Source organism: Pseudomonas sp. FG-3G (genome assembly GCF_901007645.1).
Lineage (GTDB): Bacteria > Pseudomonadota > Gammaproteobacteria > Pseudomonadales > Pseudomonadaceae > Aquipseudomonas > Aquipseudomonas rhizophila.
On sequence record NZ_CAAKGZ010000029.1, the window covers coordinates 1 to 111,050 of the forward strand.

Sequence of the window (111,050 nt, forward strand, 5' to 3'; positions counted from 1 at the left end):
AAAGGATGGCTGGCCTCAGGCGATATCCCGCAACTCCCGCCGCAATATCTTGCCCACTGGCGTCATCGGCAACGACTCTCGCAGCACGATGTGCTTGGGTATCTTGTAGCCGGTGAAGTTCTCCTTGCAGTAAGCCTTGAGCTCTTCAAGGCTGACGCCCGTCTCGCGTGGCACCACGAACAGTTTCACCGCCTCCCCCGAACGTTCGTCCGGCACACCGATCACCGCGCAGTTGGCAACTTTCGGATGGGCCATCACCACGTCTTCGATTTCGTTGGGGTATACGTTGAAACCCGAGACGATGATCATGTCTTTCTTGCGATCGACGATGCGCACGAAACCGTCCGGGTCGATCACCGCGATGTCACCGGATTTGAACCAGCCTTCGCTGTCCAGCACCTCGGCGGTGGCTTCGGGTTTGTTCCAGTAGCCTTTCATGATTTGCGGGCCCTTGATGCACAACTCACCGCGCTCACCCAATGGCTGTTCGGCGCCGTCGTCGCTGACCACTTTCATGAGCGTGCCCGGCACCGGCAGCCCCACCGTGCCCAGCCGGGACTTGGTGCCGTAGGGGTTGGTGCAGGCCACCGGCGAGGTTTCGGTCAGGCCATAGCCTTCGGTGATCCGGCAGCCGGTGAGCTGTTCCCAACGCTCGGCGGTGGCCTTGACCAGCGCAGTGCCACCGGAGTTGGTGAGCTTGAGGCTGGAGAAATCCAGGGTCTTGAAATCCGGATGGTCCATCAGCGCCACGAACAGCGTGTTGAGCCCCAGCAGCGCCGAAAAACGCCAATTCTTCAGCTCCTTGATAAAGCCACCGATGTCCCGCGGGTTGGTGATCAGCACGTTGTGGTTGCCGGTGACCATCATGCACATGCAATTCGCCGTGAAGGCATAGATGTGGTACAGCGGCAGCGGCGCGATCATCACCTCCTGGCCTTCGCGCAGCAACGGTTGGCCGTCGTCGCCGAACTGGCCCAGGCATGCCCGGGCCTGCTGCATGTTCGCTACCAGGTTGCCATGGGTCAGCATCGCTCCCTTGGCAAGGCCGGTGGTGCCGCCGGTGTATTGCAGCACCGCGATGTCCTCGAGGCTGACTTTCAGCGGTTTGATGCCATGGCCCCGCCCCAGGCGCAACGTGCTCTTGAAGGAAACGGCCTGGGGCAGCGAATAGTCAGGGACCATCTTCTTGACCTTGCTCACCAGCGTATTGACCAGCCAGCCCTTGGCAGTGGGCATCAGGTCGCCCATCTTCGCCTCGATGAGATACTGCAGATCGGTGTCAGGCAGCACCTCCTGGACTTTCTGTCCGAACAGGTTCATGTACACCAGTGCCCGGGCGCCGGAGTCCTTGAACTGGTGGCGCATTTCCCGCGGGGTATACAACGGGTTGGTGTTGACCACGATCAGCCCGGCGCGCAAGGCACCGAACACGGCGATGGGGTATTGCAGGACATTGGGCATCTGCACCGCGATACGATCGCCAGGCGCCAGGTCGGTATGGGCTTGCAGGTAGCCGGCGAAGGCAGCGCTGTAGCGCTCGAGTTCGGCATAGGTCAGGGTAACCCCCATGTTGCTGAACGCCGGACGGTCGGCGAATTTCTTGCAGGAACGCTCGAACACCTCGATCACCGATTTGTAGGCCCCCACGTCAATGTCCAGGGGCACGCCGGCCGGGCGTTTGTCATTCCAGAAATCAGGCTGCATTGTTTTTATCCTCTTTACCTGAACGTGTCCGGGCCGCTTCTGTGGCTCTTGCACAGGCGGTGCTCTTGGGACACTAGCAGCTATGGCCAATCAGGCAAATATGGCAACCTGCTTCATAGATTGTGTGAATCTACCTGCCACGACGTAACGTAACGTGACTTGATCAGGCGAGACGCAACGGATGCGCTATACAATGCAGCGACGCTGTGTTTGCCCTTGTGTATGCCCGTGAGTAAAGGAATGACCATGATCCACCAAACGTTCATGCTCACCGCCACCGACCACACCCGCCTGTTCGTCAATCAGTGGCTGCCTGAAACCGCCCCTGAAGCGGTGATCATGCTGGCCCACGGCATGGCCGAACACAGCGGCCGCTACGCGCGTCTGGCCCGGGCGCTGTGCGATGCAGGCTACGGTGTCTACGCGCCGGACCTGCGCGGCCATGGCAAAACCGGCGAAGCAGCGATGCTCGGCCATTTTGCCGACGAGGATGGCTGGGCCAAGGTGGTCGGCGACCTGGCCAGCCTCAATCAACACATCGGCCAGCAACACCCCGATGTTCCCATTGTGTTGCTGGGTCACAGCATGGGCAGCTACATCGCCCAGGGTTACCTGTTACATCACAGCGCCAGTCTGCACGGGGCGATTCTCAGCGGTTCGAATTTCCAGCCCGTGGCGCTCTATCGTGCCGCGCGCCTGATCGCCTGTTTCGAGCGCAAGCGCCAGGGTCCCAAGGGCCGCAGCGCCCTGATCGAGTGGCTGTCCTTCGGCAGTTTCAATAAGAAATTCAAACCCACGCGTACCCCCTTCGACTGGCTCAGCCGCGACCCGGCCGAGGTCGACAAGTACCTCCACGACCCGCTGTGCGGCTTTCGTTGCACCAATCAGTTGTGGGTCGACCTGCTCGGCGGGTTGCAGCAGATCAGCAAAGCGTCCAATCTCGCCCAGATCGATCCGGGCCTGCCCCTGCTGGTGATCGGCGGTGAATGTGATCCGGTGAGTGAAGGCAAACGTCTCAAGGATCTGGCCGACGCCCTGCGCGGCGCCGGCAGCCAGCACTTGCAATTGACGATTTACCCGCAAGCCCGGCACGAACTGTTCAATGAAACCAACCGCGATGAAGTGACGGCCGACGTGCTGGCCTGGATTGCCCAGGCCCTGAGTCACAAGCGACCGCCACGCAGCGAATAGGTTTGCAGCGTTTTCCTTTACTCGTCACAGGATTTGATAGATGACCCAGGTTACCAACATCCCCTACGAAGCCCTCGAAGTCGGTCAGACCGCCAGCTACAGCAAGACCGTCGAAGAGCGCGACATCCAGCTGTTCGCCGCCATGTCGGGCGATCACAACCCGGTGCACCTGGATGCCGAATTCGCTGCGGCGAGCATGTTCAAGGAGCGCATCGCCCATGGCATGTTCAGCGGTGCGCTGATCAGCGCGGCGGTGGCCTGCGAGCTGCCTGGGCCGGGCACCATCTATATCGGCCAGCAGATGAGTTTCCAGAAGCCGGTGAAGATTGGCGACACCCTGACCGTGCGCCTGGAGATCCTGGAGAAACTGCCGAAGTTTCGCGTACGCATTGCCACTCGCGTGTTCAATCAGCGCGACGAGCTGGTGGTGGACGGCGAAGCGGAAATCCTCGCGCCACGCAAGCAACAGACCGTGACCTTGCCGACGCTGCCGGCGATCACCGTCGGCTGATTACCACTATCTAAAGTGAATGACCTGTGGCGAGGGGATTTATCCCCGCTGGGCTGCGAAGCAGCCCCCTGCGCTCGGGCAGACACACCTCAGAGGTCTTGAGATATTGGGGCCGCTTCGCGCCCCAGCGGGGCGGTGCGACGTTTCGATAAATCCCCTCGCCACAAAGTTATTGCAAGTCTTCACGCACCTGCACGCTCGCCGTCATTCCCGCGCTCAGGTTTACCCCTTCTGGCACCTTGTCCAGCTTGATCCGCACCGGAATCCGCTGGGCCAGGCGCACCCAATTGAAGGTCGGCTCGACCTCCGCCAGCAACTGCGCATCGGGATTGGTATTGCGGTCGGTGATGCCGCGGCTGATGCTTTCGACGTGGCCTTGCAGGGCATGACCGGCGCTCATCAACCAGACCTTGACCGGATCGCCAACGCGGATCCTGGGCAGTTTGGTTTCTTCGAAATAGGCCTGCACATAAAACGTTGAATCGTCGATCAGCGCCATGACCGGTTGTCCGGCATTCACGTAGTTGCCCTCGGCCAGACGCAGGTTGGTGATATGGCCACCCCGTGGGGCCAGGACCTGGCTGCGGGCCAGGTTGAGTTCGGCGACCTTGGCCTCGGCCTGGGCCTCGCGCAGTTCGCCTCGGGCGATGCCGGCGTTGATCTGGGCGTTTTCCCGCAACTCGGCACTGATAGCCTGGGGCCCCAGAGCGGCGCGTCGACTGGCTTCGTGTTCACGCAAACTCAGTTGCTGCTGCCGGGTCTGGACCACCGCCCGGGCTTTCTCCAGCGCGGCCTCGAAACGTTCGCGGTCGATGCTCAGCAATACATCGCCGGCCTTGACCTGCTGGTTATCCACCGCCTTGAGCTCGCGCACCCAACCCGACACGTCGGGGGCGATCACCACCACGTCGGCGCGAATCCGCGCATCCCGAGTCCAGGGCGTGAGCATGTAGTACTGCCACAGATGAAACCCGGCAAAGATCGCCACGGCCACCACGCTCAGCGTGACGGCAACACGTACGGAAGTACGCATGTTCAACTCCTTATAGCGGTCCGAGGACCACGGTAATAACAGTCAGGACACAGACATACAGGGCGCAGTCGAACAAGGCTTCATGCCAGATCCAGCGCCCGGCCGGCACGAGGCTGAGCAACAGGCGAAGCCCACCGGTCACCAGCAAGGCCAGCACCACATAAATCAAGAACGGGCTGAGCAATACCCCGCCTATCGACCACTCACGCAAGCCCATGGCTGTGCTCCCGTTGTTCAGGTTCGTGCTGACGGCACCAGGCGCGCCAGCTGTTCTGCAATTGCACCACCGCACCCTGGGCCAGTTTCAGCGCATCGCCGGGCGGTTGCGTCGACAACACCTTCAGGAACTCGTTGCTCGCCGGGCCGAGTGCTTCGGCCTGATCAACTGCCGGACCGCGCTCAAGCACCTGCTCCAGCGCATCGAAGTAACGGCGCTGGGCCCGGTTGTCGGGCATTTGGGCGACGGCCAGACTCAAACGCAGGTGCAGCAACTCGTCACCCATGTCCAGGCCAAGCAATCCGTCATCCCAACGGCTACGCGCCGGCACCGGCAGTTCGGGATAGTGCCGCGCCAGTTGCAACAGCCGATCAGCCATGCGTCCGCCGAACCAGCTCTCGGCGCCCCGCAGGCTACGGCGCGTCAACCGCACCAGATCATCCAGCGTGGCGGCCAGCAGGCGCCGGCTATGCCAGGCCGGATCGCGCAGAATCAGCAGGTTGAATGCCAACACCGCCGCACCCACACCGATCATCATCGCTTGAGCATTGTTGAAGAACGCCGCCACGTCATATTTCATGGCATTGAGCGGCGATATCAGCACCACGAAATGCAGACAGAACGAGGTGGCCGTGGCGAAAATCTGCGGCTTGGCCATGCCCAGCGCCCCCAGGAACAGCGGCACGCCCATGGCCATGCACAACATCGCAAAACTGCTCCACTGCGGCAGCAAAATCTCACCGATGACAAACGCCGTCGGCACCGCCAACAGAATTCCCCGAAGAAAACTCATGCCGATCTGCGCGCCGTTTTCACGACTGGCGAACAGACTGCACACCACGCAGGTGAGCACCAGCGCGCCTGAGGCGGCAGGCCAGGCAGTCGCCAGCCAAAAACAGGCGACCGCCAGAAACGCCAGGGCGCTACGCGCACCAAAGACCATGGCTAGGGGCAGGTCACGATGGGGCGCCAGGGTGCGCGGCGGATCCACCGCCTCCCTGCCCTCTTGCACCGCCTTCAAGGCTGCGCAGGCAGCCAGGGCGGTATCGAGCAACAAGGCGAAGCGGGCCAGGCAATAACTTTGCGCCGGGCTGATCAGTGGATCGTGGGATGCATCCAGCACCCGTGGTCGCAAGGCTTGCAGGGTCGCGCTGTCGGCGTCGAGGGCTTGTTGCACCTCGCTCATCCACGGCTTGAGGGCCTCGGCTTCCTCAGGATCGAGTTGTTTCCATTGCCGCCGTACCGAGCGGGAGATGCGCAGCAGCATCAACAGTTTCTGGCTCAGAGCGCTGATGGCCCGAGCCCGTTGCCGACCCAGGCTGCCTTCGAACCAGGCGTGTTCACGCTGGGCGTCCACGGCGACGATCTTGCCGAGGATTTCCAGCAGTCCTTTACGGGCCTGGGCATCGCCCGTCAGGGTGGCACGGGCCGCCTGCATGCCGCTCTGCCAGGCGACACGGGCCTGATCGGCCAATTGCCGCTCGACCCGCAACGGCCAGAGCAACGCGCTGGCCGCCGTGGCGCAGACAATGCCCAGGCTGATCTCCGTACAGCGCGCCACGGCCTGATCGAACACCCCCAGCGGATGGGAAATGGCCGGCAAGGCAATGATTGCCACTGTGTAACCGGCCAGCACGAACGAATAGGACCAGGCGCTGCGCAGCAGTGTGGAGCAAGCCGTGCACAAGCCCAGCCACACGGCCAGCGCCAGTAGGAACAACCAGGGTGCCTGAGCAAACAGCCCCATGAACACCACCGACATGACGGTGCCCACCAGGGTGCCGACCAATCGCGCCAAACCTTTCTGCACCACCATCCCGGACAGCGGTTGCGCCACGATGATCGCGGTCATCAACGCCCATGAAGGCTGCTCCAGGCCCCAGCGCAAGGCCAGCCAAAGCGCCAAGCCGCCACCAAGCACGGTCTTGATGGCGAATTGCACAGCGAGGCGGTCGGGAGCGAACAGGGCCTGGAAAGTAATGGGCACGCGAAAAACTCTTATGGGGACGCAGTAACGATAGATGCAATAAAGGGTGATGGAGGGTGCAATTATTAGCTGGCTATCTATTTGAGTCCAGAGCCACCGTTACATGATCGGCATAAAAAAACGCCAGACAGGCTGGCGTTTTTTTGTACAGCGCGCTTGTTTAGCTGGCGCGCGCCTGGTTACGCAGGGCTTTTACCTGGTCATGGTTGCGCTGCACACCATGATACTGACGCTCAACCAGATCGCGAATACCAACCAGGTTGTGCTTGCTGATTTTCTCCATGGCTTCTTTGTAAGCCTTAAGGGCATGGTCTTCACCGCGCTCGGCTTCGTTGAGCACCGCTTCTTCGTCCTTGCCAGTGAACATGGATTTCACGTCCACCCAACGGCGATGCATATCACCGGCAACGCTGGTGGAAGTTTCCGGATCGCCACCCAGAGCCCGTACGGCGGCTTGCAGCTCAGCCGCGGCGGCAGCGCAGTCTGCGGCGCGCTGGACGAACAAATCCTTGAGTTGTGGATGCTTGATGTCTTCAGCGCAAGTCTTGAAACCTTCCTGACCATCTTTGCTGGTCTCGATCAGGTCGTTCAGGACGGAGATGGATTCTTTGTTGATGTCGGTCATTTTTCAATTCCTTTGCTTGGTGAATAAAAAACCTACAAGGAATATTGCATCGGTCGTGCCAGCCGCAATCACAAATAAAAACATTAAAAATCAATAAGTTAATCAATCGCTCGATAACTGTATCCGTGTTCTTTGCATGATCTGTCATTTGGCCTGCATGCAGAATGCCTGTATTTTCCAGGCTGACTGAATCAAGACCCCTGCCATGAACCCGGAAAAGCTCGAACTGCTGGTGACACGCCAGATGCCCTTCGGCAAATACAAAGGCCGAATCCTGGCCGACCTGCCCGGGCAATACCTGAACTGGTTCGCTCGCGAGGGTTTTCCTCACGGGGAACTGGGCGGTTTGCTGGCGCTGATGCAGGAGATCGACCACAACGGTCTGTCGGATCTGCTTGACCCCCTGCGTGCCAAACACGGCAAACCCAAGCCCCAACATTGATTGAGCCTCGCCATGCCCGAGAACACCCTGCGCGCCCACGATGAAGCTTTCTGGGAAACTTTTGTGGGTCGCTACGATGTCGACCCCAATGGGCCGCTCAATCTGGAAAACGGCTACTTCGGCCGCATGTCCCGGACCGTGGTCGAGGAGTACCAACGCAATATTGAGTTCGTCAACCGCGGTAACTCTGTGTACGCGCGCCAGCATTTCGACCGGGACCATGGCGAAGCGATTCGTCAGCAAGTGGCGCAACTGATTCACGCGTCCCCCGCTAGCGTAGCGTTGGCCAACAGTGCCGGAGACGCCCTGCAAACGCTGATTCGCAACTACAACGGTCTCAAGCCTGGCGATCAGGTGCTGATCTGTGATCTGGAATACGCGTCGGTCAAAAGCGCAATGCGCTGGCTGGCCCGGCAGCGTGGCGTAGAGGTGATTGAACTCGTCCACCCGCACCCCGCCAGTTTCGAAAGCCTGGTGGGCACTTATCGCCAAGCGTTCATTCGTTACCCGCGCCTCAAGCTGATGGCGCTGACCTACGTCAACCACCTCACTGGGCTGGTGATGCCGGTCCAGGCCATTGCCGAAACCGCCCGTGAGTTTGGCGTCGATATCATTCTCGACGGTGCCCACGCCCTGGGCCAGATCGATTTCGATCTGAAGAAGCTCGGTATCGAATTCGCCGGGTTCAACCTGCAGAAGTGGATCGGCGGGCCGCTGGCCCTGGGCTTTTTATACATCGCACCGCAACGGCTGGCCGACATCGACCCGGACATGGACGAAGATCATTATCCAGCCGCAGACGTGCGCTCGCGAACGCCCCACAGCACGCCCAATATCCCGGCTTTGCTCACCCTGCCCTTGGTCCTGGAGGAGCACCGCTCATTGGGTGGCGCATCGGCCAAGGGCGTGCGGCTCAGTTATCTGCGCGACCTGTGGGTGAACGCCGTGCGTGATGTACCGGGGATCGAAATCATGACGCCGGACGATCCGCGCCTGTACTGTGGCATCACGTCGATGCGCTTCACCGCCCAGCCCGATCAACAGGCGATGGCCGATCGACTGCTCAATGACTACGGGATCTTCACCGTGGTGCGCAACACCAGTGTCGGGCCGTGTATTCGCATTACCCCAGGGTTGATCACCTTGGCGAAGGATATCGAGCGGTTGACTGCGGCGCTGATTAACCTGAGCCGAATGTAGTTGTGGCGAAGGGATTTATCTCCGCAGGGCTGCGCAGCAGTCCAGCAAGGAGGACTTAACCTATCTGACGCACCGAGATGTCAGGTTTCGGGGCCGCTGCGCGCCCCAGCGGGGATAATTCCCTCGCCACAAATCCAGCGTTCATCCAGCGCGGTACGATAAAACCCAGGCAAAAAAAACGGCGCGCCGACCAAGCGCACCGTAAAACCGTAGAACACCCAACGAAGGTTCGGTAAGACAATCAGTCCAGCAGCGCCAGCGCCTCGGCGGTGCACTCCTGGATGCGGGCCCAGTCGCCGTTCTTGATCCACTCAGGATCAAGCATCCAGCTACCGCCCACGCACATCACGTTTTTCAACGCCATGTAGCTCTTGATATTGGCCGGGCTTACGCCGCCGGTCGGGCAGAATTTCACTTCGCCGAACGGGCCGCCCAGGGCCTTGATGGCCGCGACACCGCCGCTGACTTCCGCCGGGAACAGTTTGAAGCGGCGATAACCCAGGCCGTAGCCTTCCATGATGCCGGAGGCGTTGCTGATGCCCGGCAGCAACGGGATCGGGCTGTCGACGCTGGCTTCCAGCAGATCACGGGTGATGCCTGGGGTGACGATGAACTGCGAACCGGCAGCCTCGGCAGCGGCCAGCATATGACGGTCCAGCACCGTACCGGCTCCGGTCACCAGTTCCGGACGTTGCTCGCGCAACACCTGGATGGCCTTTAGGCCGTACTGGGAACGCAAGGTCACTTCCAGCGCCGTCAGGCCGCCGGCGGCCAGGGCATCGGCCAGCGGCAGGATGTCCTGCTCACGGGCGATGGTGATCACCGGCAGGATCCGCGCCTTGGCGCAGAGGCTGTCAATCAGGGTAACTTTGTCCGCCATGGAAACGGTCGGGGATGGGTTTGTCATAGCGGCTGATCCTTGGTTCATGGGCACCAGTAAATCTCTAACGTAGGTTGCAAAAACGCGCGGATCGGCATCTCGGCGACATCGTCACCGGCCACTGCGGCGTTCAGGGTGGTCAATTTCGACTGACCGGAAATCGACAGCACTTTGTGTTTCGCCGAGGCCAGCAAAGCGCGACTCATGGTCAGGCGCTGGTGCGGCACGGTGGGCGCCAGCATCGGCCAGCAGCGGCGAGCGCCATTGGCATCCAAGGCTTGAGCCAGGTTCGGACTGTCGGGGAACAACGAGGCGGTGTGCCCGTCATCGCCCATGCCCAATATCAGTACGTCGATGGGCGGCAGCTCGGCCAGCAAACGATCGGCTTGCTCGGCTGCGGCTTCCAGATCGGCGCTAGCGCTGTAGAGGCTCAGGAACTGGGCCTTGGCCGCCGCACCTTGGAGCAGGTAACGCTTGAGCAGACCGGCGTTGCTGTCAGCGTGCTCAACCGGCACCCAACGCTCGTCGGCCAGGCTCACCACCACGTTCGACCAGTCCAGCGCCTGTTTGGCCAGGCTCTGGAAAAACGCCACGGGGCTGCGACCGCCGGAGACCACCAGGGTCGCCGTGCCGCGCGCCTCGATGGCCTCGCGTAATTGCTCGGCCACCTTCAACGCCAAGCCCTCGGCCAGCAGCACCGGGGTTTTGAATTCGTGGGCGCTGACGCCCTGCGGCAGTTTCACTTCAGATATCGCCATACCATGACCTCCCGTCCCGCGTGATCAGTGCAATGGAGCTCATTGGCCCCCAGGACCCGGCCGCATACGGCTTGGGCGCATCGCCGGATTTCTTCCATCCGGCAATCAACTGGTCACACCACGTCCACGCGGCTTCAATTTCATCTTTACGGACAAACAGGTTCTGATTGCCGTTCATGACTTCCAGCAACAACCGCTCGTAGGCATCGGGAATCCGCGCGCTGCGATAGGTGTCGGAAAAGTTGAGTTGCAACGGACCGCTGCGCAATTGCATGCCCTTGTCCAGGCCTTGCTCCTTGGTCATCACTCGCAAGGAAATCCCTTCGTCCGGCTGCAGGCGGATGATCAGTTTGTTGCTGATCTGCAAGCGCTGCTCGGGGGCGAAGATGTAGTGGGACGGTTCCTTGAAGTGAATGACGATCTGCGACAGTTTCTGCGGCATACGCTTGCCGGTGCGCAGGTAAAACGGAACCCCGGCCCAGCGCCAGTTGCGAATGTCGGCGCGCAGGGCCACGAAGGTTTCGGTATCGCTCTGGGTGTTGGAGTTGGGCTCTTCCAGGTAACCCGGCACCGACTTGCCCTCGCTGTGGCCGGCGATGTACTGGCCGCGCACCACCTGGGTGGTCAGGCCTTCCGGGCTGATGGGTGCCAGGGCCTTGAGCACTTTGACCTTCTCGTCACGGATGCTGTCGGCGGACAGGTCGGCCGGCGGGTCCATGGCAATCAGGCAGAGCAACTGCAACAGGTGATTCTGGATCATGTCGCGCAGTTGGCCGGCCTTGTCGAAATAGCCCCAGCGGCCTTCGATGCCGACCTTCTCGGCGACGGTGATTTCCACATGGGAAATGTAATTCTGGTTCCACTGGGTTTCGAACAGGCTGTTGGCGAACCGCAGGGCGATCAGGTTCTGGACCGTCTCTTTACCCAGGTAGTGGTCGATGCGATAGGTGCGGTTTTCCGGGAAGAACTGCGCCACGGCGTCGTTGACCTTGCGCGACGATTCCAGGTCCGAGCCGATGGGTTTTTCCAGCACGACGCGGGTGTTTTCGCACAAACCGACCTTCGCCAGGTTCTCGCAGATCGCTCCATACACCGCCGCTGGGGTGGCAAAATAGGCAATGACCTGCTGGGCTGAACCGGCCTGCTCGGCCAGGGCGACATAGTCCTCGGCCTTGAGGAAATCCACGTGCAGATACGTCAGTCGCCCCAGGAAGCGTTCAACCACGGTCTCGTTCAGATCCTTGTCGCCCACGTAGCGGCGCAACTCCGCGGCGATGAACGCCAGGTGTTGCTGTTCGCTACCCGGCTCCCGGGCCAGGGCAATGATCCGCGTGTCCTCGTGCAACAGGTCCGCGCCATCGAGCTGATAAAGGGCAGGAAACAGCTTGCGCAAGGCCAGGTCGCCCAACGCGCCGAACAAGGCGAAGGTGCACGGTTCAACCGTAATCGAATGCATGATGTTTGTTCTTTTATCAAGTTAAGCTACAAATACCTTTTTTCAAGGCATCACTCAAGGAAAAATGTAGTAATAACCACAACATTTTTCGAAAATACCGATTCCGAGTGGTGGTACACCGGAGCCATCAGTAGGATAGGCCACCGCAAAGGGTCGTATCAAAGACCCGTCTTTCTAGGAATCTTGTATGGACCGCGTGCGAAATTTACTGGAACAGATCCAGAGTCGCCTTGAAGACCTGAACAAGGCAGAACGCAAAGTGGCCGAAGTGATCCTGCTCAACCCACAGCAGGCCACCCGCTTCAGCATCGCCGCCCTCGCCCAGGCCGCTTCGGTCAGCGAACCGACCGTCAACCGCTTCTGCCGCTCATTCGGCGTCAGCGGCTACCCGGAACTCAAGCTGCAACTGGCCCAAAGCCTGGCCAGCGGCGCCGCTTACGTCAGTCGCGCAGTGGAGGCCGATGACAACCCGGAAGCCTACACCCGGAAAATCTTTGGCAGTGCCATTGCCTCATTGGACAGCGCCTGCCAGGCCCTTGATCCCAATTTGATCAGTCGTGCCGTGGATCTGCTGATCCAGGCCCGGCAGATTCACTTCTTCGGCCTCGGTGCCTCGGCACCGGTGGCGCTGGATGCCCAGCACAAGTTCTTCCGCTTCAACCTGGCGGTGACCGCCCACGCCGATGTGCTGATGCAGCGGATGATCGCGTCAGTGGCCCACACGGGCGAGCTGTTCGTGATCATTTCCTACACCGGCCGTACCCGCGAGCTGGTGGAAGTCGCACGCATCGCCCGGGAGAACGGCGCGTCGGTACTGGGGCTGACCGCCGAAGGCTCGCCCCTGGCCAAGGCCAGCACCCTGAGCCTGAACATCCCGCTGCCCGAAGACACCGACATCTACATGCCGATGACCTCGCGGATCATCCAGCTCACTGTGCTGGACGTGCTCGCCACCGGCATGACCTTGCGCCGCGGTGTGGACTTCCAGCCGCATCTGCGCAAGATCAAGGAAAGCCTCAATGCCAGCCGGTATCCGGTGGGGGATGAGTTCAACTGATTCGACCTTGGGTATCTTGTCGCCTGATAAACCGCTATCGCGAGCAAGCTCGCTCCCACACTGGATCTTTGGCGTTCACAAGCCCCCTGTGGGAGCGAGCTTGCTCGCGACGGGGCCAGCAGCAACACTCCAGATCCCGAACTAAGCCCCCACGCGCGCCTGCAAACTCAAATGCGCCCGTTCCCCCGGCGCCAGGCACAGGCTGTCGGTGCCGCCGCTGGCCGCTTCGACACAGACGAATTCACTGACCTCATCCCAGCTCACCCCCAACAACGGCCGCGTGCCGGGATGCCAGACCACGGTGTCGGCACTGTCGCCCGTATCGATGCACAACTGGCGCTGCCAGGCGTGGTCCTTGAGCTGCAATTCGCCCTCATGCTGGAACACCCGCTGGCAGCCGCCCTCGACCCGCAACTCGCCTTCCTGCTGGCAGGCTGCACGGTTCAACTGGTCGTAGCCCAGCGCGCCTTCAAGCCCAGACAGCGCTATCTCACCAACGTCACCAATACGCCAATAGGCGTGCAGAGCCTGGCTCAATTGGCACGGCAGGCTGTCTTGATGCTCGGTGCTCAAGCGTAATTCCATGCGTTCGCCCAGATCGGCGTACAGATCGACCTGCCAGTCGCACAACTGGAGCTGCCAGTGCAGGTGCACACCGTCTTCATCGCTGCGGCTGTCGAGCAGTTTCCAGTCGATCAACCGTGCCCAGCCATGGGACGGCCAGGCGTTTTCGCTGGGATGACGGCCATACCACGGCCAGCACACCGGCACCCCGCCGCGGATCGCACCGACTTGTGGCCACTTGGCCGCACACCACAACCAGGGTTTCTGACCCCGCGGCTGAAAGTGCAACAGCTGCGCGCCCTGGCGACTGAACACCGCCTGGCACAGAGGATGATCGATCACCAACACATCACGTTGCTGATAGCGCTCCCACGCAAACACCGGGCGCTCGCGCAAGGATCTGAAAAAGCGTTGTAGCGGATGCTCATGCATGAGCTGCGGTCCTGGAAATCATTGAGTTACTCATCTGTTTGCAACGCATTTTTTGTGGCGAGGGAGCTTGCTCCCGCTCGGCTGCAAAGCAGTCGTAAACAAGGCAAATGCGGCCTGGCTGAGGCACCGCAGTGAATGGCTTTGGGGTCGCTTCGCAACCCAGCGGGAGCAAGCTCCCTCGCCACAAGCCCAGCGTCAACCAAGCACACTCCGCAAAAAAAAGCGGACAGCCTTGGCCATCCGCAAATATGCGCACATAGAGAGGAGCTTATCGCAACAGCGTTAGAACACCGACTGAATTTTCAGACCGGCGACCAGCGCGTCGTCGACTTCATTCACACCACCCGGATGAGTGATGTATTGCAGGTTAGGGCGTACGGTCAGCCAGTTGGTCACGTGGAAACCGTAGTTGATTTCGTAGTTGTATTCGGTGCCACGCAACGGCGAGAACAACGGATCGTCGTAGTCGCTGACACCATTGGCCGCGTTGACCAGCTCGGCGTTTTTCTTCACATCTTCGTTGACATGGATGCGGGAAAAACCAATCCCGACGTCATCTTTAGGACGCGCATTGAACGGCCCCTTGTACACGAACATCAGCGACTGGTAGTTGTCGACGACGTTGGTTTCCTTGTCATGGAAGGTGGCGTTGGCCGCAATGTTCAGACCGCGCGATGCATCACCGTTGTGGGTGGTGAGCTGTTGCTGCACCACGAACCAGTAGCCATCCTTGCTGCTGTGGCTGCGGTAGGCGTTACCGGTTGTCGCGGCATCCTGGCCATTGTCGTCTTCGCGCACGTCGTCAGCCTTGGCCGTACTTTTGTAGTAACCGATACGGTATTCGCCTGGCAGGCCATTGAGCTTGGGCGACCAGACCAACTCGACCGGAATGAGCGTGCCCTTGGTGCCACTGCCGCTGAGCTTGTAGCGGTTTCCGTTTTCCAGCTGCGAAGGGTTCTGGTTGTAAGCACCGATCTGCGCATAGAGTTCGGGCGTGAGGTTGTACTTGACGCGAATCGCCGCCTGCATGATCGGCCAGTTGTACCAGATGCCGGTTGCCCAGTTACCCGCTTGCGAACCGCAGAACGCCAGGTTCTGGAACTCGCACGGGAAACTGTTGAAATCTTCACCGACCCCGTAATAACCGGCTTTGACATCCAGCTTACTGTCGAAATACTGCTGCTTGATCCACAACTGCGTCAGACGGGTGGTTTGCCCACGGCCCCAGACTTCCTGGGAAGAGCTGAGGGTGCCGGCACGTGGATCACCGATACGGTCGTTGGAGATGTTGCGACCGTCACGGCGAGTGAATTGAATCTTGGCCGTGGTATCACCCCAACCTGCCAGTTTCTCCAGGTCGAGGGCTACGCCCAAGCCAAACTGCTGGGACCAACGCGCAGTCTTGTCATCGTTGTAACCGCCGTCGAGATTGGCCCCCATCTCACCGACGAAATCAGCCTTGATATCGATACCTTGCTCGATCAGCCTGGTCCGCTCGCCGCCCCAGTCGCCCGTCATCCATTGCGAATCGGCGCTGAAAGCCTCGGCCGCATGCGCATTACCGGCCAGCATCATCGCCGCAACAGCGGACAATTGGCAGACACGCCGGGCGTTGTTGTTCTTCTTCATCCCTACATCCTCGTCTTTATTGTTATTAACTGTTTTTATCTAACGCGGTTTACAACGATTGCGGCGAATGGTCCCCCACTCACCGCATACTCCCTGGTGGGAGAGAGCTTGTTTGGGAGCAAAGCCCCCTCCCCCATTTGTTCTTCATCGGCCTTTGAACTGCGCTACGTTTGCGGTCCGGGCATCTGTCTGCACCTGGCCGGCCACGCCCAGGCGTTCGCCGGACTTGGCGTCGAACAGCAGCACTTTCGAAGGATCGAATTGCAGCGTCAGGGTCTCCCCCACCTGCGGCGCCACATCCGGCGCCAGGCGGCAGCAGACCTTGGTGTCGTTCAGGTTGACGAACACCAGCGTGTCCGGTCCGGTGGGTTCGGTGACCTGGACTTCGGCGCGAATGGTCGGCAAACCATTGGGCTCGTTGCCCGCCAGCATGATCTGTTCCGGGCGCAGGCCGAGGATCACTTCACGGTCTTCCAGACCCGCATCCTGCATGCCCATCGGCAGCTCGCAACGGGCCTGGCCACTGTCGAGCAAGGCCAGCAGGCGGCCGTCCTTGCGTTGCAGGCGCAGGGGGATGAAGTTCATCGGCGGCGAACCGATGAAGCTCGCCACGAACAGGTTGGCCGGGTTGGTGTAGATGTCTTTCGGCGTGCCGAACTGCTGGATGATGCCGTCCTTCATCACCGCCACTTTGTCGCCCAGGGTCATGGCTTCGATCTGGTCGTGGGTGACGTAGACCGTGGTGGTCTTCAGGCGCTGGTGCATCAGTTTCATTTCGGTGCGCATCTCGACCCGCAGCTTGGCGTCGAGGTTGGACAGCGGTTCGTCGAACAGGTAGATCTTCGGCCGCCGCGCCAGCGCCCGGCCCATGGCCACGCGCTGTTGCTGGCCGCCGGAAAGCTGGCCGGGCTTGCGGTTGAGCAGGTGTTCGATCTGCAACAGCTTGGCCACGCGGGTGACTTCTTCGTCGATGGCCGGCTGGCTCATCTTGCGAATCTTCAGACCGAACTCGATGTTCTCCCGCACGCTCATGGTCGGGTACAGCGCGTAGGACTGGAACACCATGGCGATGTCGCGATCCTTCGGGCTCATGCCGCTGACATCCTGGTCACCGATCATGATCGCGCCGCCGGTAATGGTTTCAAGGCCGGCGATGCAGTTCATCAGCGTCGACTTGCCGCAGCCCGAAGGGCCGACGAGGATCAGGAACTCACCGTCCTTGATCGACAACTCGATGTTCTTCAGGGTGTCCGGCAGGCCGGCACCATAGGTCTTGTTTACATTGCGAAGTTCGAGCGTTGCCATGATTACCCCTTGACTGCGCCGGCCGTCAGACCGCGCACGAAATACTTGCCTGCCACCACATAGACCAGCAGGGTCGGCAGCCCGGCGATCATCGCCGCCGCCATATCAACGTTGTATTCCTTGGCCCCGGTACTGGTGTTGACCAAGTTGTTCAGCGCCACCGTGATGGGCTGCGAATCGCCGCTGGAGAACACCACGCCGAACAGGAAGTCGTTCCAGATCTGGGTGAACTGCCAGATCAGGCAGACCATGATGATCGGGGTGGACATCGGCAGGATGATCCGCCGGAAGATGGTGAAGAAACCCGCACCGTCCAGTCGCGCCGCTTTCACCAGCGCATCGGGAATGCTCACGTAGTAGTTACGGAAAAACAGCGTGGTGAACGCCAGGCCGTAGACCACATGTATGAACACCAGCCCCGTGGTGGTACTGGCCAGGCCCATCTTGCCGAGCGTGAACGAAGCCGGCAGCAGGACGGTCTGGAACGGCAGGAAGCAGCCGAACAGCAGCAGGCCGAAGAACAACTGCGAACCGCGAAAGCGCCACATCGACAACACGTAGCCGTTCAATGCACCGATCGCGGTGGAGATCAGCACCGCCGGGACGGTGATCTTGATCGAGTTCCAGAAATACCCGTCAACCGTGGCCCAGGCCTTGACCCAGCCGATGCCGGTGACCACGGTCGGCCAGCTCAGCAGGTTGCCGGTGCTGATGTCTTCCGGGGTCTTGAAGCTGGTCAACAGCATGACTACCAGCGGCACCAGGTAAAGCAATACGGCAAGGATCAGTACCGCGTAGATCGCGATGCGACTCAGGCTGATGGAAGGTTTGGCAGCGAGACTAGTCATGACGCTTGGTCCTCAGCTCGGAGTACAGGTAAGGCACGATGATTGCGAGAATCGCACCGAGCATCAGAATCGCACTGGCCGAGCCCATGCCCATCTGGCCGCGACTGAATGTGAAGGAGTACATGAACATGGCAGGCAGGTCAGAGGAGTAACCCGGGCCGCCGGCTGTCATCGCCGCCACCAGGTCAAAGCTCTTGATCGCGATGTGCGCCAGGATCATTACGGCGCTGAAGAACACCGGACGCAGGCTCGGCAGCACCACTTTCCAGTAGATGCGCGGCATGCTCGCGCCATCGATCTGCGCAGCCCGGATGATCGATTGATCCACCCCACGCAGGCCGGCCAGGAACATCGCCATGATGAAACCCGAGGCCTGCCACACTGCGGCGATCACCAGGCAATACACCACACGGTCCGGGTCGATCAGCCAGTCCAGGCGAAAACCTTCCCAGCCCCAGTCACGCAACAATTTGTCCAGGCCCATGCCTGGGTTGAGCAACCACTTCCAGGCCGTACCGGTGACGATCATCGAGAGCGCCATCGGATACAGGTAAATGGTGCGGATGAAACCTTCACGACGAATGCGCTGGTCAAGAAACACCGCCAGCAGCACGCCGATCACCAGGGTGATGCCGATGAACATGCCGCCAAAGAGCGCCAGGTTCTTGCTCGCCACCCACCAGCGGTCGTTGTCCCACAGCCGCGCGTATTGCGCCAGGCCCGCCCACTTGTAGTTCGGCAGAAAGGTCGAGGTGGTGAACGACAGAACAAACGTCCACAAGATATAACCGTAGAAGCCCACCAGAACGATGAACATGCTCGGCGCCAGCACCAGTTTTGGGAGCCAGCGCTGCAATGCATCGAACGGCGAGGCCTTGCTGAACACAGCAACAGAACTCATGGGAAGATCCAGTACAAGAGAAAGACTAGGGGCAGCTACAAGTGACAAGCTGCAGGCGGCAAGATAAGCAGTGCCCCCTTGCAGCTTGTAGCTTGTAGCTTGTAGCTTCTAACTGCTTTACTTGGCCGACTGAACCGCTGCGCCAAGTTTCTTGGCGGCGTCGGCTGGGTCGGCTTTCGGGTCGTTGATGAAGTTGGTCACCACGTCAAAGAACGCGCCCTGTACTGCCAACGTGGTCGCCATGTTGTGCGCCATGCTCGGCTGCAGGCCGCCGGACTTGGCGTCCGCCAGGAAGTCCTTGGCAGCGGTCTGGGCGCAGGAATCGAAACCGTACTTGGCCATGTCGGCCAGCATGTCGTTGCGCACCGGGATCGAACCCTTGTTGATGCTGAAGACTTTCTGGAAGTTCTCACCCAGCACGACCTTGGCGATGTCCTTCTGACCGGCCGCGGTGCCTTCGTCTTTCTGCTTGAACACCGCCAGGGAGTCGATGTTGTAGGTGAAGGCCTTGTCGGTCCCCGGGAAAGCTACACACTCGTAGTCCTTGCCGGCGACTTTCTTCGCGGCGGTCCATTCGCTCTTGGCCCAGTCACCCATGATCTGCATGCCGGCCTTGCCGTTGATGACCTTGGCCGCTTCCAGGTTCCAGTCCTGCCCCTTGCCGTCCACGTCCATGTAGGTCGCGACTTTCTTGAGCTCGGTCAACGCCTTGACCATGTCCGGACCGGTCAGGGCTTTGTTGTCCAGATCGACCAGGGCTTTCTTGTAGCCATCGACGCCCATGACCGAGAGCACCACGGCTTCGAACACCGTGCTGTCCTGCCAAGGCTGGCCGCCGTGGGCCAGCGCAATGAAGCCTGCTGCCTTGAGCTTGTCGCCGGCGGCGTAGAATTCTTCGAGGGTGGTGGGGTTTTTGGTGATGCCGGCTTTCTTGAAGACTTCCGGGTTGATCCACAGCCAGTTGACGCGGTGGATGTTCACCGGCACGGCAACGTAGTCACCTTCGTACTTCACGGTATCGGAGACTTTCTTGTCGAGCAGGCTGTCCCACTTCTCTTCTTTGGCAACGTCTTTCAGGACGTCGGTGTCGAGCAGTCCGGTAGACGCCCACTCCTGGATGTCCGGGCCTTTGATCTGGGCCACACCCGGTGGGTTACCGGCCACGGCACGACTCTTGAGCACGGTCATGGCAGTTGAGCCGCCACCACCGGCAACAGCGCCATCCTTCCAGGTAAAGCCGTCTTTCTCTACCTGGGCCTTGAGCACATCGACCGCGGCTTTTTCGCCACCGGACGTCCACCAGTGAACGACTTCCACGCTGCCTTTGGATTCGGCGGCAAGGGCGCTGACAGGGAATGCTGCGACGGGAAGCAGGGAAGCAAGAGAAATGACAGTAGCGAGGCGAGAAATCGCATTCATCTAGAAGTACCTTTCTTGTTGTTATGCATGCAAGTCTGGTGCTTGCGCTGCATGGATTCTAAACAGGGGAAATCCCTTCGCAGGTAACGAAGGGACGCGTAAATGTCACGGCATGGTTACACAGGCGCAGGACTGGAGAGTTTCGCCAACGCCGTCGCCATGCTGGGGGCGAGGGGCAAACGCGGGATCAGCACGGCCTGCCAGGCGTGATACAGGTCCGGCTTGCCCGGCCAGATGTCGGCGCTGGGGCGGTTTTGCGGATCGAGCTCGTGGTACCAGCTGCCGTTGCAACGGTCGATGAAATGTTTGTCACAGAACTCCCAGAACCGCCGGTACCAGGCTTCGTATTGCGCCTCGTCGGTGCGTTTGAGCAAGGCACTGGCGGCGGCCGCTGCTTCGGCATGCACCCAATGCAGGCGATGGCGAACTACCGCGCGATTGTCCCAGTCCAGGGTGTAGACAAGGCCTGGGGCGCCGTCGACCTCCCAACCGTGGCGGCAATTCTGGTCAAAAAGTTTCTGCGCATCCTGGGCCAGCCAGCCCGGGGTCAACATGCCAATCTGCACCCGTGCAGCCTCAAGGTGCAACAGCAGCCGCGCCCATTCGAAACCATGGCCGGGCGTGGTGCCGTAAGGGCGAAAACCGTCGGCGGGATTGTCGTGGTTGTACTCGCGCAACGGTTGCCAATCGCGGTCGAAATGCTCCACCACCAGGTAGTCATTGGCGGCGGCGTGGCCGTGGATTACCCGCTCAACGATACGCAGCGCGCGGACCAGCCAGCGGGGCTCGTCCGTGGCATCGGCCAGGGCCAGGAAGGCTTCGGTGGCGTGCATGTTGCTGTTGGCGCCGCGATAGGCTTCTTCGTCGCTCCAGTCGCGGTTGAAGGACTCGCGCAGGGCGCCCTCCTCTTCGCTCCAGAAGTGCGCATCGATCACCCGCACGGCTTCATCCAGCAACGCCTGGGCGCCAGGACGTTGGGCCACCACCGCGGAACTGGCCGCCAAGGCGACAAATGCATGCAGGTAGGCGGCCTTGCCGGTGTCGTTCTCATGGGGTTGCGCCGTGGCGAACCAGCCGCCGTGCTCGGCGTCCCGCAGAGGGCCGCTGAGGGCCTGGACACCGTGGTCCACCAGCTCGGAGAACCCCGGCAGCCCCTGGATATGGGCCATGGCGAAGCTATGGGTCATGCGCGCGGTGTTCATGGTTTCAGCCCGGGCATCGTCCGGCAGGCGACCCTGCTCGTCCAGGTTGCCAAAGCCGTCCGGCAGCTTCGAAGCCTTGGCGAACGCCAGCAGACGCAAGCCTTCGGCGGCAAGCCATTGCTGGTGGGCAGGCGCATTCAGCCAACTGCTGAAGGCCGGTTGGAAGGTGTCCATGGGAGTACCTTTTTTTGTTGTTTTGACGCAGGGAGTCTAAACAAGGGATGGCGGGCGGCAGGTAACGAAAGGGGCGAGTTATGTCACCGACTTGTGACATTACTTGAGCGATGTGCTGAAGCTGACGGCATCATCGCGAGCAGGCTCGCTCGCACATTTGCGCCAGGGAATAAACAATTTTTGTGGCCACCACCGAGCCCTGTGGGAGCGAGCCTGCTCGCGATCAACGATAACGCGGTCCGACTAATCCACACTGCGAGGCAACTGCAATGTCACCCGCAACCCACCCTCGCGCAGGTTCTGCAGGCTGACTTCGCCGCCATGGCTATGGGCGATGTTGCGGGCGATGCCCAGGCCCAGGCCATAGCCCTGCTGCTGCCCGGCCAGGCGAAAGTGCGGTTCGAAGACTTGCTCCAGACGTTGCTCCGGCACACCTGGCCCCTCGTCGTCGACGTGCAGGATGAACGCGGTGTCATCGTCATCGATGTGCAAATGGGCGTTTTGCCCGTACTTCAGCGCATTGTCGATCAGGTTACCGATGCAGCGCTTGAGGGCCAGTGGCTTGCCAGGATACGGCGCCAACGCGCGGCCATCCTGGGTCACCCGACCATTGCCATTGGGCGCCAGGTACGGCTCGACCAGGCAATCGAGCACATGGTTGAGGTCCACCGGCTCGATGTTTTCGTGAATGTCGGTGTCCTTGACGCATTGCAACGCACCTTTGACCAATAACTCCAGCTCGTCCAGGTCGCGGCCGAACTTGGCCTGCAGGTTTTCGTCCTCCAGCAGTTCGACCCGCAAGCGCAGCCGCGTGATCGGCGTGCGCAAGTCATGGGAAATCGCGCTGAACAATTGGCTGCGTTCGGTCAGGTAACGGCTGATGCGTTCACGCATGGCATTGAATGCCCTGCCCACTTCCACCACTTCGCTGCCGCCGCCTTCAGCTACCGGTTCCACTTCGGCGCCCAGGGACATGTCGCGTGCCGCGCGGGCCAGGCGTTTGAGGGGCCGGCTCTGCCAATGCACCAGCAAACCGATGAACAGCAACAACAGGCTGCTGGTCAGCACGATGAAACCGACCTGCTGCGTCGGCAGGCTCTGCTCTTCAAGGCTGGTGTAGGGCTCGGGCAGCAGCGAAGCGATGTACAGCCATTCGCCCGGCGCCATCTGGATTTGCGTGACCAGCACCGGCGGGTTCACCGGTTCCAGGGTCAAGGCGTAGTGGGCCCAGGAGCGCGGCAATTCATCAAGCTTCAGGCCGCCGTTGAAAATCCGCAGGTCTTCGGGACTGACAAACTTCACCGAGATGTCGGCGCTGTTGCCCAGGGATTTTCGCAGTACGTCGTCCACCGCCTTGAGCACCGCCAACTTGCGCGGCGTAACCGGCAGCACGTCCATGCCCAGGGGTTTGTCGTTGAGCGTGACGACAAACCGCGTGCCGCCCATGCTGCGCAATTGATCCAGCACCAATGGCCGGTAAGCCACCGGCAACGAGCGCAGATAGCTGACACTGGCGGTCATCGAATGGGCCAGGCTACGGGCGCTGGTGACCAGGCCTTCGAGCTGGGTGGCGCGCAGTTGCGAGACCCAGATCAGGCTGGACAAGGTCTGGGCGAACAGCACCACCAGCAGGGTCAGCAGCAGCATTCTTCCAAGCAACGAACGCGGCACCGGCACCCGGCGGGCGATTTTCTTGATCCAATCAATGACCATTGCTGGCAATCACACTGGCCGCCAGTTGATAACCACTGCCGCGCACCGTGCGGATCAACCGTGGTGGCTTGTCGGTGTCACGCAGGCGCTGGCGCAGACGACTGACCGCCATGTCGACGATTCGGTCCAGGGGCATCAACTCCCGACCGCGAGTGGCGTTGCCAATGGTGTCGCGGTCGAGGATTTCCTGGGGATGGTCAAGAAACAGCTTGAGCAAGGCGAAATCGGCGCCGGAGAGGATCACTTCTTCGCCGTCGGTGTGGAACAGTCGATGGCTGACCATGTCCAGCCGCCACTCGTCGAAGGCCAACACTTCGCCGCCGGAGCGTTCCTGGCCAAACTGCGCACGACGCAACAGCGCCTTGATGCGCGCCTGGAGTTCACGCGGACTGAAAGGTTTGCCCAGATAATCATCGGCCCCCAGCTCAAGGCCGATAACCCGGTCGGCCTCGTCGGAACTGGCCGTGAGCATGATGATTGGTACGTGGGCCTGGCGCGGGTGCTGGCGAACCCAGCGGCAAAGGCTGAAGCCGTCCTCGTCGGGCAACATCACGTCGAGGATCACCAGATCGCTGGCTGCTTCGTTAAGTGCCTGGCGAAACCCGGCGCCATCAGGGGTAGTACGTACCTGAAAACCCGCGCGACTGAGGTAAGTGTCCAGCAGTTCGCGAATCTCCTGGTCGTCGTCGACCAACAAAATCGATTTGTTCACTGAACTCACGGGGCCTCGTCCTTGTTGTTTGGGTTGGGGCGATTATGCCTGATGGATGAGGACTACAAACACACTACAAAACCCCTGTGGGAGCGAGCTTGCTCGCGATAGCGGTGTATCAGTCAACATCAATGGCGACTGACACTCCGTCATCGCGAGCAAGCTCGCTCCCACAGGGGATCACATTTCAAACTGGAGTCGATTGCTCCAACGCCACACCCGCGCCCATCAGCCCGGAATACGGCGCCGTCACCAGCCAGACTGGAATGCCCTTGAAATAATCGCTCATGCAGCCCTTGTCGGCGAAGCAACGGGCGAAACCACTTTCAAGGAAAAAATCGGCGAATCGCGGGACCACCCCGCCGACGATGTATACACCGCCACGCCCACCCACCGTCAGCACATTGTTACCGGCCACTCGCCCCAGCCAGCGGCAGAATTGCTCGAGCACTTCCAGGGCAATGGGGTCTCCGGCCAGGCCGGCGGCGGTGATGGATTCGGGCGTGTCGAGCACCGGCGTATGGCCATCCACCGCGCAGATGGCGCGGTACACCCGAGGTAACCCGCTGCCGCTCAGGGCGGTTTCGGCACTGACATGACCGATCTCGTTGTAGATGTGCTGCCACAGCTGGGTTTCCCGCGGGCTGCTCATGGGCAGGTCGACATGGCCACCCTCCCCCGGCAATGCCGCAAAACGACCGCCGCCCAAATCCAGCAACGTGCCCACACCCAGCCCGGTGCCAGGACCGATCACCACCGCCGGACGCAACGGTTCCGGCGTGCCCTCGCAGACAACCCGGTATTCATCGGGACGCAAGCACGTCATGCCCAGGGCCATGGCCGAAAAGTCATTGACCAGCAGCAGCTTCTCGACCTCAAGGGTCTTGCAAAAGGCCAGATTGCTCAGGCGCCAGTGATTGTTGGTGAAGCGAAACTCATCGCCGCTGACCGGCCCCGCCACGGACAGGCAAACCGAACCGATCGAACCCGGCTTCAGGCCTACGCCGCTCAGGTAAACCTTGATGGCATCTTCGGGGCAGGCGTAATCCGCGGTCGCCAGCACCTGGATGTTTTCCAGGTTGTGGTTCTTCCACAAGGCGAACCGGGCGTTGGTCCCACCGATGTCACCGACCAAAGCCAGTTTCAATTAAGCGTCTCCAGGGCAGAAGTGAAGGCGCTGGCGCCCTGCTCTGCCGAGCTGAAGGCCATGCGCATGAAACCAAACAGCTCGCGACCGGTGCCAATGTTGTTGCCCAACAAACCCTTGGCCGGTGTGCGTGCGGCGAATTCCTCGGCGTCCACCTTCAATTCCAAGGTGCCTTTGACGCCATCGACGCGGATGATATCGCCCTCCTGCACGCGGGCCAATGCGCCGCCGACGTAGGCTTCGGGACTGACGTGGATAGCCGCCGGAATTTTCCCCGACGCGCCGGACATGCGCCCATCCGTCACCAACGCCACTTTGAAACCGCGATCCTGCAATACGCCGAGGAACGGTGTCATCTTGTGCAGCTCCGGCATGCCATTGGAGCGCGGGCCCTGGAAGCGCATCACCGCGACAAAATCTTTTTCCAGCAGGCCGGCCTTGAACGCATCGGCCAGGTCCTGTTGATCCTGGAAGACCATGGCCGGGGCTTCGACGACCTGGTTTTCCAGGGCCACCGCCGAGACTTTCATCACGCCGCGCCCCAGGTTGCCTTCCATCACCCGCAACCCGCCCTCGGCCGAGAACGCGCGGGCCACCGGGCGCAGGATGTTTTCATCGAGGCTTTCGATCGGGCCTTCGCGCCATACCAGTTCGCCGTCTTCGAGAAACGGTTCCTGGGTGTAGCGGCTCAGGCCGTGACCCAGCACGGTGTTGACGTTTTCGTGGAGCAAGCCGGCTTCCAGCAATTCGCGGATCAGGAACGACATGCCGCCCGCCGCCTGGAAGTGGTTGATGTCGGCCTTGCCGTTCGGATAGACGTGACTCAGGGTCGGCACCACCTCGGAGAGGTCGGCCATGTCCTGCCAGGTCAGCTGGATGCCTGCGGCCATGGCAATGGCTGGCATGTGCAAGGTGTGATTGGTGGAACCGCCGGTGGCGTGCAGCGCGACAACGGAATTGACCAGCGACCGCTCGTCGACGATTTCGCCGATGGGCATGAAGTTGCCGCTCTGCTTGGTCAGGCGCGTGACCTGGAACGCCGCTTCGCGAGTCAGCGCATCACGCAACGGCGTGTTCGGATTGACGAACGAGGCACCCGGCAAGTGCAGGCCCATTACCTCCATCAACAACTGGTTGGTGTTGGCCGTGCCGTAGAAGGTGCAGGTGCCGGGGCTGTGGTAGGACTTCATCTCCGACTCCAGCAGCTCTTCGCGGGTGGCCTTGCCCTCGGCATAGCGCTGACGCACATCGGCTTTCTGCTTGTTGGAAATGCCTGAGACCATGGGCCCGCCTGGCACGAAAATCGTCGGCAAATGACCGAAACGCAACGCGCCCATCATCAGGCCTGGCACGATCTTGTCGCAGATGCCGAGCATCAGTGCGCCGTCGAACATGTTGTGGGACAACGCGACCGCCGTCGACAGTGCGATCACTTCGCGGCTCGGCAGGCTCAGCTCCATCCCCGCCTCACCTTGGGTCACGCCATCGCACATGGCCGGCGTGCCACCGGCAAACTGGCCGACCGAGCCGATCTCGCGCAAGGCTTTCTTGATCTGTTCCGGGAAGGTTTCGTAGGGCTGGTGGGCCGAGAGCATGTCGTTGTAGGAAGACACGATGGCGATGTTGGCGGCATTCATCATCCGCAGGTGATGCTTGTCTTCGGTGCCGCAACCGGCCACGCCGTGGGCGAAGTTGGCGCATTGCAACTTACCGCGCATCGGACCGTCGCTGGCTGCACCGCGGATCAATGCAAGGTAAGCCTGACGCGTGGCGCGGCTGCGGGCGATAAGCCGTTCGGTGACCTCAAGTACGCGGGGATGCATGTGTAGAACTCCAGGCTAACGGGTGTGGCGACCTGATTGTCTATGCTGGTCAAAACCCCGCCACGCATTGGGCGACAGCGGATTTCTTGACCATTCGGACCAGTTGATTCAGGTCACTCGTTGTAGATAAAACAAAATATTGCCACTAAAAAGGCTTGTTTTCTATTTTTATGCGAATAATCTTGTAATTCCAACAACAAATCGACGGCGGCGCAGTTAATGACTCTTCGAATCGCAATCAATGGTTTTGGCCGCATCGGCCGCAACGTCCTCCGTGCACTGTATACCCAAGGTTATCGTCGCGACTTGCAGATCGTCGCCATCAACGACCTGGGCGACAGCGCAATCAATGCTCATCTGCTCAAGTTCGACACGGTTCACGGCACCTTCGATGCCGACGTGCAGCACGATCACGAAAGCCTGACGGTCAATGGTGACCGTATCTCGGTCAGCGCCATCCGCAACCCGGCCGAACTGCCCTGGGCCGCCGAAAAAATCGACGTCGTGTTCGAATGCACCGGTTTGTTCACCGACCGCGCCAAGGCCGCCGCCCATATCAGCGCCGGCGCCCGCAAGGTGATCATTTCGGCCCCGGCCAAGGGTGCCGACGCCACCGTGGTGTACGGCGTGAACCACGATATTTTGCGCCAGTCCCACCAGATCATCTCCAACGCTTCGTGCACCACCAACTGCCTGGCCCCGGTGGCTCAGGTGCTGCACCGCGAGCTGGGCATCGAAAGCGGCCTGATGACCACGATCCATGCCTACACCAATGACCAGAACCTGACCGACGTCTACCACAGCGACCCATACCGCGCCCGTTCGGCCACGCAGAACATGATCCCGAGCAAGACCGGTGCCGCCGAGGCGGTGGGCCTGGTGCTGCCGGAACTGGCGGGCAAGCTGACCGGCATGGCCGTGCGCGTGCCGGTGATCAACGTGTCGCTGGTGGATTTGACCGTGCAGCTCAAGCGTGAAGCGTCGGCCGAAGAAGTCAACGAACTGCTGCGCCAGGCCAGCCAGCATTCGAAAATTCTCGGCTACAACACCCTGCCGCTGGTCTCCAGCGATTTCAACCACAACCCGCTGTCGTCGATCTTCGACGCCAACCACACCAAGGCCAGCGGCAAGCTGCTCAAGGTACTGGCCTGGTATGACAACGAATGGGGCTTCTCCAACCGCATGCTGGATAACTGCCTGGCGTTGTGTAACGCCGAGTAACTCACCGCGCAGCCGGTAATGTGGGAGCAAGCTTTGCTCCCACAGGTTTGCTTCCACAGGCCTGCTTCCCAGGCTTGCTCCCCACATGGAATCGGGGTGGTGAAATGAGGGCTTGACCCATCAACTGGATGATAAGCATTATCATCTAGTCAAATCGAATCGGGCCCTACCGTGAGTCAATCGCGCTTTCATCACGTCTTCCTTGCCCAGCGCACGCCACTGCTGCGCACCCTCCAGCGCATGGTCAACAACCCCAGCACCGCCGAAGACCTGCTTCAGGAAACCTACCTGCGTGTCACTCGCGCCTTGGGCGAGCGCACGGTCGAGCACCTCGAACCCTTCGTTTTCCAGACCGCCCGCAACCTGGCGCTGGACCACTTGCGTGCGCGGCGTATTCAGTCCCGGACCCTGCTGGACGACGTGCCGCAGGAAGTTGTCCACAACGTGGTCGCCCCCCAAAGCAGCGCCGAAGACGCGGCCCATGCCGAGCAGATGCTCGAACGCCTCAATCTCCGCCTGCAAGCGCTGAGCCCGCGACAGCAGCAGATTTTTATCCTCAGCCGGCTGCACGGTCACAGTTACCAGGACATCGCTAAACGGCTGGACGTGTCGCTGAGCACCGTGCAGAAGGAACTGAAGCTGATCATGGCGATCTGTGTGGGCGTGGCCGAACGCCTTGGTGGCGACTGAACCTGTAAGGATTTTCTCTAAGAGGCCGTCGCCGATTGCGCTGGCCTGCGACCCTGCTAGGCTTGGTCGCTGACGCTAAATAGCCGTGCAAAAGACACTGCGAGGAACCACCGTGACAGACAAACAACGTGCCCCTGAGCACGCTGCGGCGCAGGACACCGCCCATGCCATGGAACAGGCGCTGGACTGGCTCATTCTGCTGGACAACCCCAGCGAGGAGCAGACCCGGCAGTTCCAGGCCTGGCTGGCGGCCGATCCGCGCCATGGTCAGGCATTCAAGCGGGCCCAGGCGATCTGGAACGGCCCGCAAGTGATGCAAAGCGCCCGGCAACTCAAAGGCCGCCCCCAAGCCAGTGCACTGTCACGCTTGCGCGCCCATTGGAAACCCTTGGCCACCGCTGCCGTGCTGTTTCTGGGCCTGTTCAACTTCAGCGACCTGCCCCTGCGCCTGCAGGCCGATCACCTGACCGTGGTCGGTGAACGCCAGCGCCTGCAACTGGAGGATGGCTCCAAGGTCCTGCTCAACACCGACTCGGCCTTTTCCAGCACGTTCAACGACCAACGGCACATAGCTCGGTTGTACAAAGGCGAGGCGTTTTTCGAAGTCCCGGACACACGCACCCTGCCTCTGCAAATCGACGCCGGGCCGGTCATCGCCAGCGTCAGCAACACCACCTTCGCGGTGCGCTACCTCGATGGCGTGACGCAAGTGCAGGTGCAGCGCGGTGATGTGGATTTGCGGGCCACGCGTTATGACGCCCATGTCAGGCTGTCGGCCGGGGAAAGCATCCGCATCGGCCCCAACGGCTTCGACCGCCCTGCACGGATGGATGCCAGCACCGATCTGGCGTGGGTCCAGGGACGACTGGTGTTCGAGAATCGACCGCTGAACCAGGTACTGGCCGAGCTGCGACGCTACTACCCTGGCTGGATCATCAACAACAACGAACAGTTGGCCCAGGTCGCAGTGACCGGCAATTATCGCCTCGATCAGCCGCTGGACGTGGTCCGTTCTCTGGCCCACATCACCTCTGCGCGCCTCCAGGAATTCCCGGCGCTGGTGATCCTGAACTAAATGAGAATTATTTTTACTCGATAGGCCTCGCTGGTTCGTCTCGTTATAGCCAATGCAATTGATTCGCATCCAGCGAAATCATCTGCACCTATAACAGATGCGACACGGAGCGCTATCGATGTCCTCTCGCCTTACCCGCCGGTCCCTTGCCCCTGCGTGCACGCTGTCATTGCTGACCGCCGCCATCCTGATCGCCGGCACCGCGCCGACCGCCCTCGCCGCCACCACCGTGCAGCCGCCTGCGCGCAATATCGGTGATTACACCTTTGCCATTGCCCAGCAACCGCTGGTCTCGGCACTGAATGCGTTCACCGCCGTCACGGGCTGGCAGGTCGGCTTGCCCGCAGAACTGGCCGAAGGCGTCGCGTCGCCGGGCGTCAACGGCTCGCTGCCAGCGGAAAAAGCCCTGGAGCGCTTGTTGGTGGGGACCAACCTGAGCTACCGCAAACTGGGCAACACCAGCATTGTTCTGCAAAAGCACAGCACCAGCAGCGTACTGAACCTGCAACAGGTGACGATCAGCGCCACACGCCAGGAACAGGACATCGTCAGCGTACCCAGCAGCGTCAGCGTCTACGACCGGCAGGAACTGGACCGCAACAACGTCAACACCCTTAAGGATCTGGTGCGCTATGAACCCGGCGTTTCAGTGGGTGGGGCAGGCCAGCGCGGCGGCATCAGCGGCTACAATATTCGCGGAATCGACGGCAACCGGGTGCTGACGCAGGTCGACGGTGTGGAAATTCCCGGGGGTTTCTTCAACGGCCCGTACGCCAAGACCCAGCGCAATTACGTGGACCCGGAAATCGTCAAGCGCGTGGAGATCCTCCGCGGCCCGGCCTCGGTGCTGTACGGCAGCAATGCCATCGGCGGCGCCGTCAGTTATTTCACCCTTGATCCGGACGACATCATCAAACCGGGTAACGACGTCGGCGCCCGCCTGAAGACCGGCTACAGCTCCGCCGACGAAAGCTGGCTCAAATCCGCCACCCTCGCAGGTCGCAGTGGGCCGTTCGACGGCCTGTTGCATTACAGCCAGCGCGACGGTCATGAAACCCAATCCTACGGCAATAACAACGGCACCGGCCTGGACCGCACCGCGGCCAACCCCGAAGACGTGCGCACCCACAATGTGCTGGCCAAGCTCGGCTGGAACTACAACGATGATTCGCGCCTGGGTCTGGTCTACGAGAAGTACAAGGATGACCGGGACACCGATCTGAAAAGTGCCTATGGCGGCCCCTACTCCGACGGCCAGCCGGCAATTCCTGACTTTGTATTGCCCGGCGGCATGTATCAGTGGCGCACCGGTAACGACACCATCAGCCGCGAGCGCTTCGGCCTGGAGCACAGCTTCGCCCTCGACAGCCTGCTCGCCGACCACGTGAAGTGGAGCCTGAACCACCAGATCGCCAAGACCGACCAGAGCACCGCCGAGTTTTACTTCCCCATCACCCGCCAGGTGCTACGCACACGAGAGACCCTCTACGAAGAAAAACAGTGGGTTCTCGACGCCCAGTTGGACAAGGCCTTCAGCCTCGCCGACACCGATCACGCGCTGACCTACGGCACCACGATCAAGCAGCAGAAAGTCACCGGTTCGCGCAGTGGCAATGGCGTCTGTCTGGCCGTCGGCGTGGGTTGCTCAGCCGTCGGTGCCATCAGCACCCGGGACGTGCTGGAAAAAGCCAGCGACTTCCCGGACCCGACCATCAACACCTACAGCCTGTTCGCCCAGGATCAGATCCGTTGGAACCGATGGACTTTCACGCCGGCCCTGCGTTACGACTACACGCGGCTCAAGCCGCACCTGACCGAGGCATTCCTCAACACCGTGGACCCCACCAGCGGCGGTCAAGTCAGCGACAAGAACAAGACCTGGCATCGCGTCTCGCCCAAATTCGGCCTGACCTACGCCCTGAGCGACCAGTACACCTGGTACGGCCAGTACGCCGAAGGCTTCCGCACGCCAACCGCCAAGGCGCTGTATGGTCGCTTTGACAATCCCGGCGCCGGCTACAGCGTGGAACCCAACCCCGATCTGGAACCGGAAAAAAGCAAAAGCTATGAGACTGGCCTGCGGGGCCGTTTCGACTCCGGTTCGTTCGATGTGGCGGTGTTCTACAACAAGTATCGCGACTTCATCAACGAAGATGCGATCACGCCCGGGGCCGATGCGCTGACCTTCCAGAGCAACAACATCAAGCACGCCACCATCAAGGGCGCCGAGGTCAAGGGACGCCTGAACCTGGATCTGTTCGGCGCACCGCAAGGCCTGTACACCCAAGGCTCGGTGGCCTATGCCTACGGTCGCAATAACGACACAGGCGAGCCGATCAACAGCGTCAACCCGCTCACCGGCGTGTTCGGCCTGGGTTACGAGCAGGACCGGTTCGGCACGTTGCTCAGCTGGACCCTGGTCAAGAAAAAAGACCGCGTCGACGACAGCAACTTCAACTCGCCCGATGGCGTCAGCAGCCAGTTCAAGACCCCGGGCTTCGGCATCCTCGACCTGACCGGTTTCTACAAGGTGACCCACGACGTCACCGTCAGCGGTGGTCTCTACAACCTCACCGACAAGAAGTACTGGCTGTGGGATGACGTGCGTGGCTACGACAGCGTTGGCGAAGCAGCGGTGCTGAGCCCCGCCAACCTCGACCGTCTGACCCAGCCCGGGCGTAATTTCGCGGTCAATCTGATCTGGGATATCTGACTCGCTTGCCAGGCAAAACAAATACCTGTGGCGAGGAGCGTCATGTGGGAGCAAGGCTTGCCCGCGATGAAGGTGATGCGGTCTTCCAGGAATCGAGGCGCCTGTTCGCGAGCAAGCTTTGCTCCCACAGCCTCTCGCCACAATGTGCTCATTCGAAGGAGTTTTTCATGACTACCCAACACCCCGTTTTACGCTCCCAACGCTTGAACCAGATCACCCACGAGCCCCACAGCAGGCTCGATGCACTGGTCAAGGCCCACGCCCCGTTCGAAACCAAGGCCAACTTCGCCCGCTTCGTCGTGGCCCAGTACCTGTTCCAATCGGAACTGGTGGCGCTGTACAACGACGCCGAACTGTCCAGCCTGATCCCCGACCTGCCGGCCCGTTGCCGGGCAGAAGCGGCCAAGGCAGATCTTGCGGACCTGGACACCGACGTCCCCGCGCCAGTAGCCGGCGCGGTAAAAAATCCGACCCAGGCCGAGGCCCTGGGTTGGCTGTTTGTCTCCGAAGGCTCCAAGCTCGGTGCTGCATTTTTGATCAAGCGCGCCGTCGGCCTGGGCCTGAGCGAAACCTTCGGCGCTCGGCACCTGGCAGAACCTGCCGGCGGTCGTGCTGAAGGCTGGAAAACCTTCATCCGCACCCTCGACGGCCTGGCCTTCACTGAACAGCAGGAAGCCGAAGCGGACAAAGGCGCGCTGGATGCCTTCAATCGGTTTACGGTGTTGCTCGAGCACGCCTATGAAGCTGAACTGGCCTGAAATTCACCACCACTGCCTGTGGGGGCGAGCCTGCTCGCGATTGCGGTGTGTCAGCCTCCAATGATGGCGCCTGGCACACAGCTATCGCGAGCAGGCTCGCTCCCACAAGGAAATGCGTAGGCCTGAAAGAAGTTCATGAACTGTCCAGCCTCGAAAACCGCCCAACTACTCTTCGCCCTGCTCGCCTACACCAGCCTGGCCATCGGCCTGATCGCCATCGTCGTGCCCGGCCTGCCGACCACCGAGTTCATCCTGTTGGCAGCCTGGGCCGCCACCCGCAGTTCACCGCGACTGAGCGCCTGGCTGGAAAGTCACCGGCTGTTCGGGCCGATGCTGCACAACTGGCGCAACGGCAAGGTCATCCCGCGCCGGACCAAGGTCGTTGCCACCGCCAGCATGCTGTTCTGCGCCGGGCTGATGCTGGTGATGCTCGACCACGGCTGGCCGGTGTATCTGGCCTTGGCCGGCATGGTCCTGGGTAACCTGTGGATCTGGTTCCGCCCGGAACAAGTGCGGGAGCTTGCTCCCGCTGGGCCGCAAAGCGGCCCCCAACGCGATTTTGAACTATGATCGCCCTCTCGTTCCGGAGGGCTTTCGATGTCAGATCTGCTCACGTCCATGCAAGCCGCGCTTGGTTTGCCCACGACCCCGATCACCTTCACCGGCGTCGGTGCCCTGCCGTCGGCGTTCGCCGTCACGGAGCTGGCCTGCGCCAGCATTGCCGCAGCCGGCCAAGCCGCCGCCGAGCTCATCCACCAACAAACCGGCCGTCTGCCGGCCCTGGAGGTCGACCGACGGCTGGCGTCGTTCTGGTTCTCCACCTCCCTGCGCCCCATCGGCTGGAGCGTACCGCCGATGTGGGATCCGGTAGCCGGCGACTACCCAACCACCGACGGCTGGATTCGCCTGCACACCAATGCGCCGCATCATCGCCTTGCCGCGGAAAAAGTCCTCGGCACCTGCACCGACCGCGCCGACATGGCGGCCAGGGTGGCTCGCTGGAACAAGGCCGAGCTGGAGCAGGCGGTGGTCGAGGCGGGCGGTTGCGCCGCCGAGATGCGTTCATGGCAAGCGTGGCAAACCCACCCTCAAGGCTTGGCAGTCAATGCCGAGCCGCTGGTGCACCTGAGTGAAACGACTGGAGAGCAGCGCAAGCCCTGGCTCGGCTCCGTGACCCAGCCACTGGCGGGCCTCAAGGTACTGGACCTGACCCGCGTCCTGGCAGGCCCCATCGCCAGCCGGTTCCTCGCAGGCCTGGGAGCCGACGTGCTGCGCATCGACCCACCGAGCTGGAACGAGCCCGGCGTGGTGCCGGAAGTCACCCTCGGCAAACGCTGCGCCCGCCTGGATTTGCACCGAGCTGAAGATCGCGTGGCTTTCGAGGCTCTGCTCAAGGACACCGACATCCTCCTGCATGGCTACCGCGCCGACGCCCTGGAACGTTTGGGCTACGGTGCCGAACAACGCCAGCGAATCGCCCCTGGTCTGATCGATGTCAGCCTCAACGCCTACGGCTGGAGCGGCCCCTGGCAGAACCGGCGCGGCTTCGACAGCCTGGTGCAAATGAGCAGCGGCATCGCCGAAGCCGGCATGGGCTGGAAACACACAGACAAGCCAACCCCGCTGCCGGTGCAGGCCCTGGACCACGGCACCGGATACCTGATGGCCGCCAGCGCGATTGTGTTGCTGTCCCGACGATTGATGAGCGGCCAGGGCGGCTCGGCACGCTTGTCACTGGCGCGCACGGCGAAGCTGTTGATCGAACGTGGCGCGGGGGATCCGACCTCATTGCGGGCCGAGGCCGAGGATGATCAGGGACTGGTGGTCGAACAGACGCCGTGGGGACCGGCCCATCGCCTGCAGGTGCCCTTGAAAATCACCGGAACACCACTGCAATGGACCTTGCCGGCGGCGGAGTTGGGCGCGCATCGGGCCCGGTGGTGACGACCGTCCGTTGTGGCGAGGGGATTTATGTGGGAGCAAGACTTGCTCCCACATAAATCCCTCAACGCCCCCAAAAAGCTGACCTTCGCCTCAAAGCGCCAAAAACCCACTGTACAACCCATAAGCCGCCATGCCCGCCCCGGCCATCACACAGGCAAAGACCCCCTTCTCAACGTGAGTGAACAAGGGCTGCCCCTGCTCTCGCTTGGCCTGGGCGAACAGGATCACCCCGGGCGCATACAACAGCGCCGACAACAGCAGGTATTTCACGCCACCGGCATACAACAACCACACCGCGTAGCACAGGGCAACGCCACCGATGCACAGGTCTTTCATGCGCCGAGCCGAGGCCTGTTCATAGGTTTCCCCACGGGCGCACAGCAGCACCGCATAGGCCGCCGACCACAGATACGGCACCAGAATCATCGACGAGGCGAGATAGATCAGGCTGGTGTAGGTACCGGCGGAAAACAGCGTGATCAACAAAAACAGCTGGATCATGCCATTGGTCAGCCACAGCGCATTGACCGGCGCATGGTTGGCGTTTTCCCTGGTCAGGAATGCCGGCATGGTCTTGTCCCGAGCGGTGGCGTAAAGAATTTCCGCGCACAACAACGCCCAGGACAGCAGCGCGCCGAGCAGTGACACCGCCAGTCCCACACTGATCAGCAACGCGCCCCACGGCCCGACGATATGCTCCAGGACGCCGGCCAAGGATGGGTTCTGCAACTGCGCCAGTTCAGGCTGGCTCATGACCCCCAGGGACAGCACATTCACCAGCACCAGCAACGCCAACACCCCGAGGAATCCGATCACTGTCGCACGCCCTACGTCCGCGCGTTTTTCTGCCCGCGCCGAATACACACTGGCGCCTTCGATACCGATGAACACGAACACCGTGACCAGCATCATGTGCCGGACCTGGTCCATCACACTGCCCAGGTCCGGGCTCAGTGTGCCCCAGATATCGCGGGTGAAAATCTCGGCCTCGAAGGCCACCCCGGCCATTACAACGAACATCAACAGCGGCACGATCTTGGCCACGGTGGTCACCAGGTTGATGAACGCCGCTTCTCTGATGCCCCGCAGCACCAGGAAATGCACCGCCCACAGCAGCAACGATGCACAGCCGATGGCCACCGGCGTATTGCCTTGGCCGAACACCGGGAAGAAATAGCCCAAGGTACTGAACAGCAGCACGAAGTAACCGACGTTGCCCATCCAGGCGCTGATCCAGTACCCCCAGGCGGACGAAAAACCCATGTAGTCACCGAACCCGGCCTTGGCATAGGCATACACGCCCGAGTCCAGTTCCGGCTTGCGATTGGCCAGGGTCTGGAACACAAAGGCCAGGGTCAGCATGCCGACGGCGGTAATGGCCCAGCCAATGAGCACCGCTCCGACATCCGCCCGAGCCGCCATGTTTTGCGGCAGGGAAAAGATCCCTCCACCGATCATCGACCCCACCACCAATGCGATCAGGGCGCCGAGGGGTAACTTTTCGATGGGCTGCGGCATGTTCTCTCACTATTTAAATAAGTAAATAAAGCGACATAACGTTTTTGAATAACGCCATCCACGAAAAGTCCAAATACTTATGGACCGACCATTGTCCAAGGGCATCAATTAAAAAGTCCATGTGGCAAGATTATTTTTGTCATGTCAGCAGCCTACAAAATAGTTGCGACTCATTGAAAATCAACTAGCGTGAATAATCCCGAGGGAAGGAAACTTTATATTCCCCTGCCGAACGCCCCATAGAGTGGGCCTTTCGCACAACTACAGACGCCTACGGACGCCGTTAACGCCTTCATTAACAATGGAATGTTGTCATGCACTGATCCAGATCAGCTATTCAACTTTCAAATCGACTTAGTCTGTTGATTCTCTTCTCCTGCGCTGGAGTCTCGCAAATGTCTGATACCCCCGCAAAACTTCGATTGGGTGCACTGGTCGCCCTGGTCGTCGGTTCGATGATCGGCGGCGGAATCTTTTCCTTGCCGCAAAATATGGCGGCCAGTGCCGATGTCGGCGCCGTGCTCATCGGCTGGGCCATTACCGCCGTCGGCATGCTGACCCTGGCTTTCGTATTCCAGACCCTGGCCAACCGTAAACCCGATCTGGACGGCGGTGTATATGCCTATGCCAAGGCCGGGTTCGGTGACTACATGGGCTTCTCGTCGGCCTGGGGTTACTGGATCAGCGCCTGGCTGGGCAACGTCGGTTACTTCGTGCTGTTGTTCAGCACCCTGGGCTACTTCTTCCCGGTGTTTGGCGAGGGTAATACCGTCGCGGCGGTGATCGGTGCATCAGTGCTGCTCTGGGCGGTGCATTGGCTGGTCCTGCGGGGCATCAGAGAAGCGGCGTTCATCAACTTGGTGACCACCATCGCCAAGGTGGTGCCGCTGTTGCTGTTCGTGCTGATCGCGGTGTTCGCCTTCAGGCTCGATATCTTCACCGCCGATATCTGGGGCTTGAAGAACCCGGACCTGGGCAGCGTGATGAATCAGGTGCGCAACATGATGCTGGTCACCGTGTGGGTGTTCATCGGCATTGAAGGGGCAAGCATATTTTCCGCCCGTGCCGAGAAACGCACAGACGTAGGCAAGGCGACCGTGATCGGTTTCATCACCGTGCTGCTGTTCCTGGTACTGGTGAACGTGCTGTCCCTGGGCATCATGACCCAGCCTGAACTTGCAAAGTTGCAGAACCCGTCCATGGCCGCCGTGCTGGAGCACGTCGTCGGCCATTGGGGCGCGGTGCTGATCAGCGTCGGCCTGATCATCTCGCTGCTCGGTGCCCTGCTGTCCTGGGTGCTGCTGTGCGCCGAGATCATGTTCGCCGCGGCCAAGGACCACACCATGCCCGAGTTCCTGCGCCGGGAGAACGCCAACCACGTACCGGCCAACGCCCTGTGGCTGACCAATGCGATGGTCCAGCTGTTCCTGATCATCACTTTGTTCTCGGCCAGCACTTACCTGTCACTGATCTACCTCGCCACCTCGATGATCCTGGTGCCCTACCTGTGGTCGGCGGCTTACGCCGTGCTGTTGGCGGTACGCGGCGAGACCTACGAAAACGCCCTGGCCGACCGCCGCAAGGATCTGACCGTGGCGGCTATCGCCCTGATCTACGCGGTGTGGCTGCTGTATGCCGGCGGGATCAAATACCTGCTGCTCTCCGCCCTGCTCTACGCCCCCGGCGCGATCCTGTTCGCCAAGGCCAAGCGCGAGCTGGGCAAACCGATTTTCACCTCTGTCGAGAAGCTGATTTTCGCCGCAGTGATCGCAGGCGCCCTGATGGCCGCCTATGGGCTCTACGACGGCTTCCTGACCTTGTAGCTGGCTGATTGTCTTAACTGGAGGATTTGTAATGACCACGGAAAAAGTGAAATACGGCGTTCATTCCGAAGCCGGTAAATTACGTAAAGTCATGGTGTGTTCCCCAGGCCTGGCCCATCAGCGGCTGACCCCGAACAACTGCGACGAGCTGCTTTTCGACGACGTGATCTGGGTCAACCAGGCCAAGCGCGATCATTTCGATTTCGTCACCAAGATGCGCGAGCGTGACATCGACGTGCTGGAAATGCACAACCTGCTGACCGACATCGTCGCCATCCCCGAAGCCCTGGACTGGATCCTGCAGCGCAAGATCACCGCCAACTCGGTGGGCCTGGGCCTGGTGAATGAAGTCGGTTCCTGGCTGCGCAGCCTGGAGCCACGCCATATCGCCGAATTCCTGATCGGCGGCGTCTCGGCCGATGACCTGCCGGACAGCTTCGGCGGCAAAACCATCCAGATGTTCCGCGACTTTCTCGGGCACTCAAGTTTCATCCTGCCGCCGCTGCCCAACACCCAGTTCACCCGCGACACCACTTGCTGGATCTACGGCGGCGTGACCCTGAACCCGATGTACTGGCCGGCACGCCGCCAGGAAACCCTGCTGGCGAGCGCCATCTACAAGTTCCACCCGGAGTTCACCCAGGCTGACTTCCAGATCTGGTACGGCGACCCGGACCAGGATCACGGCAACGCGACCCTCGAAGGCGGCGACGTGATGCCCATTGGCAACGGCGTCGTGCTGATTGGCATGGGCGAACGCTCGTCGCGCCAGGCCATCGGTCAACTGGCGCTGAACCTGTTCAAGCACAAGGCCGTGGAACGGGTGATCGTCGCCGGCTTGCCGAAATCCCGCGCCGCCATGCACCTGGACACCGTGTTCAGCTTCTGCGATCGCGACCTGGTGACGGTTTTCCCGGAAGTGGTGAGCCAGATCGTCGCCTTCTCCCTGCGCCCAGACGAGAGCAAGCCCGGCGGCATCGATATACGTCGCGAAGAAGGCAGCTTCCTCGACACCGTCGCCACGGCCCTCAAGCTGCCGGCGCTGCGGGTGGTGGAAACCGGCGGCAACAGCTTTGCCGCCGAACGCGAACAATGGGACGACGGCAATAACGTGGTGGCCCTGGAACCGGGCGTGGTGATCGGCTACGACCGCAACACCTACACCAACACCCTGCTGCGCAAGGCCGGGGTGGAAGTCATTACCATCAGCGCCAGCGAACTGGGCCGCGGCCGGGGCGGTGGTCACTGCATGACCTGCCCGATCATTCGCGACCCGATCGACTACTGACCTTTGAGCCTGGGCCGGTATTCACCCAATACCGGCCCAGGGGATAACCGAAACCCAAGGAGATCCAAATCATGGCTTTCAACATGCGCAACCGCAGCCTGCTGAGCTTGATGCACCACACCAACCGCGAACTGCACTATCTGCTGGACCTGTCCCGCGACCTCAAGCGTGCCAAGTACACCGGCACCGAGCAGCCACACCTCAAGGGCAAGAACATCGCGCTGATCTTCGAGAAAACCTCGACCCGCACCCGCTGCGCCTTCGAAGTCGCGGCCCATGACCAGGGCGCCCACGTCACCTACATCGACCCGGTGTCGTCGCAGATCGGCCACAAGGAAAGCATGAAAGACACCGCCCGGGTGCTGGGACGGATGTTCGACGCCATCGAGTATCGCGGCTTCGAGCAGGAGATCGTCGAGGAGCTGGCCAAATTCGCCGGCGTGCCGGTGTTCAACGGCCTGACCGCTGAATTCCACCCCACTCAAATGATCGCCGACACCCTGACCATGCGCGAGCACAGCGACAAGCCGCTGCACGACATCAGCTACGCCTACTTGGGCGATGCCCGCTATAACATGGGCAATTCGCTGCTGATGATCGGCGCCAAACTGGGCATGGACGTACGCATCGGTGCGCCAAAGGCCCTGTGGCCGCACCAGGATTTCATCGACCAGTGCCAGACCTTCGCCGCCGAAAGCGGCGCACGCATCACCATCACCGAGGACCCGAAGGAAGCCGTCAAGGGTGTGGACTTCATCCACACTGACATCTGGGTCTCCATGGGCGAGCCGGTGGAAGCCTGGGACGAGCGCATCGAGCAACTGCTGCCCTACCAGGTCAACGCGCAAATGATGAAGGCCTCGGGCAACCCGCGGGTGAAATTCATGCACTGCCTGCCGGCGTTCCATAACAGCGAAACCAAGGTCGGCAAGGACATCGCCGCGCGCTATCCGAACCTGGCCAATGGCGTGGAAGTGACCGAGGAGGTGTTCGAATCCCCGGCCAACATCGCCTTCGAGCAAGCGGAAAACCGCATGCATACCATCAAGGCGATCCTGGTGTCGGCGCTGGCGGATATCTAGAACCTCAGGCAACTCGCGCGTTCTGGAGCAGAACTGTGGTAGCAAGGCTTGCCCGCGATGCAGGCACCTGGGTGTAGCTGATGGACCAGGCGATGCCATCGCGGGCAAGCCATGCTCCCACAGGCCAGCTCCCACAAGGGGGCCGAGTCGTCCATTATTTTTTCTGTCAGAGGACAGCATTATGCGCATCGTCGTAGCCCTGGGCGGCAACGCCCTTCTGCGTCGGGGTGAACCCATGACCGCCGACAACCAACGCAGCAACATCCGCACGGCGACCGAACAGATCGCCAAAATCCACCCCGGCAACGAGCTGGTCATCGCCCACGGCAATGGCCCCCAGGTCGGCCTGTTGTCGCTGCAGGCCGCGGCCTACACCTCGGTCTCGCCGTATCCGCTGGACGTGCTCGGCGCCGAGACCGAGGGCATGATCGGTTACATCATCGAACAGGAACTGGGCAACCTGCTGGACTTCGAAGTGCCGTTCGCCACGTTGTTGACCCAGGTCGAAGTGGACGCCAACGACCCAGGCTTCCAGAACCCCACCAAGCCCATTGGCCCGGTCTACACAAAGGCTGAGGCGGAAAAACTCGCGGCTGAAAAAGGCTGGTCCATCGCCCCGGATGGTGACAAGTTCCGCCGCGTGGTCGCCAGCCCTCGCCCCAAGCGCATCTTCGAAATCCGCCCGATCAAGTGGCTGCTGGAAAAAGGCAGCATCGTGATCTGCGCTGGCGGGGGTGGTATCCCGACGATGTACGACGCCGACGGCAAGCTACGGGGCGTGGAAGCGGTGATCGACAAAGACTTGTGCTCGGCGCTGCTGGCTGAACAACTGGAAAGCGATCTGTTGGTGATTGCCACCGATGTCAACGCCGCGTTCGTCGATTTCGGCAAGCCGACCCAGAAAGCCATTGCCCAGGCCCACCCCGATGAAATGGACAAGCTGGGGTTCGCCGCCGGTTCCATGGGGCCGAAAGTCCAGGCCGCCTGCGAATTTGCCCGCAACACTGGCAAGGTCGCGGTGATCGGCTCACTCTCGGACATCGAAGCGATCGTCCAAGGCACCGCCGGCACCCGCATCAGCACGGCCCAACTTGGCATCGCTTATCGATAACAGGAAACTTGCGGGGCAGATTCACGGTCTGCCCTACACCCACGCCTTCGAAGGAGAGTCGTTTATGGCCATGTTCGAACCCGGTCACCTGCACATGGAACGCCATGCACTGAACAAGGATGATTTCAGCTATAACCTGTGCATCGACTATAAGGTCGACCAGAACAAAAAAGAGGGCACGGGCATGTCGTTCCGGGTGCATGGCACCGTTGAAGACAAGCCTGTGGACGAAGAATTTTTCCTGGCCAAGGACCAAGCCTTCGACTTCGCCCGCCATGCCACGCGCATCGCCCAGAAATACGGCCTGCCCAAGACCGCCAGCATCGGCTCGATGCACAAGTACTACGACGAGATGTTCGAAGACGTGCGCAAGCAACTGGACGTCAAGCCGGGCGACCCGATGAAGCCTGAACACCTGGAGTAACCTGGTTCAAAGCCCCCAATTCCCTGTGGGAGCGAGCCTGCTCGCGATAGCGGTGCAACAGTCAACATCAATGGGGGCTGACCCACCGCATTCGCGAGCAAGCCCGCTCCCACAAAGGGTTATCAGCGTCCTGAATATCGGTTACATCAAACCACTGACTGGCTGGCAACCCGCTACGGCTGACCTATGCTGAAAGTAGTACCCACGGGTATTCGTTCAGAGGTCATCGCCATGAACATCAAAACAAAAAGACGCCTCACCATTTTTGTCACCTGCACCGCCACGCTTGCGCTGTATGGCACGGCGGCCTATCGGGTCGAACAGACCAGGCAACTGCCGCGTGAATACGCCAGTTGCAACTTCGAACGCTGCATTCCTCACACCGCGACCCTGAACGCCTTGCGCTGAGGCGTGTTCAGTCGTCCGGTTGATCGGTCTTGAGCCGGTCCCGGAATGCCTTGGGAGAGATGCCAACCCGCCGGCGAAACAACCGGGTGAAATTGGTCGGGTCGGAAAAGCCGAGCATTTCAGAGATCTCGTAGATCGTCATGCCGGTGTACGTCAGCAGCCGTTTGGCCTCCAGCAGCTGGCGCTCATGCATGATCTGCAGGGCCGGCTGCCCCGCCAGTTCCCGACAGGTGCCGTTGAGGTGCGACACGGAGATGCCCAGACGATGGGCCAGGTCTTCGACCTTGACATGCTGGCGATAGGTTTCTTCCACCAACTGAATGAACCCGTTGAGGTACTCCCGCGCGCGTTGTGGGCGCTGGGCCTGCGTGCGCCGCTGCATCACCTGACGACTGACCCAGACCATGATCACGCTGACCAAGGCATGCATCAGCATTTCCCGGGCCGGCTGATGCCCACCGTATTCAGCCTGCAGGGCGCTGAACAGGCTATTGAGGTACTCGGCATCTTCCAGGGCCGGGTAGCTTTCGGCCTGGGCCAGCACGTTGACCGAATGACCCAGCTGCGATTGCAGGTGCGTCACCAGCGGTGCGGCCAGGGTCACCACGTAACCCTGCACATCCTCGGAAAAACGGAAGCCATGCACCGACAACGGCGGCAGGATCTGCACCGCCGGCTCGTCAAGCCGGGTGCGCTGGCCTTCGATTTCCAGCTCCGCCTGGCCCTTGAAGACAAACAACAACTGACAGAGATCGGCGTGCCGATGGGGTTTGATCTCCCATTGGTGCTCTCGGCTGCGCTTGGAAATGGTTTCACAGTGCAGCAGGTCCGGAGTCGGCCAATCCTGGCTCTCGCCGTAGAGCTTGAATACCGGGATTGAAGGCAGGTCTGTTTTTTTCATCACGAGGATCGGCCTGGGTTGCGGGCGATAATCGCACCGATTGGTAGAAAGTACAGGTATCGGCTCAGTTTTCCCCTTCAATTGACAGGTCCGCAAGCGAAAAATGCAAGCACCCCAATCAACACCGACCCTGGTCAGGTGCTTCGTGCGAGTCATAACAACAATGAAAACCCTCAAGACCCAAGTTGCCATTATCGGTGCCGGCCCTTCTGGGCTGCTGCTCGGCCAGTTGTTGCACAACGCTGGAATTGACACGGTGATCCTCGAACGCCAGACCCCGGACTATGTGCTGAGCCGCATCCGCGCCGGTGTGCTGGAGCAAGGCATGGCCCAACTGCTGCGCCAGGCCGGCGTCGGCCAGCGCATGGACGCCGAGGGACTGCCCCATGACGGCTTTGAGCTGGCGCTCAACGGTCGTCGGGTGCACATCGATCTGAAGGGGCTGACTGGCGGTAAAAACGTCATGATCTACGGCCAGACCGAAGTCACCCGCGACCTGATGGCCGCCCGAGAAGCCGCCGGCGCCCGCACGCTTTATCAGGTCGGCGATGCCCAGCCCCACGACATGCAGACCGACAACCCCTTCGTGACCTTCGAGCACCAAGGGCAAACCTGGCGCCTGGACTGCGACTACATTGCCGGTTGTGACGGTTTCCATGGTGTGGCGCGCCAGTCGATCCCCGCGGAAAAACTCAAGGTCTTCGAGCGGGTCTACCCGTTTGGCTGGCTCGGCATCCTGGCCGACACCCCACCGGTTCACGAGGAGTTGGTCTACGCCCGTCACGAACGCGGTTTTGCCCTGTGCAGCATGCGTTCCAAGACTCGCACCCGTTATTACCTGCAAGTGCCCGCCGAGGAGCAAGTGGCCGATTGGCCGGACGAGCGCTTCTGGTCTGAACTGAAAAACCGCCTGCCAGCCGACCTGGCCCAAGCCCTGGTGACAGGTCCCTCCATCGAGAAAAGCATCGCGCCGCTGCGCAGCTTCGTGGTCGAGCCAATGCAGTATGGACGGATGTTCCTGGTGGGGGACGCGGCCCACATCGTTCCGCCCACCGGCGCCAAGGGGCTGAACCTGGCGGCCAGCGACGTCAGCACGCTGTTCAACATTCTGCTCAAGGTCTATCGCGACGGCCGTACGGACTTGCTGGAAAAATATTCCGCCATTTGCCTGCGACGGGTGTGGAAAGCCGAGCGTTTCTCCTGGTGGATGACGTCCATGCTGCACCGCTTCGACGACGACGCCTTCAACCAGCGCATCAGCGAAGCGGAGCTGGAATATTTCGTCGACTCCGAGGCGGGTCGAAAAACCATCGCGGAAAACTACGTCGGACTTCCTTACGAGGCTATCGAATAGCCGGCTATCGACTTAAACTGCGGGCTCAGTCCTATTCGCCCCCCAGGCGTGATGCCCGCAGGTTCTGCCTTGACTCAACTCCATACCTCCCAAGCCCCACAGCCTGCCATCCGTAGTGTGCTGGTGGCCCTGATGCTGGCGATTTTTCTCGGCGCATTGGACCAGACCATCGTCGCCGTCTCGATGCCGGCCATTTCCGCCCAATTGGGTGATGTCGGCCTGCTGGCCTGGGTGATTTCCGGCTACATGGTCGCCATGACCGTGGCGGTGCCGATCTACGGCAAGCTCGGTGACCTCTACGGTCGGCGGCCGTTGATGCTGTTCGGCATGGGGCTGTTCACCCTGGCCTCACTGTTCTGTGGGCTGGCGCAAAACATGGAGCAACTGGTGCTGGCGCGCATTTTCCAGGGCATCGGCGCCGGCGGGATGATCTCGGTGAGCCAGGCGATCATCGGCGACATCGTGCCGCCCCGCGAACGTGGCCGTTATCAGGGCTATTTCAGCAGCATGTATGCGCTGGCCAGTGTGGCGGGGCCGGTATTGGGCGGCTACATGACCGAGTACCTGTCGTGGCGCTGGGTGTTCCTGATCAACCTGCCCTTGGGCCTGGGGGCCTGGCTGATTGCCCGGCGCACCCTCGTCGGGTTGCCGGTGCCGCACCGTAAGCCGATCATCGATTACCTGGGCACCGTGCTGTTGATCATCGGCCTGACCGCGCTGCTGCTGGGCATCACCGAGGTTGGCCAGGGCCACGCCTGGCACAGCAGAGAGGTACTGGGGCTGCTGGGTTGCGCCGTGGTGGCATTGTCAGTGTTCATCTGGCAGGAGCGCCGGGCTCGGGAACCGTTGTTACCGATGCACCTGTTCGTCAACCGCAACGCCGTGTTGTGCTGGTGCACGGTGTTTTTCACCAGTTTCCAGGCGATTTCCCTGACCGTGCTGGTGCCGTTGCGCTATCAGAGCGTGACCGGGGCTGGCGCCGACAGCGCAGCGTTGCACTTGTTGCCGCTGGCGATGGGGTTGCCCATAGGTGCTTATTTCGCCGGACGCCGTACCTCGATCACTGGCCACTACCAACCGATGATCCTCAGCGGCGCCCTGCTCTTCCCGTTTGCGATCCTCGGCATGGCCTTCACCCCGCCCGACGCGTTCTGGCTCAGCAGCCTGTTCATGCTGCTCAGCGGTATCGCTTCCGGCATGCAGTTCCCGACTTCGCTGGTGGGGTCGCAAAATTCGGTGCAACAACAGGACATCGGGGTCGCCACCAGCACCACCAACCTGTTCCGCTCCCTCGGCGGCGCCGTGGGTGTAGCGCTGATGTCGGCGTTGCTGCTGGCCTTGCTGCAGGACTCAAGCGTTGCCCAATTCGCCGGTTCGTCGCCGTTGGGTGAAGGGCATTCCGGCAATGTTTTGCTGGATGGATTGAACGCTGCCCCCGGCGAAGCACAACACGCCTTGCGTCAGCAATTGCAGACGACGTTCCGGCATTTGTTGCTGATCAGCGCCGCGGTGTCGTTGTTGGGGCTGGCGGCGGCAGTGGCGATGCCCAATCGCGTGTTGCGTGGGCGGGATGACAAGGCTCAATAACCTGTAACACACGATCTCTGTGGCGAGGGAGCTTGCTCCCGCTCGGTTGCGCAGCGACCGCAACATTTTTGGGGCCGCTTCGCAGCCCAGCGGGAGCAAGCTCCCTCGCCACAAAAGCATCATTGCCACAAAATCTCTTCAAGCCGGCGCCACCACTCCCTCCAGCGGCGCCACCCCACTCATCCCATCCTTCATCCGCTTGGCATCGCGCACGAAACAGCGCGACGCCAGGAACAGGAACACCATGGTCAGGAACAGCGCCACCGGAATCAGGAACATCGCGTCATGCAAACCAATGGCCTTGAACGCCTCGGTCATCTGCGAGGCGCCGGTCGCGGCCATGGCCGCATGGGCAAAGTAGTCAGACAAGCCACCCACCACCACCGGCCCCATGCCTCCGCCCAACAGATACAACCCGGCAAAGAACAACGCCATCGCCGTGGCCCGCAGACGCGGTTCGACTACGTCCTGGATCGCCGTGTATACGCACGTATAAAAGGTATAGGCAAACAGCCAGCCGACACTGAACACCGCAACGAACACACCAATTTCAATCCGTCCGGCATACAACGCCCAAGCGGTGGTGGCCGTGGAGATCACCAGGCTGAACGCGGCGAACAGCAGGCGTCCGTTGGGCACCCGTTGATGAATCTTGTCGGCAATCCAGCCGCCCAGGGTCAACCCGAACAGCCCGGTCACGCCCACCATGATCCCGGTGGCAACCGCCGCGTCGTGCAGCGGCATCAGGAAATAGCGCTGTAACATGGGTACCAGGAACGAGTTGCAGGCATAGGTGGCGAAGTTGAAACACAGCCCCGCCAACACCAGCCACAGAAAAGTAGGAATCGCCAGCACCCGACGGATCGGCTTGTCGATTTTTTCCTGGGAGATCTGCACCGCTTCCGCCGCGCCGCGCTTGGGCTCCTTGATGAAAAACATGAACACCGCCAGCACCAGCCCCGGCACCGCCGCGATAAAGAACGGCGCGCGCCAGCTGTCGAAGGCCTTGACCATCGCCCCGATGGTGAAGAACGCCAGCAGCAGACCGATCGGCAGGCCCAGCATGAAAATGCCCATGGCCCGCGCCCGACGGTGGGCCGGAAACAGATCACCGATCAGCGAGTTGGCCGCTGGCGCGTAACTGGCTTCACCGATCCCCACGCCCATGCGTACCACCAGAAACGCCCAGAAACTGCCCACCAAGCCATTGACCGCCGTCAGCCCGCTCCAGGTCGCCAGGCCCCAGCCCATCAACTTGCTGCGCGAACCGGTATCGGCCATGCGCCCCAGCGGCAGCCCGGCGATGGCGTAAACGATGGTGAAGGCGGTGCCGATGATGCCGATCTGGAAGTCGCTGAGGCTCCACTCCATACGGATCGGCTCGATGATGATCGCCGGGATGGTGCGGTCAAAGAAGTTGAACAGGTTGGCCAGGAACAGCAGGAACAGAATGCGCCAGGCATTCGCCGCTTGGGTCGAGTTCTGCATGGGTCCGTCTCTTTATTGTTATGGGGCACGGCGAGGCATCCGAACCCGGAGTCTGCAATCTAGACAGCGGCGCGCAGACTGTCTCCAATCATTCGCATGACTGATACCCGGCCATGGCGGGCGGCGTGTTTAGTGACTATGGTCAATTCCCTGAAGCAATTGACATCATTTTGCCTTATTTCGACTAAAGATCGCCTTCCGATGGCCGATTCAACCTATCAGGAAAGATTTTCCCGAGCGCTGCTCAGGCTGCCCCCCCTGAACGCTTGGGCCGACCTTCGCGCCGTCAAGGACGCGAGCTCCCATCCGCGATGGTTTGATGACAGTGGTCATCGAACCGACCAGTTCAGGCATATGGCGCACAATGACCTCTAAAAAAACAGCCACTGCAGTATCCGATCTTACGTTGAGCCCGGCCGCCAACGGTCCTGAAACCCCGAAGCCGCCGAGGCGCTCACGTTCCCTGTCGACTCAGCAGTATCTGTATTTCACCGAAACCAACACCGACCGCATCCTCGACAACCTCGACGGCCTGCGTGACAGCGTGTTCCCGCGCCCGCCGCACCTGGTGGACGACGAAAGCGAACGCGATCAGCAGGAGTTCCCGTCCGTATGCCTGATCGGCCTGGGTCGCTGTGGCTCCAACATCGCCCTGGACGTAGCCGAGCTGGTGTACAACGCCCGCAAGTTCTACCTCAACGAATTCAATGCCGAAGACAAGGGCTACAGCGACAAGGGTTACAGCCCGGCGCAGTGGATCCGCAACAATTTGCGCCTGGGCACCAGCAAGGTGAGCAAGCCGGTGTTTTTGGTTGAGCCGCTGGTGATGCTCGGCGACCTGGACAAGGACATCGCCGGACGCATCCGTTTTTCGCGCAAAGGCGAAAAAAGCGGCTTTTTGCGCGACTACAGCAAAATGAAAATCATGGACCTGTCGGAAGTCCATGCCGGGGGCGCCGGTAACGCGCCGATCCTGGGCCAGTACCTGGCCAAGATCATCCTGAACAAGGACACCCAGCGTTTCTCCAGCCCCGACTGGAAGATGATCCACTCGTACCTGATCGACAGCTGCGGCATCAAGGCCAACCAGTCGCGCCTGTACTTCTCGATCTTCAGTGCCGGTGGCGGTACCGGTTCGGGCATGGCCTCGGAGTTCGGCCTGGCTCAGCAGTACTCGTACATGAACAAGACGTTCGACACCAAGCCGATGGACGAACACGACAGCAAGAGCGGTCATTCCTTCGTCTTCGAGCCGATCTTCACCAGCGGCATTTGCGTACTGCCTAACATTTCCGATCACCGCAGCGAAATGTCCGAGGCGCTGCACATCAACGCCGGACGCCTGCTGTGCAAGTACCTGTCGGAAGAATGGGATTTCTCGTACAACTTCGCCAACGAAGACAGCAGCGAAGCCAGCGTGATGGGCCGCATCCGGCCCTGGAACGCGATGATGCTGATCTCCAACGACATCATGCGCTACGCCGAAGAGAGCGATGACGGCAACATCCAGAACATCGATGTCAATGCCATGGAGAAGCACGCCAACCAGTACATCTCCCAGCAGATCTTCAACATCCTGACCGCCCAGGCAGTGACCACCGACTACGACCAGAACTACTTCCGTCGCGCCGGCATCGACATTGGCGAAACCATTCGCCTGGACGCCAACGACCTGTTCATGAGCCTGGCCGGCCCGGTGGCGATTGCCTACGCCGAGTCCGTCGTTCCGGAAACCCCAGCGCCCAGCGGCGACAAGTTCAAGGTGTTCGAGAAGGAGCCGCCGCGCCTGAACATCGACGACCTGTTCTTCCGCTCCATCGACCTGCCGCACTTCAACAAAGTCACCCAGGCCATCGAAGGCATCAGCCTGTTGCCGATCGAATCCAAGCGCTACCGCGCCTCGCTGGAGCAGTACAAGAATTCCGGCTACGACGCCGCGGCCCTGCATGACCTGCACTTCTTCAAGAACTGCTCGTCGGTGGTGTCGATCGTCTCGTTGCCCAAGGACTACAAGCTGTCCTACATGGACCTGAACCGGCTCAAGACCCACCTCAACAGCCTGTTCCCCAACACCACCCTCAAGCGTTACGCGCTGGTGATCGGTGCCTCGGCCAACCTGTCGCTGACCACCCTGATCGCCAAGAGCCCCTGCCTGTCGGATGACTTCCTGACCCTGATCGTGGCGTTCATCAAGCGCTGTTTTGCCCGCACCCCGTATCGCTTCGATGACACCCTGGACAACTCGATCCTGGACTTCATCATCAACGAAGACTTCGACGAAGAGCGCATCGACGATCTGCTCAACGAGTTCGAAAACCCGGCGAAGATCCTCGACACCAACTGGTACGCGATCAAGCCGATGTACGAGAAGAAATACCGCGAGCTGATCAGCGACAAAGACAAGTTTGTCTCGATCAATGACATCCGCCTGTCCCGCGACTGCGTGAAAAAGGCGATCAAGTATTTGCGTGAGATCTACCGTCACCGCATCGGCAAGACCAAGGTTATTTCCCTGAATAACCATACGGGCAAGACTTATTGAGGCTGGCGCAGGACCGCGTCGCGCCAATCGCGAGCAGGCTCGCTCCCACAGTGAACCGCGTTTCTCAGAAAGAACGCGATTAATGTGGGAGCGAGCCTGCTCGCGATTGGCGGCCTTGACCACAACACAAAATCAACATTCAGAAACAATTAAGCAGCCCACCGGCTGCCCAATAAACTGTTCCCGTTACGTATACGTCACCCTCCGCTGTGGCGTTTCACCACGGCAGGATGCCATCACGCTACTCACCTACACACTTTTACTCTGCAGAAAATACGAACCAACTTGGTGCAGGCATCAAACCGATGCCCTTTCCTGGACCATAATCCACGGTGAAACCACTACCGCCCATAGCTGCGGATCGCGTTCGAAAAAGTCCAGCGCCCGCGTTTCAGACAGCTTGGCCAACTGGTCGGCAGCCAGCCAGGCGGCGACTTTGGTACCTTCGTCCTGGGCAACGGCCTCGGCCGCGGCGATCAGATCCAGGGCCGGGTCGACCCACAATAGGGCACCCTTGGCAAAGAACGGCTCCAGCTCCTTCCAGGTGATGGATGCGGTTTCACCAAGCAGTTTGGCATAGAGGGTGCTAGGTTCTTGATTCATGGGAGCTGTCCGGAAAAGAAATCGGCGCGAATGATAACGTCGGTGGTCTGGCAGAAAAACCCGGTAGCAATTGGAGTACCGATTGGAAAGCGCAGGAAAGCCAGGGATTGCCGATTTGTCCGGACGAACCCCGCCGCCATTCTGTCTTTTTCTTTCAATTAAGCGACACCCTCAGGTTTTGCCCCCAAGCGCCAGCTTCCCTTGCCAACAATCGGCGCTCTACACTGTACCGGTACAGTTGCCGGGGGCATTTTCCGCGAGGATATCCAAGATATCTGACCCGGTTCTGCTGCTTCGGCGCCAGGACTATAAAAACTACAACAGCATGAGTGGAGCACTATGACTAAGGCTACTAAGCAGATTTCCAAACTGTTTGCCGCTATGGTTCTGGCCGGGGTTGCCAGCCATTCGTTCGCCGCCGACACCATCAAGATCGGCATCGCCGGCCCAAAAACCGGCCCCGTAGCCCAGTACGGCGACATGCAATTCAGTGGCTCCAAAATGGCCATCGAGCAGATCAACGCCAAGGGCGGCGTCAACGGCAAACAACTGGTCGCCGTTGAATACGATGACGCCTGTGATCCAAAACAAGCAGTCGCGGTGGCGAACAAAGTCGTCAACGACGGCGTCAAGTTCGTGGTCGGCCACCTGTGCTCCAGCTCCACCCAACCGGCTTCGGACATCTATGAAGACGAAGGCGTGATCATGATCACGCCAGCCGCTACCAGCCCGGACATCACCGCTCGCGGCTACAAGATGATCTTCCGCACCATCGGCCTGGACAGCGCCCAGGGCCCTGCCGCCGGTAACTACATTGCCGACCACGTCAAGCCGAAAGTCGTTGCGGTCCTGCACGACAAGCAGCAATACGGCGAAGGTATCGCCAGTGCCGTGAAAACGACCCTTGAGAAGAAAGGCGTTAAAGTCGCCGTGTTCGAAGGCGTGAACGCCGGCGACAAAGACTTCTCCTCGATGATCGCCAAGCTCAAGCAAGCCAACGTCGACTTCGTCTACTACGGCGGCTACCACCCGGAGCTGGGCCTGATCCTGCGTCAATCCCAGGAAAAAGGCCTGAACGCCAAGTTCATGGGTCCGGAAGGCGTGGGTAACGACTCGATCTCGCAGATCGCCAAGGAAGCTTCCGAAGGTTTGCTGGTGACCCTGCCGAAATCCTTCGACCAGGATCCGGCCAACATCGCCCTGGCTGACGCGTTCAAAGCCAAGAAGGAAGACCCGAGCGGTCCGTTCGTGTTCCCGTCCTACTCGGCCGTTCAAGTGATTGCCCAGGCCATCACCGAAGCCAAGAGCGAAGACCCGGAAAAAGTGGCTGAAGCCATCCACGCCGGTACTTTCAAGACCCCGACCGGTGACCTGAGCTTCGACGACAAGGGCGACCTGAAGGACTTCAAGTTTGTGGTTTACCAGTGGCATTTCGGCAAACCTAAAACCGAAGCTTCGCCTCAGTAAGGCCTGGCCTGACTGACTGCCAATAAAGCCCACGGCGTGCCGTGGGCTTTGTTTTAAATGTATTGGGCCGCGCTGGCGTGATCCGCCAGTCTCCCCACCTGAAAATCTCAAAACCGTCATCAGCGGTTCGCTGGCAAACCTCGTGCTCGAAGTGGATGCAGATCCACGGGGCCGGGCGGGAAAATGACTCCACCAGTGAAATGCGTATCAGGTTTTTAGGAGCGCTGTAATGCCTGACATCTATCACTTCTTCCAACAGCTGGTTAACGGCCTGACCGTTGGCAGCACGTATGCCCTGATCGCCATCGGCTATACGATGGTTTACGGCATCATTGGAATGATCAACTTCGCCCACGGCGAGGTGTACATGATCGGCTCCTACGTGGCGTTCATCGCCATCGCCGGGCTGGCCATGATGGGACTCGACAGTGTCCCGCTGTTAATGACCGCGGCGTTCATCGCGAGCATCGTGGTGACCAGTTCCTATGGCTACAGCATCGAACGGATCGCCTACCGCCCCTTGCGCGGCAGCAACCGTCTGATCCCGCTGATTTCGGCCATCGGCATGTCGATCTTCCTGCAGAACACCGTTCTGCTGTCGCAAGACTCCAAGGACAAATCCATTCCCAACCTGATTCCGGGTAACTTTACCTTCGGGCCAGGGGGGGCACAGGAAGTGCTGATTTCCTACATGCAAATCGTGGTGTTCGTGGTGACCCTGGTCGCCATGCTCGGCCTGACGCTGTTCATCTCCCGTTCCCGCCTGGGCCGCGCCTGCCGCGCCTGCGCCGAGGACATCAAGATGGCCAACCTGCTGGGCATCAACACCAACAACATCATTGCCCTGACCTTCGTCATCGGCGCGGCCCTGGCGGCCATCGCCGCCGTGCTGCTGAGCATGCAATACGGCGTGATCAACCCCAACGCCGGTTTCCTCGTGGGCCTGAAGGCCTTCACCGCTGCGGTACTGGGCGGCATCGGCAGCATCCCCGGAGCCATGCTCGGCGGGCTGGTGCTGGGCGTGGCGGAAGCCTTTGGTGCCGACATCTTCGGCGATCAATACAAGGACGTCGTGGCGTTCGGCTTGTTGGTTCTGGTGCTGCTGTTCCGGCCGACCGGCATCCTGGGCCGTCCGGAGGTTGAGAAGGTATGACTAAACATCTTAAATCGGCGCTCTTCAGCGCGCTGTTGGTCTGGGCGGTCGCGTACCCGGTACTCGGCCTGAAACTGACCATCGTGGGCATCGACCTAGAAGTGCACGGCACCAGCCCCGCCATCCTGGCGACCATCGCCGTGTGTTCGGTGCTGATGTTCCTGCGGGTGTTGTTCAGCACGCAGATCAGCGCCGCCTGGAAGGCCTCGCCAGGCCTTCCGATAGTCCCGGCCAAGGCCAGCAACTTCCTGACCCTGCCGACTACCCAGCGCTGGATCATCCTGGGCCTGATCGTCATCGCGTTGGTCTGGCCGTTTTTCGGCTCTCGCGGTGCGGTGGACATCGCCACCCTGATCCTGATCTACGTGATGCTGGGCCTGGGCCTGAACATCGTGGTAGGGCTGGCCGGTCTGCTGGACCTGGGTTACGTCGGCTTCTATGCCGTCGGCGCCTACAGCTACGCGCTGCTGTCCCATTACTTCGGCTTGAGCTTCTGGATCTGCCTGCCAATTGCCGGGATGATGGCCGCCACCTTCGGTTTCCTGCTGGGTTTCCCGGTGCTGCGCTTGCGCGGTGACTACCTGGCAATCGTGACCCTGGGTTTCGGCGAGATCATCCGTCTGTTCCTGCGCAACCTGACCGACATCACCGGCGGCCCGAACGGCATCAGCAACATCGAGAAGCCAACGTTCTTCGGCCTGACCTTCGAACGCAAAGCCGCCGAAGGTCTGCAGACCTTCCACGAGTACTTCGGACTGCCCTACAACTCGATCAACAAGGTGATTTTCCTCTACCTGGTTGCGCTGTTGCTGGCCCTGGCTGCGCTGTTCGTCATCAACCGCCTGCTGCGCATGCCTATCGGCCGTGCGTGGGAAGCGCTGCGTGAAGACGAGATCGCCTGCCGTGCCCTGGGTCTGAACCCGACCGTGATCAAGCTTTCGGCTTTCACCCTCGGTGCCGCCTTCGCCGGTTTCGCCGGTAGCTTCTTTGCTGCCCGTCAGGGCCTGGTGACGCCGGAATCCTTCACCTTCATCGAGTCGGCGATCATCCTCGCCATCGTGGTGCTGGGTGGGATGGGCTCGCAGCTGGGTGTGATCCTGGCGGCAATCGTGATGATCCTGTTGCCTGAAATGATGCGTGAATTCAGCGAATACCGCATGTTGATGTTCGGCGCCTTGATGGTGCTGATGATGATCTGGCGTCCTCAAGGTCTGCTGCCTATGCAACGCCCGCACATGGAGCTGCGCAAATGAGCCGCGAGATCCTGAAAGTCGAAAACTTGAGCATGCGCTTCGGCGGCTTGCTGGCGGTCAATGGCGTGGCCCTGACCGTGAAAGAGAAACAGGTCGTTGCATTGATCGGGCCGAACGGCGCGGGCAAGACCACCGTGTTCAACTGCCTGACCGGCTTCTATCAGCCTACCGGCGGCACGATCCTGCTGGACGGCGAGCCGATCCAGGGCCTGCCTGGTCACCACATCGCCCGCAAGGGTGTGGTGCGCACCTTCCAGAACGTGCGGCTGTTCAAGGACATGACGGCGGTCGAGAACCTGTTGATCGCCCAGCATCGCCACCTGAACACCAACTTCTTTGCCGGTCTGTTCAAGACCCCGGCGTTCCGCAAGAGCGAACGCGAGGCCATGGAGTTCGCCGAGTACTGGCTGGAGAAGGTCAATCTCAAGGAGTTCGCCAACCGTACCGCCGGCACCCTGGCCTACGGTCAGCAACGGCGTCTGGAAATCGCCCGCTGCATGATGACCCGCCCGCGGATCCTCATGCTCGACGAACCGGCCGCTGGCCTGAACCCGAAGGAAACCGAAGACCTCAAAGCGCTGATCGGCGTGCTGCGCGAGGAGCACGATGTCACCGTGCTGCTGATCGAGCACGACATGAAGCTGGTCATGAGCATTTCCGACCATATCGTCGTGATCAACCAAGGCACGCCGCTGGCCGACGGTTCGCCGGAACAGATCCGCGACAATCCTGAAGTGATCAAAGCCTACCTGGGGGAAGCGTAAATGCTGCAGTTCGAAAACGTTTCCACCTTCTATGGCAAGATCCAGGCCCTGCACAGCGTCAACGTCGAAGTCCGCCAGGGCGAAATCGTGACGCTGATCGGTGCCAACGGTGCCGGCAAATCCACCCTGCTGATGACGCTCTGCGGTTCGCCCCAGGCCCACAGTGGCAGCATCCGCTACATGGGTGAGGAACTGGTGGGCCAGGACTCTTCGCAAATCATGCGCAAGAGCATCGCCGTGGTGCCGGAAGGCCGTCGGGTATTTGCCCGACTGACCGTGGAAGAAAACCTCGCCATGGGCGGTTTTTTCACCGAAAAGGGTGATTTTCAGGAGCAAATGGACAAGGTGCTGCACCTTTTCCCCCGCCTGAAAGAACGCTTTAGCCAGCGCGGCGGCACCATGTCCGGCGGCGAACAGCAAATGCTCGCCATCGGCCGTGCGCTGATGAGCAAGCCCAAGTTGTTGCTGCTCGACGAACCGTCCCTGGGCCTGGCGCCGATCATCATCCAGCAGATCTTCGACATCATCGAACAACTGCGCAAGGATGGCGTGACGGTATTCCTGGTGGAGCAGAACGCCAACCAGGCGCTGAAAATCGCTGACCGGGCGTACGTGCTGGAGAACGGCCGCGTGGTGATGCAAGGCACGGGTGAGGCGCTGTTGACCGACCCGAAAGTACGCGAGGCGTATCTGGGCGGTTGAGTCTGTTGCTGCATGAGAAAACGGCCTTCGGGCCGTTTTTTTTTGCCCAGTTCTCAAGTGAATGCTGTTGTGGCGAGGGGATTTATCCCCTCGCCACAATGGATTTCGAAACAAACAAAAAAAATCGAGAACCTGCTGTAACGCATTCCCCTACCCCCTCTCTAGTTCAGCAGACCGGCGCTAACGCCGGTTCATTTCCTGAAACTGGAGAATCATCATGACTGCTTCGACCCGCACCCTGTCCGCCGCCGCCCTGGCCCTGGCACTTGGCTCTGCCTTGAGCATGACAGGCGTCTCGACTGTCCATGCCGCCGACGACACCATGGAAAAATGCTTCGGTGTCGCTCTCAAAGGCAAGAACGACTGCGCCGCCGGCGCTGGCACCACCTGTGCCGGCACCGCGAAAATGGACTATCAGGCCAACGCTTGGAAATCGGTCCCTAAAGGCACTTGCACCACCATGGAAAGCAAAACCTCCCCGACTGGTTTCGGCCAGCTCGAAGCGTTCAAAGCCAAGTCTTGATCGCATCTGCCTGAGGCCAATCTCCATGTCGAAAGCCCCCTCCCTCGCCACCGATACCCGGCTACCGCCAAGGGCTGGGTTGGGGCTCAAGACCGAGCATTTTCGTGAAGTGCTCCAGACCCGACCGGATCTGGGTTTCTTCGAAGTGCACGCGGAAAACTACATGGTGGCCGGCGGGCCGTTTCATCACTTCCTGGGGCGGATACGCGAACAGTATCCGCTGTCACTGCACGGCGTCGGCCTGTCGATCGGTGGAGAGGGGCCGCTGGATGTTGCGCATTTGCAGCGCCTGGCCACACTGATCGAACGCTATCAGCCCCAGTCTTTTTCCGAACACCTGGCCTGGTCCAGCCATGGCCCGGTGTTTCTCAACGATCTGCTGCCCCTGGCCTACGATGAAACGACGCTCAGGCGCGTCTGCGAACACGTCGATCAGGTCCAGTCCAGCCTCAAATGCACACTGCTGCTGGAAAACCCGGCCACTTATCTGGCGTTCGAGGACTCGACCCTCGACGAGCCTGACTTCATCAGTGAAGTCATCCGTCGCACTGGCTGCGGACTGCTGCTGGATGTGAACAACGTCTACGTTTCATGCATCAACCATTGCCGTGATCCCCAGGCTTACCTCGACGCACTGCCCCTGCAGGCCACCGGCGAAATTCATCTGGCCGGGTTTGCCGAAGATTCCGACAGCCTGGGCGAGCGTTTGCTGATCGATGACCACGGTGCGCCAATCGATAACGAGGTCTGGCGCTTGTATCGCACGGTACTGGCGCGGACCGGGCCAGTCGCCACGCTGATCGAGCGCGACAACCACATCCCGGCGTTGGCAGTGCTGTTGGCCGAAGCCGGTCAGGCCGACCAACTATTAAACGCCGCCAGGGTCCAGCCATGAGCCGCTACAGCGAATTCGCCGCCGCCCTGCTCGACCCGCGCAAAGCTTGTCCGCAGGGTTTGACCTGCGCCACCGGCGCCGATCCAGAGAGCCGGTTCGCGGTGTATCGCAACAACGTGCTCAGCTCATTGATCAACGCCCTGGCCGACAACTATCCGGTGGTGGCGCAACTGGTGGGCGAGGAGTTCTTCGGCGCCATGGCCGGAATGTACGTCCAGTGCGCCGCACCGCGAAGCCCAGTCATGAGTGACTACGGTGCCGACTTTGCCGGGTTCATCGAACATTTCGAACCCGCCGCCAGCGTGCCGTATCTGGCGGATGTCGCCCGACTGGAGCGCCTGCAGGTGCAAGCCTGGCACGCCGCCGACGCCCGGCCCATGGATGCAGAACGGGTCATGCAAGTGCTGTCATCGCCGGCATCCCATGATCATCTGAGGGTTGGCCTTCATCCGTCACTGCACCTGTTGCAATCGCCCTTCGCCGTGGTGGCGATCTGGGCCGCCCATCAGCAAGAGCCCGTCATGCCGGTCGACCCCTTCACGCCGCAATGCGCCCTGGTGCTGCGCAACAACCTGGACGTGGAAGTGTTTGCGATCAGTCCCGGCGCCCATGATTTCATCAAGGACCTGCTGCAAGGTTGTTTCCTGAGCGCGGCCATTGATGCTGCAACCAGGCGCGACAGCGATCTGGAACTGGAGCACACCCTGGCGCAGCTCATCAGCCATCAAGCCGTCACCCATCTGTTAGCCGAGCAGGTATTGCCATGAACGCCCTGATCACTCGCTCCATTGAATGGCTGGATAAAATCCCTCACAGCCTGATCGCCTTCGTTGGGCGCTTTTGCATCGCGGCGGTGTTCTGGAAATCCGGCCAGACCAAAATCGAAGGCCTGGCCATCGACCTGATCGACGGCACCTTCCAGCTCGGCCTGCCGCGACTGGCCGATTCGACCATTCCCCTGTTCAAAAGCGAATACGCCTTGCCGCTGTTGTCGCCAGAACTGGCAGCGCATCTGGCGGCAGTGGCCGAGCATGTGTTCCCGATCCTGATCCTGTTTGGCCTGGCGACACGCTTCTCGGCCCTGGCCCTGCTGGGCATGACCTTGACCATTCAACTGTTCGTCTACCCCGACGCCTATCCGACCCATGGCACCTGGGCGGCGGTACTGCTTTATCTGATGGCGCGCGGGCCGGGCAAGCTGTCGCTCGACCACCTGATCGCCAGGCACTACGCTCGCTGATCAAGATCGGGACTCCTGTGGAAGCGAGCCTGCTCGCGATAGCAGTGTCAGCTTCAGCACAATTGTTGCCTGACCCACCGCTATCGCGAGCAGGCTCGCTCCCACAAGGTTCGTGTGATGCCTTGCTATCGCTGAAGTCGATCCAGCGCCTCGCCACTGCGCTTGAACCAGTCGATCAGATAATCGGCCAGCACCTGGGTGCGCTTGGGCAAACCGCCCTGGTACGGGTGCACGAGGTACATCGGCATGCGACGGGTCTGAAAATCCCTGAGTAACCAGCGCAAACGTCCGTCAGCCAATTCCTCATGCAACAGATAGGACGGCAACCGGGCGATCCCGGCGTTGGCCAGGGCGGCTTTTTTCAGCAGGCTGTAGTGATTGCTGGCGAACGGTCCCGATACCCGCACCCGCAACAATTCGTGTTGCTGGTGATAGAGCCATTCCTCGCGGCCGCTGTAATGACTGTTGAGCAGGCAACGATGTTCGGCCAGGCCCTGGGGCGTCAGGGGTTCGCCGTAGTGTTCGAGGTAGGCCGGGCTGGCGCAGGTCAGCTCATGCCAGGCCAGCAGCGGACGCGCCACCAGGCGCTCATCGAGGGCAGCGTCGGAGCGGATCGCCAGGTCGAAACCATCACGGGACAGATCCCGGTAGCCATTGTTGAGCTCCAGTTCGATCTGCACGTCGGGGTAACGCTGGGCGAACTCCGTCAGCAAACCCTCAAAGAAGGTTTCGCCCAACGACACCGGAACCGTCATACGCACCGGCCCGGAAATGTCATCCTTCAGGCGAGCCAGGGCCTGACGCGCCCTTTGCACCTGCACCAACAACGCCTGAGCCTGGGGCAATAACGCAGCCCCCGCTGCCGTGAGACTCAAGCGCCGCGTGGTGCGCTGTAGCAACACCACCGAAAACCGACTCTCCAGCAGGCTGATGCGCTTGGACAACTGGCCCTTGCTGCAGCCCAATTGCTGGGCCGCCAGGGTGAAACTACCCGCCTCGATCAACACGGCGAACGCCGCCAGGTCGTCCATTTCGCTCATCGGATTGTTTCCAATTGAAAACCAAAGGTTGCCTATTACCACGATTATCAAGAGAAAGAACCTCTCTAGACTGCAATCTCATCCAGCCCATTGAGGAACAGCTAATGAAAATCCTGTTGATCGGCGCCAGCGGCACCATCGGTTCGGCCATTGATAAAGAACTGTCACCGCGTCACGACATTGTGCGCATCGGCCGTCACAGCGGCGACCTGCACGTGGATATCAGTGACAGCTCTTCGATCCGTGCCCTGTTCGAGAAAACCGGTCGCTTCGATGCACTGGTCTGCGCCGCGGGCAACGTCACCTTTGCGCCCTTGGACGAGATGACGCAGGACAGCTTCGCCCTGGGTTTGAAAGACAAACTGATGGGCCAGGTCAACCTGCTGCTGATCGGCCGCGAATTCGCCAATGACGGTGCGTCCTTCACCTTCACCACTGGTGTGCTCAGCCACGATCCGATCAGAAGCGGTGCGTCGGCGGCCATGGTCAACGGTGCCCTGGACAGTTTCGTGCGTGCCGCGGCAATCGAATTGCCCCGGGGCTTGCGGGTCAATTCGGTCAGTCCCAACGTGCTGCTCGAAGCCATGGACAACTATGCCCCGTACTTCCGTGGCTATAAGCCGGTACCAGCCGCCGATGTCGCATTGGCCTACGCCAAGAGTGTCGAAGGCCGGCAGACTGGTCAGACCTTTCACGTCGGTTGACCTCTTGTGATGCAGGATCAGTCTGCGTAACGTGGCGGCACTTGTCTGGAGACTCAATGATGCGTGCCGCCCGTTCCCTGCTGTTTGTCGCCCTCCTGCCGCTTTTCGCCGGCTGCCAGTTGCTCGACGCTCCACCCCAGAGCGTTTCCCATGCCGGGCAGATGCGCATGCAGGGCGAACTTACGGCGGCCGATGGCAAGCTGGTGTTCCAGCCCTGCCAGGAGCAGCGTCGCTACATCGTCAACGACAGCGGCGGCACCAGCGTACTGCAACAGGCCGCCAGCCTGGCCGATGATCGGGGCAAACTGTTTGCCGATGTGCGCGGCCATATCGTCACCAGCGCAGCGGCCGGTACCGACAGCCAGTTGAATCTTGAGCAGTTGTATCGCCTGGAGCGTTCGGGCAGCGCTTGCGACGACGCCGACTTCAAGCGGCTGCTCCTGCGCGCCAGCGGCCATGGCCCCGAGTGGAATCTGAACGCCAGCGGCAAAGGCCTGGTGCTCGAACGTGAGGGCCAGCCGCCTTTGGCGGTGCCTTTCGTTGAAGAACAACTGGGCGATGGCCGCTTCAATCTCGGCACCGAAGCCAACGGCCAGAAGGTCGAGCTTTGGGTCACTCCCCAGCGCTGCGTCGACAGCGTGACCGGCAGCGTGCAACACATGAACGCCGAGCTGCGGGTCAACGGTCAGGTCCAGCGCGGCTGCGCTTACTTCGGCGGTGCGCGTAACGACTGATTCGAAGGTTTTTGGCTTATAATCGCCGCCTCACGCCCTGGCGCAGTTGTGCGTCCCGCGAACCGGATCCTGTCATGTTACGAATCACCGAACTCAAGCTGCCGATCGACCATCCCGAAGAAGACCTGCGCCCAGCCATCGTGCAGCGCCTGGGCATCGCCAGCGATGACCTGCTCGACTTCACCCTGTTCAAACGCAGCTACGACGCGCGTAAGAAGTCCTCCGAACTGTGCTTCATCTACACCATCGACCTGACGGTGCGCGATGAAGCCGGCTTGCTGCGCAAGTTCGCCGATGACCGTAACGTCAACCAGGCGCCGGATGTCAGCTATAAAGTGGTGGGCCAGGCACCGGCTGACCTGAGCGAACGGCCGATCGTGGTCGGCTTCGGCCCGTGCGGGATCTTCGCCGCCATGTTGCTGGCACAGATGGGCTTCAAACCGATCATCCTCGAGCGCGGCCCCGAAGTGCGCCAGCGCACCAAGGACACCTGGGGCCTGTGGCGCAAAAGCGTGCTCAACCCCGAATCCAACGTGCAGTTCGGCGAAGGCGGTGCGGGGACGTTCTCCGACGGCAAGCTCTACAGCCAGATCAAGGATCCCAAGTTCCTGGGTCGCAAAGTCCTGCACGAATTCGTCAAGGCCGGCGCGCCGGAAGAAATCCTCTACGTCAGCAAGCCGCACATCGGTACGTTCCGTCTGACAGGCGTCGTGGAAAACATGCGTGAGCAGATTCGCGCCCTGGGCGGTGAAGTTCGCTTTCAGCAGCGGGTCACGGATGTGCTGATCGAGAACGGCCAGTTGGTCGGTGTTGAACTGGCCAGCGGCGAACGTATTCATTCAAAACATGTGATTCTGGCCCTGGGCCACAGCGCCCGGGACACGTTCCGCATGCTCCACGGCCGCGGCGTGTACATGGAAGCCAAGCCGTTCTCGGTGGGTTTCCGCATCGAACACCCGCAATCGCTGATCGACAGCGCGCGCCTGGGTAAATATGCCGGCCACCCGAAGCTTGGCGCCGCCGATTACAAACTGGTGCACCACGCCAAGAACGGTCGCTCGGTGTACAGCTTCTGCATGTGCCCGGGCGGCACCGTAGTGGCGGCCACCTCCGAGCCGAACCGCGTCGTGACCAACGGCATGAGCCAGTATTCACGCAACGAGCGCAACGCCAACTCCGGCATCGTGGTGGGCATTACGCCTGAAGTGGATTACCCGGGCGGCCCCTTGGCGGGCATCGAATTGCAGGAGCGTCTGGAATCCCACGCTTTCGTGCTCGGTGGCAGCAACTACGAAGCCCCGGCACAACTGGTGGGCGACTTCATTGCCGGCAAACCGTCTACGGCGCTGGGCAGCGTCGAGCCGTCCTACAAACCGGGAGTGTCTTTGGGCGACCTGGCCTTGGCCCTGCCCGACTTCGCCATCGAAGCCATCCGTGAAGCCCTGCCGGCGTTCGAAAAGCAGATTCGCGGCTACTCGCTGCATGACGCCGTGCTGACCGGCATTGAAACCCGCACCTCGTCGCCGCTGCGCATCACCCGCGACGAAACGTTGCAAAGCCTGAACGTCAAGGGCTTGTTCCCGGCTGGCGAAGGCGCCGGCTACGCGGGCGGGATTCTCTCGGCGGGCGTGGATGGAATCCGGATTGCCGAGGCGGTGGCGCGGGATATCCTGGGCCTCAAGGCCTGACCCCTACCCACTGCGGGAGAAGCTTTGTGGGAGCTGGGCTTGCCCGCGATGCAGGCAGCTCGGTCTATCAGGTGAACCGAGGTGATGCTATCGCGGGCAAGCCCAGCTCCCACACAAGCTCGCTGCCACAAGGAAATTCAGTGTTTTCCAGTGTTCAGATATTGGCTCGGAGCACACTTTCCGGCAGCGCCTCACCCCGCTCCACACTCGCCGCCACGGCGTCCATCAATCCACTCAGCTCATAGCCCTGGGCCTTGAGCCACGCCGGATCGTAATAGGTCGTGGCATAGCGCTCACCGCCGTCACACAAGATTGCCACGATCGAGCCCATCTCACCTGCTTGCACCATCTGCCTGGCGGCGATCAGCGCGCCGATCAGGTTGGTGCCGCTGGATCCGCCGACCCGTCGGCCCAATCGCTGGGCCAGGTAGTGCATGGCCGCCAGCGACAGGGCATCCGGCACTTTGACCATCGCATCGATCACCTTGGGCAAAAACGACGCTTCGACCCTTGGCCGGCCGATACCTTCGATCCGCGAACCACAATCCAGGCGCAGGCTCGCATCGCCGCTGCGGTAATAGTCGAAAAACACCGAACGCTCGGCGTCGGCACACAGCACACGGGTACAGTGCTGGCGGTAGCGTACGTAACGACCCAGGGTCGCGGTGGTGCCGCCGGTGCCGGGGCTGGAAATCAGCCAGCTCGGCTCCGGATGCCGCTCGAAACGCATCTGCTGGAAGATCGATTCGGCAATGTTGTTATTGGCGCGCCAATCCGTGGCGCGCTCAGCGTAGGTGAACTGGTCGATGAAGTGACCGTCATGCTCACGGGCCAAACGCTCGGACTCGGCGTAAATCTGCGTAGGATCGTCCACCAGGTGACTCTGGCCACCATAGAAGGCGATCTGTGCGATTTTTTCTCTGGACGTGGTCGCCGGCATCACCGCAATAAAGGGCAAGCCCAAAAGCCTTGCGAAGTAAGCCTCGGAAATGGCCGTCGATCCACTTGAAGCCTCGATCACCGGGGCGCCAGGCTTGAGCCAGCCATTACACAGCGCGTAGAGAAACAGCGAGCGGGCGAGTCGATGCTTTAGGCTGCCGGTGGGGTGGCTGGACTCATCTTTGAAGTACAACTCGATACCCGGCAACCCTGGCAACGCCAGTGGAATCAGATGGGTGTCGGCGCTGCGCTGGAAGTCAGCCTCGATGATACGGATCGCTTCACGCGCCCACTGGCGGTGGTCATTCATGATGTCTTCTCACTGGATCAATGCGACGCGAGGAACCTGACGTACAGGCAGGCACGACTTGTCTCGGAAAAACCAGTCGCAAGCTTAGGAAAAAACCGACATCGCGCACAGGTACAGCTAAGGTCCAATATGGCCTGTCACTGCCTGACCACGCGTTGCATGCGTTGTAACGACATATAACAAAAAAGAATATAACTTTTGTTTTAACAACTAACAGTACCGGTTAGGGTGGACCATCTTTTTGATTTGATCCATGGAGAGCGACCGTGCCTCTACGCAATACTTTGACTCGTTTCCTTCAGCTGGAAGCTGCCAGCGGCCTGCTATTGATCGCCGCCGCCGTGCTGGCCCTGATACTCAATAACTCACCGCTGTCGTGGCTCTATACGGACTTTCTGGACACCCCCGTGGTGGCCCAGATCGGGGCGCTGAAGATCGCTAAACCGGCGTTGTTGTGGATCAACGACGGCCTGATGGCCATGTTCTTCCTGCTCATCGGCCTCGAAGTCAAACGTGAGGTTCTCGACGGGCAGCTGTCGAAACCCTCGCAGATCGTCTTGCCGGGTGCGGCAGCGATCGGCGGCATGGTCGTCCCCGCCCTGATCTACTGGTTCCTCAACCGCGACAATCCGACCGCCCTCGCTGGCTGGGCGATTCCAACGGCCACCGACATCGCCTTCGCCCTTGGCGTGCTGGCCCTACTGGGCAAACGGGTACCCGTGTCGCTCAAGCTGTTTTTGATGACCCTGGCGATCATCGACGACCTGGGCGCCATTATCATCATTGCCATCTTCTACTCGGGCGCCCTGTCGACCTTGTCACTGGTATTGGCAGCCGCCTGCATCGCCGCGCTGGTGGCGATGAACCGCGCGGGAGTGGTCAAGCTCGGCCCCTACATGGTTGTCGGCCTGATTCTCTGGGTCTGCGTACTCAAGAGCGGCGTCCATGCCACCCTGGCCGGGGTGACCCTGGCGTTCTGCATTCCGCTGCGCACAAAAAATGCCGAGACCTCGCCGCTGCTGACCCTGGAGCATGCCCTGCACCCCTGGGTGGCCTATGGCATCCTGCCGCTCTTCGCCTTCGCCAACGCCGGCTTGTCCCTGAGCGGCGTCACCGTCGAGAGCTTCACCCATCACGTGCCGATGGGCATCGCCATCGGCCTGTTGCTGGGCAAGACCGTCGGCGTTTTCGGCCTGACCTGGCTGGCGGTCAAGATCGGTATCGCCAGCCTGCCCGCCGGCGCCAACTGGGGGCAGATACTGGGCGTGGCAATCCTGTGCGGCATCGGCTTCACCATGAGCCTGTTCGTCGGCTCCCTGGCGTTCGCGCCCGGCACCAGCGAGTATGCCGGTATGGACCGGATGGGTATTCTCACTGGCTCGATCCTGGCGGCGTTGCTGGGTTATGCGGTGACAGCGGCGGCTAGTCGTAAGCAGACAGCATTTAAAGCCAACTAAAATTACCTGATCGGGGTGATGTTTGTTGTGTGTTTATTGGTGTGTTTATTGGTGTGTATATCCGTTTCTTCGATGACGGCCACTGGCGGTTCCGCCCTTACGGCGGGTCACTTTTGAACAGCGCAAAAGTAACCAAAACGCTTCTGCCCCACCACTTGGCACCTCGCCTAGGCTCGGTGTGCCCGAACGAAGGCATTGCTCCGTGGGCCCGCCGCGAAGGGCCATCCATGGCCCAGCGCGGCTATCCCGGCATCCATGCCGGGATACCCACTCCACAATGCCTGCGTTCGGCCAGCGTGGTTAACGGGGCGTCCAAGATCAACATCCTCCGCGAGGCGGCCTTATAGCCGACCTGTTTTTTTGATGATCGCGTTTTTCCTGTGGGAGCGAGCCTGCTCGCGAAGAGGTCGACACATGCAACATCTTCGTCAACTGTGTAGCCGCCTTCTCAGCCTTGCGATAGTTCAGTTACATAGCGATTGAATTGGATGCCGTCATCGCGAGCAGGCTCGCTCCCACATTCGATCTTTCAGTGAGCACAAATTTATATCCAACACAGAACCACTGAGGGAGCGGGCTTGTTCGCGAAAAGGCCAACACACCCAACATCTTCATCGACTGTGATACCGCTTGCGTGAGCAAGCCCGCTCCCACAGGAGAAACGCGGTCCCACCAAGAATCAGGCCGGCTATAAGGCCGCCTCGCGGTGGACGTTGATCTTGGACGCCCCGTTAACCACGCTGGCTGAACGGAGGCGTTGTGGAGTGGGCAACCCGGCATGGATGCCGGGTTAGCCGCGCTGGGCCATGGATGGCCCTTCGCGGCGGGCCCACGGAGCAATGCCTTCGTTCAGGCACACCGAGCCTAAGCGAGGTGCCGAGTGGTGGGGCAGAAGCGCTTTGGTTACTTTCGCGCTTTTCGAAAGTGACCCGCCGTAAGGGCGGAACCGCCAGTGGCCGTTACCGAAGAAACGGATATACACGCCGCCCCCCCCCACCGAAACGAAGCCATAAAAAAATCGCGCCTCCCCGTTCAGGAAAAAGCGCGATTTTCTCTTAGCGATTCCAGCTTAGTGCGATACGCGGCTCGTACCATCCACAGTGGAAATACGAACCCGCTCACCCACACGGAACACTTCGTTTTCCTGAACCTGCTGCACATAGGCGCGCATGCTGCCGTCGTCTTCGCGAACGGTGATTTCCACACCCTGGGTACGGGTCAGGCCTTCTTCGGTCGCGGAGCCGATCAGGCCGCCGGCCACGGCGCCGATCACGGCAGCAACGATACTGCCACGGCCACCACCGATGGCGCTGCCACCCACACCACCTACCACCGCACCCGCCGCGCCGCCGATCGGGGTCTTGGTGCCTTCGATCTTGACCGGACGCAAGGCTTCAATGGTCCCCATGCGAATCGTCTGCACGCGACGCGCTTCGTCACGGGAATAGGAGTCACCGGTCAGGCTCGACTGACAGCCAGTGAGCAACATCGCCATCGTGGAAAAGGAAGCAACCAGCAAAACAGACTTACGCATAGCATCAAACTCCAAAAGACAGGTATTCATTAAACTCCGCAGCTTGACGCCTGTCACGGCCTCGCCGGGATAAAATTGTTTTCATTCAGGTGGGATACAGACTCGCCCGAAAAATTCACCCAAACAGTAGCGCCAATTTCCGCTATCCGCGTCACTGGCCTGAGGATTTCTCATGGATTATTTCATCATAGCCGCTACCACCGTCGCCGGTTTGTACTTTCATTGGTGGCTGTACGTGCGGATCAAACGCTGGATGGACCGCGATCTGGCGCTGTCATTGGCGGGGCAGGATGAGCTGAAAAAAACTTACATGCTGCAACAATTGGCCCACGCCCAGAAGCAAGGGATCAAGCGGCGCGACCTGCCGCAATGGCTTCAGACCGCGGCGGCAGGGTATACCCAGGGCTAAGGCGCCAGACGCTCGCGGATCCAGCTCGCCTCTTGCAGGCGGTAGTTGAGGCGATCATGCAGACGGCTGGCCCGTCCCTGCCAGAATTCGATACGCTCGGGCAGCAGACGATAGCCCCCCCAATGCTCCGGGCAGTGAGGCTGGCTGTCACTGAAGCGTTGTTCGGTGGCCTTGAGCAAGTCTTCCAGCTCACCTCGACCTGCAATCACCCGGCTTTGAGGTGAAGCCCAGGCCCCGAGGCGACTGCCCAATGGCCGTACCTGATAATAGGCGTCCGACTCTTGCGCCGTGACCTTCTGCACCTTGCCCTCGATACGCACCTGACGCTCCAGCGTCGGCCAGAAAAATGTCATGGCCGCGAACGGGTTCGCGGCCAGTTGCTGACCCTTGGCGCTCTCGTAGTTGGTGAAGAACGTGAAGCCTTGGGCATCAAGCCCCTTGAGCAGCAGGATCCGGCAGTGCGGGCGCCCATCGGCATCCACGGTCGCCAAGGTCATGGCGTTGGCCTCCACCGGCGCCTGTTCGGTTTTCACCGCGTCGGCGAACCACTGGTGGAACAGCGCGAACGGCTCGGCCGGGGCCTGCGCCTCGGTCAGGCCATCGCGGGTGTAGTCGCGGCGCATATCAGCCAGCGTCTGGGTCATGGCGCGTTCCTTGTAGTTAGCCCATCACTGCTTGGATGCATCGGCAGCCGCGACTTTCTTGGCATCGGTAGCGGCTTTGGTCGGTTGCGGCTTCTTCGCCACCAGCGCTTTCTTGGCCGGGGCTTTTTTGGCAGGAGCCTTGGCGACAGCCTTCTTGGCCGGCGCTTTTTTGCTGGCAACAGCCTTGGACTTGTTAGCCGCCGGCGCGGGCGCTGGCGCCAAAGCCGCAGGTTTCACGTCCTGGACCGCCACCAACCTTACTGGTGCCGGGGCCGGCATGTTGTACTTGCTCAGCAGCGCAACCATGGTGTTTTGCGGCGTGACCAGCAGCTCGACACGACGATTCAAAGCGCGACCTTCAACGCTGTCATTGGCGGCACGGGGCGCAACCGAACCCATGCCACGCAGCATCAGGCGATCACGCTGCAAGCCGCTGAGACGGAAAATCGCCGCCACGGATTGGGCGCGTTCCTGGCTGAGCTTCAGGTTGACCGGCGCGGCGCCCGACGTGTCGGCGTGGCCGAGGATCAGCACGGCTGTTTTCGGATCAGCTTCCAGAATTTTCGCAACGCGGGTGAACGGGCCGAGGCTCACCGGCAGCAGCATGGCCGGACGATCCGGGTTGAAGGAGCCGTCCACCGGTGCGGTGACCACCAGCACGTCGTCGCGGCGTTCAAGTTCGAGCTTGCTGTCCTTGATGGCCGTGCGCAATTTCGGCTCGTAGTCGTCGAGCCAAGCCTGGGTGACTTTCGGATCCGGCATCGGCACCGTCTTGGCGGTTTCCTGATCTTTACCGCCGAATGGCCACCACCACTTGCCGTTGCTTTCAGCTTCAGCCTTGGCGACGGTAACCGGCGTCTTGACTTCAGGTTTGGCGTCGACTTTTTTGGCGACGCCGTCGGCGGCGTCATCGGAAGAAAACGGCCACCACCAGTGAGTGGCACCCTCGGCCTTGGCTTGTGGCGCGACGGCAGCCGGTTTCAGCGGCGCCGCTGACGTCGGTTCTTTGGCCGCGACCTTGTCGGAGGCGCCGAACGGCCACCAGCCACTGCCGCCCTCGGCATCATTTTGTGGGGTTTGTGCGCAACCGGTGATAGCGAAGCACAGCGCCAGAGCGAAAGATTTATTCAATGACATTGGATATCCACAAAATGATGTAAAAAAAAACAAAGGCCATGTTCGGGCCGCATAAACAGACGGTTGGAAACTGAAAGGAACACGAGGTTCCTGTGCCCGCCGCCTTCGCTAACGTTTTATAGACAAGTGGCAAGTACCCGCGCAAGGTTCTGCGCCCGCGGATCCATCAAAACGTATGGCCCGAGGGTGTTTGTCACAAAGCCAAAAGCCACATCGTGCTCCGGGTCGGCAAAACCGATGGAGCCCCCCGCCCCAGGATGACCGAATGCCCGAGGGCCGAGGCCATAGGTCGCGTTCGGCACATCCGGCTGATCGAGCATGCAACCCAGGCCGAAACGGGTCTGGGTCAACAATGTCTTGTCCTCGCCGAAGCTGTGCTGGCGAGTCAGTTCGTCGAGCATTTCGCCCTCCAGCAGGCTGCCGTCCAGCAGGCCGGCATAGAACCCGGCCAGGCTGCGGGCGTTACCATGGCCGTTGGCCGCCGGTTGCTCCATGCGCCGCCACTCTGGCTTATTGGTGCTGGTCATGATCGAGGGCGGGTTAGTAAAGGCCCGGGTAGTCATGGCCGTGGGTTCGCGCATCGTCACTTGTAAAAGGCGCTGGGCCGCCGCGTCCCCCACATTGCCTTTGCCGCGAGCGATGTGGGCCACGCGATGAAACTCTTCATCAGCCAGGCCGACGTGGAAATCCAGGCCCAACGGCTTGGCAATACGGGCCACGATGGATGCCCCCGGTCCACGACCGTCAGCCCTGCGCAGCAGTTCGCCGACCAGCCAGCCATAAGTGATCGCCGCGTAGCCGTGACCGTCTCCCGGCGTCCACCAGGGCGCTTCAGCGGCCAGAGCATCGACCATGGTCTGCCAGTTATAAAGTGCTTCGGGCGCCAGCAATTCACGCAACGCCGGCAACCCGGCCTGGTGGCAAAGCAACTGACGGAGCGTGACGGCTTGCTTGCCGGCTGCCGCGAACTCAGGCCAGTAGCGGGCGACAGGGGCGTCCAGCTGCAGCTTGCCTTCGGCCACCAGTTGCAGGGCGGTGACGGCGGTGAACGTCTTGGTGCAGGAAAACAGATTGGCGATGGTGTCGCTGTGCCAGGCTTCACTGCCATCCTTGTCGGCCGTGCCGGCCCAGAGATCGATGACCGTGCGGCCACCAACCTGAATGCACAACGCCGCGCCGCGCTCCTGAGGATCGTCGAACAGCGCCGCGAAGGCTTCACGCACCGCCTCGAATTGAAGCTCATAATGGCCTTGAATCTGCACCCGCAACTCCCTTGAAACAAACACTTTTTTGAAGTGGCCTGCATTGTTTCAGCCATTGAGGTTTTTGGGAACCGCCGCAAGACGGCTGACCGGACTGACATTGCCCGTTTCGCTAAATCCCCTCGCCACAGAGACCTCCTCAGTCAAAAATCACCGGGAGGCTAGGATATCTCCCGCCGAAACGGTGGCAGGGCGTTGAGGATCGCCTTGCCGTAGCGCTGGGTCACCAGTCGGCGGTCGAGCAAGGTGATGGTGCCGCGGTCTTCTTCGGTGCGCAGCAATCGACCACAGGCCTGGACCAGTTTCAGCGAGGCGTCCGGCACGGAGATCTCCATGAACGGGTTACCACCGCGGGCCTCGATCCATTCGGCCAACGCGGCTTCCACCGGGTCGTCCGGAACCGAAAACGGGATCTTGGCGATCACCACATGCTCACAGTAGGCACCGGGCAAATCCACGCCTTCGGCAAAACTCGCCAGGCCGAACAGCACGCTGGAATCGCCGCCGTCGACCCGCGCTTTGTGCTTGTTCAGGGTTTCCTGCTTGGACAGGTTGCCTTGGATGAACACTTGCTTGCGCCAGTCGCGGTCGAGGCCGTCGAACACGTCCTGCATCTGTTTGCGCGAGGAAAACAGCACCAGGGTGCCCCGCGAGCCTTCCACCAGTTCCGGCAGGTCGCGAATAATCGCCGCGGTGTGGGCGGCGGCATCCCGCGGATCAGCCTTGAGGTCCGGGACCCGCAGCACGCCAGCGTCGGCATGATGGAAGGGGCTCGGAACCACGGCGGTCACGGCTTTTTTCGGCAGGCCGGCGCGCATGCGGAAACGGTCGAACGTGCCCAGGGCGGTCAGCGTGGCGGAAGTCACCAGCGCGCCGTAGGCGACATTCCACAGGTTGCGACGCAGCATTTCCGCCGCCAGGATCGGGCTGGCATTGACCTCGATGTCGAACAGCGAGCCGCTTTCGGCCAGGGTCAACCAACGCGCCATCGGCGGGTTGTCTTCCGGGTCTTCAGTCGTGAACGCGGTCCACAACTCCCAGTTACCCTGGGAGCGGGACAGCAGACTGCCGAACAACGGGTACCACTCCTCGGCCTGGTTGCTGGCGATACCGATATTGACCTCGCCATCCATGCCTTCCTTGAGCAGGTCGGTCAGACGGGTGAACAGGTCGGTCAGGCGGGCAAAGCCTTTCTTGAGCTCGATGCCCATCTCGCGCATGTGCTCGGGAATGACGCCGCCGACAAAGCGATGGCGAGGTCGATCACGACCCTCGACGTCTTCGCCGGGCTTGAAATCCGCCACTTGTTCGCAGGCACTGAACATGAACTGCTGGTTCGTCTTGATTTCACGGGCCAGCTCGGGCACCTGCTCGATGAACTTGCCCAGGTCACCCGGCAGCGGGTGTTGGGCCAACAGCTTGGTGAGGTTCTTGGCGGTGGTTTCCAGCCAGTCAGCGGTCGAGCGCAGCCGGGTGTAATGGGCGAAATGGCCGATGGCCTTGTCCGGCAGGTGGTGACCTTCGTCGAACACATAGATCGTGTCACGCGGATCCGGCAGCACCGCGCCACCGCCCAGGGCCAGGTCGGCCAGGACCATGTCGTGGTTGGTGACAATGACATCGACCTTGCCCATGCCTTCGCGGGCCTTGTAGAAGGCGCACTGGCCAAAGTTCGGGCAATGACGGTTGGTGCACTGGCTATGATCGGTAGTCAGCCGTGACCAGTCGGCGTCTTCCAGGGCGGTGGACCAGCTGTCGCGGTCGCCGTCCCATTTATTGCCGGCCAGTTTTTCGATCATGCTGGTAAACAGCTTCTGACTGGCCTCATCGACTTCGATCTTGAAGCCTTCTTCCTCGAACAACTGGGCCGTGGCTGTCTGCGCCTGGCCTTCCTGAAGCAACATGTCGAGCTTGGACAGGCACATGTAGCGCCCACGACCCTTGGCCAGGGCGAAGCTGAAATTCAGCCCGCTGTTGCGCATCAGGTCAGGCAGGTCCTTGAAAACGATCTGCTCCTGCAAGGCGATCGTGGCCGTGGCGATCACCAGGCGTTTGCCGGCGGCCTTGGCGGTGGGGATTGCCGCCAGGCTGTAGGCCACGGTCTTGCCGGTGCCGGTGCCGGCCTCCACCGCCACGACGGCAGGCTCGCCACTGCGCCGGCCTTCGTCGTCGGTGTCGATGTCACCCAGGACTTTTGCCACTTCGGCAATCATCAGGCGCTGGCCATATCGCGGCTTGAGGCTCTTGGCTTCGAGAAAACGCGAATAGGCGCCCTGGATCGTGGTTTTGAGTTCGGTGCTGATCATGAATGGTCGGGCGCTAAAAACGCTGGATAAATTTTCAGTGGTTCGGATCGGCGGCTATCATACCCCGCTAATCAATCCTGCGCAGAACGGAGTAACTCAATGACACCCTTTGCCCTCGTCTACACCCTGCATTTACTGGCGGCCCTGGTCTGGGTCGGCGGTATGTTCTTCGCCTGGATGATCCTGCGCCCCGCCGCAATCGCGGCCCTTGAGGGGCCGGCCCGGCTCAAATTATGGACAGAAGTGTTTCAGCGTTTTTTCGTTTGGGTCTGGGTCGCAGTGGTGCTTTTGCCGATCAGCGGCGTGGGCCTGATCCACATGCGCTTTGCCGGCTTCGAGACCGCGCCACGGTATGTGCAGATCATGATCGGCTTGTATGTGGTGATGATGGCGCTGTTTATCCGCATCCAGGGATTGCAATTGCCGGCCCTGCGCAAGGCCGTAGCAGCCCAGGACTGGCCGACGGGCGCGGCGGTACTGGGGAAAATCCGGCAGTTGGTGGGGATTAATCTGTTGATCGGGTTGCTGGTGGTGGCGATTGGCGCGGCGCGGCCGATGTTCTGAACTTAGCGTATCCCCTGGTGGGAGCGAGCCTGCTCGCGATAACGGTGGGTCAGTCACATCAAGGTTGACTGATACCCTGCCATCGCGAGCAGGCTCGCTCCCACAGTTCTCGAGCTCAGTCCTCTTAGAATCGCTGCACCGTCACCGCCCCCGCTGCTCCGGCTGGTCCCGGCTGGCCATCGGCACCAGGGCGACCGCTTTTGCCACCGTCGGCGGTATAGACGAAGCACCCCTTGGCCTTGCCGCCAGCGCCGGGTTTACCTCCGGCTCCAGCGGCGCCGCCCGCGCCACCCTCCACCGTAACCTTGATCTGCTCATCGGGATAATCACGGGGCAATTCGAGACGCACCTGCGCACCCGCCGCACCCGGCTGGCCGTCACTGCCATTGCTGCCGTCGGCACCGCGACCGGCTGCCCCCCACGTACAACCCGGCGCCTGGCCGTTGGCGCCGTCGAGGCCCACGTAACCTGGCGCACCGGTTCCACCGCGGGCATCCACCGACAACAATGGCGCATTCAAGGCATTGAAGCGCAGATTGAGATCACGTCCCGCTCGTGCCGCTTTGGTATAGGTTCCGGGCGCGCCCCGAGCCGTGATCTGACTGCCGTCGGCCAGTTCGCCCTCGGCAACTTTTATCTGCAGTGTCTGTTGCCCAGGCACGATGGCGATCCGTGCTTCGCGCCCCAGGTGCAGTTGGCCAATGGTCAATTCAGTGACGTTGGCAGGCACCAGCAACGTGCCGTAATCGGCCACCTCCAGCCGTTCCAGTGTCAGGGCGCTGGTGGTATTGGGCAGACGCATCAAGGAATGGGTTTCGACCTGGATCACTTGGGCACTGGCCCAGGGGCACACGAGTGCGACAAGCAGACACAATTTACGCATGGGAAGCCTCGGCGGCGATCGGGAGGGTTTGCAGGTGGAAGATGCCGAACAGCAGCACTCGCAGGCGATCACGGCCTGAAGCTGGCCGGCCGCGCAAGCTGGCTCGAAACAACACCAGTTCCAGCAAATGGATCGCCAGCAATATCGCTGCGCCAAAATTGACCAGCAGATGCAGCGGATGAACGAACGGCATGACCAGGTTGACCAGCACCACCAGCCAGAACAGCAGGGTCAACAAGCGCCCCAGCGCCCATAACAGCTTCATACATCCCCCCGGTAAGTATTATTCTTTGCACGCACAGTAACGGCTTGCGCGCAGAATAAGCCAGAGGCCAGGGCAAATTTAATCTGACGCAAACCTCGACTCGTCGGGTCGCCCCACTGGCGACCCGACGGCTCTGGCACGCGGCTCAGCGCTGGATATGCAACTCAACCCGACGATTCTGCGCCCGCCCCTCATCGGTCTCGTTGTCGGCCACCGGCTCGCTTTCACCCTTGCCTTCACTGGTGAGCTTGTCCGGTGAAAGCCCCTGAGTAAGCAGATATTCCACCACGCTGCTTGCTCGGCGCTCGGACAGCCCCTGGTTGTAGGCATCAGTGCCGACGCTGTCGGTGTGCCCCACCACGCGGATGCTGGCGACATTGGCATGACTCAATTTGCTCATCAGCCCATCGAGTTGGCTTCGCGCGTCTTGAGTGAGATCGGATTTATCGAAGTCGAACAGCACCTTGCCGGCATCGTTGAGGGTGATCACTTCCGTGGCCGGTGCCTGAGGTTCAACCGGCGGAGCGCTGGCCGGGTATTGCGGCAACGGACAACCATGATGTTCAACCGGGGTATTGGCCGGCGTGTCGGGACAACGGTCACGGCGGTCGAACACGCCGTCATCGTCCTCGTCGCCATCCTGGGCGTAGCAGATCAGGCCGCCGGTCAACAGCCCCAGCGCAGCACCGCCCGCCGCCCAACCGCTGCTTTCGAGGGCCCCCAGGCCGCCGCCAACCAGACCGCCGATCAAGCTACAGACTGGCCAGGTGCGTTGATTGAGCGGTGCGCCGCCATCGCTGTGAGTGGCACAACCTGACAACAGACTGCCCGCCAGCAGTACCGGTAAGGCGGCCCTGAGTAGAACGTTCATGGTGAATGCTCCTGTGTTACCGGCCCATACCGGTCACACAGGAGTAAAGACCCGCATCCGCGACTGTACAAGCCGCGGATGACGGGGGCTTCAGCGATTTATCTTGATCTCCGTGCGGCGGTTCATGGCCCGACCATCGGCGGTGCTGTTGTCCGCCACCGGCTGGCTCTCACCGGCACCCTCCACCGAAACGAAGCTGGAACGGGGCACGCCGCTCTCAACCAGGTATTGCACCACCGCGTTGGCCCGTTGTTCAGACAGGCGCTGGTTATAGGCATCGCTGCCGACGCTGTCAGTGTGGCCGGTGACGCGCAGTTGCGCGGTGGACGTTTCCTGTTTGAGTCGGGTTGCAATCGTGCTCAGGACCTCCTTGTCTGCCGCCGTCAGCGTGGCCTTGTCGAATTCGAAATGCACGTCACGGATCACAATGGTTTCTTCCTGGACCACCACGACTTCTTCAACCATCGGCGCCGGTGCCGGTGGCGGGCAGCCGTCGGCATCGACTTGCACGCCCTTAGGCGTGCCCGGGCATTTGTCGCGGCTGTCCGGCACGCCATCGCCATCCTCATCGCCGTCGCCATGCACCCAGCAATAAGCCGCCGCCATGGTGCCGACAAACAATGCACCACCGCCGGCCCAGGAGGTGCTTTCGATGGCGCCCAATCCAGCGCCCGTCACACCGCCAACCGCCGCGCAGGTCGGCCAATCGGTTTTCTGCAAACCTGCGCAACCAGTCAATACACCGGTCAGCAGAACCAAGGGTAACGCTGTGCGAACTATGCTCATTGGGTTTTCTCCTTGAGGGATCGGCTTTGCGCCGATTCAGGGGAGTAAAGACCCGACTCCGCATCCGCGCCAGCATCACGCTATCGCGGTTTTTGCCCCCTATTTGCCGTAGATCGATACGTTTAAGCACAAACCGCTCTAGGCCATGGGGTCCGCGCAGGCTATCGTGGCGGCTCTGACAGAGGAACTTCGATGACCGTTGCCATTTCTTCCCGTACGCCCCAGCAAGCCCTGGCTGCCGTGCTGGACCGTTATGCCCCGAAAAAACTGCTGTTGATCGGGGCCAGCAGCTTCCCTGCCCTTGAGGCGTTCCAGCAAGCGCATCCTGATACTGAAGTGGTCCACGCCGCCCCTGGCGCCCTTGCGGCGGACGTGGCGGCGCGGCGTTTCGACCTGGCCTTGGCGCTTGATTGCCTGGAGCATTTGCCCAAACGCGACGGTCTGAATCTGTTGGGGGGCATCCGCAATCTCAACGCCAGCCGTATCGCCGTGCTGGCGGACCTCAATGCCTGCGGCTGGCAAGAAACTGATTTCTTTTCCCTGGCCCTGCAGGCCAGTGAGCGATTCCAGCGCGAGGAGCAGGTGCTGACCCTGTTTACCTACGATCTGCTTGAATACAAACAAGTCCCTGACTGGCTCAACTCACGCTTTTGGGCCAACCCGGAAAACTTTGGAAAATACTGGTGGTAGCCGTGAACACAAGCATGCACACAACCATTTGCCCGTGCGGCAGTGGCAACCCACTGGACGCCTGCTGCGGCCATTACCACGATGGTCACCCGGCGCCCTGCGCCGAAGCCTTGATGCGTTCGCGTTATAGTGCCTACGTGCTGGGATTGGTGGACTATCTGGTAGCCACGACCTTGCCCGCCCAGCAGGACGGCCTGGATCGCCAATCCATCAGCGAGTGGAGCGCCAAAAGCACATGGCTCGGACTGGAGGTGGAAAGCAGCGAAGTATTCGGTGGCCAACCCGAACACGCCTTTGTCACCTTCACCGCGCGCTGGCACGACGGCCAGGGGGAACACAGCCACCGCGAACAGTCATCCTTCGTACAGAACGGCGCACGCTGGTACTTCATCGACCCGACAGTGCCAGTCAAGACCGGACGCAACGACACCTGCCCGTGCGGCAGTGGGCACAAATTCAAGAAGTGCTGCGCAGGCTACTTTAATCGCTGATATCGGAATCGTCCGACACTGCTGCGCTCGCCAGCAGGCTAGACTGGGATAAACCAGAGGCACGGACATGACCCTTTCATCACATCTGCTGCGCATCACCTGCCTGCTGCTGTTCATCGGGCTCGGCAGTTGTGCGTCCTGGCGAGGTGATGAGGCCCCTGAACCGCAGGTGCATCTGACCAAGGTCGAGGTGGTACGGGCGCGGCTGGTGGAGCAGAAGTTCATGCTGCACTTTCGTGTGGACAACCCCGACGACAGTGATTTGACCGTGCGCGGCATAACCTACCGCATTCATCTGGGCGACCTGTTGCTGACCGAAGGAGAGCACGAGCACTGGTTCACGGTGCGTCCCGGGCATAGCCGCTACTTCAGGGTTCCGATCCGCACCAACCTGTGGCCGCAAGTGCGCAAGCTGGTGAAAATGCTCGAAAAACCTCGCCAGCAGATCCCCTATCGCCTGGAAGGTGAGCTGGAAACCGGTTTATTCATCGCCCACTACGTGCACCTGAGGCGCAATGGCGTGATAATCGCCGCCGATTTTATTGCGGAGTAACCCCGATGACCCAGCAACCCCACGTCCATGGCCCTGACTGCAACCACGATCATGACCATCACCACGATCATGATCACGGACATGTCCATGGCCCGAACTGTGGCCACGCCCACCAGGAACCGGTGCGCAACACCCTGAAGGATGTCGGCCGCAACGACCCTTGCCCATGCGGCAATGGCAAGAAATTCAAGAAGTGCCACGGCGCTTGATGATCCGGGCGAAGATAATCTTCGCCTATTGAATCGTCCTCGCGAGCAGGCTCGCTCCCACAGGGGCCTGCGGCGAACACAAAATCTGGATTCATTACTGAGCCCTGTGGGAGCCTGCTCGCGATGGGGCGTTTGAGGCTAATCCATACCGGCTGGGGCAACCCCACACACTCGGTTTCAACCCGCCCCAAGAATCTGCTTCACGCTGACCACCGTCGCATACTCGCCATGCAAGTTGCCCAGCGACATGGCATGGACCTCGCCAGCCGAACGGGCATGGCCAAAATAGTCAGCCTTGTCGAAGGTAAAACACGCGTCTTCGGCCACCCAAGTGTCGAATCCCAGATTGCCGGCCGTACGCGCCGTGGACTCCACCGAGTTGTTCGTCGCCACGCCCACGATCACCAATTGCCCAACCCCCGCTTCATGCAGGTCCGCCTCCAGGCGCGTGCCGCAGAACGCATCCGGCACCTGCTTTTGAACCAGCCTTTCCCCGGCTAACGGCTCGAACCGCTCCTGAACCTCCACGCCCGATTGCCCGGGCCAGAACACTGAGTCCGGCGAGCGGGACAGGTGGTGGACATGAATCACCGGCCGTGCCGATTGTCGCCAGAAATCGAGCAACTGGAGCATGCGCAGCTCCGCATCGGGGTTGTTGCGAGGGCCTAGCCTGGGGTGAAGGATGCCTTTTTGTTGGTCGATAAGAATCAACGCTGCGTTTTTCTGTAACTCCATGCCGGTTTTCTCGTGTTCGGTCATTGAATTTTCCACACTTGAGCATCACCTCTTCCTACAGGCAAGCCTTTCGGCAATCAGGACGACCTCCCGCCGTCATGTGTTGTCCATCCATCACGCTGTCTTATCTGGAGCCCTCCATGATCGACCTGTATTACTGGACCACGCCCAACGGCCATAAAATCTCGTTGTTCCTTGAAGAAGCCGGCATGCCTTACAAGGTGCACCCGATCAACATCGGCCAGGCAGAGCAGTTCAAGCCCGACTTCCTGAAAATCGCTCCCAACAACCGCATTCCGGCGATCATCGATCACGAACCCGCCGATGGCGGCGAGCCGATTTCGCTGTTCGAGTCGGGCGCGATCCTGCTGTACCTGGCGGAAAAAACCGGCCGGTTCATTCCAGAGAATTTGCGCGGCCGGCAAGAAGCGTTGCAGTGGCTGTTCTGGCAGATGGGCGGCCTGGGGCCGATGGCCGGGCAGAATCATCACTTCAGCCGGTTCGCCCCGGAAAAAATCCCCTACGCGATCAAACGCTATGTCGACGAAACCGCTCGTCTGTATGGTGTGCTGGATCGCCGCCTGGCGGACCGTGAATTCGTGGCGGGCAACGAGTACAGCATTGCCGACATGGCGATTTATCCCTGGACCGTTTCACACCAATGGCAAAGCCAGCGGCTGGAAGACTTCCCGAACGTGCAGCGCTGGTTCAATCGCATCAAGGAGCGCCCGGCCACTGCCAAGGCCTATGCCCTGGTGGACAAGGTCAACCCGCCCAAGCCCTGAGCCCTCCTGATACACCCAAAACCCTGCTGTGGGTAAGCCTCACAGCAGGCTTTCATCGCCAAATCAACAAATAACCCCTGCCCCCGCTTGCGCGCCCTCCTCCTGCTCACTAACGTAGCGCCTTTATCGGTGCCCCCCCTCCTGCAGGAGCTTTGCCATGGCCTCGCCAGCCTCTATTTTTTCCTTCCCCCGGCTCGGCGTTGCCGCCGCAGTGGCCAGTGTGCTCGGTCTGAGCGGTTGCCAGACCTGGAACGCCCAGGACACGGTTCCTCCGACGTCCGGCGTGCAACCGCTCAAGGGGCTGGCACAGAACGTTTCGGTTCGACGCAATGCCATGGGTATGCCGCTGATCGAGAGCAACAATTTCCATGACGCCCTGTTCAGCCTCGGCTACGTCCATGCCAGCGATCGCATCAGCCAGATGGTGACCATGCGCCTGCTGGCTCAGGGTCGCCTGGCAGAAATGGCCGGCGCCGAACGACTGGACGTCGATCGCTACATGCGTGCGGTCAACCTGAAGAAAAGCGCCGACGAGCTGTACAAAGCCTCCTCGCCGCGGCTCAAACGCTTCTTCGAAGTCTATGCCCGCGGCGTCAACGCGTACCTGTTCCGCTATCGCGACAAGTTGCCGCCGGACCTGGCCGCCAACGGCTACAAACCCGAATACTGGAAACCGCAAGATTCGGCGCTGATGTTTTGCCTGCTCAATTTCAGCCAATCGGCCAACCTGCCGGAAGAAATCGCCGCCTTGGTGCTGGCCCAGACGGTCACCCAGGACAAACTGGCCTGGCTGAGCCCCTCGTACCCGGATGAACAACTGCCGATGGCCGAGGCCGATAAGCTCCAGGGCCTGCGGCTCAGCGGTCAGGTCCCGGGCCTCAACGAAGTCAGCAAGGCCAGCGCTCAGTTGTCCGAACTGAATTTGCTGAATATTGCTTCCTCCAGCAACTGGGCCATCGCCCCGCAGCGCAGCCGCAACGGCAAGAGTCTGCTGGCCAGCGACAGCCATGGCCCATTGAGCGTGCCGTCACTGTGGGTTCCTGTGCAGATTCGTGCGCCCAAGTATCAGGCCGCCGGGGTTTCCGTGGCGGGCATCCCGATGATTCTGGCGGGGTTCAACGGCAAAGTGGCCTGGAGCATGAGCAGCGTGTTGGGCGACAACCAGGACCTGTTCCTGGAAAAAATCCGACGCCAGGGCAATGGTCTGTCCTACGAGGTCAACGGCAAATGGCAGCCGGTGATGGTCCGCAACGAGACCTACTTCATTAAAGGCCAGCGACCGATTCGCGAAGCGGTGTATGAGACCCGCCACGGCCCGCTGCTCAACAGTGTCCAGGGCTCGGCCATGGCCAACGGTCTTGGCCTGGCCTTACAGACGCCGAGCTTTAGCGACGACAAAACCCTGGACGCGTTCTTTGACTTGTCCCGAGCGCAGAATGTCGAGAAAGCCTCCGATGCCAGCCGTGAAATCCGCGCCATCGCGGTGAACATGATCTTTGCCGACGCCAGCCACATTGGTTGGCAAGTTACCGGGCGCTATCCGAACCGCCGCGAAGGCGAAGGCCTGTTGCCATCGCCCGGTTGGGAAGGGCGCTACGATTGGGATGGCTACGCCGACCCGATGCTGCACCCCTACGATCAGGATCCGGCCCAGGGCTGGCTCGGCGCCGCCAACCAGCGGGTCATTCCTGACGGCTACGGCATGCAGTTGTCCAACTCCTGGGACGCACCGGAGCGCGGCGAGCGCATGGCCGAGCTTGCCGGCGCCGGCAAGCACGACAGCCGCAGCCTGACTGCCATGCAATATGACCAGACCACGACCTTTGCCGCCAAGCTCAAGAAAGTCTTCGAAGCCCCAGGCATGGCCCAACCGCTCAAGCAGGCGATCGACGCGCTACCAGTGGCGGACCGGGCCAAGGCTCGCGAGGCCTATACCCGGCTGATGGCTTTCGATGGCCGGCTCAGCCCAGGCTCCGCCGACGCGGCGATTTATGAACTGTTTCTGCAGGAAAGCATGAAGCAGATCTTCCTCGACGAACTGGGTCCGGACAGCAGCCCGGCGTGGAAAGCGCTGCTCGCCAACGGTCAGTTGTCCTACTCGGCCCAGGCCGATCACTTGCTCGGTCGCGAAGACAGCCCGTTCTGGGACGACGTGCGCACACCGCAGAAGGACGACAAGTCCGTGATCCTGGCCCGCAGCCTGGCAGCGGCCATCACTGCTGGCGACAGCCAGTTGGGCGGTGACCACAAGGCTTGGCAGTGGGGCAAGCTGCATCGCTACGAATGGAAGAACAGCAGCGGCCAAATCGTGCGCGGCCCCCTGCCCGCCGGCGGCGATGCCTCCACGCTCAACAGCTCGGCATTCGCCTGGGGCGAGAATTTCAACACCACCCAGGCGCCGGCCATGCGGTTCATCGTCGACTTCAGCCAGCCCGAGCCGTTGATGATCCAGGGCGGCACCGGCCAGTCTGGCAACCCCGCCAGCCCGAACTACGTCAATGGCATTGATCCGTGGATCAAGGGGAACTATCAGAACCTGCCATTGCAGCCGCAGAACTTTGAGCGGGCGTACGGCAAGGCGCGCTTGACCCTGGTGCCCGGTAAATAAGCTGTCCGGTGTGGCGAGGGAATTTATCCCCGCTGGGCTAACCCCCCTCGCCACATTTGTCCGCCCTGCCACCTGATCCTGCGGCACCAAACCCGATAGAACTTCTCCTCCCGCCCCCGCCTCTACCAGACAAGCCCATCTTCCCGGTGAATGCATGGATCTTGTCATTGCCCGCCCCGAAGGCCTGTACTGCCCGCCCGGAGATTTCTACATCGACCCCTGGCGTCCGGTGGAACATTCGGTCATCACCCACGCCCACGGCGATCACGCCCGTGGTGGCAACCAACACTACTTGGCAGCGGCCCCCGGCGAAGGCATTTTGCGTTCGCGATTGGGCCAGGACATCAACCTGCAAACCCTGGCCTACGGCGAGCGCTTGCTGCATCACGGCGTGAGCTTGAGTTTTCATCCTGCCGGCCACGTGCTGGGTTCGGCCCAGGTGCGCCTGGAATATAAAGGCGAGGTCTGGGTGGCGTCCGGGGACTACAAGGTCGAACCCGACGGCACCTGCGCGCCGTTCGAACCGGTGAAGTGTCATACGTTCATTACCGAATCCACCTTCGGCCTGCCGATCTATCGCTGGCAGCCTCAAGCGCAGGTCTTCGACGAAATCAATCAGTGGTGGCGCGGCAACATTGCCGTCGGCCGGGCCAGCGTGCTGTTCTGCTATTCCTTCGGCAAAGCCCAGCGGATTCTCCACGGAATTGACGCGAGCCTGGGTCCGATCCTGGCCCACGGTGCGGTAGAACCCCTGAACCGGGTCTATCGCGAGGCCGGGATCCGTTTGCCAGCGACGATCTATGCCGGCGACATCAAAAAGAACGACCCAATCATGAACCAGGCGCTGATCATCGCTCCCCCCTCTGCCGGTGGGAGCACCTGGATGCGCCGTTTCGGTGACTACAGCGACGCCTTCGCCAGCGGCTGGATGCGCCTGCGGGGCACCCGTCGGCGACGCGGCGTGGATCGCGGCTTTGTGCTGTCCGACCACGCCGATTGGCCCGGCTTGCTCTGGGCCATCGAACAGACCGGCGCCGAGCGGGTGATGGTCACCCACGGTTCAGTGGGCGTACTGGTGCGCCATTTGTGCGAGCAAGGCCTGGATGCCCAAGGCTTCAGCACCGAATACGGTGACGATGAAGAAGACTCAGGCAGCGCCACCGACGAGGACGCGTCATGAAAGCCTTCGCCCAGTTGTATGCCGAACTGGACGCCACCACCTCCAGCAATGCCAAGCTCGCCGCCATGCAGGATTACTTCACCAAGGCCCCGCCCCAGGACGCAGCGTGGGCCGTGTATTTCCTGTCTGGAGGGCGCCCGCGACAACTGGTGCCGGTCAAGACCTTGAGGGAACTGGCGGTGCAGATATCCGGGTTGTCGCTGTGGCTGTTCGAAGAAAGCTATCAAGCCGTGGGTGATCTGGCTGAAACCATCTCACTGGTCCTGCCAGAATCACCTCAGCGTTCCGACGAAGGCCTGGCGCTGTGGATCGAAGAGAAACTCCTGCCGCTGCGCGGTGAATCGCCCGAGGTGCTGGCGGTGCGGTTGCCGGCGTTGTGGGCGCAACTCGACCGAGCCAGCCTGATGCTGTGCATCAAACTCATCACCGGCAGTTTCCGCGTGGGCGTGTCCAAGTTGCTGGTCACACGCGCGCTGGCGGCCATGGCCGGGCTGGACAGCAAACGAGTCGCCCAGCGGCTGGTGGGGTATACCGACCTGTCCCATCGTCCGACCGCTGCAGGCTACCTCAAGCTCATCGCTGCCGAATCCGCTGATGAGCACGCCCAGCGCGGCGGCCAGCCTTATCCGTTCTTCCTGGCTCATGCGTTATCGCAAGCGGTGGAGCAATTCGACACGACGCTGGGACCGGCCAGTGACTGGCAGGTGGAATGGAAGTGGGACGGAATCCGCGCCCAGGTGGTCAAGCGCGATGGCCATTTGTGGGTCTGGTCCCGGGGCGAAGAGCTGGTCACCGAGCGCTTCCCCGAATTGCACAGCCTGGCGCAGGCGTTGCCCGACGGCACGGTGATCGACGGCGAAATCGTGGTATGGAAAGCCGCGCCGCCAACCACCGCGGATGCCTTCGATCCGGATGCGCCGCTGGAACCGAGGGTGCAGCCCTTTGCCCTGCTGCAACAACGCATCGGCCGCAAAACCCTGGGCAAGAAAGTCCTCGAAGACGCCCCCGTGGTGGTGATGGCCTACGACCTGCTGGAATGGCAAGGCGAGGACTGGCGCAGTCGTATGCAGACCGAGCGCCGCGAACAACTGCAGACCCTGATTGCCCACTGCCGCAGCGCGGTGCTGTTGCCCTCCCCGATCATCACCGGCAAGGATTGGTTCGACCTCGCCCGGCAGCGCGAAGCGTCCCGCAGCCTCGGCGTCGAAGGCATGATGCTCAAGGCCCGCGACGCGCTGTACGGCGTTGGCCGGACCAAGGACATGGGCGTGTGGTGGAAGTGGAAAATCGACCCATTCAGTGTCGACGCGGTACTGATCTATGCGCAACGCGGGCATGGCCGCCGCGCCAGCTTGTACAGCGACTACACCTTCGCCGTCTGGGACAACCCGCCGGGCAGCCGCGAACGCACACTGGTGCCGTTCGCCAAGGCGTATTCGGGGCTGACCGATGACCAAATGCGTCAGGTGGACAGCATCGTGCGCAAGACCACCGTGGAGAAGTTCGGCCCGGTGAGCAGCGTCACGCCGACCCTGGTTTTTGAGCTGGGCTTCGAAGGTATAGCCTTGTCCAAACGCCACAAGAGTGGGATCGCCGTGCGCTTCCCGCGGATGCTGCGCTGGCGCCAGGACAAAAGCGTCGAGGAGGCTGACACGCTGGCGACGCTTCAGGATCTGTTGAAAGGTTGACCGTTCTCCTCCGAACAGGGCCAGCGTCGGCCCGTGTCATGACGCCCTCCACATCAAGGCGAAAATACTTTCACCCGGTACTTCAAAACGTATGCGTCCATCCCGGCACTGGACAGGGGCATCGCGCTGGCGGCTATCAGGACCGAAAAGGGCGAGGGATGGGCAGGCAGTGCCTGCGCCCTGCAGGCTGATCCGTTGCAGACGGTCGCCCTTGTTTACCCCCAGCACGCTGCGTTCGTTGCCGCGGGCCATCGCCAGGGCATCGACCTCGAACGCGCTGTTGTCCATACGCAGAACCTGATCGAGCCAGTGCGACTGGATGAATTGCTGCGCCAAGCCTACCGGTTTGAGCTCGAAGCGATCGGGTCCTGGCAGGCGGATCATGCCTTTGAGGTGGTGCGGATCGTCAGCGGCCTGAAACCAATTGAGCACGTCGAGCAAACCATCCTGGGCTGAGTTGATCGCAACCGAGGCCCACCAGAGCGATGCGAAGTGCGTCTCCTGTTCGTAGGGGCTCACGCTTGAGCCACTGGAGATATTGGTCTGGTCCAGCAACAGCGCCTTGCGTGGCCGGCCATTGGCTTGCAGGCCGACGACTTCGGCAGCCCGGCGCACGGAGTCGCGGTAGACCCGTGTGGCCAGCAGGTCGCGAATCATCCACTCGTGCCAGGCCAAGGCATCGATTTGTGCTGCCGATTCGTCGAGCATTCGCCGAGCCCAGTCGATGCCACGGTGCTGGGCGCCTCGTCGCGTAAACGGTCCGTTGACGAAACGCGAGCTGGCGGGCATGGCGATGCGCACACCGGCCTCCCGCGCCCCCGGGTAGTCGAGCACCTGACGATACATGGCGTCGAAGAAGTGCTTGTACGTCGCATAGTCGGGATAGTTGTAATTGGGTTCGTCGGCAAACGAGAGGTAGTGCGTGCCGCTACCCAGGGCTACGGTGGCCGCCAGCCAGGCGTTAAGGCCGGCGTTGCTCTGGCTGTTGGCCTTCAGGTCGGCCTTACGCCCAGTGGCGGCCAGCAAGGTGATGTTCGTATCAATGCCACCGCGTTCCAGATAAAAACGTCTGAAGGCATCTTCGTAATGGGGGTCAGCGGCCATGATGTCGACGGCGCTGTAAAAGCTGCCCGCACGGGGCTTGAGCGCGTCGAGCGCGCTGTAGCTTGCCGGCGGTGGAAGCAGGTAGGGCAAGGCCAAGCCCAGGCGCGGCGTGGGGCCCAGCATGTCGGGGTGCAGGGCCAGCTCGGTGCGGCCGCTGTCCTGCCGCAGCGGCTGCAGGTGCTGCGGGCGCTGGGCGAACAGGTTGGCGGTGCCGTCCAGCCAGAAGGCCGCTTTGCCTCTACCTTGCAGGCGCAAGCGCCAGTCTTGATCCCTATCGCTGACGGGTAAGGCAACCTGGTCGAACTTCGGGTACTCCTGGTAGGGCTTGAGCCTCAGTTCGACTGTTTTGCCATCGCCCAGGCGCTCGGCATTCAGAGCCCTGACGCCGCCGAAATACTTGCCTGCCAAGGTCGCCTGCTCGCCACCGCGGACCTTGAAATACAACTCGACGTTGGCGGCGGTCTCGACGCTGAAGTGCACTTTCGTCGGCGCGAACAGGGCGACGGTCTTGTCGTCGTGCTCGAAGCGATAGCGCCTGAAGCTATAGCCCGGGACTTCGACACGGTAACTGGCGGCGCTGGCGGGCAATGCCCAGTCTTGTTTGCCGCTCCCTTCGCTGGCGGGAATAAAACGCTCGTCGCGCAGTTGCCCCTGGCCGTCGAGCAAGTAGATGCGTTCTTCATTAGCGTCGGTTTGCCAGGCCGGCACCCAACTGACGCGCAAGGTGTCGTCGCGCCCTGCCTGCAAATAGAGGCTGCCGTCACGCACATCGCCCCAGCGCATTGGCGCGGCCTGGGCCAGGCTGCTGAACGCCAGCGTTAATATCACGGCGATGCGTTTCATAATGTCCTTTTCACCATCTAACTGAGGCGCGTTGGCGCTCTGCCATCATCGCTCTATACAGTAGTCGCTGTGTAACAGGCGTGAGAAAAATAGTGTGAATCGTCGATGAACGGCATTTGAAGATATGTATTCAGATGGCGTTTTATGCGTTTCTAAAAAAACTATTGATGTCCCGCCCACTAGCAGTTTTTCTGACGCCGTAATTGCGTCATCAGGGTATCTATCACGACAATAAAAAACCGACTTGCTCTTTTAAATAGCAATGCTAACGTGACATCAGAGCCCACTATTTATTTAAGTGTCTTAAACCGTCCAGATCCTGCGCCAGGCCCTTCATGCAACAGTGACGGGGATACCATCATTCAGGGAGTGGGCAGCCGCCCTCCCCAGGGTGCTGCCCCAATGACGTGGCGACCGGAGTGAAACCCAAGACGTGCCAATCGTACAAGCAAGGGAGCCTGACATGCGCGCAGAGCAGCGGTTTCATTCACTGGACAGTTTCAGGGGGTTGATGGCCATTTCAGTAATGCTCTATCACTTGCGCGTCAGCGGTAGTTTCACCGAATGGTTGTTATTCCGTCACGCTGAAGTATTTGTATCTTTCTTTTTTGTATTGAGTGGCTTTGTATTGACGCACGCCTATGGCAGCTCGGTAAAATTTAACTTTAGAAAGTTCTTCATTTCACGAACCTTCCGCTTGCTTCCCTTGCACCTCTTTATGTTGGGCGTCTTTATACTGTTAGAGTGCGGTCGATATTGGGCTGCGCAAAAAGGCATGGACTTCAACAATGCGCCATTCTCAGGAAAGTTCGCCCCTTCTGAAATCCTGCCGAATGCACTGCTGTTGCAATCCTGGACGCATTTGACTAACCCACTGTCATTCAACTATCCGTCCTGGAGCATCAGTATCGAGTATTACACCTACATGATCTTCGCCCTGATCGTGTGTATCGCTTTCGGCATCAGGACATGGATATGGGCGACGGTGATGCTCCTGGCCTTGGCGCTGATGTATGCCGGTAATACCTTCTTCACCATCGAGTCGCTGCGTGGCCTCGCTTACTTTTTCACTGGCTGTCTGGCTTACGCCGTGTACCTGAGGCTCCCCCAGCCCAGCCGGGCCCAGACCTGGTTATTGAGCACGCTTGAAGTGGCGGCAGTGACAGTGGCGCTGATTTTCGTGATCAACGATTTTGCAGGCAAGCAGTTGTGGGCCAGTCCGTTGTTCGGTGTCATCGTTGTGATATTCGCCTTTGATCGTGGCGCCGTGTCGCGGCTGTTGGCGGGCCGTGGCTTCGGTTTTCTCGGCAAGTTGTCTTATTCCATCTACCTGACCCACGCGGCCGTTCTGTTTTGCGTAGTGTCGGCATTCATGGTGGCGAAGAAAATCGTTGGCGTTGACATTGCACCGGTGATCGACGGGACTCGCTACCTGGACCTCGGTAATGTACTGCTCAACAACCTCATCGCTTTGCTGGTAGCGGGATCGGTAGTCCTGGTGTCGATGTTCACCTACCGATATGTCGAAATGACCGGGCAATCCCTTGGCCGAGCGCTTAGCAACACCCCCTCGCACAGCGGTCCGGTATTGAGACCTGATACCGAGGCCTAAAAAACAGCAGCGTCCGCGCCATCCTGGTGCATCTTTTAAAGCCTGCTCATCCCCGCGCACCATCACGTCCCGCTGGCTGCCGCCAAAGTTTTTAAAACGCTTGTTCGGCACTCTGGTTCGGAAATTGCTACCTTTATGCCGTCATACCGTTCTCGCCTTCACCGGTAACAATACTTACGCGCCACAAGCGCTCATATTGGTTTTAGGGATTGAATAATGAAAAAAGCACTGCTGACCCTTTCTGCACTGGCGTTGTGCATGGCCGCCGGCGTCGCCACGGCCAAGGAATACAAGGAACTGCGTTTTGGTGTCGACCCGTCCTATGCCCCGTTTGAATCCAAGGCCGCCGACGGTAGCCTGGTAGGTTTCGATATCGACCTGGGCAATGCAATCTGCGAAGAATTGAAGGTCAAGTGCCGCTGGGTCGAAAGCGATTTCGACGGCATGATCCCTGGCCTGAAGGCCAATAAGTTCGACGGCGTGATCTCGTCCATGACCGTGACCCCGGCCCGGGAAAAAGTCATCGACTTCTCCAATGAACTGTTCTCCGGCCCGACCTCGTATGTGTTCAAGAAGGGTTCCGGCCTGAGCGAAGATGTCGCGTCCCTCAAAGGCAAGACCGTCGGTTACGAGCAAGGCACCATCCAGGAAACCTATGCCAAAACCGTACTGGACAAGGCTGGGGTCAAGACCCAGGCCTACCAGAACCAGGACCAGGTTTATGCCGATCTGACCTCCGGCCGCCTCGATGCGTCGATCCAGGACATGCTGCAGGCTGAACTGGGCTTCTTGAAATCGCCAAAAGGTGGTGACTATGAAGTCAGCAAACCCGTGGACAGCGAACTGCTGCCTTCCAAGACCGCCATCGGTATCAAGAAAGGTAACAAAGAGCTGAAGGCTCTTTTGGATAAAGGTATCAAAGCGTTACACGAAGACGGCAAGTACGCCAAGATCCAGAAGAAACACTTTGGCGATCTGAATCTGTACAGCGGCAAATAATGCGCAGCGCCCATCCGGCCTCGGATGGGCGCTTTTTTTCTGCCAAAGGCCTCTTCCATGTTCGAACAACTCCTACAAAATCTGGGGCTCAGCGCCTTCAGCCTGCAGGGCTTCGGCCCGCTGCTGATGCAGGGCACCTGGATGACCATCAAGCTGGCGGTCCTGTCTTTGTTACTGAGCGTTTTGCTCGGCCTGCTGGGGGCCAGCGCCAAGCTGTCCAGCGTCAAACTGCTGCGTATCCCGGCCCAGCTCTACACCACGCTGATTCGCGGCGTGCCGGATCTGGTGCTGATGCTGCTGATCTTCTACAGCCTGCAAACCTGGCTGACCTCTTTTACCGACTTCATGGAATGGGAATACATCGAGATCAACCCATTCGGCGCCGGGGTCATCACCCTGGGCTTCATTTACGGCGCGTACTTCACCGAGACCTTTCGCGGGGCGATTCTCGCGGTGCCCCGGGGTCAGGTCGAAGCCGCCACGGCGTATGGCCTCAAGCGTGGCCAGCGTTTCCGGTTCGTGGTGTTTCCGCAAATGATGCGCTTTGCCCTGCCGGGCATCGGCAATAACTGGATGGTGATGCTCAAGGCCACCGCGCTGGTGTCGATCATCGGCCTGGCCGATTTGGTCAAGGCCGCCCAGGATGCCGGCAAAAGCACCTACCAACTGTTTTACTTCCTCGTGCTCGCGGCGCTGATCTATCTGCTGATCACCAGCGCGTCTAATGTCGTGCTGCGCTGGCTTGAACGCCGTTACGCCGCCGGTGCACGGGAGGCGGTGCGATGATCGAACTTCTTCAGGAATACTGGCGACCGTTCCTCTACAGTGACGGCAATCACATCACTGGCCTGGCCATGACGATGTGGCTGCTCAGCGCCTCGCTGCTGATCGGCTTCGTGATCTCGATCCCGCTGTCCATCGCCCGGGTCTCCCCCAAGGTCTACGTACGCTGGCCAGTGCAGTTCTACACGTACCTGTTCCGCGGCACGCCGCTCTACATACAGCTATTGATCTGCTACACCGGCATCTACAGCCTCGAAGCCGTGCGCGCCCAGCCCCTGCTCGACAGCTTCTTTCGCGATGCGATGAACTGCACGATCCTGGCCTTCGCCCTGAACACCTGCGCCTACACCACGGAAATCTTCGCCGGGGCGATTCGCAGCATGAACCATGGCGAAGTCGAAGCGGCCAAGGCTTATGGCTTGACGGGCTGGAAGCTGTACGCGTACGTGATCATGCCGTCGGCGTTGCGACGTTCGCTGCCGTACTACAGCAACGAAGTCATCCTGATGTTGCACTCGACGACCGTGGCGTTCACCGCTACCGTTCCAGACGTGCTCAAAGTCGCCCGGGACGCCAACTCGGCCACCTTCCTGACCTTCCAGTCGTTCGGTATCGCCGCGTTGATCTACCTGACCGTGACCTTTGCACTGGTGGGCCTTTTCCGCCTCGCCGAACGCCGCTGGCTGGCCTTTCTCGGGCCGACTCACTAGGGCTTCTGTTCCAGGACATACACGCAAATGCGCCACCAGATTCATGACCTGCTGGCCCCACTGCCGGGGACCGCACGCAAGATCCACAGCTTTCACTTCGGCCCGGAAGAAGCCGTCGGCAAAATCTACATCCAGTCGTCCCTGCACGCTGATGAGTTGCCCGGCATGCTGGTGGCCTGGCACCTCAAGCAGCGTCTGGCCGAGCTTGAGGCATCCGGTCACCTGCGGCACGAAATCGTGCTGGTGCCCGTGGCCAACCCCATCGGCCTGGAACAAGTGCTGATGGAGGTGCCGCTGGGCCGCTACGAAATGGAGAGCGGGCAGAATTTCAACCGCCGGTTCGTCGACCTCAGCGAAGAGATCGGCAACCAGATCGAAGGCCAGCTCACGGATGATCCACAGCACAACCTGATGCTGATCCGCGAACACCTGCGCGACGCCCTCGCCCGCCAGACCGCCAGCACGCAATTGCAATCCCAGCGCCTGGTCCTGCAACGGCTGGCCTGCGACGCCGACATGGTGCTGGACCTGCATTGTGATTTCGAAGCGGTCGCTCATCTCTACACCACCCCCGAAGCCTGGCCCCAGGTCGAGCCGCTGGCCCGCTACATCGGCGCCGAAGCGAGCCTGCTGGCAACGGATTCGGGCGGTCAGTCGTTCGATGAATGCTTCACCCTGCTCTGGTGGCAACTCAAGGAGCGCTTCGGCGAACAATTCGAGATTCCCCTGGGCAGTTTTTCGGTCACCGTCGAACTGCGCGGCCAGGGCGACGTCACCCACGACCTGGCGAGTCTCGACTGCCAGGCCCTGATCGAATACCTGATCCGCTTCGGTGCCATTGACGGCGAACCGATGCCCTTGCCCGACCTGCCCTACCCGGCTACGCCGCTGGCCGGCGTGGAGCCGGTGGCGACACCGGTCGGCGGCCTGCTGGTCTACAGCGCCGTGCCCGGGGAGTACCTGGAGGCGGGGCAACTGGTGGCGCAAATCATCGACCCCATCAACGACACCGTCACCCCCGTTCATTGCTGCAATGCCGGGCTGCTGTACGCCCGCTCGCTGCGTCGCATGGCCACTGCCGGCATGGTGATCGCCCATATCGCCGGCGCCGAAGCCTACCGCAGCGGCTACCTACTTTCGCCTTGAGGATGCATGCCCCATGTACAAACTGACCATCGAAGGCCTGCATAAGAGCTATGGCGAACATCAGGTGCTCAAAGGCGTTTCGCTCAAGGCCAGGACCGGCGACGTGATCAGCCTGATCGGCGCCAGCGGCTCGGGCAAAAGTACCTTTTTGCGCTGCATCAACTTTCTGGAACAACCTAACGACGGCGCAATGAGCCTGGACGGCCAGGCGATCCGCATGATCAACGACCGCCACGGCATGCGCGTGGCCGACGAAAAGGAACTGCAGCGCCTGCGCACCCGCCTGGCCATGGTTTTCCAGCACTTCAACCTGTGGAGCCACATGAGCGTACTGGAAAACATCACCATGGCGCCGCGCCGGGTGTTGGGCGTCAGTCAGCAGGAAGCCGAAGACCGTGCCCGTCGTTATCTCGACAAGGTCGGCCTGCCGGCGCGAGTGGCCGAGCAGTACCCGGCGTTCCTCTCCGGTGGTCAGCAACAGCGCGTGGCCATCGCCCGCGCCCTGGCGATGGAGCCGGAGGTGATGCTGTTCGACGAACCCACCTCGGCCCTTGACCCGGAGTTGGTGGGAGAAGTCTTGAAGGTGATTCAGGGCCTGGCCGAAGAAGGCCGGACCATGATCATGGTGACCCACGAAATGAGCTTCGCTCGCAAGGTGTCTGATCAGGTGCTGTTTCTGCACCAGGGCCTGGTGGAAGAAGAAGGCGCGCCGGAAGACGTGCTGGGCAATCCCAAAAGCGAGCGGCTCCAGCAGTTTCTCAGTGGCAACCTGAAATAAACCCGACAAACCTGAAAGACTGCTTCTGTGGCGAGAGAGCTTGCTCCCGCTGGGCTGCGAAGCAGCCCCCAGGCGCTGGATGACACACTGCTGGGGACGCTGCGCGTCCAGCGGGAGCAAGCTCCCTCGCCACAAAAGCGCCCTCGCCACGATTTTCTTCATTAAACCTTTCATCCCTCACCGCGGTCACTGAAAGAGGACTTTCAGGGCGCACGCGGCGGGTATGGCGACATCCAACAACTACGCAAACCAGTGGTTCAGCGCCTGCGGCTGGAAGCCGTTCGCCTTTCAAAAACAAGTGTGGGCTGCCGTCAAACGCGGCGAATCCGGGCTGTTGCACGCCAACACCGGGGCCGGCAAGACCTACGCCGTGTGGTTCGCGGCGCTCAACCGGTTCGCCCGCGCGGTGCCACCGCCGGATAAACCCCGTAAACGCAAACCAGTGACCGAACCGCTGACGGTCCTGTGGATCACGCCGATGCGCGCGCTGGCCGCCGATACAGGCAAAGCCCTCGAGGCACCACTGGCAGAGCTGCAGATTCCATGGAACGTCGGCCTGCGCACCGGCGACACCAGCGCCAGCGAACGCGCCCGCCAGGGTCGGCGTCTGCCCACCGCGCTGATCACCACGCCCGAAAGCCTGACCCTGATGCTCGCCCGTGCCGATGCGCAAACGGCCACCTCGACGCTGCGCATGGTCGTGGTGGATGAATGGCACGAGTTGCTCGGCAACAAACGGGGGGTGCAGTTGCAATTGGCATTGGCGCGCTTGCGGCGCTGGCATCCCCACCTCATCGTCTGGGGTGTGTCCGCCACCTTGGGTAACCAGGCCCACGCCGAACAGGTATTAATCCCGCAAGGCAATGGCATCAGCGTGCAGGGGGCCAACGGCAAGGCGCTACGGGTCGATACGCTGCTCCCCCCGGCCCTCGAACGTTTTCCGTGGGCCGGCCACATCGGCCTGAAGATGCTGCCCCAGGTCATTGCTGAAATAGACGCCAGCAGCAGTTGCCTGGTTTTCACCAACACCCGGGCGCAATCGGAAATCTGGTATCAGGCCATTCTCCAAGCCAGGCCGGACTGGGCCGGGCTGATCGCGCTGCATCACAGTTCATTGTCCCGGGAAACTCGCGACTGGGTAGAGCAGGCCCTCAAGGACGGGCAGCTCAAGGCGGTGGTCTGCACCTCCAGCCTGGATCTGGGGGTGGACTTCTTGCCAGTCGAACGGGTCCTGCAGATTGGCTCGGCCAAAGGCGTGGCGCGGCTGATGCAGCGCGCCGGGCGTTCTGGTCATGCGCCGGGGCGGACCTCGCGGGTCACGCTGGTGCCGACCCACAGCCTGGAGCTGATCGAAGCCGCCGCCGCACAAGACGCCGTGGCTCAGCGGCGCATCGAACCCCGGGAATCGCCCCACAAGCCGCTGGATGTATTGGTCCAGCATCTGGTCAGCATGGCCCTGGGCGGCGGTTTCCTGCCTGACGAGCTGTTTGAGGAAGTGCGCGGCGCCTGGGCCTATCGGGACCTCAACGAAGCCGAATGGGCCTGGGCCCTGGCCTTCGTGCGCCATGGTGGGCTGTCATTGACCGCCTATCCCGACTACCGGCGGGTCGAGCCGGACGAACACGGCGTGTGGCGAGTCCCCGATGCGCGACTGGCCCGACGACATCGCATGAGCATCGGCACCATCGTCAGCGATGCCAGCCTGCAATTGAAGTTCTGGAGCAAAGGCGGTGGCGGCAAGACCTTGGGCAGCGTGGAAGAAGGCTTCATCGCTCGCCTGCGGCCTGGAGATGGTTTTCTGTTTGCCGGACGCTTGCTGGAATTGGTCCGCGTCGAAGACATGACCGCCTACGTGCGACGCAGCCAGGCCAAAAAAGCCGCCGTGCCGCGCTGGAACGGCGGGCGGATGCCGCTTTCCAGCGAGCTGGCCGGCGCCGTCGTGGCCCGTCTGAGCGAGGCCGCCACGGGCCGCTTCGAGGGCCCGGAGATGAGCGCCGTGCAGCCCTTGTTATCGATCCAACAACGCTGGTCCGGTTTACCCACGCAAGAAACATTGTTGGCCGAGCGCCTCAAATCCCGCGAGGGCTGGCATTTGTTTCTGTATCCCTTTGCCGGGCGCCAGGTTCATCTGGGGTTGGCGAGCCTGCTGGTCTGGCGCGTCAGCCGACAACAGCCGGTGACGTTTTCCATCGCGGTGAACGATTACGGCCTGGAACTGCTCAGTGCCACGGCACTGGACTGGACGCAGCACCTGGGGCCGGAACTCCTGAGCGTCGACAACCTGCTGGCCGATGTGCTGGCGAGCCTGAACGCCGGAGAGCTGGCGCTTCGACGCTTTCGCGAAATCGCGCGGATCGCCGGACTGGTATTTGCCGGCTATCCCGGCGCGCCAAAAAGTACCCGTCAAGTCCAGGCGTCCAGCGGGTTGTTCTTTCAGGTGTTCAAGCAATACGACACCGACAACCTCTTGCTGGCCCAGGCCGGGGAAGAGGTCCTGCGTGAAGAACTGGATATACGTCGACTGGAGCAGACCTTGGAACGCCTCAATACCTTGAAGCTCGACCTGCATGCCATTAAACGGCCCACCCCACTGGGATTCCCCTTGCTGGTGGAGCGATTCAGGGAAAGCATGAGTTCGGAGAAGCTCGCCGATCGCATCCGGCGGATGGTCAGCGAACTGGAAACGACCGCTGATCGTGGTGACGCCTGATGCCGGCGCCCTATCCCGTCAGCCTGGCCGGCGAAGAACTCTGGTTATTGCCGGAAAAAGCCCTGTACTGGCCTGCCCAGCAAACCCTGATGGTCGCCGATGTGCATTTCGGCAAGGCCGCTGCTTATCGCAGCCTTGGCCAACCGGTGCCCCATGGTACGACGGCCAGCAACATCGCCGTGCTGGACGGGCTACTGGCGAGCCTGCCATGTCGCCAGCTGATCTTCCTAGGGGACTTTCTCCACGGTCCAGGTTCCCATGCACCAGGCACCTTGAAGGCCCTCTGTAGCTGGCGTGAACGACATCAGCACCTGGCCATGACGCTGATTCGCGGCAATCACGACAAACGTGCCGGCGACCCGCCGCCAGCGCTGAACATCCGGGTCGTGCCGGAGCCTTTGTTGCTCGGACCTTTCGCCGTACAACATGAGCCCGATCCGCATCCCAGCCGCCACGTCCTGGCGGGCCATGTGCATCCTGTCTACCACCTGAGCGGCAAAGGACGGCAACGGCTGCGCCTGGCCTGCTTCCGGCTGGCCAGCGACATCAGCCTGCTACCGGCCTTTGGCGCATTCACAGGGGGTCATCGGGTCGAACAGGACAATGACTGCAGGATCTTTGTCATTGGGGATAACGAAATATGGCCCGTCAGTTGAAGCACACGTGCTTTCCACTGACGGGCCATTTTGCGATCAGGCAACAGGCGCAGGAGGCGGCTCATCCGGCAGGGTGGGTTCACCGGGTTCGCTGGGTTCGAGGGGCTGTTCGTTGGGGGTATCGGGATCAGGCTGGCCTGGAATACCGCCCGCCGCTTCGGCAGGGTGGGCCAGCAATGACCAAGCCATGACACCGATCTGATTGGGCTCAAGCTTTGCCAGTTCGGCACTGATTCGCGGATCGATCTTCATAGAGCAACTCCTGGGCGAAGGCCCGCTGCGCTGAGGCAAAAAAAACGGGCAGTACACCCCATAGAGTGCCTGCCCGCCCAGGAATTCAAACTGTTCGTCAGAATCAGGTACGCGGTAGCGTTACGCCGCGCTGGCCCTGATATTTACCACCACGATCCTTGTAGGACACTTCACATTCCTCATCGGACTCGAGGAACAACATCTGCGCCACACCCTCGTTGGCATAGATTTTTGCCGGCAAGGTCGTGGTGTTGGAGAACTCCAGGGTCACATGGCCTTCCCACTCAGGCTCCAGCGGCGTGACGTTGACGATGATGCCGCAGCGCGCGTACGTGCTTTTACCCAGGCAGATGGTCAGCACGTTGCGCGGGATACGGAAATACTCGACGGTGCGTGCCAGGGCAAATGAGTTCGGTGGAATGATGCAGACGTCGCTCTTGACGTCGACGAAGCTCTTCTCGTCGAAGTTCTTCGGGTCCACGGTGGCCGAGTTGATGTTGGTGAACACCTTGAATTCATCGGCGCAGCGCACATCGTAGCCGTAGCTGGAGACGCCGAAGGAAATCAGCCGATCGGCGCCTTCGCCACGCATCTGGCGCTCGACGAAGGGCTCGATCATGCCGTGCTCTTGCGCCATGCGGCGAATCCACTTGTCCGATTTGATGCTCATGGCGGTTTCCTGAAATAGCGAGGTGGAAAAAATACGTCCGGCATCTTACCGGGGCGCGAGGCCGGGTTCAAAGTGCGGGACGTAAATCTCGCCGATCCACCTTGATTTCCTGGTCCTGACGGCAATACCGCTGGCCGTCAGTCACCAAAACCGAGAAACCTTCGCAAAGACCATTGGCACATTCAGGAAAAAGGGTTAAGGTGACGTCACTGTGTTGCTTGTGTCACTGAGAATCTCTACACGATATGTTGAATTTCGATCCAACCATCTACAAGAATTTTTCCTGCTCTTTGCACTCAGTCTCGGCCAGGGTTCTTCCTGAGTCGCAGTTATCTTTGTTCAAGGAGTTACACCATGTCTAATCGCCAAACTGGTACCGTTAAGTGGTTCAACGATGAAAAAGGCTTCGGCTTCATCACTCCACAATCCGGTGACGACCTGTTTGTTCACTTCAAAGCAATCCAATCCGACGGCTTCAAAAGCCTGAAAGAAGGCCAACAGGTTTCTTTCATCGCTACCCGCGGTCAGAAAGGCATGCAAGCTGAAGAAGTTCAAGTTATCTAACTTGTCCTTGCTTTAGTAAAAAGCCCCGCCCTCAAAAGCGGGGCTTTTTTGTGCCTGTGTGTTTTTGCCCACGCACAAAAAAAATGTGGGAGCGAGCCTGCTCGCTCCCACACGGGTTGGTTGCTAGCCCGGGATTACCAGGTCACGCCAAACCCTGCGGTGTAGCGCGTCTTGCTCAAGTCGCTGTCTTCGGTGCCCTCAATGACATCTTTCTCGGCCTTGAGGTTGAGCGAAGCCCAGTCGGTAACTTTGTAGCGCAGCCCCACCTCGGCGTCGTAGGCATATTCGGCAACACTGGACAGCGGCTTGCCGACTTCGCCATTGGTGAAGAACTCGACGCGCTTGCCAATCAGGTAGCGGTTGTAGTCCCACTTCATGGCGATGGAATAGAAGTTGTCGGTGCCACCATCGCGGTATTCGTAATCGGTGCGGTTGAACAGCGAACCCAACGAGAAAGCCCCCAGTTCGTCATCCCAGAACTGATAGCCCGGACCGGTACCCACCACGCGCTGGCGAGCCAGCTCTTCGACTTTGTCGCGCTTGTAATTCAGGCGCCCTTGCCAGAACCATTTTTCCGTCAGGAAGCGGTCGAGGGAATACTCCAACCTCCAGTTGTCGGTGGAAACCACGTCATCCTGGAACTCACGGTTGTATTCGCCTTCGGCGGTATGCCGCCATCTGCCGTGGCGTGCCGAGGTCTTGAAATCGATGTCGTAATCATCGGTATCGTTTTCCGCGCGCTGATAATCCAGGGCAGCATCGATATTGCCCTTCCACACCAGATCCTCGACCACCGGTTTGGGTTTGAGGATTTGCTGGATACTGGCCAACTCGACGGTTTTGGGTCCGTCGCCGTTGGCCAGGGTCACCTTGCCGTCCTCGGCAGCCTGCAGCGCCTTGGCTTTTTCGCCGGTGTAGGCATCCTGCTTGACCAGCAATTGCTGGTCGCTCTCAAGAGTCTTGACCTGTTTCCAGTCGATGGGAATCGCGCCGGCGTAATCGGTCTGGATCAGCAACTTGCCGCCATCGAAAACGGTGATCTTGCCGCTGAGCTTGTCGCCGTTCTTCAACCAGACGGTATCGGCAAGCAATGGCATGGAGGCGCTGGTGACAGCTAGGCATAGCAGGGTTCTAGACAACATAAGCGTATAAAGAGCTCAAGTTTGCGGTAAAAAGGCGGCATTATCCCCCGGGACGACACCTTAGCAAGGACTGACCGAAGTATTTGTAATGAGTTCATTTCTCAACCAACCTTGCGGGATTTAATCTACAAACGGCAATACGCCCTTGCCCAGGACACCTGAACGTGACTGATGCTCCCGCGGCCCCAGAGAACGCCGCCCAGATCCGCCGCACCACCCTGTACCTGACCCTGGCACAAGTGCCGGCCGGCAAGGTCGTGACCTATGGTCAGCTCGCCGAGATGGCCGGTCTGGGCCGAGCGGCGCGCTGGGTAGGGCGTACCCTCAGTCAGTTGCCGAACGACACAAAGCTGCCATGGCATCGAGTATTGGCTGCCGGCGGTCGGATCAGCCTGCCGGCCGGCAGCGCCTCAGGGGATGAACAACGCGCGCGCCTGCGCACGGAAGGGGTGAGTGTCCTGAATAATCGTGTTGATATTCAGCGCCATGGCTGGCGCCCGGTAGAGCACAGCGGTTAGAGTGCGCGCTTTGTTTTCGCAATTTTTGAGGCAGACTCCAGCCCATGCCCCGTAAAACCTGGCGCGCCGCCCTCGCCGCCTATGCCAGTCCCTCGACGCTCGTGCTGTTGCTGCTTGGCTTCGCCGCCGGCCTGCCCTACATGCTGGTGTTTTCCACGCTTTCGGTCTGGTTGCGCGAAGCTGGCGTGGCCCGCGAGACTATTGGCTACGCGAGCCTCATCGGCCTGGCCTATGCCTTTAAATGGGTCTGGTCGCCCCTGCTCGACCAATGGCGCCTGCCGCTGCTGGGCAAACTCGGCCGTCGGCGTTCATGGTTGGTGCTCTCCCAGGCTCTGGTGATCCTCGGCCTGATCGGCATGGGCTTCTGCGACCCGCAAAAGCACCTGTCATGGTTGATCGCCATCGCCGTGATCGTGGCTTTCGCGTCGGCCACCCAGGACATTGCCGTCGATGCCTATCGCCTGGAGATCGCCGACGACACCCGCCAGGCGGCCCTCGCCGCCAGCTACATGTCCGGGTACCGGATCGCGGCATTGCTGGCCACCGCGGGCGCACTGTTCTTTGCCGAAGGGTTCGGCTCCACCGGTTTCAGTTATAAGCACTCGGCCTGGGCAGGCACCTATCTATTGTTCGGCGCGCTGATGGTCCCTGCTCTGCTCACCTCGCTATTCATGCGCGAACCGCCGGTACCGCTACGCACCCAGTTGCAGGCCGGTCGCTATAGCTTCGTCCACCAGTTGGCCTCGGTGTTCGTACTCATCGTGCTGCTGGTGTCGGTACCGGCGATGTTCACCCAGCTCTATAACACCGACTTTGCCAGTGTCCTGTTCGAAGGCGTCAGCCTGCTGGACCTGCTGCTCGAAGACCGCGCCTTCCTGCGGGCCATTCTCTATATCACCCTGACAGCCCTGTGCCTTTCGGCCATGGGGCGCCGCGGGCTGGCGCCGGTGTTGACACCGGTCAACGATTTCATCCTGCGTTACCGCTGGCAGGCCCTGTTGCTGCTTGGGCTGATTGCCACCTACCGGATGTCCGACACGGTCATGGGCGTCATGGCCAACGTGTTCTACATCGACCAAGGCTTCACCAAGGACCAGATCGCCAGCGTCAGCAAGATTTTCGGGCTGATCATGACGCTCGTCGGCGCCGGCATGGGCGGCTTGTTGATCGTGCGTTTCGGTATCCTGCCGATCCTGTTTATCGGCGGCGTTGCCTCCGCCGGCACCAATATCCTGTTTTTGATGCTCGCCGACATGGGCGCCAACCTGCAGATGCTGGTTGTCACCATCTCCCTGGACAACTTCAGCTCCGGCCTGGCCACTTCGGCGTTCGTCGCCTACTTGTCGAGCCTGACCAACCTGAAGTTCTCGGCCACCCAATACGCCCTGCTGAGTTCGATCATGCTGTTGCTGCCGCGCTTGATCGGCGGCTACTCAGGGGTGATGGTGGAGAAATTCGGCTATCACGACTTCTTCCTGATCACCGCCTTGCTGGGGGTTCCGACCCTGTTACTGATTGCCTTGCACTGGTATCAGGAAAACCGCCGCCAGGGTTCAGGCTCGGCTTCGGAGCCGGAGCCGACACCCACGCGACCTGCGCAAGAATCGTAGGAAACTTCCAGCAAGCGCCGGCGAAACCGGCGCTCATGCCTGGCGACCGGCCACGCGCCTGTACGCCAGGGCATCTCGCCCGTACAATGCTCCGTCACTTCTCGTCATCAGCAACCGACAACGGCCAACCATGCGCACCAGTCAATTTTTGCTCGCCACACAGAAAGAAACGCCTTCCGACGCCGTCGTGATCAGCCACCAGCTGATGCTGCGCGCCGGCATGATCCGCAAACTCGCCTCGGGCCTGTACACCTGGCTGCCGATGGGTCTGCGTGTGATGCGCAAGGTAGAAGCCATCGTTCGCGAAGAAATGAACGCCGCCGGCTCTCTGGAAGTGTTGATGCCGGGCACCCAGCCGGCCGAGCTATGGCAGGAATCGGGGCGCTGGGAGGAGTACGGCCCTGAGTTGCTGCGCATCAAAGACCGTCACGGTCGTGACTTCTGCGCAGGCCCGACTCACGAAGAAGTGATCACCGACCTGATGCGCAACGAGTTGAGCAGCTACAAGCAGCTGCCTATCAACCTATATCAGATCCAGACCAAATTCCGTGATGAAATCCGTCCACGCTTCGGCCTGATGCGCGGCCGCGAATTCATCATGAAGGACGCCTACTCGTTCCACACCGACCTGGCCTCGCTGCAAGTCACCTACGATCGCATGCATCAGGCGTATTGCAACGTATTCACCCGCCTGGGCCTGAAATTCCGTCCGGTTGAAGCCGACAACGGTTCCATCGGAGGCGCCGGCTCCCACGAGTTCCACGTACTGGCCGAGTCCGGCGAAGACGACATCGTCTTCAGCAACGGCTCCGACTACGCCGCCAACATCGAGAAAGCCGAGGCCGTGCCACGGGAAACCTCCCGCCCTGCACCGACCGAAGAACTGCGCCTGGTGGACACGCCAAACGCCAAGACCATCGCTCAACTGGTGGAAGGCTACAACCTGCCGATCGAACGCACCATCAAGACCCTGATCGTGCGCGCCGAAGAAGAAGGCAAGCTGATCGCCCTGATCATCCGCGGCGATCACGAGCTGAACGAAATCAAGGCCGGCAACCAGCCTGGCGTTGCCAGCCCCCTGGTCATGGCCACCGACGCCGAACTGCGCGACGCCATCGGCGCCGGTGCCGGCTCCCTCGGCCCGTTGAACCTGCCGCTGCCGATCATCATCGACCGCTCGGTGGAGCTGATGAGCGATTTCGCCATCGGCGCCAACATCGATGACAAGCACTACTTCGGCGTGAACTGGGAGCGCGACCTGCCGGTTCCGGCCGTGGCCGACCTGCGCAACGTTGTGGCCGGCGATCCGAGCCCGGACGGCAAAGGTGTCCTGGAAATCAAGCGCGGCATTGAAGTCGGGCACATCTTCCAGCTGGGCAACAAGTACAGCAAAGCCATGAAGTGCGAAGTGCTGGGCGAGAATGGCAAGCCGGTGACCCTGGAAATGGGCTGCTACGGCATCGGCGTATCCCGCGTGGTCGCCGCGGCCATCGAGCAGAACAACGACGAGAAAGGGATCATCTGGAGCGACGCCCTGGCGCCATTCCAGATTGCCCTGGTGCCGCTGCGCTACGAGACCGAACTGGTTCGCGAAGCCACCGACAAGCTCTACGCCGAACTGACGGCGGCCGGCTTCGAAGTGCTGCTGGACGACCGCGACAAAAAAACCAGCCCCGGCATCAAGTTCGCAGATATGGAGCTGATCGGCATCCCGCATCGGATCGTCGTCAGTGACCGCAGCCTGGCCGAAGGCAACCTGGAATACAAAAGTCGCACCGAGGCCGAGCCGCAAGCGCTGCCGGTCGCTGACGTGCTGTCGTTCCTCCAGGCCCGTATCCGCCGCTGACACCAGATAGAGACGTCATGTTCAAGCGAAACACCTTAGGCCTCGGGGGCGCCGCGCTGTGCGGCGCCCTGCTGGTCAGCGGCTGTGCCAACCAAATGTCGCAACGCAGCGAGCACGAAGAGCGGGTCGAGCGCAAACTGCTCGACCATAGCCTGCATATCGAAGTGGGCGAGCCCAAAGTACTCGAACTGCCGCAACGTCGGGTGCGGATCAATGAGCAGAAGACCTTCGAAGTCACCGAATTCGAAGTCACCCGCCATTATGATCGCTATACGCCGTATCAGCCCTGGCGCGAAGTTTACGAAATTCCGCTGGGCGCGGTGGCAGTGGTGGCGGGTGTCGGCGCCAATGTGGTCAATGTGTTCGCTCTTGGCAACCTCCCAGAGAGCGCGACTCGAGACTGGATCAGCTACGGCTTCGCCGGGCTCAATCCATTCATGAACGTGCCGTCCCATGGCCGCGCCCAGCAGAACCTGGCCGGAATCGACGAAGTGCAACGCGACAAACGCGTCGAACACACGAGCCTGCCCTGGAGCGAACGCCCGGTACAGGTCAAGGCTGCCCGGCAAACCTTCGAACTGAGCACCGACCGCAATGGCGTGTTGCGTTTGAATCTGCTGGAAAGCCCGTTCGCCGAGCATGATCTGAGCCACTTCGGCAAGTTGCAGATCAGCGTGACGGACGCCCTGGATGAGGTACACACCGACTCGTCCCTGAGCATCAGCAGCACGTTGCGCAGCAAGCTGGTGGAAGCCCATGGGTTGATCTACGACGATCTGGAAGATGACGAGGTGAGCCAGTGGGTTCATCGGGTCAAGCGGCTGTCGGAGTTGGGGCTTGAAGAAGAGGCCAGCGAGCTGGAACAGAGCCTGATCGAACTGACCCGCAATGATCCGGAGTTACAGACCGAATTCCTCAAAGCCCTGACCAATGATGGCGGGCGCTTGGTGGCGGATCCAGGAGCGAACTAGCAGCAAAACCTTGTAGCGAGGGAGCTTGCTCCCGCTGGGGCGCGCAGCGGCCCTCAAACCTGCCACCTCGGTGTGCCAGATAAGTTGAATCAACTGTTTCTGGGGCTGCTGCGCAGCCCAGCGGGAGCAAGCTCCCTCGCCACAAGAGCCGGCAAAGCCTTCATGTAAGTGGCAGCCTCACCGCTCAAACAATTCCAACTGCTCAAACCCGCCTCGCAGATCCTCCAGCCGTACCCCTATCCCCAACAAACGCACCGGCTTGCCGCCGCGGTTGAATGCCTGGGTCAATAGCAACTGGTAACTGCCCAGATCGCGCCCTGCCCCGGCCTGCTCCAAGGTGGTCTGAGTGAAGTCGTGGAATTTCACTTTGACGAACGGCTTGCCCGGTCGATAACTACTGTCGATCCGGGCGATGCGCCCACTCAGGGACTGCATCAGCTCCGGCAGTTTATCGAGGCAGCTTGTTAGATCAGGCAGATCGACGTCGTAGGTATTTTCCACACTGATGGACTGTCTACGGCTGTCATTGTGCACCAGACGTTCATCAATCCCACGGGCCAGGCTCCAGAGTCGCTCACCGAAACTGCCGAATTCGCGCACCAGCGCCAGCTTGTCCCATTGACGCAACTGCAGGCAATCGACAATGCCGAGCCTGTTCAGTTTGTCGGCGGTCACTTTACCCACCCCATGCAGCTTGCTCACCGGTAGGGCCGAAACGAAGTCTTCGACCTGATCCGGGGTAATGACGAACAAGCCGTTGGGCTTTTTCCAATCGCTGGCGATCTTGGCCAGAAACTTGTTGGGGGCGACGCCGGCGGACACCGTGATGTGCAGTTGATTGGAAACCCGCCGCCGAATGTCCTGGGCGATGCGGGTGGCGCTCCCACCGAAATGGGTACTGGCGGAGACATCCAGGTAGGCCTCATCCAGGGACAGCGGCTCGATCAAGTCAGTGTAATCGCTGAAGATCGTATGAATTTCCTTCGACGCCTCCCGGTAGGCGTCCATCCGCGGCTTGACGATGGTCAAGTCGGGGCAGAGCTTCAAGGCGTGTCCGGATGACATGGCCGAGCGCACACCGTAGGCCCGAGCCTCGTAGTTACAAGTCGCGATGACCCCGCGCCGGTCCGCCGAACCACCGACCGCCAGGGGTTTGCCGGCCAGCCGCGGGTCATCGCGCATCTCGATAGCGGCGTAGAAGCAGTCACAGTCGACGTGGATGATTTTGCGTTGCGTCATAAGAGAAGCGGATGTGCGACAAGTCGGGACGCCAGTATCGCACCGACAACTGTATATAGCACCAGTAGTTGAAAAGATCCTTCACTGCGGCTGGAAAAAGCCTACGTGAATTTATTTCTTCAATCGTTGCGAAGCGTCCAATAGAGCGCCAGCCCTTGCCAGGCTTGCGTCACAGCGCTGTCACAATGCCCAGGACTTAGGCTAAGCAATTGAAGCTGAACAGATTTTCCTGGCGTCAGGGTTGACAGCCAGCCGATCCTCTGTAGAATGCCGCCACACAGACGCGGGATGGAGCAGTCTGGTAGCTCGTCGGGCTCATAACCCGAAGGTCGTCGGTTCAAATCCGGCTCCCGCAACCAAACATCAAGAAAGGCTACTCGAAAGAGTGGCCTTTTTTGTGGCCGTTTGTTTTTGAGCAGGGCGCCGTGAAGAGAAGACCTGCGAACCTCGCCCAACCCCACGGCGACGCAATGCAGACTGCCTGCTTGTAGGACAATTTCCTTTTGATTTCTTGTGTTTAGCTCGGTTGGCGACGAATTGGCCGTTTATTTGACCTCACCACCTTTTAACGGTTGACACTCAGGCGTTCGCCTGTAGAATGCCGCCACACAGACGCGGGATGGAGCAGTCTGGTAGCTCGTCGGGCTCATAACCCGAAGGTCGTCGGTTCAAATCCGGCTCCCGCAACCAAACATCAAAAAAGGCTACTCGAAAGAGTGGCCTTTTTTGTGCCTGTCGAAAAAAGCTTTCATGACAAATATTTTGTAATTATTTTTTTCGGCAGGGATTGGTAACTGAGCGGGTTGCCCCCATCCTGTCGCGCATAGTTCAAGAGGTGATTGATGCGCGCTCACTCGTCTGCCCCACAAGACACTGTTACTGCGGTACAACCGATCAAGGCCGGGCGCTTACGCTGGCTGGAGCGTATCAGTCAGTACCGTCAGCCTATCGGCCTCGCCCTCACACTGTTGTTGTTCGCCCTTGCATTGATTGCCTGTCGCCACCTGCTGAGCGAGCTCGATCTGTACGCCCTGCACGACTCGATCATGCAGGTGCCGCGCTCAGCCCTGCTCGGCGCAGTCGCCGCGACTGTCGTCGGATTCGTCATCTTGCTGGGCTATGAATGGTCCGCCAGCCGCTATGCCGGTGTGAAATTGCCCGCGAAAACGCTGGTCCTGGGCGGATTCAGCGCTTTTGCCATCGGCAACGCCATCGGGCTCTCGTTATTGTCGGGGGGCTCGGTTCGCTACCGGCTGTATGCCCGCCATGGCCTGGGCGCGACAGATGTCGCCCACATGACCCTGTTTGCCAGCCTGTCCCTGGGCTGTGCACTGCCGCCGCTGGCGGCCCTGGCAACCCTCAGTGATCTGCCCGCCGCTTCCGCCGCCCTGCACTTGCCGGCCACTTGGCTGGGAGCGATCTGCGTGGCAGTGCTGCTGCTCACCTGTGCGCTGGCTATCGGCATCTACCGTCGGCGCCTGCCAGAACAGCCCTATCGGGACAGCCTGCTGATCAAGGCCGGGCGCCGCACCCTGCGCCTGCCGGGCCGACGCTTGACGCTCCTGCAACTGATCATCACCACGCTGGATGTCGCGGCGGCCGCCACGGTGCTGTACTTGTTGTTGCCCGAAACACCACCGTTCGGCGCATTCCTGCTGGTGTACCTGTTGGCGCTGGCAGCCGGCGTACTCAGTCATGTACCGGGCGGGGTCGGGGTGTTCGAAGCGATCCTGCTGGCGGCCTTCGCCGACAAACTGGGGGCTGCGCCTTTGGCCGCCGCCCTGCTTTTGTATCGCTTGATCTATGTCCTGCTGCCGATGCTGGTGGCCTGTGTGTTGTTGCTGATCAATGAGGCGCAACGGCTGTTCCAGGCCCGCCAGTCCCTGCGGGTAGCGTCGGGCCTGGCGGCGCCGATCCTGGCGGTGCTGGTGTTCCTCTCGGGCGTGGTGCTGCTGTTTTCCGGCGTGACCCCGGAAATCGATACTCGCCTGGAGCACATTGGTTTCCTGATCCCTCATCGGCTGGTGGACGCCTCGCACCTGGGCGCCAGCCTTGTGGGCGTGTTGTGCCTATTGCTCGCCCAGGGTCTGCGCCGTCGCTTGTCCGCCGCCTGGATGCTGACCACCGTTTTACTGTTGGTGGGCGCCCTGCTCTCACTGCTCAAGGGCTTCGATTGGGAAGAGGCCACGCTGCTGACGCTGACGGCCAGTTTGTTGGCGGTGTTCCGGCGTTCGTTTTATCGTCCGAGTCGCCTGACCGAGTTGCCATTTTCGCCGTTGTTTCTGATTGCCAGCCTATGCGTGCTCGGCGCGTCAATCTGGCTGTTGCTGTTTGCATACCAGGACGTGCCCTACAGCCATGAACTGTGGTGGCAATTCACCCTCGATGCCGACGCCCCTCGTGGTCTGCGCTCACTGCTGGGCGCGGCGGTGCTGCTGGTGGTGGTGTCCCTTACCTGGCTGCTGCGTACCGCCCGCCCGGTGATCCAGCTGCCGGCGGCAGAAGAACTGGAGCGAGCCAAAAAGATTCTCATGGCCTCTTCACAAGCCGATGGCGGCCTGGCCCTGACCGGTGACAAGGCATTGCTGTTTCATCCCAACGACGAAGCATTTCTGATGTATGCCCGCCGTGGCCGCAGTCTGGTGGCATTGTACGACCCGATCGGCCCTACCCAGCAACGCGCAGAAATGATCTGGCAGTTCCGCGACCTGTGCGATATCCATCATGCGCGCCCGGTGTTCTATCAGGTTCGCGCCGAGAACCTGCCGTATTACATGGACATCGGCCTGACCGCGATCAAGCTGGGTGAAGAAGCACGGGTCGACCTCAAGCATTTCGATCTCGAAGCCAAGGGCAAAGAGATGAAGGACTTGCGCTACACCTGGAACCGCGGCACCCGGGACGGCCTGTCGCTGGAGATCCACGAACCGGGCCAGGCGCCGATGGATGAGCTGAAGGTCATTTCCGACGCCTGGCTGACCGGCAAGAACGTGCGGGAAAAAGGCTTTTCACTTGGCCGGTTCAGCGACGACTACCTCAAGCATTTTCGCATCGCAGTGATTCGTTTCGAAGGCCGCCCGGTGGCGTTCGCCAATCTGCTGGAGACCCACAGCCATGAATTGGCCAGTCTCGACCTGATGCGCGCCCATCCCGACGCCCCGAAACTGACCATGGAATTCATGATGGTCGGGCTGATTCAGCATTACAAAGCCCACGACTATGCCCGCTTCAGCCTCGGAATGGTCCCCCTGTCGGGCCTGCAACCGCGACGCGGCGCACCGCTGACCCAGCGCCTGGGTTCGATGGTGTTCCGCCGTGGCGAACAGCTCTACAACTTCCAGGGCCTGCGCCGTTTCAAAGATAAATTCCAGCCTGACTGGGAACCTCGTTACATGGCCGTGCCCGCCGGACTCGATCCGCTGGTAGCCCTGGCCGATACCGCCGCCCTGATTGCAGGCGGCCTGACTGGATTGGTGAAACGCTGATGATGCAACGTTCCTGGCGATACGTAGTGGCCACCCTATTGGTGTTGGCGGTGATTCTCGGTGGCGGTTACTGGTACTGGAACCGCCCTGCCCCGCAACCGACCCTTGAACAGCTGACGCCGGTCGACGGTGCCCCCATGACCCGGATCATTCCCGGCACCCCGCCCCGCGCCCAGGTGCTGGTGGCGGTCAACCAAGACCAGAAACTCAGCGACACGCAATTGCTGACCCTCAGCCGCAGCGGCTCGGCGCAGATCGTCCAGGTGATCCTGCCCAAAGACTGCATGCTGCAAGGCCGTGCCCTGCAGGCCGGCCTGAAGCAGCTCCAGGGGCCGGCAACGCTGGTCAGCGGTATCGGCCCCGGAGCCGTGCTGGCCTGGCGCTGGCTGGCTGAGCAGAAGAACGACAAGGCCCAGGCCGTGTCGGTGGACCTGGCCCTGGAAAAACCCGGCTGCACCCACCTGCTGCCTAAAAGTGCGGCCCATGGCCACTGGCTGGTGGCCTGGAATGACAACCCCGACGACACCAGCGCCGGTTTCGTACGGGATCAACCGAACGCTGAAACCAGCATCAGCAACTACGACATCAACCTGCCACAGGTGCTGAACAACGAACTGCACAAGATCCTGGTAGGCACCGACCAGGGCGGCCTGAGCATTCCCGTAGTGGAAGTGCCAGCCAGCCAGGCCCGGGACACCGTGACGCTGTTTCTCTCCGGAGACGGCGGCTGGCGGGACCTGGATCGGGACGTGGCCGAAGAAATGGCCAAGATCGGTTACCCGGTCGTCGGCATCGACACCCTGCGCTACTACTGGCAGCACAAGAGCCCGGAACAAAGCGCCCAGGACCTCACCGAACTGATGCAGCACTACCGTCAGGTCTGGGGCACCAAGCGCTTCATCCTGACCGGTTATTCCTTTGGCGCCGACGTACTGCCCGCAATCTACAATCGCCTTCCGGCCAGCGAGCAGCAAGGGGTCGACGCAATCATCCTGCTGGCCTTCGCGCGCACCGGCAGCTTCGAGATCGAAGTCGAAGGCTGGCTCGGCAATGCCGGCACCGAAGCCGCCACGGGCCCGGAAATGGCCAAGCTGCCCGCCGACAAAGTGGTGTGCATCTACGGCGTAGAAGAAGCGGCTGAAAGTGGCTGTACCGACAAGACCGCGGTGGGCGAAGCCATCCAGCTACCTGGTGGCCATCATTTCGACGAGAACTATCCGGCGCTGGCCAAGCGCCTGGTGGACGAAATCAACAAACGTCAGAACAAGGCGACCCAACCGTGAGCAGATGGGTTTATTTGATCCACCCAGGTGGGAGCGAGCCTGCTCGCGATATCGACAGCACAGTCAACATCGCCATCAACTGATCCACCGCTATCGCGAGCAGGCTCGCTCCCACAAGGGTTTAGCGTAGGTATCGGTATTGTGTGATCCACCAAAAAGCCCCCGCTGCCACAAGGCAACGGGGGCTTTTTTGTTTGGGC

At 60.8% G+C, this 111,050-nt stretch carries 99 protein-coding genes and 2 tRNA genes; 61 read left to right on the forward strand and 40 right to left on the reverse strand.

The features are described 5' to 3' along the window. Positions 1-15: 15 nt before the first annotated feature. Entirely contained in the window at positions 16-1,704 is a 1,689-nt protein-coding gene (gene fadD2 / locus PSEUDOMOFG3G_RS20220; protein WP_047228346.1) for a long-chain-fatty-acid--CoA ligase FadD2, read from the reverse strand. A gap of 246 nt (positions 1,705-1,950) precedes the next feature. Between fadD2 and PSEUDOMOFG3G_RS20225 the strand changes: the two genes are divergently transcribed. Continuing rightward, positions 1,951-2,895, forward strand: coding sequence for an alpha/beta hydrolase (locus PSEUDOMOFG3G_RS20225; protein WP_139050972.1), 945 nt, complete (start codon positions 1,951-1,953; stop codon positions 2,893-2,895). Positions 2,896-2,935: 40 nt separating this feature from the next. After that, positions 2,936-3,406 carry a MaoC family dehydratase gene (locus PSEUDOMOFG3G_RS20230; protein ID WP_003184579.1) on the forward strand — a complete coding sequence of 157 codons (471 nt, stop codon included), beginning with the start codon at positions 2,936-2,938 and terminating at the stop codon, positions 3,404-3,406. Between the two features lie 169 nt (positions 3,407-3,575). Here the strand turns inward: PSEUDOMOFG3G_RS20230 and PSEUDOMOFG3G_RS20235 are convergent, their stop codons facing one another. The 4 genes from PSEUDOMOFG3G_RS20235 to PSEUDOMOFG3G_RS20250 all read right to left on the reverse strand — a co-directional run bounded on the left by PSEUDOMOFG3G_RS20235 (position 3,576) and on the right by PSEUDOMOFG3G_RS20250 (position 7,268). After that, positions 3,576-4,439: an HlyD family secretion protein gene (locus PSEUDOMOFG3G_RS20235; RefSeq protein ID WP_047228348.1), complete on the reverse strand. Its 864-nt coding sequence runs from the start codon at positions 4,437-4,439 to the stop codon at positions 3,576-3,578. Between the two features lie 10 nt (positions 4,440-4,449). Continuing rightward, positions 4,450-4,656 (reverse strand): DUF1656 domain-containing protein, encoded by a 207-nt coding sequence (locus PSEUDOMOFG3G_RS20240; RefSeq protein WP_047228349.1) that lies wholly within the window; start codon positions 4,654-4,656, stop codon positions 4,450-4,452. Beyond that, on the reverse strand, positions 4,643-6,643 hold the full coding sequence (locus tag PSEUDOMOFG3G_RS20245) for an FUSC family protein (RefSeq protein ID WP_139050973.1): 2,001 nt from the start codon (positions 6,641-6,643) through the stop codon (positions 4,643-4,645). The genes PSEUDOMOFG3G_RS20240 and PSEUDOMOFG3G_RS20245 overlap by 14 nt, the downstream gene beginning before the upstream one ends. 160 nt (positions 6,644-6,803) lie before the next feature. Beyond that, the gene (locus PSEUDOMOFG3G_RS20250) at positions 6,804-7,268 is read right to left on the reverse strand and encodes a PA2169 family four-helix-bundle protein (protein ID WP_047228351.1); all 465 of its coding nucleotides are present in this window, start codon (positions 7,266-7,268) and stop codon (positions 6,804-6,806) included. A gap of 205 nt (positions 7,269-7,473) precedes the next feature. Here PSEUDOMOFG3G_RS20250 and PSEUDOMOFG3G_RS20255 point away from each other — a divergent pair, with 205 nt between their 5' ends. After that, entirely contained in the window at positions 7,474-7,710 is a 237-nt protein-coding gene (locus PSEUDOMOFG3G_RS20255; RefSeq protein ID WP_047228352.1) for a DUF3820 family protein, read from the forward strand. A gap of 12 nt (positions 7,711-7,722) precedes the next feature. Then, positions 7,723-8,910: an aminotransferase class V-fold PLP-dependent enzyme gene (locus PSEUDOMOFG3G_RS20260; protein ID WP_139050974.1), complete on the forward strand. Its 1,188-nt coding sequence runs from the start codon at positions 7,723-7,725 to the stop codon at positions 8,908-8,910. 241 nt (positions 8,911-9,151) lie between these two features. Here the strand turns inward: PSEUDOMOFG3G_RS20260 and PSEUDOMOFG3G_RS20265 are convergent, their stop codons facing one another. From PSEUDOMOFG3G_RS20265 to zwf, 3 genes are read right to left on the reverse strand one after another with little or no spacing between them, the layout of a single operon-like run. After that, positions 9,152-9,817, reverse strand: coding sequence for a bifunctional 4-hydroxy-2-oxoglutarate aldolase/2-dehydro-3-deoxy-phosphogluconate aldolase (locus PSEUDOMOFG3G_RS20265; RefSeq protein ID WP_047228354.1), 666 nt, complete (start codon positions 9,815-9,817; stop codon positions 9,152-9,154). A 17-nt stretch (positions 9,818-9,834) separates the two neighbouring features. Further along, the gene (pgl, locus tag PSEUDOMOFG3G_RS20270) at positions 9,835-10,548 is read right to left on the reverse strand and encodes a 6-phosphogluconolactonase (RefSeq protein ID WP_139050975.1); all 714 of its coding nucleotides are present in this window, start codon (positions 10,546-10,548) and stop codon (positions 9,835-9,837) included. Beyond that, positions 10,535-12,004 carry a glucose-6-phosphate dehydrogenase gene (gene zwf / locus PSEUDOMOFG3G_RS20275; protein WP_047228356.1) on the reverse strand — a complete coding sequence of 490 codons (1,470 nt, stop codon included), beginning with the start codon at positions 12,002-12,004 and terminating at the stop codon, positions 10,535-10,537. The genes pgl and zwf overlap by 14 nt, the downstream gene beginning before the upstream one ends. Before the next feature lie 196 nt (positions 12,005-12,200). On the opposite strand from zwf, the gene PSEUDOMOFG3G_RS20280 reads away from it, so the two are divergent. Beyond that, positions 12,201-13,061 (forward strand): MurR/RpiR family transcriptional regulator, encoded by an 861-nt coding sequence (locus tag PSEUDOMOFG3G_RS20280; protein ID WP_171061416.1) that lies wholly within the window; start codon positions 12,201-12,203, stop codon positions 13,059-13,061. Between the two features lie 141 nt (positions 13,062-13,202). On the opposite strand, the gene PSEUDOMOFG3G_RS20285 is transcribed toward PSEUDOMOFG3G_RS20280, so the two are convergent. The 11 genes from PSEUDOMOFG3G_RS20285 to edd form a co-directional block, all read right to left on the reverse strand. Next, positions 13,203-14,057: a D-hexose-6-phosphate mutarotase gene (locus tag PSEUDOMOFG3G_RS20285; protein WP_139050976.1), complete on the reverse strand. Its 855-nt coding sequence runs from the start codon at positions 14,055-14,057 to the stop codon at positions 13,203-13,205. 282 nt (positions 14,058-14,339) lie between these two features. Beyond that, positions 14,340-15,686, reverse strand: a complete 1,347-nt coding sequence (locus tag PSEUDOMOFG3G_RS20290) for a carbohydrate porin (protein WP_139050977.1) — start codon at positions 15,684-15,686, stop codon at positions 14,340-14,342. A 144-nt stretch (positions 15,687-15,830) separates the two neighbouring features. Beyond that, positions 15,831-16,991, reverse strand: a complete 1,161-nt coding sequence (locus PSEUDOMOFG3G_RS20295) for an ABC transporter ATP-binding protein (RefSeq protein WP_047228359.1) — start codon at positions 16,989-16,991, stop codon at positions 15,831-15,833. Between the two features lie 2 nt (positions 16,992-16,993). After that, on the reverse strand, positions 16,994-17,839 hold the full coding sequence (locus tag PSEUDOMOFG3G_RS20300) for a carbohydrate ABC transporter permease (RefSeq protein ID WP_047228360.1): 846 nt from the start codon (positions 17,837-17,839) through the stop codon (positions 16,994-16,996). Then, positions 17,832-18,740 (reverse strand): carbohydrate ABC transporter permease, encoded by a 909-nt coding sequence (locus PSEUDOMOFG3G_RS20305; RefSeq protein WP_047228361.1) that lies wholly within the window; start codon positions 18,738-18,740, stop codon positions 17,832-17,834. Before PSEUDOMOFG3G_RS20305 ends, PSEUDOMOFG3G_RS20300 begins: the two co-directional genes overlap by 8 nt. Before the next feature lie 117 nt (positions 18,741-18,857). Continuing rightward, the gene (locus tag PSEUDOMOFG3G_RS20310; RefSeq protein ID WP_047228362.1) at positions 18,858-20,159 is read right to left on the reverse strand and encodes an ABC transporter substrate-binding protein; all 1,302 of its coding nucleotides are present in this window, start codon (positions 20,157-20,159) and stop codon (positions 18,858-18,860) included. A 116-nt stretch (positions 20,160-20,275) separates the two neighbouring features. Continuing rightward, positions 20,276-21,535, reverse strand: a complete 1,260-nt coding sequence (locus PSEUDOMOFG3G_RS20315) for an AGE family epimerase/isomerase (RefSeq protein ID WP_139050978.1) — start codon at positions 21,533-21,535, stop codon at positions 20,276-20,278. Between the two features lie 243 nt (positions 21,536-21,778). After that, on the reverse strand, positions 21,779-23,248 hold the full coding sequence (locus PSEUDOMOFG3G_RS20320) for an ATP-binding protein (protein WP_047228364.1): 1,470 nt from the start codon (positions 23,246-23,248) through the stop codon (positions 21,779-21,781). Further along, a complete protein-coding gene (locus PSEUDOMOFG3G_RS20325; RefSeq protein ID WP_047228365.1) occupies positions 23,238-23,969 on the reverse strand; it encodes a response regulator in 732 nt (243 codons plus the stop codon). The genes PSEUDOMOFG3G_RS20320 and PSEUDOMOFG3G_RS20325 overlap by 11 nt, the downstream gene beginning before the upstream one ends. Positions 23,970-24,147: 178 nt before the next feature. Continuing rightward, complete coding sequence (locus PSEUDOMOFG3G_RS20330) at positions 24,148-25,107, reverse strand: glucokinase (protein ID WP_139050979.1); 960 nt, start codon at positions 25,105-25,107, stop codon at positions 24,148-24,150. Further along, positions 25,104-26,930: a phosphogluconate dehydratase gene (gene edd / locus PSEUDOMOFG3G_RS20335; protein WP_047228367.1), complete on the reverse strand. Its 1,827-nt coding sequence runs from the start codon at positions 26,928-26,930 to the stop codon at positions 25,104-25,106. The genes PSEUDOMOFG3G_RS20330 and edd overlap by 4 nt, the downstream gene beginning before the upstream one ends. A 219-nt stretch (positions 26,931-27,149) precedes the next feature. On the opposite strand from edd, the gene gap reads away from it, so the two are divergent. From gap to PSEUDOMOFG3G_RS20370, 7 genes are all read left to right on the forward strand, one after another. Beyond that, positions 27,150-28,151 (forward strand): type I glyceraldehyde-3-phosphate dehydrogenase, encoded by a 1,002-nt coding sequence (gene gap / locus PSEUDOMOFG3G_RS20340; RefSeq protein WP_047228368.1) that lies wholly within the window; start codon positions 27,150-27,152, stop codon positions 28,149-28,151. A gap of 171 nt (positions 28,152-28,322) precedes the next feature. Beyond that, positions 28,323-28,841: an RNA polymerase sigma factor gene (locus PSEUDOMOFG3G_RS20345; RefSeq protein WP_047228369.1), complete on the forward strand. Its 519-nt coding sequence runs from the start codon at positions 28,323-28,325 to the stop codon at positions 28,839-28,841. 169 nt (positions 28,842-29,010) lie between these two features. Then, positions 29,011-29,916, forward strand: coding sequence for a FecR domain-containing protein (locus PSEUDOMOFG3G_RS20350; protein WP_218575611.1), 906 nt, complete (start codon positions 29,011-29,013; stop codon positions 29,914-29,916). Between the two features lie 118 nt (positions 29,917-30,034). Then, positions 30,035-32,629 carry a TonB-dependent receptor gene (locus PSEUDOMOFG3G_RS20355; RefSeq protein ID WP_139050980.1) on the forward strand — a complete coding sequence of 865 codons (2,595 nt, stop codon included), beginning with the start codon at positions 30,035-30,037 and terminating at the stop codon, positions 32,627-32,629. A 167-nt stretch (positions 32,630-32,796) separates the two neighbouring features. Further along, positions 32,797-33,387, forward strand: coding sequence for a biliverdin-producing heme oxygenase (locus PSEUDOMOFG3G_RS20360; protein WP_139050982.1), 591 nt, complete (start codon positions 32,797-32,799; stop codon positions 33,385-33,387). A 135-nt stretch (positions 33,388-33,522) separates the two neighbouring features. Continuing rightward, a complete protein-coding gene (locus tag PSEUDOMOFG3G_RS20365; RefSeq protein ID WP_139050983.1) occupies positions 33,523-33,957 on the forward strand; it encodes a YbaN family protein in 435 nt (144 codons plus the stop codon). Positions 33,958-33,984: 27 nt separating this feature from the next. Then, entirely contained in the window at positions 33,985-35,331 is a 1,347-nt protein-coding gene (locus tag PSEUDOMOFG3G_RS20370) for a CoA transferase (protein WP_076386058.1), read from the forward strand. Positions 35,332-35,421: 90 nt separating this feature from the next. Here the strand turns inward: PSEUDOMOFG3G_RS20370 and arcD (PSEUDOMOFG3G_RS20375) are convergent, their stop codons facing one another. After that, positions 35,422-36,849: an arginine-ornithine antiporter gene (gene arcD, locus PSEUDOMOFG3G_RS20375; protein WP_047228375.1), complete on the reverse strand. Its 1,428-nt coding sequence runs from the start codon at positions 36,847-36,849 to the stop codon at positions 35,422-35,424. A gap of 395 nt (positions 36,850-37,244) precedes the next feature. Between arcD (PSEUDOMOFG3G_RS20375) and arcD (PSEUDOMOFG3G_RS20380) the strand changes: the two genes are divergently transcribed. The 6 genes from arcD (PSEUDOMOFG3G_RS20380) (at position 37,245) to PSEUDOMOFG3G_RS20405 (ending at position 42,985) form a co-directional block, all read left to right on the forward strand. Further along, positions 37,245-38,672 (forward strand): arginine-ornithine antiporter, encoded by a 1,428-nt coding sequence (gene arcD, locus PSEUDOMOFG3G_RS20380; protein ID WP_139050984.1) that lies wholly within the window; start codon positions 37,245-37,247, stop codon positions 38,670-38,672. A 31-nt stretch (positions 38,673-38,703) separates the two neighbouring features. Further along, positions 38,704-39,960 (forward strand): arginine deiminase, encoded by a 1,257-nt coding sequence (gene arcA, locus PSEUDOMOFG3G_RS20385; protein WP_107321619.1) that lies wholly within the window; start codon positions 38,704-38,706, stop codon positions 39,958-39,960. Between the two features lie 71 nt (positions 39,961-40,031). After that, on the forward strand, positions 40,032-41,042 hold the full coding sequence (locus PSEUDOMOFG3G_RS20390; protein WP_139050985.1) for an ornithine carbamoyltransferase: 1,011 nt from the start codon (positions 40,032-40,034) through the stop codon (positions 41,040-41,042). A 181-nt stretch (positions 41,043-41,223) separates the two neighbouring features. Beyond that, positions 41,224-42,153, forward strand: coding sequence for a carbamate kinase (gene arcC / locus PSEUDOMOFG3G_RS20395; protein WP_047228379.1), 930 nt, complete (start codon positions 41,224-41,226; stop codon positions 42,151-42,153). 64 nt (positions 42,154-42,217) lie between these two features. Further along, positions 42,218-42,577, forward strand: a complete 360-nt coding sequence (locus PSEUDOMOFG3G_RS20400; RefSeq protein ID WP_047228380.1) for a DUF5064 family protein — start codon at positions 42,218-42,220, stop codon at positions 42,575-42,577. Positions 42,578-42,808: 231 nt separating this feature from the next. After that, positions 42,809-42,985 (forward strand): hypothetical protein, encoded by a 177-nt coding sequence (locus tag PSEUDOMOFG3G_RS20405; RefSeq protein ID WP_171061414.1) that lies wholly within the window; start codon positions 42,809-42,811, stop codon positions 42,983-42,985. Between the two features lie 7 nt (positions 42,986-42,992). On the opposite strand, the gene PSEUDOMOFG3G_RS20410 is transcribed toward PSEUDOMOFG3G_RS20405, so the two are convergent. Further along, positions 42,993-43,886 (reverse strand): helix-turn-helix domain-containing protein, encoded by an 894-nt coding sequence (locus tag PSEUDOMOFG3G_RS20410; RefSeq protein ID WP_139050986.1) that lies wholly within the window; start codon positions 43,884-43,886, stop codon positions 42,993-42,995. A 163-nt stretch (positions 43,887-44,049) separates the two neighbouring features. On the opposite strand from PSEUDOMOFG3G_RS20410, the gene pobA reads away from it, so the two are divergent. Together pobA and PSEUDOMOFG3G_RS20420 are read left to right on the forward strand one after the other, a co-directional pair. Beyond that, positions 44,050-45,240, forward strand: coding sequence for a 4-hydroxybenzoate 3-monooxygenase (pobA, locus tag PSEUDOMOFG3G_RS20415; RefSeq protein WP_139050987.1), 1,191 nt, complete (start codon positions 44,050-44,052; stop codon positions 45,238-45,240). Positions 45,241-45,291: 51 nt separating this feature from the next. Next, entirely contained in the window at positions 45,292-46,827 is a 1,536-nt protein-coding gene (locus PSEUDOMOFG3G_RS20420) for an MDR family MFS transporter (protein ID WP_171061415.1), read from the forward strand. Positions 46,828-46,965: 138 nt separating this feature from the next. Here PSEUDOMOFG3G_RS20420 and PSEUDOMOFG3G_RS20425 read toward each other — a convergent pair whose 3' ends face one another. Beyond that, a complete protein-coding gene (locus PSEUDOMOFG3G_RS20425; protein WP_107321615.1) occupies positions 46,966-48,315 on the reverse strand; it encodes an MFS transporter in 1,350 nt (449 codons plus the stop codon). A 364-nt stretch (positions 48,316-48,679) separates the two neighbouring features. Between PSEUDOMOFG3G_RS20425 and PSEUDOMOFG3G_RS20430 the strand changes: the two genes are divergently transcribed. Next, positions 48,680-50,857: a hypothetical protein gene (locus PSEUDOMOFG3G_RS20430; RefSeq protein WP_047228435.1), complete on the forward strand. Its 2,178-nt coding sequence runs from the start codon at positions 48,680-48,682 to the stop codon at positions 50,855-50,857. A gap of 297 nt (positions 50,858-51,154) precedes the next feature. Here the strand turns inward: PSEUDOMOFG3G_RS20430 and PSEUDOMOFG3G_RS20435 are convergent, their stop codons facing one another. After that, complete coding sequence (locus PSEUDOMOFG3G_RS20435) at positions 51,155-51,460, reverse strand: DUF2288 domain-containing protein (protein WP_047228384.1); 306 nt, start codon at positions 51,458-51,460, stop codon at positions 51,155-51,157. Positions 51,461-51,799: 339 nt separating this feature from the next. Here PSEUDOMOFG3G_RS20435 and PSEUDOMOFG3G_RS20440 point away from each other — a divergent pair, with 339 nt between their 5' ends. The 9 genes from PSEUDOMOFG3G_RS20440 (at position 51,800) to PSEUDOMOFG3G_RS20480 (ending at position 59,457) form a co-directional block, all read left to right on the forward strand. Next, the gene (locus PSEUDOMOFG3G_RS20440; protein ID WP_092397014.1) at positions 51,800-52,927 is read left to right on the forward strand and encodes a branched-chain amino acid ABC transporter substrate-binding protein; all 1,128 of its coding nucleotides are present in this window, start codon (positions 51,800-51,802) and stop codon (positions 52,925-52,927) included. Positions 52,928-53,156: 229 nt separating this feature from the next. Then, positions 53,157-54,080 (forward strand): high-affinity branched-chain amino acid ABC transporter permease LivH, encoded by a 924-nt coding sequence (gene livH / locus PSEUDOMOFG3G_RS20445; protein WP_047228386.1) that lies wholly within the window; start codon positions 53,157-53,159, stop codon positions 54,078-54,080. Further along, positions 54,077-55,333, forward strand: coding sequence for a high-affinity branched-chain amino acid ABC transporter permease LivM (locus tag PSEUDOMOFG3G_RS20450; protein WP_139050990.1), 1,257 nt, complete (start codon positions 54,077-54,079; stop codon positions 55,331-55,333). The genes livH and PSEUDOMOFG3G_RS20450 overlap by 4 nt, the downstream gene beginning before the upstream one ends. Then, positions 55,330-56,097, forward strand: a complete 768-nt coding sequence (gene livG, locus PSEUDOMOFG3G_RS20455) for a high-affinity branched-chain amino acid ABC transporter ATP-binding protein LivG (RefSeq protein WP_047228388.1) — start codon at positions 55,330-55,332, stop codon at positions 56,095-56,097. Before PSEUDOMOFG3G_RS20450 ends, livG begins: the two co-directional genes overlap by 4 nt. Beyond that, complete coding sequence (locus tag PSEUDOMOFG3G_RS20460) at positions 56,098-56,799, forward strand: ABC transporter ATP-binding protein (protein ID WP_047228389.1); 702 nt, start codon at positions 56,098-56,100, stop codon at positions 56,797-56,799. 217 nt (positions 56,800-57,016) lie between these two features. Next, the gene (locus PSEUDOMOFG3G_RS20465) at positions 57,017-57,322 is read left to right on the forward strand and encodes a DUF2282 domain-containing protein (protein WP_139050991.1); all 306 of its coding nucleotides are present in this window, start codon (positions 57,017-57,019) and stop codon (positions 57,320-57,322) included. A gap of 25 nt (positions 57,323-57,347) precedes the next feature. Continuing rightward, positions 57,348-58,217 carry a DUF692 domain-containing protein gene (locus tag PSEUDOMOFG3G_RS20470; RefSeq protein WP_139050992.1) on the forward strand — a complete coding sequence of 290 codons (870 nt, stop codon included), beginning with the start codon at positions 57,348-57,350 and terminating at the stop codon, positions 58,215-58,217. Further along, positions 58,214-58,984 carry a DUF2063 domain-containing protein gene (locus PSEUDOMOFG3G_RS20475; protein ID WP_139050993.1) on the forward strand — a complete coding sequence of 257 codons (771 nt, stop codon included), beginning with the start codon at positions 58,214-58,216 and terminating at the stop codon, positions 58,982-58,984. Before PSEUDOMOFG3G_RS20470 ends, PSEUDOMOFG3G_RS20475 begins: the two co-directional genes overlap by 4 nt. Then, positions 58,981-59,457 (forward strand): DoxX family protein, encoded by a 477-nt coding sequence (locus PSEUDOMOFG3G_RS20480; RefSeq protein ID WP_139050994.1) that lies wholly within the window; start codon positions 58,981-58,983, stop codon positions 59,455-59,457. The genes PSEUDOMOFG3G_RS20475 and PSEUDOMOFG3G_RS20480 overlap by 4 nt, the downstream gene beginning before the upstream one ends. A gap of 125 nt (positions 59,458-59,582) precedes the next feature. Here the strand turns inward: PSEUDOMOFG3G_RS20480 and PSEUDOMOFG3G_RS20485 are convergent, their stop codons facing one another. Further along, positions 59,583-60,497 carry a LysR family transcriptional regulator gene (locus PSEUDOMOFG3G_RS20485; protein WP_139050995.1) on the reverse strand — a complete coding sequence of 305 codons (915 nt, stop codon included), beginning with the start codon at positions 60,495-60,497 and terminating at the stop codon, positions 59,583-59,585. Positions 60,498-60,601: 104 nt separating this feature from the next. Here PSEUDOMOFG3G_RS20485 and PSEUDOMOFG3G_RS20490 point away from each other — a divergent pair, with 104 nt between their 5' ends. From PSEUDOMOFG3G_RS20490 to PSEUDOMOFG3G_RS20500, 3 genes are all read left to right on the forward strand, one after another. Then, a complete protein-coding gene (locus PSEUDOMOFG3G_RS20490; protein ID WP_139050996.1) occupies positions 60,602-61,201 on the forward strand; it encodes a short chain dehydrogenase in 600 nt (199 codons plus the stop codon). 59 nt (positions 61,202-61,260) lie between these two features. Beyond that, complete coding sequence (locus PSEUDOMOFG3G_RS20495; RefSeq protein WP_139051019.1) at positions 61,261-61,935, forward strand: COG3650 family protein; 675 nt, start codon at positions 61,261-61,263, stop codon at positions 61,933-61,935. A 74-nt stretch (positions 61,936-62,009) separates the two neighbouring features. Further along, positions 62,010-63,623, forward strand: a complete 1,614-nt coding sequence (locus tag PSEUDOMOFG3G_RS20500; RefSeq protein WP_139050997.1) for an NAD(P)/FAD-dependent oxidoreductase — start codon at positions 62,010-62,012, stop codon at positions 63,621-63,623. A 154-nt stretch (positions 63,624-63,777) separates the two neighbouring features. On the opposite strand, the gene PSEUDOMOFG3G_RS20505 is transcribed toward PSEUDOMOFG3G_RS20500, so the two are convergent. Beyond that, positions 63,778-64,875 carry a PLP-dependent cysteine synthase family protein gene (locus PSEUDOMOFG3G_RS20505; protein ID WP_171061417.1) on the reverse strand — a complete coding sequence of 366 codons (1,098 nt, stop codon included), beginning with the start codon at positions 64,873-64,875 and terminating at the stop codon, positions 63,778-63,780. 263 nt (positions 64,876-65,138) lie between these two features. Here PSEUDOMOFG3G_RS20505 and nhaA point away from each other — a divergent pair, with 263 nt between their 5' ends. Then, the gene (nhaA, locus tag PSEUDOMOFG3G_RS20510) at positions 65,139-66,329 is read left to right on the forward strand and encodes a Na+/H+ antiporter NhaA (RefSeq protein ID WP_139050998.1); all 1,191 of its coding nucleotides are present in this window, start codon (positions 65,139-65,141) and stop codon (positions 66,327-66,329) included. 1,069 nt (positions 66,330-67,398) lie between these two features. On the opposite strand, the gene PSEUDOMOFG3G_RS20515 is transcribed toward nhaA, so the two are convergent. Further along, positions 67,399-67,863 carry a glycine zipper 2TM domain-containing protein gene (locus tag PSEUDOMOFG3G_RS20515; RefSeq protein ID WP_047228399.1) on the reverse strand — a complete coding sequence of 155 codons (465 nt, stop codon included), beginning with the start codon at positions 67,861-67,863 and terminating at the stop codon, positions 67,399-67,401. 172 nt (positions 67,864-68,035) lie between these two features. Between PSEUDOMOFG3G_RS20515 and PSEUDOMOFG3G_RS20520 the strand changes: the two genes are divergently transcribed. Further along, positions 68,036-68,272: a hypothetical protein gene (locus PSEUDOMOFG3G_RS20520; RefSeq protein ID WP_139050999.1), complete on the forward strand. Its 237-nt coding sequence runs from the start codon at positions 68,036-68,038 to the stop codon at positions 68,270-68,272. On the opposite strand, the gene pdxH is transcribed toward PSEUDOMOFG3G_RS20520, so the two are convergent. The 4 genes from pdxH to dinG form a co-directional block, all read right to left on the reverse strand. Beyond that, positions 68,269-68,916 carry a pyridoxamine 5'-phosphate oxidase gene (gene pdxH / locus PSEUDOMOFG3G_RS20525; protein WP_047228401.1) on the reverse strand — a complete coding sequence of 216 codons (648 nt, stop codon included), beginning with the start codon at positions 68,914-68,916 and terminating at the stop codon, positions 68,269-68,271. The genes PSEUDOMOFG3G_RS20520 and pdxH overlap by 4 nt on opposite strands. A gap of 24 nt (positions 68,917-68,940) precedes the next feature. After that, positions 68,941-70,053 carry an OmpA family protein gene (locus tag PSEUDOMOFG3G_RS20530; RefSeq protein WP_139051000.1) on the reverse strand — a complete coding sequence of 371 codons (1,113 nt, stop codon included), beginning with the start codon at positions 70,051-70,053 and terminating at the stop codon, positions 68,941-68,943. Positions 70,054-70,169: 116 nt separating this feature from the next. Next, a complete protein-coding gene (locus PSEUDOMOFG3G_RS20535; RefSeq protein ID WP_047228403.1) occupies positions 70,170-71,315 on the reverse strand; it encodes a serine hydrolase domain-containing protein in 1,146 nt (381 codons plus the stop codon). Positions 71,316-71,476: 161 nt separating this feature from the next. Further along, positions 71,477-73,621: an ATP-dependent DNA helicase DinG gene (gene dinG / locus PSEUDOMOFG3G_RS20540; protein WP_047228404.1), complete on the reverse strand. Its 2,145-nt coding sequence runs from the start codon at positions 73,619-73,621 to the stop codon at positions 71,477-71,479. Between the two features lie 99 nt (positions 73,622-73,720). On the opposite strand from dinG, the gene PSEUDOMOFG3G_RS20545 reads away from it, so the two are divergent. Next, entirely contained in the window at positions 73,721-74,185 is a 465-nt protein-coding gene (locus PSEUDOMOFG3G_RS20545; protein WP_139051001.1) for a CopD family protein, read from the forward strand. A 124-nt stretch (positions 74,186-74,309) separates the two neighbouring features. Here the strand turns inward: PSEUDOMOFG3G_RS20545 and PSEUDOMOFG3G_RS20550 are convergent, their stop codons facing one another. The 4 genes from PSEUDOMOFG3G_RS20550 to PSEUDOMOFG3G_RS20565 all read right to left on the reverse strand — a co-directional run bounded on the left by PSEUDOMOFG3G_RS20550 (position 74,310) and on the right by PSEUDOMOFG3G_RS20565 (position 76,990). After that, entirely contained in the window at positions 74,310-75,068 is a 759-nt protein-coding gene (locus PSEUDOMOFG3G_RS20550) for a collagen-like protein (RefSeq protein ID WP_139051002.1), read from the reverse strand. Then, positions 75,061-75,333, reverse strand: coding sequence for a DUF1145 domain-containing protein (locus tag PSEUDOMOFG3G_RS20555; protein WP_139051003.1), 273 nt, complete (start codon positions 75,331-75,333; stop codon positions 75,061-75,063). Before PSEUDOMOFG3G_RS20555 ends, PSEUDOMOFG3G_RS20550 begins: the two co-directional genes overlap by 8 nt. A gap of 145 nt (positions 75,334-75,478) precedes the next feature. Beyond that, positions 75,479-76,204, reverse strand: coding sequence for an OmpA family protein (locus tag PSEUDOMOFG3G_RS20560; RefSeq protein WP_139051004.1), 726 nt, complete (start codon positions 76,202-76,204; stop codon positions 75,479-75,481). Between the two features lie 90 nt (positions 76,205-76,294). Next, entirely contained in the window at positions 76,295-76,990 is a 696-nt protein-coding gene (locus PSEUDOMOFG3G_RS20565; protein ID WP_047228409.1) for an OmpA family protein, read from the reverse strand. A gap of 192 nt (positions 76,991-77,182) precedes the next feature. Here PSEUDOMOFG3G_RS20565 and PSEUDOMOFG3G_RS20570 point away from each other — a divergent pair, with 192 nt between their 5' ends. From PSEUDOMOFG3G_RS20570 to PSEUDOMOFG3G_RS20585, 4 genes are all read left to right on the forward strand, one after another. Further along, positions 77,183-77,680 carry a DUF6231 family protein gene (locus PSEUDOMOFG3G_RS20570; RefSeq protein ID WP_047228410.1) on the forward strand — a complete coding sequence of 166 codons (498 nt, stop codon included), beginning with the start codon at positions 77,183-77,185 and terminating at the stop codon, positions 77,678-77,680. Between the two features lie 14 nt (positions 77,681-77,694). Further along, positions 77,695-78,171 carry a YchJ family protein gene (locus tag PSEUDOMOFG3G_RS20575; protein ID WP_047228411.1) on the forward strand — a complete coding sequence of 159 codons (477 nt, stop codon included), beginning with the start codon at positions 77,695-77,697 and terminating at the stop codon, positions 78,169-78,171. A gap of 67 nt (positions 78,172-78,238) precedes the next feature. Continuing rightward, positions 78,239-78,724 carry an LEA type 2 family protein gene (locus tag PSEUDOMOFG3G_RS20580; protein ID WP_047228412.1) on the forward strand — a complete coding sequence of 162 codons (486 nt, stop codon included), beginning with the start codon at positions 78,239-78,241 and terminating at the stop codon, positions 78,722-78,724. Positions 78,725-78,729: 5 nt separating this feature from the next. Further along, positions 78,730-78,933, forward strand: a complete 204-nt coding sequence (locus PSEUDOMOFG3G_RS20585; protein ID WP_047228413.1) for an SEC-C metal-binding domain-containing protein — start codon at positions 78,730-78,732, stop codon at positions 78,931-78,933. Positions 78,934-79,110: 177 nt separating this feature from the next. On the opposite strand, the gene PSEUDOMOFG3G_RS20590 is transcribed toward PSEUDOMOFG3G_RS20585, so the two are convergent. Then, positions 79,111-79,668, reverse strand: coding sequence for a cysteine hydrolase family protein (locus PSEUDOMOFG3G_RS20590; protein WP_139051020.1), 558 nt, complete (start codon positions 79,666-79,668; stop codon positions 79,111-79,113). A 140-nt stretch (positions 79,669-79,808) separates the two neighbouring features. Here PSEUDOMOFG3G_RS20590 and PSEUDOMOFG3G_RS20595 point away from each other — a divergent pair, with 140 nt between their 5' ends. From PSEUDOMOFG3G_RS20595 to PSEUDOMOFG3G_RS20610, 4 genes are all read left to right on the forward strand, one after another. Then, on the forward strand, positions 79,809-80,453 hold the full coding sequence (locus tag PSEUDOMOFG3G_RS20595; RefSeq protein ID WP_139051005.1) for a glutathione binding-like protein: 645 nt from the start codon (positions 79,809-79,811) through the stop codon (positions 80,451-80,453). 157 nt (positions 80,454-80,610) lie between these two features. Then, a complete protein-coding gene (locus tag PSEUDOMOFG3G_RS20600) occupies positions 80,611-83,061 on the forward strand; it encodes a penicillin acylase family protein (RefSeq protein ID WP_139051006.1) in 2,451 nt (816 codons plus the stop codon). 154 nt (positions 83,062-83,215) lie between these two features. Next, complete coding sequence (locus PSEUDOMOFG3G_RS20605) at positions 83,216-84,241, forward strand: ligase-associated DNA damage response exonuclease (protein WP_139051007.1); 1,026 nt, start codon at positions 83,216-83,218, stop codon at positions 84,239-84,241. After that, the gene (locus tag PSEUDOMOFG3G_RS20610) at positions 84,238-85,929 is read left to right on the forward strand and encodes an ATP-dependent DNA ligase (protein WP_139051008.1); all 1,692 of its coding nucleotides are present in this window, start codon (positions 84,238-84,240) and stop codon (positions 85,927-85,929) included. The genes PSEUDOMOFG3G_RS20605 and PSEUDOMOFG3G_RS20610 overlap by 4 nt, the downstream gene beginning before the upstream one ends. 36 nt (positions 85,930-85,965) lie before the next feature. Here the strand turns inward: PSEUDOMOFG3G_RS20610 and PSEUDOMOFG3G_RS20615 are convergent, their stop codons facing one another. Then, positions 85,966-87,876 carry a hypothetical protein gene (locus tag PSEUDOMOFG3G_RS20615; protein WP_139051009.1) on the reverse strand — a complete coding sequence of 637 codons (1,911 nt, stop codon included), beginning with the start codon at positions 87,874-87,876 and terminating at the stop codon, positions 85,966-85,968. A gap of 463 nt (positions 87,877-88,339) precedes the next feature. Between PSEUDOMOFG3G_RS20615 and PSEUDOMOFG3G_RS20620 the strand changes: the two genes are divergently transcribed. The 8 genes from PSEUDOMOFG3G_RS20620 (at position 88,340) to pdeM (ending at position 97,270) form a co-directional block, all read left to right on the forward strand. Further along, positions 88,340-89,488, forward strand: coding sequence for an acyltransferase (locus PSEUDOMOFG3G_RS20620; protein ID WP_139051010.1), 1,149 nt, complete (start codon positions 88,340-88,342; stop codon positions 89,486-89,488). Between the two features lie 216 nt (positions 89,489-89,704). Further along, positions 89,705-90,487: a transporter substrate-binding domain-containing protein gene (locus PSEUDOMOFG3G_RS20625; RefSeq protein ID WP_139051011.1), complete on the forward strand. Its 783-nt coding sequence runs from the start codon at positions 89,705-89,707 to the stop codon at positions 90,485-90,487. A 57-nt stretch (positions 90,488-90,544) separates the two neighbouring features. Further along, on the forward strand, positions 90,545-91,273 hold the full coding sequence (locus PSEUDOMOFG3G_RS20630) for an ABC transporter permease (RefSeq protein ID WP_047228421.1): 729 nt from the start codon (positions 90,545-90,547) through the stop codon (positions 91,271-91,273). After that, entirely contained in the window at positions 91,270-91,980 is a 711-nt protein-coding gene (locus tag PSEUDOMOFG3G_RS20635; RefSeq protein ID WP_047228422.1) for an ABC transporter permease, read from the forward strand. Before PSEUDOMOFG3G_RS20630 ends, PSEUDOMOFG3G_RS20635 begins: the two co-directional genes overlap by 4 nt. A 27-nt stretch (positions 91,981-92,007) precedes the next feature. Further along, positions 92,008-93,126 carry a succinylglutamate desuccinylase/aspartoacylase family protein gene (locus PSEUDOMOFG3G_RS20640; protein WP_139051012.1) on the forward strand — a complete coding sequence of 373 codons (1,119 nt, stop codon included), beginning with the start codon at positions 92,008-92,010 and terminating at the stop codon, positions 93,124-93,126. A gap of 13 nt (positions 93,127-93,139) precedes the next feature. Beyond that, on the forward strand, positions 93,140-93,904 hold the full coding sequence (locus PSEUDOMOFG3G_RS20645; protein WP_047228424.1) for an ABC transporter ATP-binding protein: 765 nt from the start codon (positions 93,140-93,142) through the stop codon (positions 93,902-93,904). 223 nt (positions 93,905-94,127) lie between these two features. Continuing rightward, on the forward strand, positions 94,128-96,614 hold the full coding sequence (locus tag PSEUDOMOFG3G_RS20650; protein WP_139051013.1) for a ligase-associated DNA damage response DEXH box helicase: 2,487 nt from the start codon (positions 94,128-94,130) through the stop codon (positions 96,612-96,614). After that, positions 96,614-97,270, forward strand: coding sequence for a ligase-associated DNA damage response endonuclease PdeM (gene pdeM / locus PSEUDOMOFG3G_RS20655; protein ID WP_047228426.1), 657 nt, complete (start codon positions 96,614-96,616; stop codon positions 97,268-97,270). Before PSEUDOMOFG3G_RS20650 ends, pdeM begins: the two co-directional genes overlap by 1 nt. A 36-nt stretch (positions 97,271-97,306) precedes the next feature. Here the strand turns inward: pdeM and PSEUDOMOFG3G_RS20660 are convergent, their stop codons facing one another. Together PSEUDOMOFG3G_RS20660 and dcd are read right to left on the reverse strand one after the other, a co-directional pair. Further along, a complete protein-coding gene (locus PSEUDOMOFG3G_RS20660) occupies positions 97,307-97,522 on the reverse strand; it encodes a hypothetical protein (protein WP_047228427.1) in 216 nt (71 codons plus the stop codon). A gap of 103 nt (positions 97,523-97,625) precedes the next feature. Then, entirely contained in the window at positions 97,626-98,192 is a 567-nt protein-coding gene (dcd, locus tag PSEUDOMOFG3G_RS20665; protein ID WP_003184751.1) for a dCTP deaminase, read from the reverse strand. Positions 98,193-98,546: 354 nt separating this feature from the next. Between dcd and PSEUDOMOFG3G_RS20670 the strand changes: the two genes are divergently transcribed. Continuing rightward, on the forward strand, positions 98,547-98,756 hold the full coding sequence (locus PSEUDOMOFG3G_RS20670) for a cold-shock protein (RefSeq protein WP_002554837.1): 210 nt from the start codon (positions 98,547-98,549) through the stop codon (positions 98,754-98,756). A 134-nt stretch (positions 98,757-98,890) separates the two neighbouring features. Here the strand turns inward: PSEUDOMOFG3G_RS20670 and PSEUDOMOFG3G_RS20675 are convergent, their stop codons facing one another. Continuing rightward, complete coding sequence (locus PSEUDOMOFG3G_RS20675) at positions 98,891-99,898, reverse strand: DUF481 domain-containing protein (protein WP_047228428.1); 1,008 nt, start codon at positions 99,896-99,898, stop codon at positions 98,891-98,893. Positions 99,899-100,035: 137 nt separating this feature from the next. Between PSEUDOMOFG3G_RS20675 and PSEUDOMOFG3G_RS20680 the strand changes: the two genes are divergently transcribed. From PSEUDOMOFG3G_RS20680 to PSEUDOMOFG3G_RS20695, 4 genes are all read left to right on the forward strand, one after another. Further along, complete coding sequence (locus tag PSEUDOMOFG3G_RS20680; RefSeq protein WP_171061418.1) at positions 100,036-100,416, forward strand: MGMT family protein; 381 nt, start codon at positions 100,036-100,038, stop codon at positions 100,414-100,416. Positions 100,417-100,460: 44 nt separating this feature from the next. Further along, the gene (locus PSEUDOMOFG3G_RS20685; protein WP_139051014.1) at positions 100,461-102,026 is read left to right on the forward strand and encodes an AmpG family muropeptide MFS transporter; all 1,566 of its coding nucleotides are present in this window, start codon (positions 100,461-100,463) and stop codon (positions 102,024-102,026) included. Positions 102,027-102,156: 130 nt separating this feature from the next. Beyond that, positions 102,157-103,872, forward strand: coding sequence for a proline--tRNA ligase (locus PSEUDOMOFG3G_RS20690; RefSeq protein WP_047228431.1), 1,716 nt, complete (start codon positions 102,157-102,159; stop codon positions 103,870-103,872). A gap of 17 nt (positions 103,873-103,889) precedes the next feature. Beyond that, entirely contained in the window at positions 103,890-104,843 is a 954-nt protein-coding gene (locus tag PSEUDOMOFG3G_RS20695; protein ID WP_139051015.1) for a hypothetical protein, read from the forward strand. Between the two features lie 177 nt (positions 104,844-105,020). Here PSEUDOMOFG3G_RS20695 and dinB read toward each other — a convergent pair whose 3' ends face one another. Further along, positions 105,021-106,082, reverse strand: coding sequence for a DNA polymerase IV (gene dinB / locus PSEUDOMOFG3G_RS20700; RefSeq protein ID WP_139051016.1), 1,062 nt, complete (start codon positions 106,080-106,082; stop codon positions 105,021-105,023). A 282-nt stretch (positions 106,083-106,364) separates the two neighbouring features. Here dinB and PSEUDOMOFG3G_RS20705 point away from each other — a divergent pair. From PSEUDOMOFG3G_RS20705 to PSEUDOMOFG3G_RS20720, 4 genes are all read left to right on the forward strand, one after another. Continuing rightward, positions 106,365-106,441: transfer RNA gene (locus PSEUDOMOFG3G_RS20705), tRNA-Met, on the forward strand. Between the two features lie 254 nt (positions 106,442-106,695). Next, positions 106,696-106,772, forward strand: a tRNA-Met gene (locus PSEUDOMOFG3G_RS20710). 152 nt (positions 106,773-106,924) lie between these two features. Further along, on the forward strand, positions 106,925-109,567 hold the full coding sequence (gene mprF / locus PSEUDOMOFG3G_RS20715) for a bifunctional lysylphosphatidylglycerol flippase/synthetase MprF (protein ID WP_139051017.1): 2,643 nt from the start codon (positions 106,925-106,927) through the stop codon (positions 109,565-109,567). Then, complete coding sequence (locus tag PSEUDOMOFG3G_RS20720; RefSeq protein WP_139051018.1) at positions 109,567-110,850, forward strand: virulence factor family protein; 1,284 nt, start codon at positions 109,567-109,569, stop codon at positions 110,848-110,850. The genes mprF and PSEUDOMOFG3G_RS20720 overlap by 1 nt, the downstream gene beginning before the upstream one ends. Positions 110,851-111,050: the final 200 nt, after the last annotated feature.

Excerpts from the sequence above, each read along its gene's own strand:
- fadD2 (WP_047228346.1), bottom strand. The coding sequence starts at position 1,704 with ATGCAGCCTGATTTCTGGAATGACAAACGCCCGGCCGGCGTGCCCCTG.
- PSEUDOMOFG3G_RS20225 (WP_139050972.1), top strand. The coding sequence starts at position 1,951 with ATGATCCACCAAACGTTCATGCTCACCGCCACCGACCACACCCGCCTG.
- PSEUDOMOFG3G_RS20230 (WP_003184579.1), top strand. The coding sequence starts at position 2,936 with ATGACCCAGGTTACCAACATCCCCTACGAAGCCCTCGAAGTCGGTCAG.
- PSEUDOMOFG3G_RS20235 (WP_047228348.1), bottom strand. The coding sequence starts at position 4,439 with ATGCGTACTTCCGTACGTGTTGCCGTCACGCTGAGCGTGGTGGCCGTG.
- PSEUDOMOFG3G_RS20240 (WP_047228349.1), bottom strand. The coding sequence starts at position 4,656 with ATGGGCTTGCGTGAGTGGTCGATAGGCGGGGTATTGCTCAGCCCGTTC.
- PSEUDOMOFG3G_RS20250 (WP_047228351.1), bottom strand. The coding sequence starts at position 7,268 with ATGACCGACATCAACAAAGAATCCATCTCCGTCCTGAACGACCTGATC.
- PSEUDOMOFG3G_RS20255 (WP_047228352.1), top strand. The coding sequence starts at position 7,474 with ATGAACCCGGAAAAGCTCGAACTGCTGGTGACACGCCAGATGCCCTTC.
- PSEUDOMOFG3G_RS20260 (WP_139050974.1), top strand. The coding sequence starts at position 7,723 with ATGCCCGAGAACACCCTGCGCGCCCACGATGAAGCTTTCTGGGAAACT.
- PSEUDOMOFG3G_RS20265 (WP_047228354.1), bottom strand. The coding sequence starts at position 9,817 with ATGACAAACCCATCCCCGACCGTTTCCATGGCGGACAAAGTTACCCTG.
- pgl (WP_139050975.1), bottom strand. The coding sequence starts at position 10,548 with ATGGCGATATCTGAAGTGAAACTGCCGCAGGGCGTCAGCGCCCACGAA.
- zwf (WP_047228356.1), bottom strand. The coding sequence starts at position 12,004 with ATGCATTCGATTACGGTTGAACCGTGCACCTTCGCCTTGTTCGGCGCG.
- PSEUDOMOFG3G_RS20285 (WP_139050976.1), bottom strand. The coding sequence starts at position 14,057 with ATGCATGAGCATCCGCTACAACGCTTTTTCAGATCCTTGCGCGAGCGC.
- PSEUDOMOFG3G_RS20290 (WP_139050977.1), bottom strand. The coding sequence starts at position 15,686 with ATGAAGAAGAACAACAACGCCCGGCGTGTCTGCCAATTGTCCGCTGTT.
- PSEUDOMOFG3G_RS20295 (WP_047228359.1), bottom strand. The coding sequence starts at position 16,991 with ATGGCAACGCTCGAACTTCGCAATGTAAACAAGACCTATGGTGCCGGC.
- PSEUDOMOFG3G_RS20300 (WP_047228360.1), bottom strand. The coding sequence starts at position 17,839 with ATGACTAGTCTCGCTGCCAAACCTTCCATCAGCCTGAGTCGCATCGCG.
- PSEUDOMOFG3G_RS20305 (WP_047228361.1), bottom strand. The coding sequence starts at position 18,740 with ATGAGTTCTGTTGCTGTGTTCAGCAAGGCCTCGCCGTTCGATGCATTG.
- PSEUDOMOFG3G_RS20310 (WP_047228362.1), bottom strand. The coding sequence starts at position 20,159 with ATGAATGCGATTTCTCGCCTCGCTACTGTCATTTCTCTTGCTTCCCTG.
- PSEUDOMOFG3G_RS20315 (WP_139050978.1), bottom strand. The coding sequence starts at position 21,535 with ATGGACACCTTCCAACCGGCCTTCAGCAGTTGGCTGAATGCGCCTGCC.
- PSEUDOMOFG3G_RS20320 (WP_047228364.1), bottom strand. The coding sequence starts at position 23,248 with ATGGTCATTGATTGGATCAAGAAAATCGCCCGCCGGGTGCCGGTGCCG.
- edd (WP_047228367.1), bottom strand. The coding sequence starts at position 26,930 with ATGCATCCCCGCGTACTTGAGGTCACCGAACGGCTTATCGCCCGCAGC.
- gap (WP_047228368.1), top strand. The coding sequence starts at position 27,150 with ATGACTCTTCGAATCGCAATCAATGGTTTTGGCCGCATCGGCCGCAAC.
- PSEUDOMOFG3G_RS20350 (WP_218575611.1), top strand. The coding sequence starts at position 29,011 with ATGGAACAGGCGCTGGACTGGCTCATTCTGCTGGACAACCCCAGCGAG.
- PSEUDOMOFG3G_RS20355 (WP_139050980.1), top strand. The coding sequence starts at position 30,035 with ATGTCCTCTCGCCTTACCCGCCGGTCCCTTGCCCCTGCGTGCACGCTG.
- PSEUDOMOFG3G_RS20360 (WP_139050982.1), top strand. The coding sequence starts at position 32,797 with ATGACTACCCAACACCCCGTTTTACGCTCCCAACGCTTGAACCAGATC.
- PSEUDOMOFG3G_RS20365 (WP_139050983.1), top strand. The coding sequence starts at position 33,523 with ATGAACTGTCCAGCCTCGAAAACCGCCCAACTACTCTTCGCCCTGCTC.
- PSEUDOMOFG3G_RS20370 (WP_076386058.1), top strand. The coding sequence starts at position 33,985 with ATGTCAGATCTGCTCACGTCCATGCAAGCCGCGCTTGGTTTGCCCACG.
- arcD (WP_047228375.1), bottom strand. The coding sequence starts at position 36,849 with ATGCCGCAGCCCATCGAAAAGTTACCCCTCGGCGCCCTGATCGCATTG.
- arcD (WP_139050984.1), top strand. The coding sequence starts at position 37,245 with ATGTCTGATACCCCCGCAAAACTTCGATTGGGTGCACTGGTCGCCCTG.
- arcA (WP_107321619.1), top strand. The coding sequence starts at position 38,704 with ATGACCACGGAAAAAGTGAAATACGGCGTTCATTCCGAAGCCGGTAAA.
- PSEUDOMOFG3G_RS20390 (WP_139050985.1), top strand. The coding sequence starts at position 40,032 with ATGGCTTTCAACATGCGCAACCGCAGCCTGCTGAGCTTGATGCACCAC.
- arcC (WP_047228379.1), top strand. The coding sequence starts at position 41,224 with ATGCGCATCGTCGTAGCCCTGGGCGGCAACGCCCTTCTGCGTCGGGGT.
- PSEUDOMOFG3G_RS20400 (WP_047228380.1), top strand. The coding sequence starts at position 42,218 with ATGGCCATGTTCGAACCCGGTCACCTGCACATGGAACGCCATGCACTG.
- PSEUDOMOFG3G_RS20405 (WP_171061414.1), top strand. The coding sequence starts at position 42,809 with ATGAACATCAAAACAAAAAGACGCCTCACCATTTTTGTCACCTGCACC.
- PSEUDOMOFG3G_RS20410 (WP_139050986.1), bottom strand. The coding sequence starts at position 43,886 with ATGAAAAAAACAGACCTGCCTTCAATCCCGGTATTCAAGCTCTACGGC.
- pobA (WP_139050987.1), top strand. The coding sequence starts at position 44,050 with ATGAAAACCCTCAAGACCCAAGTTGCCATTATCGGTGCCGGCCCTTCT.
- PSEUDOMOFG3G_RS20420 (WP_171061415.1), top strand. The coding sequence starts at position 45,292 with ATGCCCGCAGGTTCTGCCTTGACTCAACTCCATACCTCCCAAGCCCCA.
- PSEUDOMOFG3G_RS20425 (WP_107321615.1), bottom strand. The coding sequence starts at position 48,315 with ATGCAGAACTCGACCCAAGCGGCGAATGCCTGGCGCATTCTGTTCCTG.
- PSEUDOMOFG3G_RS20430 (WP_047228435.1), top strand. The coding sequence starts at position 48,680 with ATGACCTCTAAAAAAACAGCCACTGCAGTATCCGATCTTACGTTGAGC.
- PSEUDOMOFG3G_RS20435 (WP_047228384.1), bottom strand. The coding sequence starts at position 51,460 with ATGAATCAAGAACCTAGCACCCTCTATGCCAAACTGCTTGGTGAAACC.
- PSEUDOMOFG3G_RS20440 (WP_092397014.1), top strand. The coding sequence starts at position 51,800 with ATGACTAAGGCTACTAAGCAGATTTCCAAACTGTTTGCCGCTATGGTT.
- livH (WP_047228386.1), top strand. The coding sequence starts at position 53,157 with ATGCCTGACATCTATCACTTCTTCCAACAGCTGGTTAACGGCCTGACC.
- PSEUDOMOFG3G_RS20450 (WP_139050990.1), top strand. The coding sequence starts at position 54,077 with ATGACTAAACATCTTAAATCGGCGCTCTTCAGCGCGCTGTTGGTCTGG.
- livG (WP_047228388.1), top strand. The coding sequence starts at position 55,330 with ATGAGCCGCGAGATCCTGAAAGTCGAAAACTTGAGCATGCGCTTCGGC.
- PSEUDOMOFG3G_RS20460 (WP_047228389.1), top strand. The coding sequence starts at position 56,098 with ATGCTGCAGTTCGAAAACGTTTCCACCTTCTATGGCAAGATCCAGGCC.
- PSEUDOMOFG3G_RS20465 (WP_139050991.1), top strand. The coding sequence starts at position 57,017 with ATGACTGCTTCGACCCGCACCCTGTCCGCCGCCGCCCTGGCCCTGGCA.
- PSEUDOMOFG3G_RS20470 (WP_139050992.1), top strand. The coding sequence starts at position 57,348 with ATGTCGAAAGCCCCCTCCCTCGCCACCGATACCCGGCTACCGCCAAGG.
- PSEUDOMOFG3G_RS20475 (WP_139050993.1), top strand. The coding sequence starts at position 58,214 with ATGAGCCGCTACAGCGAATTCGCCGCCGCCCTGCTCGACCCGCGCAAA.
- PSEUDOMOFG3G_RS20480 (WP_139050994.1), top strand. The coding sequence starts at position 58,981 with ATGAACGCCCTGATCACTCGCTCCATTGAATGGCTGGATAAAATCCCT.
- PSEUDOMOFG3G_RS20485 (WP_139050995.1), bottom strand. The coding sequence starts at position 60,497 with ATGAGCGAAATGGACGACCTGGCGGCGTTCGCCGTGTTGATCGAGGCG.
- PSEUDOMOFG3G_RS20490 (WP_139050996.1), top strand. The coding sequence starts at position 60,602 with ATGAAAATCCTGTTGATCGGCGCCAGCGGCACCATCGGTTCGGCCATT.
- PSEUDOMOFG3G_RS20495 (WP_139051019.1), top strand. The coding sequence starts at position 61,261 with ATGCGTGCCGCCCGTTCCCTGCTGTTTGTCGCCCTCCTGCCGCTTTTC.
- PSEUDOMOFG3G_RS20500 (WP_139050997.1), top strand. The coding sequence starts at position 62,010 with ATGTTACGAATCACCGAACTCAAGCTGCCGATCGACCATCCCGAAGAA.
- PSEUDOMOFG3G_RS20515 (WP_047228399.1), bottom strand. The coding sequence starts at position 67,863 with ATGCGTAAGTCTGTTTTGCTGGTTGCTTCCTTTTCCACGATGGCGATG.
- PSEUDOMOFG3G_RS20520 (WP_139050999.1), top strand. The coding sequence starts at position 68,036 with ATGGATTATTTCATCATAGCCGCTACCACCGTCGCCGGTTTGTACTTT.
- pdxH (WP_047228401.1), bottom strand. The coding sequence starts at position 68,916 with ATGACCCAGACGCTGGCTGATATGCGCCGCGACTACACCCGCGATGGC.
- PSEUDOMOFG3G_RS20530 (WP_139051000.1), bottom strand. The coding sequence starts at position 70,053 with ATGTCATTGAATAAATCTTTCGCTCTGGCGCTGTGCTTCGCTATCACC.
- dinG (WP_047228404.1), bottom strand. The coding sequence starts at position 73,621 with ATGATCAGCACCGAACTCAAAACCACGATCCAGGGCGCCTATTCGCGT.
- PSEUDOMOFG3G_RS20545 (WP_139051001.1), top strand. The coding sequence starts at position 73,721 with ATGACACCCTTTGCCCTCGTCTACACCCTGCATTTACTGGCGGCCCTG.
- PSEUDOMOFG3G_RS20550 (WP_139051002.1), bottom strand. The coding sequence starts at position 75,068 with ATGCGTAAATTGTGTCTGCTTGTCGCACTCGTGTGCCCCTGGGCCAGT.
- PSEUDOMOFG3G_RS20555 (WP_139051003.1), bottom strand. The coding sequence starts at position 75,333 with ATGAAGCTGTTATGGGCGCTGGGGCGCTTGTTGACCCTGCTGTTCTGG.
- PSEUDOMOFG3G_RS20560 (WP_139051004.1), bottom strand. The coding sequence starts at position 76,204 with ATGAACGTTCTACTCAGGGCCGCCTTACCGGTACTGCTGGCGGGCAGT.
- PSEUDOMOFG3G_RS20565 (WP_047228409.1), bottom strand. The coding sequence starts at position 76,990 with ATGAGCATAGTTCGCACAGCGTTACCCTTGGTTCTGCTGACCGGTGTA.
- PSEUDOMOFG3G_RS20570 (WP_047228410.1), top strand. The coding sequence starts at position 77,183 with ATGACCGTTGCCATTTCTTCCCGTACGCCCCAGCAAGCCCTGGCTGCC.
- PSEUDOMOFG3G_RS20575 (WP_047228411.1), top strand. The coding sequence starts at position 77,695 with ATGCACACAACCATTTGCCCGTGCGGCAGTGGCAACCCACTGGACGCC.
- PSEUDOMOFG3G_RS20580 (WP_047228412.1), top strand. The coding sequence starts at position 78,239 with ATGACCCTTTCATCACATCTGCTGCGCATCACCTGCCTGCTGCTGTTC.
- PSEUDOMOFG3G_RS20585 (WP_047228413.1), top strand. The coding sequence starts at position 78,730 with ATGACCCAGCAACCCCACGTCCATGGCCCTGACTGCAACCACGATCAT.
- PSEUDOMOFG3G_RS20590 (WP_139051020.1), bottom strand. The coding sequence starts at position 79,668 with ATGGAGTTACAGAAAAACGCAGCGTTGATTCTTATCGACCAACAAAAA.
- PSEUDOMOFG3G_RS20595 (WP_139051005.1), top strand. The coding sequence starts at position 79,809 with ATGATCGACCTGTATTACTGGACCACGCCCAACGGCCATAAAATCTCG.
- PSEUDOMOFG3G_RS20600 (WP_139051006.1), top strand. The coding sequence starts at position 80,611 with ATGGCCTCGCCAGCCTCTATTTTTTCCTTCCCCCGGCTCGGCGTTGCC.
- PSEUDOMOFG3G_RS20605 (WP_139051007.1), top strand. The coding sequence starts at position 83,216 with ATGGATCTTGTCATTGCCCGCCCCGAAGGCCTGTACTGCCCGCCCGGA.
- PSEUDOMOFG3G_RS20610 (WP_139051008.1), top strand. The coding sequence starts at position 84,238 with ATGAAAGCCTTCGCCCAGTTGTATGCCGAACTGGACGCCACCACCTCC.
- PSEUDOMOFG3G_RS20615 (WP_139051009.1), bottom strand. The coding sequence starts at position 87,876 with ATGAAACGCATCGCCGTGATATTAACGCTGGCGTTCAGCAGCCTGGCC.
- PSEUDOMOFG3G_RS20620 (WP_139051010.1), top strand. The coding sequence starts at position 88,340 with ATGCGCGCAGAGCAGCGGTTTCATTCACTGGACAGTTTCAGGGGGTTG.
- PSEUDOMOFG3G_RS20625 (WP_139051011.1), top strand. The coding sequence starts at position 89,705 with ATGAAAAAAGCACTGCTGACCCTTTCTGCACTGGCGTTGTGCATGGCC.
- PSEUDOMOFG3G_RS20630 (WP_047228421.1), top strand. The coding sequence starts at position 90,545 with ATGTTCGAACAACTCCTACAAAATCTGGGGCTCAGCGCCTTCAGCCTG.
- PSEUDOMOFG3G_RS20635 (WP_047228422.1), top strand. The coding sequence starts at position 91,270 with ATGATCGAACTTCTTCAGGAATACTGGCGACCGTTCCTCTACAGTGAC.
- PSEUDOMOFG3G_RS20640 (WP_139051012.1), top strand. The coding sequence starts at position 92,008 with ATGCGCCACCAGATTCATGACCTGCTGGCCCCACTGCCGGGGACCGCA.
- PSEUDOMOFG3G_RS20645 (WP_047228424.1), top strand. The coding sequence starts at position 93,140 with ATGTACAAACTGACCATCGAAGGCCTGCATAAGAGCTATGGCGAACAT.
- PSEUDOMOFG3G_RS20650 (WP_139051013.1), top strand. The coding sequence starts at position 94,128 with ATGGCGACATCCAACAACTACGCAAACCAGTGGTTCAGCGCCTGCGGC.
- pdeM (WP_047228426.1), top strand. The coding sequence starts at position 96,614 with ATGCCGGCGCCCTATCCCGTCAGCCTGGCCGGCGAAGAACTCTGGTTA.
- PSEUDOMOFG3G_RS20660 (WP_047228427.1), bottom strand. The coding sequence starts at position 97,522 with ATGAAGATCGATCCGCGAATCAGTGCCGAACTGGCAAAGCTTGAGCCC.
- dcd (WP_003184751.1), bottom strand. The coding sequence starts at position 98,192 with ATGAGCATCAAATCGGACAAGTGGATTCGCCGCATGGCGCAAGAGCAC.
- PSEUDOMOFG3G_RS20670 (WP_002554837.1), top strand. The coding sequence starts at position 98,547 with ATGTCTAATCGCCAAACTGGTACCGTTAAGTGGTTCAACGATGAAAAA.
- PSEUDOMOFG3G_RS20675 (WP_047228428.1), bottom strand. The coding sequence starts at position 99,898 with ATGTTGTCTAGAACCCTGCTATGCCTAGCTGTCACCAGCGCCTCCATG.
- PSEUDOMOFG3G_RS20685 (WP_139051014.1), top strand. The coding sequence starts at position 100,461 with ATGCCCCGTAAAACCTGGCGCGCCGCCCTCGCCGCCTATGCCAGTCCC.
- PSEUDOMOFG3G_RS20690 (WP_047228431.1), top strand. The coding sequence starts at position 102,157 with ATGCGCACCAGTCAATTTTTGCTCGCCACACAGAAAGAAACGCCTTCC.
- PSEUDOMOFG3G_RS20695 (WP_139051015.1), top strand. The coding sequence starts at position 103,890 with ATGTTCAAGCGAAACACCTTAGGCCTCGGGGGCGCCGCGCTGTGCGGC.
- dinB (WP_139051016.1), bottom strand. The coding sequence starts at position 106,082 with ATGACGCAACGCAAAATCATCCACGTCGACTGTGACTGCTTCTACGCC.
- mprF (WP_139051017.1), top strand. The coding sequence starts at position 106,925 with ATGCGCGCTCACTCGTCTGCCCCACAAGACACTGTTACTGCGGTACAA.
- PSEUDOMOFG3G_RS20720 (WP_139051018.1), top strand. The coding sequence starts at position 109,567 with ATGATGCAACGTTCCTGGCGATACGTAGTGGCCACCCTATTGGTGTTG.